Annotated in this window: 105 protein-coding genes (2 of these 105 only partly in view); 58 read left to right on the top strand and 47 right to left on the bottom strand. The window is 66.6% G+C overall.

Annotated elements, in window-relative coordinates; all coding sequences use genetic code 11:
- The 8 genes from AC0IXR_RS08825 to AC0IXR_RS08790 all read left to right on the top strand — a co-directional run.
- Positions 1 to 165 carry the final stretch of a DeoR/GlpR family DNA-binding transcription regulator gene (locus AC0IXR_RS08825; RefSeq protein ID WP_056427119.1) on the top strand. Its footprint begins 588 nt before the window's first position, so the window shows 165 of its 753 coding nt (coding positions 589–753); its start codon lies beyond the left edge, outside the window; its stop codon occupies positions 163 to 165.
- Positions 140 to 1,462, top strand: coding sequence for an allantoate amidohydrolase (locus AC0IXR_RS08820; RefSeq protein WP_471760435.1), 1,323 nt, complete (start codon positions 140 to 142; stop codon positions 1,460 to 1,462). The genes AC0IXR_RS08825 and AC0IXR_RS08820 overlap by 26 nt, the downstream gene beginning before the upstream one ends.
- Positions 1,459 to 2,409 (top strand): phosphotransferase family protein, encoded by a 951-nt coding sequence (locus AC0IXR_RS08815; protein WP_471760434.1) that lies wholly within the window; start codon positions 1,459 to 1,461, stop codon positions 2,407 to 2,409. The genes AC0IXR_RS08820 and AC0IXR_RS08815 overlap by 4 nt, the downstream gene beginning before the upstream one ends.
- Before the next feature lie 34 nt (positions 2,410 to 2,443).
- Complete coding sequence (locus AC0IXR_RS08810) at positions 2,444 to 3,382, top strand: choline kinase family protein (protein WP_207411915.1); 939 nt, start codon at positions 2,444 to 2,446, stop codon at positions 3,380 to 3,382.
- Positions 3,382 to 4,182 (top strand): histidinol-phosphatase, encoded by an 801-nt coding sequence (hisN, locus tag AC0IXR_RS08805; protein WP_471760432.1) that lies wholly within the window; start codon positions 3,382 to 3,384, stop codon positions 4,180 to 4,182. The genes AC0IXR_RS08810 and hisN overlap by 1 nt, the downstream gene beginning before the upstream one ends.
- Positions 4,183 to 4,249: 67 nt before the next feature.
- Positions 4,250 to 5,176 carry a histone deacetylase family protein gene (locus tag AC0IXR_RS08800; RefSeq protein WP_471760431.1) on the top strand — a complete coding sequence of 309 codons (927 nt, stop codon included), beginning with the start codon at positions 4,250 to 4,252 and terminating at the stop codon, positions 5,174 to 5,176.
- A 402-nt stretch (positions 5,177 to 5,578) separates the two neighbouring features.
- Complete coding sequence (locus tag AC0IXR_RS08795; protein ID WP_471760430.1) at positions 5,579 to 7,777, top strand: histidine kinase dimerization/phosphoacceptor domain -containing protein; 2,199 nt, start codon at positions 5,579 to 5,581, stop codon at positions 7,775 to 7,777.
- A complete protein-coding gene (locus tag AC0IXR_RS08790) occupies positions 7,774 to 8,415 on the top strand; it encodes a biliverdin-producing heme oxygenase (RefSeq protein WP_471760429.1) in 642 nt (213 codons plus the stop codon). The genes AC0IXR_RS08795 and AC0IXR_RS08790 overlap by 4 nt, the downstream gene beginning before the upstream one ends.
- A 34-nt stretch (positions 8,416 to 8,449) precedes the next feature.
- On the opposite strand, the gene AC0IXR_RS08785 is transcribed toward AC0IXR_RS08790, so the two are convergent.
- Positions 8,450 to 8,755, bottom strand: a complete 306-nt coding sequence (locus AC0IXR_RS08785) for a hypothetical protein (protein ID WP_419953685.1) — start codon at positions 8,753 to 8,755, stop codon at positions 8,450 to 8,452.
- 274 nt (positions 8,756 to 9,029) lie between these two features.
- On the opposite strand from AC0IXR_RS08785, the gene AC0IXR_RS08780 reads away from it, so the two are divergent.
- Together AC0IXR_RS08780 and AC0IXR_RS08775 are read left to right on the top strand one after the other, a co-directional pair.
- On the top strand, positions 9,030 to 9,209 hold the full coding sequence (locus AC0IXR_RS08780) for a hypothetical protein (protein WP_056427336.1): 180 nt from the start codon (positions 9,030 to 9,032) through the stop codon (positions 9,207 to 9,209).
- A gap of 58 nt (positions 9,210 to 9,267) precedes the next feature.
- Complete coding sequence (locus AC0IXR_RS08775) at positions 9,268 to 9,642, top strand: hypothetical protein (RefSeq protein WP_207411921.1); 375 nt, start codon at positions 9,268 to 9,270, stop codon at positions 9,640 to 9,642.
- Between the two features lie 13 nt (positions 9,643 to 9,655).
- Here the strand turns inward: AC0IXR_RS08775 and AC0IXR_RS08770 are convergent, their stop codons facing one another.
- From AC0IXR_RS08770 to AC0IXR_RS08750, 5 genes are all read right to left on the bottom strand, one after another.
- The gene (locus AC0IXR_RS08770; protein WP_471760428.1) at positions 9,656 to 11,266 is read right to left on the bottom strand and encodes an ABC transporter ATP-binding protein; all 1,611 of its coding nucleotides are present in this window, start codon (positions 11,264 to 11,266) and stop codon (positions 9,656 to 9,658) included.
- A gap of 2 nt (positions 11,267 to 11,268) precedes the next feature.
- Complete coding sequence (locus AC0IXR_RS08765) at positions 11,269 to 12,690, bottom strand: M20 family metallopeptidase (RefSeq protein ID WP_471760426.1); 1,422 nt, start codon at positions 12,688 to 12,690, stop codon at positions 11,269 to 11,271.
- 58 nt (positions 12,691 to 12,748) lie between these two features.
- Entirely contained in the window at positions 12,749 to 13,714 is a 966-nt protein-coding gene (locus tag AC0IXR_RS08760; RefSeq protein ID WP_419953683.1) for an ABC transporter permease, read from the bottom strand.
- Positions 13,711 to 14,625 carry an ABC transporter permease gene (locus AC0IXR_RS08755; RefSeq protein ID WP_471760425.1) on the bottom strand — a complete coding sequence of 305 codons (915 nt, stop codon included), beginning with the start codon at positions 14,623 to 14,625 and terminating at the stop codon, positions 13,711 to 13,713. The genes AC0IXR_RS08760 and AC0IXR_RS08755 overlap by 4 nt, the downstream gene beginning before the upstream one ends.
- Before the next feature lie 188 nt (positions 14,626 to 14,813).
- Positions 14,814 to 16,349, bottom strand: a complete 1,536-nt coding sequence (locus tag AC0IXR_RS08750; protein WP_056427148.1) for an ABC transporter substrate-binding protein — start codon at positions 16,347 to 16,349, stop codon at positions 14,814 to 14,816.
- A gap of 143 nt (positions 16,350 to 16,492) precedes the next feature.
- On the opposite strand from AC0IXR_RS08750, the gene AC0IXR_RS08745 reads away from it, so the two are divergent.
- On the top strand, positions 16,493 to 17,401 hold the full coding sequence (locus tag AC0IXR_RS08745; RefSeq protein ID WP_056427151.1) for a LysR family transcriptional regulator: 909 nt from the start codon (positions 16,493 to 16,495) through the stop codon (positions 17,399 to 17,401).
- A 10-nt stretch (positions 17,402 to 17,411) separates the two neighbouring features.
- On the opposite strand, the gene AC0IXR_RS08740 is transcribed toward AC0IXR_RS08745, so the two are convergent.
- Positions 17,412 to 18,422, bottom strand: coding sequence for a 1-aminocyclopropane-1-carboxylate deaminase (locus tag AC0IXR_RS08740; RefSeq protein WP_461227634.1), 1,011 nt, complete (start codon positions 18,420 to 18,422; stop codon positions 17,412 to 17,414).
- 160 nt (positions 18,423 to 18,582) lie between these two features.
- Here AC0IXR_RS08740 and AC0IXR_RS08735 point away from each other — a divergent pair, with 160 nt between their 5' ends.
- Both AC0IXR_RS08735 and AC0IXR_RS08730 read left to right on the top strand, forming a co-directional pair.
- The gene (locus AC0IXR_RS08735) at positions 18,583 to 19,047 is read left to right on the top strand and encodes an Lrp/AsnC family transcriptional regulator (protein ID WP_056146793.1); all 465 of its coding nucleotides are present in this window, start codon (positions 18,583 to 18,585) and stop codon (positions 19,045 to 19,047) included.
- A gap of 58 nt (positions 19,048 to 19,105) precedes the next feature.
- The gene (locus AC0IXR_RS08730; RefSeq protein ID WP_471760424.1) at positions 19,106 to 20,386 is read left to right on the top strand and encodes a D-serine ammonia-lyase; all 1,281 of its coding nucleotides are present in this window, start codon (positions 19,106 to 19,108) and stop codon (positions 20,384 to 20,386) included.
- 64 nt (positions 20,387 to 20,450) lie between these two features.
- Here AC0IXR_RS08730 and AC0IXR_RS08725 read toward each other — a convergent pair whose 3' ends face one another.
- On the bottom strand, positions 20,451 to 21,623 hold the full coding sequence (locus AC0IXR_RS08725; RefSeq protein ID WP_207411930.1) for a zinc-dependent alcohol dehydrogenase: 1,173 nt from the start codon (positions 21,621 to 21,623) through the stop codon (positions 20,451 to 20,453).
- 439 nt (positions 21,624 to 22,062) lie between these two features.
- On the opposite strand from AC0IXR_RS08725, the gene AC0IXR_RS08720 reads away from it, so the two are divergent.
- Entirely contained in the window at positions 22,063 to 22,389 is a 327-nt protein-coding gene (locus AC0IXR_RS08720; protein WP_461223207.1) for a four-helix bundle copper-binding protein, read from the top strand.
- Between the two features lie 17 nt (positions 22,390 to 22,406).
- Here the strand turns inward: AC0IXR_RS08720 and AC0IXR_RS08715 are convergent, their stop codons facing one another.
- A complete protein-coding gene (locus tag AC0IXR_RS08715) occupies positions 22,407 to 23,495 on the bottom strand; it encodes a DUF2778 domain-containing protein (RefSeq protein ID WP_311276806.1) in 1,089 nt (362 codons plus the stop codon).
- Between the two features lie 325 nt (positions 23,496 to 23,820).
- Positions 23,821 to 24,120 (bottom strand): hypothetical protein, encoded by a 300-nt coding sequence (locus AC0IXR_RS08710; protein ID WP_056427171.1) that lies wholly within the window; start codon positions 24,118 to 24,120, stop codon positions 23,821 to 23,823.
- A gap of 259 nt (positions 24,121 to 24,379) precedes the next feature.
- Between AC0IXR_RS08710 and AC0IXR_RS08705 the strand changes: the two genes are divergently transcribed.
- Entirely contained in the window at positions 24,380 to 25,369 is a 990-nt protein-coding gene (locus tag AC0IXR_RS08705) for an Ldh family oxidoreductase (protein WP_419953677.1), read from the top strand.
- Between the two features lie 87 nt (positions 25,370 to 25,456).
- Positions 25,457 to 26,650 carry an App1 family protein gene (locus tag AC0IXR_RS08700; RefSeq protein WP_461227629.1) on the top strand — a complete coding sequence of 398 codons (1,194 nt, stop codon included), beginning with the start codon at positions 25,457 to 25,459 and terminating at the stop codon, positions 26,648 to 26,650.
- Positions 26,651 to 26,668: 18 nt separating this feature from the next.
- Here AC0IXR_RS08700 and AC0IXR_RS08695 read toward each other — a convergent pair whose 3' ends face one another.
- The 10 genes from AC0IXR_RS08695 to mdcA form a co-directional block, all read right to left on the bottom strand.
- A complete protein-coding gene (locus tag AC0IXR_RS08695; protein WP_056427179.1) occupies positions 26,669 to 26,962 on the bottom strand; it encodes a hypothetical protein in 294 nt (97 codons plus the stop codon).
- A gap of 78 nt (positions 26,963 to 27,040) precedes the next feature.
- The gene (locus AC0IXR_RS08690) at positions 27,041 to 27,490 is read right to left on the bottom strand and encodes a GNAT family N-acetyltransferase (RefSeq protein WP_461227628.1); all 450 of its coding nucleotides are present in this window, start codon (positions 27,488 to 27,490) and stop codon (positions 27,041 to 27,043) included.
- A gap of 236 nt (positions 27,491 to 27,726) precedes the next feature.
- A complete protein-coding gene (locus AC0IXR_RS08685; protein ID WP_311276803.1) occupies positions 27,727 to 27,978 on the bottom strand; it encodes a hypothetical protein in 252 nt (83 codons plus the stop codon).
- Between the two features lie 91 nt (positions 27,979 to 28,069).
- Positions 28,070 to 29,017 carry an ACP S-malonyltransferase gene (locus AC0IXR_RS08680; RefSeq protein ID WP_461233777.1) on the bottom strand — a complete coding sequence of 316 codons (948 nt, stop codon included), beginning with the start codon at positions 29,015 to 29,017 and terminating at the stop codon, positions 28,070 to 28,072.
- Positions 29,014 to 29,877, bottom strand: coding sequence for a triphosphoribosyl-dephospho-CoA synthase MdcB (gene mdcB, locus AC0IXR_RS08675; RefSeq protein ID WP_471760423.1), 864 nt, complete (start codon positions 29,875 to 29,877; stop codon positions 29,014 to 29,016). The genes AC0IXR_RS08680 and mdcB overlap by 4 nt, the downstream gene beginning before the upstream one ends.
- Positions 29,874 to 30,545 (bottom strand): malonate decarboxylase holo-[acyl-carrier-protein] synthase, encoded by a 672-nt coding sequence (mdcG, locus tag AC0IXR_RS08670; protein WP_471760422.1) that lies wholly within the window; start codon positions 30,543 to 30,545, stop codon positions 29,874 to 29,876. The genes mdcB and mdcG overlap by 4 nt, the downstream gene beginning before the upstream one ends.
- Entirely contained in the window at positions 30,538 to 31,269 is a 732-nt protein-coding gene (mdcE, locus tag AC0IXR_RS08665; protein WP_461233774.1) for a biotin-independent malonate decarboxylase subunit gamma, read from the bottom strand. The genes mdcG and mdcE overlap by 8 nt, the downstream gene beginning before the upstream one ends.
- Entirely contained in the window at positions 31,256 to 32,188 is a 933-nt protein-coding gene (locus AC0IXR_RS08660; RefSeq protein WP_461233773.1) for a biotin-independent malonate decarboxylase subunit beta, read from the bottom strand. The genes mdcE and AC0IXR_RS08660 overlap by 14 nt, the downstream gene beginning before the upstream one ends.
- Positions 32,188 to 32,499 (bottom strand): malonate decarboxylase acyl carrier protein, encoded by a 312-nt coding sequence (mdcC, locus tag AC0IXR_RS08655; protein ID WP_056427204.1) that lies wholly within the window; start codon positions 32,497 to 32,499, stop codon positions 32,188 to 32,190. Before mdcC ends, AC0IXR_RS08660 begins: the two co-directional genes overlap by 1 nt.
- A gap of 12 nt (positions 32,500 to 32,511) precedes the next feature.
- The gene (mdcA, locus tag AC0IXR_RS08650; RefSeq protein WP_207411943.1) at positions 32,512 to 34,158 is read right to left on the bottom strand and encodes a malonate decarboxylase subunit alpha; all 1,647 of its coding nucleotides are present in this window, start codon (positions 34,156 to 34,158) and stop codon (positions 32,512 to 32,514) included.
- Between the two features lie 299 nt (positions 34,159 to 34,457).
- Here mdcA and AC0IXR_RS08645 point away from each other — a divergent pair, with 299 nt between their 5' ends.
- From AC0IXR_RS08645 to AC0IXR_RS08620, 6 genes are all read left to right on the top strand, one after another.
- Positions 34,458 to 35,126: a GntR family transcriptional regulator gene (locus tag AC0IXR_RS08645; RefSeq protein WP_207411974.1), complete on the top strand. Its 669-nt coding sequence runs from the start codon at positions 34,458 to 34,460 to the stop codon at positions 35,124 to 35,126.
- A 168-nt stretch (positions 35,127 to 35,294) separates the two neighbouring features.
- Positions 35,295 to 36,284: a S41 family peptidase gene (locus tag AC0IXR_RS08640; RefSeq protein ID WP_056427210.1), complete on the top strand. Its 990-nt coding sequence runs from the start codon at positions 35,295 to 35,297 to the stop codon at positions 36,282 to 36,284.
- A gap of 152 nt (positions 36,285 to 36,436) precedes the next feature.
- Positions 36,437 to 36,799, top strand: a complete 363-nt coding sequence (locus tag AC0IXR_RS08635; RefSeq protein WP_056453094.1) for a hypothetical protein — start codon at positions 36,437 to 36,439, stop codon at positions 36,797 to 36,799.
- A 42-nt stretch (positions 36,800 to 36,841) separates the two neighbouring features.
- On the top strand, positions 36,842 to 38,230 hold the full coding sequence (locus tag AC0IXR_RS08630) for a PepSY-associated TM helix domain-containing protein (protein ID WP_461233771.1): 1,389 nt from the start codon (positions 36,842 to 36,844) through the stop codon (positions 38,228 to 38,230).
- A gap of 25 nt (positions 38,231 to 38,255) precedes the next feature.
- Positions 38,256 to 38,666, top strand: a complete 411-nt coding sequence (locus AC0IXR_RS08625) for a hypothetical protein (RefSeq protein ID WP_461233770.1) — start codon at positions 38,256 to 38,258, stop codon at positions 38,664 to 38,666.
- Positions 38,667 to 38,729: 63 nt separating this feature from the next.
- Positions 38,730 to 41,051, top strand: coding sequence for a TonB-dependent receptor family protein (locus AC0IXR_RS08620; RefSeq protein WP_461233769.1), 2,322 nt, complete (start codon positions 38,730 to 38,732; stop codon positions 41,049 to 41,051).
- Between the two features lie 79 nt (positions 41,052 to 41,130).
- Here the strand turns inward: AC0IXR_RS08620 and AC0IXR_RS08615 are convergent, their stop codons facing one another.
- Entirely contained in the window at positions 41,131 to 43,347 is a 2,217-nt protein-coding gene (locus tag AC0IXR_RS08615; RefSeq protein ID WP_461233768.1) for a TonB-dependent siderophore receptor, read from the bottom strand.
- Between the two features lie 475 nt (positions 43,348 to 43,822).
- Here AC0IXR_RS08615 and AC0IXR_RS08610 point away from each other — a divergent pair, with 475 nt between their 5' ends.
- From AC0IXR_RS08610 to AC0IXR_RS08585, 6 genes are all read left to right on the top strand, one after another.
- Positions 43,823 to 44,620, top strand: a complete 798-nt coding sequence (locus tag AC0IXR_RS08610) for a lytic murein transglycosylase (RefSeq protein ID WP_056427226.1) — start codon at positions 43,823 to 43,825, stop codon at positions 44,618 to 44,620.
- 154 nt (positions 44,621 to 44,774) lie between these two features.
- Positions 44,775 to 45,236, top strand: a complete 462-nt coding sequence (locus AC0IXR_RS08605) for a DUF4126 family protein (protein WP_207411948.1) — start codon at positions 44,775 to 44,777, stop codon at positions 45,234 to 45,236.
- Between the two features lie 419 nt (positions 45,237 to 45,655).
- On the top strand, positions 45,656 to 46,036 hold the full coding sequence (locus AC0IXR_RS08600) for a response regulator (RefSeq protein WP_018043373.1): 381 nt from the start codon (positions 45,656 to 45,658) through the stop codon (positions 46,034 to 46,036).
- 84 nt (positions 46,037 to 46,120) lie between these two features.
- The gene (locus tag AC0IXR_RS08595; RefSeq protein WP_056427234.1) at positions 46,121 to 48,031 is read left to right on the top strand and encodes an AI-2E family transporter; all 1,911 of its coding nucleotides are present in this window, start codon (positions 46,121 to 46,123) and stop codon (positions 48,029 to 48,031) included.
- A gap of 4 nt (positions 48,032 to 48,035) precedes the next feature.
- The gene (locus AC0IXR_RS08590; RefSeq protein WP_471760421.1) at positions 48,036 to 49,424 is read left to right on the top strand and encodes a pentapeptide repeat-containing protein; all 1,389 of its coding nucleotides are present in this window, start codon (positions 48,036 to 48,038) and stop codon (positions 49,422 to 49,424) included.
- A gap of 68 nt (positions 49,425 to 49,492) precedes the next feature.
- Positions 49,493 to 52,471, top strand: coding sequence for a response regulator (locus AC0IXR_RS08585; protein ID WP_311275283.1), 2,979 nt, complete (start codon positions 49,493 to 49,495; stop codon positions 52,469 to 52,471).
- A gap of 138 nt (positions 52,472 to 52,609) precedes the next feature.
- Here the strand turns inward: AC0IXR_RS08585 and AC0IXR_RS08580 are convergent, their stop codons facing one another.
- Positions 52,610 to 52,942, bottom strand: a complete 333-nt coding sequence (locus AC0IXR_RS08580; protein ID WP_207411950.1) for a hypothetical protein — start codon at positions 52,940 to 52,942, stop codon at positions 52,610 to 52,612.
- Between the two features lie 117 nt (positions 52,943 to 53,059).
- Entirely contained in the window at positions 53,060 to 53,257 is a 198-nt protein-coding gene (locus tag AC0IXR_RS08575) for a hypothetical protein (RefSeq protein ID WP_471760420.1), read from the bottom strand.
- A gap of 273 nt (positions 53,258 to 53,530) precedes the next feature.
- On the opposite strand from AC0IXR_RS08575, the gene AC0IXR_RS08570 reads away from it, so the two are divergent.
- The 4 genes from AC0IXR_RS08570 to AC0IXR_RS08555 all read left to right on the top strand — a co-directional run bounded on the left by AC0IXR_RS08570 (position 53,531) and on the right by AC0IXR_RS08555 (position 60,257).
- Positions 53,531 to 54,448: a glycosyltransferase gene (locus AC0IXR_RS08570; protein WP_471760419.1), complete on the top strand. Its 918-nt coding sequence runs from the start codon at positions 53,531 to 53,533 to the stop codon at positions 54,446 to 54,448.
- 122 nt (positions 54,449 to 54,570) lie between these two features.
- Positions 54,571 to 55,560: a rhamnan synthesis F family protein gene (locus AC0IXR_RS08565; protein WP_471760418.1), complete on the top strand. Its 990-nt coding sequence runs from the start codon at positions 54,571 to 54,573 to the stop codon at positions 55,558 to 55,560.
- Between the two features lie 361 nt (positions 55,561 to 55,921).
- Positions 55,922 to 58,201, top strand: coding sequence for a class I SAM-dependent methyltransferase (locus tag AC0IXR_RS08560; protein WP_471760417.1), 2,280 nt, complete (start codon positions 55,922 to 55,924; stop codon positions 58,199 to 58,201).
- A 4-nt stretch (positions 58,202 to 58,205) separates the two neighbouring features.
- A complete protein-coding gene (locus tag AC0IXR_RS08555) occupies positions 58,206 to 60,257 on the top strand; it encodes a methyltransferase domain-containing protein (protein ID WP_471760416.1) in 2,052 nt (683 codons plus the stop codon).
- A 102-nt stretch (positions 60,258 to 60,359) separates the two neighbouring features.
- Here AC0IXR_RS08555 and AC0IXR_RS08550 read toward each other — a convergent pair whose 3' ends face one another.
- The 3 genes from AC0IXR_RS08550 to AC0IXR_RS08540 all read right to left on the bottom strand — a co-directional run bounded on the left by AC0IXR_RS08550 (position 60,360) and on the right by AC0IXR_RS08540 (position 62,992).
- Positions 60,360 to 61,115, bottom strand: a complete 756-nt coding sequence (locus tag AC0IXR_RS08550; RefSeq protein ID WP_471760415.1) for an ABC transporter ATP-binding protein — start codon at positions 61,113 to 61,115, stop codon at positions 60,360 to 60,362.
- Between the two features lie 7 nt (positions 61,116 to 61,122).
- A complete protein-coding gene (locus AC0IXR_RS08545) occupies positions 61,123 to 61,911 on the bottom strand; it encodes an ABC transporter permease (RefSeq protein ID WP_471760414.1) in 789 nt (262 codons plus the stop codon).
- Between the two features lie 148 nt (positions 61,912 to 62,059).
- Positions 62,060 to 62,992 carry a LysR family transcriptional regulator gene (locus AC0IXR_RS08540; RefSeq protein WP_471760413.1) on the bottom strand — a complete coding sequence of 311 codons (933 nt, stop codon included), beginning with the start codon at positions 62,990 to 62,992 and terminating at the stop codon, positions 62,060 to 62,062.
- A 99-nt stretch (positions 62,993 to 63,091) separates the two neighbouring features.
- Between AC0IXR_RS08540 and AC0IXR_RS08535 the strand changes: the two genes are divergently transcribed.
- From AC0IXR_RS08535 to AC0IXR_RS08525, 3 genes are all read left to right on the top strand, one after another.
- Positions 63,092 to 63,454 carry a hypothetical protein gene (locus AC0IXR_RS08535; RefSeq protein WP_471760412.1) on the top strand — a complete coding sequence of 121 codons (363 nt, stop codon included), beginning with the start codon at positions 63,092 to 63,094 and terminating at the stop codon, positions 63,452 to 63,454.
- Between the two features lie 162 nt (positions 63,455 to 63,616).
- Entirely contained in the window at positions 63,617 to 63,799 is a 183-nt protein-coding gene (locus AC0IXR_RS08530) for a DUF3606 domain-containing protein (RefSeq protein ID WP_056427268.1), read from the top strand.
- Positions 63,800 to 63,910: 111 nt separating this feature from the next.
- Positions 63,911 to 64,762 carry an endonuclease/exonuclease/phosphatase family protein gene (locus tag AC0IXR_RS08525; RefSeq protein WP_471760411.1) on the top strand — a complete coding sequence of 284 codons (852 nt, stop codon included), beginning with the start codon at positions 63,911 to 63,913 and terminating at the stop codon, positions 64,760 to 64,762.
- Here the strand turns inward: AC0IXR_RS08525 and cls are convergent.
- Entirely contained in the window at positions 64,653 to 66,089 is a 1,437-nt protein-coding gene (cls, locus tag AC0IXR_RS08520) for a cardiolipin synthase (RefSeq protein WP_207411958.1), read from the bottom strand. The two genes, AC0IXR_RS08525 and cls, sit on opposite strands and share 110 nt — an antisense overlap.
- A 68-nt stretch (positions 66,090 to 66,157) precedes the next feature.
- Positions 66,158 to 68,323, bottom strand: coding sequence for an FUSC family protein (locus AC0IXR_RS08515; RefSeq protein ID WP_471760410.1), 2,166 nt, complete (start codon positions 68,321 to 68,323; stop codon positions 66,158 to 66,160).
- Positions 68,324 to 68,599: 276 nt separating this feature from the next.
- Between AC0IXR_RS08515 and AC0IXR_RS08510 the strand changes: the two genes are divergently transcribed.
- The 7 genes from AC0IXR_RS08510 to AC0IXR_RS08480 all read left to right on the top strand — a co-directional run bounded on the left by AC0IXR_RS08510 (position 68,600) and on the right by AC0IXR_RS08480 (position 77,410).
- The gene (locus AC0IXR_RS08510) at positions 68,600 to 70,213 is read left to right on the top strand and encodes an ABC transporter substrate-binding protein (RefSeq protein WP_471760409.1); all 1,614 of its coding nucleotides are present in this window, start codon (positions 68,600 to 68,602) and stop codon (positions 70,211 to 70,213) included.
- 232 nt (positions 70,214 to 70,445) lie between these two features.
- Complete coding sequence (locus AC0IXR_RS08505) at positions 70,446 to 71,399, top strand: ABC transporter permease (protein WP_018043405.1); 954 nt, start codon at positions 70,446 to 70,448, stop codon at positions 71,397 to 71,399.
- A complete protein-coding gene (locus tag AC0IXR_RS08500) occupies positions 71,399 to 72,328 on the top strand; it encodes an ABC transporter permease (RefSeq protein WP_461223252.1) in 930 nt (309 codons plus the stop codon). The genes AC0IXR_RS08505 and AC0IXR_RS08500 overlap by 1 nt, the downstream gene beginning before the upstream one ends.
- A complete protein-coding gene (locus tag AC0IXR_RS08495; RefSeq protein WP_471760408.1) occupies positions 72,325 to 73,383 on the top strand; it encodes an ABC transporter ATP-binding protein in 1,059 nt (352 codons plus the stop codon). Before AC0IXR_RS08500 ends, AC0IXR_RS08495 begins: the two co-directional genes overlap by 4 nt.
- A 97-nt stretch (positions 73,384 to 73,480) precedes the next feature.
- Complete coding sequence (locus AC0IXR_RS08490) at positions 73,481 to 74,500, top strand: ABC transporter ATP-binding protein (protein WP_471760407.1); 1,020 nt, start codon at positions 73,481 to 73,483, stop codon at positions 74,498 to 74,500.
- A gap of 146 nt (positions 74,501 to 74,646) precedes the next feature.
- A complete protein-coding gene (locus tag AC0IXR_RS08485) occupies positions 74,647 to 75,903 on the top strand; it encodes an allantoate amidohydrolase (RefSeq protein ID WP_471760404.1) in 1,257 nt (418 codons plus the stop codon).
- A 130-nt stretch (positions 75,904 to 76,033) separates the two neighbouring features.
- Complete coding sequence (locus AC0IXR_RS08480; RefSeq protein ID WP_471760403.1) at positions 76,034 to 77,410, top strand: PAS domain-containing protein; 1,377 nt, start codon at positions 76,034 to 76,036, stop codon at positions 77,408 to 77,410.
- A gap of 65 nt (positions 77,411 to 77,475) precedes the next feature.
- Here AC0IXR_RS08480 and AC0IXR_RS08475 read toward each other — a convergent pair whose 3' ends face one another.
- Positions 77,476 to 79,560, bottom strand: a complete 2,085-nt coding sequence (locus tag AC0IXR_RS08475) for a hypothetical protein (protein ID WP_471760402.1) — start codon at positions 79,558 to 79,560, stop codon at positions 77,476 to 77,478.
- Between the two features lie 337 nt (positions 79,561 to 79,897).
- Complete coding sequence (locus AC0IXR_RS08470; RefSeq protein ID WP_471760401.1) at positions 79,898 to 81,466, bottom strand: glycosyltransferase family 61 protein; 1,569 nt, start codon at positions 81,464 to 81,466, stop codon at positions 79,898 to 79,900.
- Between the two features lie 249 nt (positions 81,467 to 81,715).
- Here AC0IXR_RS08470 and AC0IXR_RS08465 point away from each other — a divergent pair, with 249 nt between their 5' ends.
- Positions 81,716 to 82,126 (top strand): EF-hand domain-containing protein, encoded by a 411-nt coding sequence (locus AC0IXR_RS08465; RefSeq protein ID WP_419952593.1) that lies wholly within the window; start codon positions 81,716 to 81,718, stop codon positions 82,124 to 82,126.
- A 580-nt stretch (positions 82,127 to 82,706) separates the two neighbouring features.
- Positions 82,707 to 82,940, top strand: a complete 234-nt coding sequence (locus AC0IXR_RS08460; protein ID WP_471760400.1) for a GcrA family cell cycle regulator — start codon at positions 82,707 to 82,709, stop codon at positions 82,938 to 82,940.
- A gap of 122 nt (positions 82,941 to 83,062) precedes the next feature.
- Here the strand turns inward: AC0IXR_RS08460 and AC0IXR_RS08455 are convergent, their stop codons facing one another.
- Positions 83,063 to 83,698, bottom strand: a complete 636-nt coding sequence (locus AC0IXR_RS08455; RefSeq protein WP_471760399.1) for a hypothetical protein — start codon at positions 83,696 to 83,698, stop codon at positions 83,063 to 83,065.
- Between the two features lie 417 nt (positions 83,699 to 84,115).
- On the opposite strand from AC0IXR_RS08455, the gene AC0IXR_RS08450 reads away from it, so the two are divergent.
- Positions 84,116 to 84,655, top strand: a complete 540-nt coding sequence (locus AC0IXR_RS08450; RefSeq protein WP_056427325.1) for a superoxide dismutase family protein — start codon at positions 84,116 to 84,118, stop codon at positions 84,653 to 84,655.
- A 113-nt stretch (positions 84,656 to 84,768) separates the two neighbouring features.
- Here AC0IXR_RS08450 and dxs read toward each other — a convergent pair whose 3' ends face one another.
- The 6 genes from dxs to ygfZ form a co-directional block, all read right to left on the bottom strand.
- On the bottom strand, positions 84,769 to 86,754 hold the full coding sequence (gene dxs, locus AC0IXR_RS08445; protein WP_311275273.1) for a 1-deoxy-D-xylulose-5-phosphate synthase: 1,986 nt from the start codon (positions 86,752 to 86,754) through the stop codon (positions 84,769 to 84,771).
- 97 nt (positions 86,755 to 86,851) lie between these two features.
- Entirely contained in the window at positions 86,852 to 87,136 is a 285-nt protein-coding gene (locus tag AC0IXR_RS08440) for an exodeoxyribonuclease VII small subunit (RefSeq protein WP_419952592.1), read from the bottom strand.
- Between the two features lie 160 nt (positions 87,137 to 87,296).
- Positions 87,297 to 87,809, bottom strand: a complete 513-nt coding sequence (locus AC0IXR_RS08435; RefSeq protein WP_419952591.1) for a tyrosine phosphatase family protein — start codon at positions 87,807 to 87,809, stop codon at positions 87,297 to 87,299.
- Complete coding sequence (locus AC0IXR_RS08430; protein WP_471760787.1) at positions 87,809 to 88,372, bottom strand: YfbR-like 5'-deoxynucleotidase; 564 nt, start codon at positions 88,370 to 88,372, stop codon at positions 87,809 to 87,811. Before AC0IXR_RS08430 ends, AC0IXR_RS08435 begins: the two co-directional genes overlap by 1 nt.
- 26 nt (positions 88,373 to 88,398) lie before the next feature.
- Positions 88,399 to 89,019: a DNA-3-methyladenine glycosylase I gene (locus AC0IXR_RS08425; RefSeq protein ID WP_461227601.1), complete on the bottom strand. Its 621-nt coding sequence runs from the start codon at positions 89,017 to 89,019 to the stop codon at positions 88,399 to 88,401.
- Between the two features lie 296 nt (positions 89,020 to 89,315).
- Positions 89,316 to 90,167 (bottom strand): CAF17-like 4Fe-4S cluster assembly/insertion protein YgfZ, encoded by an 852-nt coding sequence (gene ygfZ / locus AC0IXR_RS08420; RefSeq protein WP_471760398.1) that lies wholly within the window; start codon positions 90,165 to 90,167, stop codon positions 89,316 to 89,318.
- Between the two features lie 151 nt (positions 90,168 to 90,318).
- Here ygfZ and AC0IXR_RS08415 point away from each other — a divergent pair, with 151 nt between their 5' ends.
- Positions 90,319 to 91,653, top strand: coding sequence for a dihydroorotase (locus AC0IXR_RS08415; protein ID WP_471760397.1), 1,335 nt, complete (start codon positions 90,319 to 90,321; stop codon positions 91,651 to 91,653).
- A gap of 121 nt (positions 91,654 to 91,774) precedes the next feature.
- Here AC0IXR_RS08415 and AC0IXR_RS08410 read toward each other — a convergent pair whose 3' ends face one another.
- From AC0IXR_RS08410 to pdxH, 6 genes are all read right to left on the bottom strand, one after another.
- The gene (locus AC0IXR_RS08410; RefSeq protein ID WP_056424475.1) at positions 91,775 to 92,029 is read right to left on the bottom strand and encodes a hypothetical protein; all 255 of its coding nucleotides are present in this window, start codon (positions 92,027 to 92,029) and stop codon (positions 91,775 to 91,777) included.
- 167 nt (positions 92,030 to 92,196) lie between these two features.
- Positions 92,197 to 92,601: a TIGR02301 family protein gene (locus AC0IXR_RS08405; RefSeq protein WP_311275289.1), complete on the bottom strand. Its 405-nt coding sequence runs from the start codon at positions 92,599 to 92,601 to the stop codon at positions 92,197 to 92,199.
- Positions 92,602 to 92,744: 143 nt separating this feature from the next.
- Positions 92,745 to 93,230, bottom strand: a complete 486-nt coding sequence (locus AC0IXR_RS08400) for an NUDIX hydrolase (protein ID WP_461227598.1) — start codon at positions 93,228 to 93,230, stop codon at positions 92,745 to 92,747.
- 13 nt (positions 93,231 to 93,243) lie between these two features.
- The gene (locus tag AC0IXR_RS08395; RefSeq protein ID WP_471760396.1) at positions 93,244 to 94,407 is read right to left on the bottom strand and encodes a hypothetical protein; all 1,164 of its coding nucleotides are present in this window, start codon (positions 94,405 to 94,407) and stop codon (positions 93,244 to 93,246) included.
- Positions 94,400 to 95,122 (bottom strand): SDR family NAD(P)-dependent oxidoreductase, encoded by a 723-nt coding sequence (locus tag AC0IXR_RS08390; protein WP_056423904.1) that lies wholly within the window; start codon positions 95,120 to 95,122, stop codon positions 94,400 to 94,402. Before AC0IXR_RS08390 ends, AC0IXR_RS08395 begins: the two co-directional genes overlap by 8 nt.
- 210 nt (positions 95,123 to 95,332) lie before the next feature.
- Complete coding sequence (gene pdxH / locus AC0IXR_RS08385) at positions 95,333 to 95,998, bottom strand: pyridoxamine 5'-phosphate oxidase (RefSeq protein ID WP_461227596.1); 666 nt, start codon at positions 95,996 to 95,998, stop codon at positions 95,333 to 95,335.
- 90 nt (positions 95,999 to 96,088) lie between these two features.
- On the opposite strand from pdxH, the gene AC0IXR_RS08380 reads away from it, so the two are divergent.
- The 4 genes from AC0IXR_RS08380 (at position 96,089) to AC0IXR_RS08365 (ending at position 99,835) form a co-directional block, all read left to right on the top strand.
- Positions 96,089 to 96,616, top strand: a complete 528-nt coding sequence (locus AC0IXR_RS08380; protein ID WP_405030601.1) for an RT0821/Lpp0805 family surface protein — start codon at positions 96,089 to 96,091, stop codon at positions 96,614 to 96,616.
- A gap of 182 nt (positions 96,617 to 96,798) precedes the next feature.
- Complete coding sequence (locus tag AC0IXR_RS08375) at positions 96,799 to 97,740, top strand: DnaJ C-terminal domain-containing protein (RefSeq protein WP_419952585.1); 942 nt, start codon at positions 96,799 to 96,801, stop codon at positions 97,738 to 97,740.
- 114 nt (positions 97,741 to 97,854) lie between these two features.
- Positions 97,855 to 98,700 carry an enoyl-ACP reductase FabI gene (fabI, locus tag AC0IXR_RS08370; RefSeq protein WP_056256854.1) on the top strand — a complete coding sequence of 282 codons (846 nt, stop codon included), beginning with the start codon at positions 97,855 to 97,857 and terminating at the stop codon, positions 98,698 to 98,700.
- Between the two features lie 94 nt (positions 98,701 to 98,794).
- Complete coding sequence (locus AC0IXR_RS08365) at positions 98,795 to 99,835, top strand: hypothetical protein (protein ID WP_471760395.1); 1,041 nt, start codon at positions 98,795 to 98,797, stop codon at positions 99,833 to 99,835.
- A gap of 23 nt (positions 99,836 to 99,858) precedes the next feature.
- On the opposite strand, the gene AC0IXR_RS08360 is transcribed toward AC0IXR_RS08365, so the two are convergent.
- Entirely contained in the window at positions 99,859 to 101,013 is a 1,155-nt protein-coding gene (locus AC0IXR_RS08360) for an AAA family ATPase (RefSeq protein WP_471760786.1), read from the bottom strand.
- Positions 101,014 to 101,085: 72 nt separating this feature from the next.
- Positions 101,086 to 101,784: an MOSC domain-containing protein gene (locus AC0IXR_RS08355; RefSeq protein WP_471760394.1), complete on the bottom strand. Its 699-nt coding sequence runs from the start codon at positions 101,782 to 101,784 to the stop codon at positions 101,086 to 101,088.
- Between the two features lie 138 nt (positions 101,785 to 101,922).
- On the opposite strand from AC0IXR_RS08355, the gene AC0IXR_RS08350 reads away from it, so the two are divergent.
- On the top strand, positions 101,923 to 102,453 hold the full coding sequence (locus AC0IXR_RS08350; RefSeq protein ID WP_471760393.1) for a helix-turn-helix domain-containing protein: 531 nt from the start codon (positions 101,923 to 101,925) through the stop codon (positions 102,451 to 102,453).
- 25 nt (positions 102,454 to 102,478) lie between these two features.
- Here AC0IXR_RS08350 and AC0IXR_RS08345 read toward each other — a convergent pair whose 3' ends face one another.
- Positions 102,479 to 103,468, bottom strand: coding sequence for a polyphosphate kinase 2 family protein (locus AC0IXR_RS08345; protein ID WP_471760392.1), 990 nt, complete (start codon positions 103,466 to 103,468; stop codon positions 102,479 to 102,481).
- A gap of 182 nt (positions 103,469 to 103,650) precedes the next feature.
- On the opposite strand from AC0IXR_RS08345, the gene AC0IXR_RS08340 reads away from it, so the two are divergent.
- The 4 genes from AC0IXR_RS08340 to AC0IXR_RS08325 all read left to right on the top strand — a co-directional run bounded on the left by AC0IXR_RS08340 (position 103,651) and on the right by AC0IXR_RS08325 (position 109,053).
- Positions 103,651 to 104,235 carry a histidine phosphatase family protein gene (locus tag AC0IXR_RS08340; RefSeq protein ID WP_471760391.1) on the top strand — a complete coding sequence of 195 codons (585 nt, stop codon included), beginning with the start codon at positions 103,651 to 103,653 and terminating at the stop codon, positions 104,233 to 104,235.
- Positions 104,236 to 104,388: 153 nt separating this feature from the next.
- Positions 104,389 to 108,507 carry a Pls/PosA family non-ribosomal peptide synthetase gene (locus tag AC0IXR_RS08335; protein WP_471760390.1) on the top strand — a complete coding sequence of 1,373 codons (4,119 nt, stop codon included), beginning with the start codon at positions 104,389 to 104,391 and terminating at the stop codon, positions 108,505 to 108,507.
- 54 nt (positions 108,508 to 108,561) lie between these two features.
- Positions 108,562 to 108,774, top strand: a complete 213-nt coding sequence (locus AC0IXR_RS08330; protein WP_056423920.1) for a DUF5397 family protein — start codon at positions 108,562 to 108,564, stop codon at positions 108,772 to 108,774.
- Between the two features lie 102 nt (positions 108,775 to 108,876).
- On the top strand, positions 108,877 to 109,053 hold the full coding sequence (locus AC0IXR_RS08325; protein ID WP_471760389.1) for a hypothetical protein: 177 nt from the start codon (positions 108,877 to 108,879) through the stop codon (positions 109,051 to 109,053).
- 134 nt (positions 109,054 to 109,187) lie between these two features.
- Here AC0IXR_RS08325 and AC0IXR_RS08320 read toward each other — a convergent pair whose 3' ends face one another.
- Complete coding sequence (locus tag AC0IXR_RS08320) at positions 109,188 to 109,844, bottom strand: alpha/beta hydrolase (protein ID WP_056423924.1); 657 nt, start codon at positions 109,842 to 109,844, stop codon at positions 109,188 to 109,190.
- A 265-nt stretch (positions 109,845 to 110,109) separates the two neighbouring features.
- On the opposite strand from AC0IXR_RS08320, the gene AC0IXR_RS08315 reads away from it, so the two are divergent.
- From AC0IXR_RS08315 to sufC, 3 genes are all read left to right on the top strand, one after another.
- Positions 110,110 to 111,270, top strand: a complete 1,161-nt coding sequence (locus tag AC0IXR_RS08315; protein ID WP_471760388.1) for a cysteine desulfurase family protein — start codon at positions 110,110 to 110,112, stop codon at positions 111,268 to 111,270.
- Between the two features lie 75 nt (positions 111,271 to 111,345).
- A complete protein-coding gene (sufB, locus tag AC0IXR_RS08310; RefSeq protein ID WP_056423928.1) occupies positions 111,346 to 112,815 on the top strand; it encodes a Fe-S cluster assembly protein SufB in 1,470 nt (489 codons plus the stop codon).
- A 195-nt stretch (positions 112,816 to 113,010) separates the two neighbouring features.
- Positions 113,011 to 113,155 carry the beginning of a Fe-S cluster assembly ATPase SufC gene (gene sufC / locus AC0IXR_RS08305; protein ID WP_056423930.1) on the top strand. Its footprint extends 608 nt past the window's final position, so only the first 145 of its 753 coding nucleotides appear in the window; its start codon is at positions 113,011 to 113,013; its stop codon lies beyond the right edge, outside the window.

Below are 113,155 nucleotides of genomic sequence, written 5' to 3'. Positions count from 1 at the left end.
GCACGCCAGAGCGTGCTTCTCGCCGATTCCCGCAAGTTCGGCCGTCAGGCCAACCTCTGCACCTTCGGGCTCTCGGAACGGCTCACCCTCGTCACCGACCGGCCGCCGCCGCAGCCGTTCCTGGATCATTTCACCCAGCATGACATCGATCTCATCAGTTCCTGACGCAGCTGCGGCGGCCGGCGCGTTCCACGCGCTCTTCGAAGAGATCTCCGCCTGCGGCGCGACACCCGGCGGCGGCATCACCCGGCTCTGTGCGTCGGCCGAGGACGGACAGGCCCGTCGCGTTTTCGCCAATTCCGCCCGCGAGGCCGGCGCCGAGATCCTCCTCGACGCGGTGGGCAACCAATTCGCCGTCTTCCCTCTCACCGACGGTCCCGGTGCCCCGCTGGTGATGATGGGCTCCCATCTCGACAGCCAGCCGAAGGCCGGCCGCTTCGACGGGACCTACGGCGTGGCAGCGGCCGCCGGCATCGGTGCCGCCCTGATGCGGGCGCGGCGCGCCGGCGAGACCTTCACGGCGGATTTCTGCGCGGTGAACTGGACCGGCGAGGAGGGCGCGCGCTTCCGGCCGAGCCTCCTCGGCAGCGGCGCCTATGCGGGTGCGCGCCGGATCGAGGAGGCTTTGTCCAGCCGTGACGATGCCGGGATCACCCTGCGGGAGGCCCTGGGCGGGATCGGGTTCCTCGGCACGGACCGGCCGCCGCCGCTCCCGTCCTGCTACCTCGAACTCCACGTGGAGCAGGGCCTCGTCCTGGAGAACGCGAAGGCGACCATCGGCGTCGTCACCCGCAACTGGGGGGCGGCGAAGATCGACGTGGTCTTCACCGGCGAGCAGGCCCATACCGGCCCGACCCCGATGCCGCGCCGGCGCGATGCGCTGCTCGCCGCCGCCTATCTGATCGCCGAAGTAAGGGAGATCGCCGAGCGCTGGCCCGGCCGCTTCCATACCTCGGTGGGACGCATCCTGGTGGAGCCGAACTCCCCCAACGTGGTGCCCGCCCGGGTGGAGCTCAGCGTCGAACTGCGCTCGGCCGACGATCGCCTGCTCACCGATGCGAGCCTGATGGCGGAGGCGGCGATCACCGAGGCGGCGTGCCGCGCCGGCGTCGTGGCGGCGATTCCCGGCCGGACGCTGCGGCCGATCCGCAATCTGCCCGAGGCGGTGTGCGATCTCGTCTCCTCCTGCGCCGAGGAGGCGGCCTTGCGGTCGCTGCGCATGGATACGGTGGCCGGCCACGACGCGATCAGCCTGCTCGGCCAATGCCCGACCGGCATCGTCTTCGTCCCCAGTGTCGACGGCATCGCGCATAACGAGGCCGAACTGTCGCGGCCGGCGGATCTCGAAGCCGGGCTCGCGGTGGCCTTACGCGCCGCATGGCGCTTGTGCCGTAGCGGCGGCTCGCCGGAACGCGCCTTGCTCGTCAAACGGCCGAACGAGGCGTTCGGAGCGGAGCGATGATACAATACGGTGAGGCCGGCACTCCTTTCGACCATCGCGTCGAAGCCATCATCGCCACGCGGCCGGACTGGATCGCGCGCCAGCCTCGCTATGGGCTGGCCGCAGCACCGGTGGCATCCCCGACCCACCGGGCCGTGGCCTCGGACTGCGTCCAGCTCGCGTTCCGTGAGGGCGAGCCGGTCTTCCTCAAGCTCCGTCACGCCGATATGGCGGAGGATCTGACGCCTGTGGCGGCGCAGGCGGCCCGCAAGGCCGCACGCCTCGGCATCGCCCCGGAGGTGGTCCACGAGGCGGACGGGGCGCTCGGCCTCGCCTACCTGCCCGAGCCCTGGCGCTATGGCAGGGTCGGCGACCTTCAGGACGGCACCATTCTCGGCAAGGTTCTGGATGCCAAGGCACGGCTCCATGGCGACGGCCTACTAGGCCATCGATTCTGCCCCTTCGCGCGGATCGAACGCCTTGCCGCCGAGGCCCGTGCCGCCGACGCTCCGCTTCCCGACGGGACCGACCGGCTCGTGGCGACGATGGCGCTCGTGCGCGAGGCGATCCATGCCTCGGGCATCGACCTCGCCTTCTGCCACAACGACGGCATCGCCTCGAACATCATGATCGGGGAGGGCGAGATCCGTCTCGTCGATTTCGACCTCGCCGGCGACAACGACCCCTGGTTCGATCTCGGCGCCCTCCTCAACGAGGCCTGCCTCTTCGAGCCGGAGCGGCGCGAGGCGGTGGAGCATTATGCCGGCCGGTTCGACGAGCGCCTCTACAACCGCTGCCGCCTCTACGGCGCGGTCGATGACGTGATGGGCGGCCTCTGGGGCGTCACCCGTGCGGTCACCTCGGCGCGGAGCGGGATCGAGTTCTACAAATACGGAACCTGGCGGCTCCTGCACGGGCGCACGACCATCGGTTCACGCGATTTCGAAAGCTGGCTGCGCCGGCTGTGACACGGGCATTCGAAACGGGAGGCAGCGGACGGCGATGAGCTGGAAAGGCTTGGGCGACGGCATCAGCGAGGGCGAGCGCGCCCTGGAGGGCGTGCTGGCCGGCATCGCTGCCTGGCGGGGCCGGCCGATGCGCTACCGGCCGGTGGCGGGCGGGATCAGCAACACCAACTGGCGCGTCGCCATCGGGGACACGCAGGATTATTTCGTGAAGATGCCCGGCCGTGGCACCGAGATGTTCATCACCCGCGACTGCGCCAACGATGCCAGCCGGCGCGCGGAGGCCTGTGGCTACGGCGTCCAGGTCGTCGACTACCTGCCCGATGCCGGAGTCGAGATCTTCGCCTTCGTCGAGGGTTACCGCGCCTCCTCGAATCTCGACTTCCTGCGCCCCACTGTCCGCCACAACGCCGTGCGCGCCCTCAAGGCCTTCAACGATTCCGCGCCGCTCGGGCTGACGAAGACGATCTTCGAGATGATCGAGGAGCATGTCGAACAGGTCGCGGAGGTGGGCGGCCGGCTTCCCGCCGACCAGGCCCATCTGATGCGCTGCATGGCCGAGGCGAAAGCCGCGATGACGGCCTCCGGCCTCGATCTCGTGCCGTGCATGAACGATACGCTCGCCGGCAATTTCATGATCGACGAGGCCGACAGGGTGCTGCTCGTCGACTTCGAATACGCCTCCAACAACGAGCGCGCCTACGAGCTCGCCCTCTGGTTCGACGAGATGGCGTTCCCGGACACGATCGAACGCGAGATGATCGAGGCCTATTTCGGCCGCTGGACCCCCGAGATCGATGCGCGCATCGCGGTCCTGAAGGCGCTGGGCGATCTCAAATGGGCGACCTGGGCGATGATCCAGGAGGCCGTCTCGACCCTCGATTTCGACTATTACAAATACGGAACCTGGAAGCACATGCGGGCCCGAACCCTGTTCCACCATCCCGACTGGCCGCTCTGGCTGAGGCGCCTGTGATGGGTGTGGGTGCACCGCCGATCCTGTCCGGAGACGAGGCGGCGAAAGCGGACTTTCTCGCCTTCGCCCATCGCCTCGCGGATTTCGCCGCTCCGCTCGCCCGGCACTATTTCCGCACCGAACTGCCGGTGGAAGCCAAGGCGGATGCGAGCCCGGTCACCGCCGCCGACCGCGCCATCGAATCCCTGCTGCGCGCCGAGATCCGCAGCGTCTATCCCGACCACGGCATCCTCGGCGAGGAGGAGGGCGGTGATTTCGAGCGGCCGCTCACCTGGGTGATCGACCCGATCGACGGCACCAAGAGCTTCATCACCGGCATGCCGCTCTTCGGCACGCTCATCGCCCTGGTCTCCGGCGGACGGCCGATCGTCGGCGTCATCGACATGCCGGCACTCGGCGAGCGCTGGTGCGGAACCGGCGACGCCGCGTGGTTCGACGGCCGGCCCGCCCGGACGAGCGGCAGGCACCTTCACGAAGCCCGCCTGTTCGCGACCTCCCCGGACATTTTCGGGGGCACGGATGCGGAGGCCTTCGCACGGCTGAGCAGAGCGGTGGGCCTGCGCCGCTTCGGCGGCGATTGCTATGCCTACGGCCTTCTCGCCAGCGGTCATTGCGACCTCGTGGTGGAAGCGGGGCTCCAGGTCTACGACGTCATGGCCCTCGTGCCGGTGGTGGAGGGGGCGGGCGGGGTGATGACCGATTGGGACGGTCGCCCCCTGACCCCGGCTTTCGACGGACGGGTCGTGGCCGCGGCCAATGCCGGCCTCCACGCCGAGGCCCTCCGACACTTGCGAGCCTGATCCCCGCTCCTGTCATCCCTCGTTCAAGCTGGTATACCCGATGCCAGATTCACGAGGGGAGATATCGATGACCGTTCTGTTCCATCATGCGGCCGCGTTCGAGCATCGCACGCCGCACGGACATCCCGAGCGGCCGGAGCGCATGAAGGCGGTTCAGGAGGCCCTCGGGACGGCGGACTTCTCCGGCCTCGACCGTCGCTCGCCGGAAGCCGCCGCCCTCGAATCGGTGTTCCTCGCCCATCCCGAGGAATGGGTCCGCGCCATCCTCCGCTCGGTGCCGAGCGAGGGGCTCGCCCATCTCGATTCCGACACGGTGCTCTCGCCGGGAACGATGGATTGCGTCCTGCGCGGTGTCGGTGCGGCCGTGCAAGGCGTCGACCTCGTGATGACGGGTGCCGCCCGCAACACCTTCTCGGCCATGCGACCGCCGGGGCACCATGCCGAACGCACCAAGGCGATGGGCTTCTGCGTCTTCAACAACGCGGCGATCGCCGCTCTTCACGCCAGGAAGGTCCACGGGGCGGAGCGCGTCGCCATCGTCGATTGGGACGTGCATCACGGCAACGGCACGCAGGACATCGTCTGGTCCGACCCATCCGTATTGTTCTGCTCGACCCACCAGATGCCGCTCTATCCCGGCAGCGGAGCGGTGTCCGAGGAGGGCGAGCACGGCACCATCGTCAACGCGCCGCTCAAGCCCTTCGCCGACGGCGACGCCTTCAAGGAGGCGATGCGAAGCCGTATTCTCACCCGTCTCGAGGCGTTCAAGCCCGACCTGATCGTCATCTCCGCCGGGTTCGACGCCCATTGGCGCGACCCGCTGGCCAACCTCATGCTGGAGGCCGAGGATTTCGCCTGGGCGACCAGCCAAGTCATGGAAATCGCCGACCGCACCTGCGACGGCAGGATCGTGTCGCTGCTGGAAGGCGGCTACGACCTGAAGGGCCTCGGTGACTCGGTGGCCGCCCACGTATCGGTCCTGATGGGGGCGTGATCGGCATCGGGCAGGGCGGCAGCAAAGACTAGGCAAGTCATTCCGGACAGTTGTTCATCCTCGATCAATGTACCATGCGATAAGACGACCTCCTGTGTATGAATACATACACAGTTCATCGAAAAACTATGCCCCGGCCGATATGGCAAAGCCGTCGATAGTGCCTAAGTAACTCTTCAGCCCGCCTCCTGGGTGGATCGGTTTTTTCCATGCAACCCTCCCGAGGGATTGCGGGTAAGTGCGAGCCGCCTTCTTCTCCCATGGACGGGGGAAGTGATTTCTTTCAGGAGGTGCGGGCCGGGTGATGCGGAAGGACGTCCTTCCGTGATGCCGACCGACTCGCGGGAATCGCCCAGCGGCATCGCCGTTGTCGAGGCTCACATCACGTTACCGAATGAACGCATGACGCAACTGAGTGCCACCCGGACGGCCGACCCTGCCCTGGATCCTCGCCAGGATGCCGACCCCTCGGATCTCGGTCCGGACCTGACCGTCTGCGACCGTGAGCCGATCCATATTCCAGGAGCGATCCAGCCGCACGGCCTCCTGCTGATCGCGAATGCGGAAGACCAGAGGGTGGTCGGCGGCGCGGGCGACATCGAAGGAATGCTCGCCGCGGAATGGACCGGGCGGACGTTGTCCGAGCTCCTCGGTGCCTCGCCGGCCTCCCTGCTGCTCGACGCGCCCCGCGACGAGACCGTCGTGATCGGTCATGTCATGGGGCTCCGCGCGGCAATGGATGCCACCGCGCGCTTTCAGGACGGCCAATGGCTGATCCAGCTCGAACCGCAGGCCTCCCTGTGGACCGATGCGGCCAGCCTTCTCGGCTGGCTCGACCGCGCCGGAAGCGCCCTGGAGCGGGCCACCGACCTCAAGGCCTTGTGCGACCGGGCGGCGACGTCGTTCCGCGAGCTCACCGGTTTCGACCGGGTGATGATCTATCGCTTCCTCGACGACGATGCGGGCGTCGTCATCGCGGAAAGCCTCGTTCCCGAACTCGGCAGCTTCCTGCACCACCATTTCCCGGCCTCGGACATCCCGAAACAGGCGCGCGCCCTCTACATCCGCAACCGCGTCCGCGTGATCCCGGACGTCACCTATACGCCGCAGCCGCTTCGGCCCCGGCACCTGTCGCAGCTCGATCTGAGCGATATCGAACTGCGCAGCGTCTCGCCGATCCACCTTCAATATCTGCGCAACATGGATGTGGCGGCCTCCGCCTCGATCTCCATCGTCAAGGACGGCATTCTGTGGGGGCTCGTGGCCTGCCACAACCGGACGCCGCGCACCCTCGCCTTCGGACAGCGCATGGCCTGTCAGGCCCTGGCGGGAAGTCTCGCCCGTCAGGTCAGCTCACGGGAGGAAGCCGAGAATTACCGTGAGCGGCTGCGGCTGCGCAGCGCCGAGGACGTGGTCTCCGGAAAGGTTCTGGGCGAAGCCCCCCTCGCCGAAATCCTGATCGAGACGAGCGAGGAGCTGCGCCGCATGCTCGGCGCCGACGGCTTCGCGCTGCTCCAGGGCAGGGACCTCCACCATACCGGACGCTGCGCCGAGGAAACCGACCTGCGCGAGATCGCGGCCTGGGTCCGGACGGTGGGCGGGGTACAGGCGCTTCACACCCACAGCCTCAGCAAGCGCTTCCCCCGCGCCGCCGCCTATCGTGCGCTGGCGAGCGGGCTCCTCGCCGTCGTCCTGTCGGGGGAGGAGCCGATCATCCTGATGTGGTTCCGGGCCGAGCGGGTCGAACTCGTCAACTGGGCCGGCAACCCCCACAAGGCCGCCAACGTCGTCGGCGATACTTTGAGCCCCCGCGCCTCCTTCGAAGCCTGGACCGAGGAGGTCCATGGCCATGCCAAGCCCTGGTCGCTCCCCGAGATCGAGGCGGCGCAGCGCATCGTGCGCGAGCTCTACGAGGCTCGTCAGACCCGGCGCATCCGCGAGCTCAACCGCGAGCTCGCCGCCACCGTCGCGGACAGGGAAAGCCTGCTGGTCCAGAAGGATTACCTGATCAAGGAAGTGAATCACCGCGTCCAGAACAGCCTGCAGCTGGTCTCGGCTTTCCTCGCCCTGCAGGCGAGGGCGGAAGGCAATGCGGGGCTCAGCGAGGCATTGAGCGAGGCGCAGCGCCGGCTCGCCGCCGTGGCCCTGGTGCACCGACGGCTCTACAGCGACGACAACGTCGAGATGATCGATCTGGCCCGCTACCTCGACGATCTCGTCTCCGAAATGAAGTCGTCGATGGGCCCTGAATGGGCCGAGCAGTTCAGCACCGATTTCGCCCCGATCATCATCCCCACCGACGCTGCGGTGAATATCGGACTGATCCTGACCGAGCTCGTCATCAACGCCAACAAATACGCCTATTCCGGCGCGGTCGGTCCCATCGCCATCAGCCTCGAACAGCATCGCAACCGCTTCCGCCTGATCGTCGCCGATCAGGGGCAGGGCATGTCGGGTACACGGAGCGGATTCGGGACGCGGATGCTCAACGCCATGGTCGACCGCCTCGGCGGGACGATCGAGAACACCAACAACCGGCCGGGATTGAGGGTGATCCTGACGGCCTCCATCGGTGCGCCCGATCCGGCATCCCTGCCATGACCCGCACCGCGCTCGCGACCGGCGGCCCGGAAGCGCCCCTGGCCGAACGGCTGCGCGAAGGCACGCAGGATCTGCACGAGGAACTGGAGCGCTGCCTCGATTGGCGCCAGCGGATGGCGACGCGGGACGGATACCTGACCCTGCTCGCCCGCTGGTGGGGCTTTCATCGTGTGTTCGAGCCCATCGTTGGCCAAGCCTTCGGGCGCGACGTCGCATGGCCGCGCCGCAAACTGCACCTGATCGAACGGGACCTCGTCCATTTCGGCATGAATCGGGAGGCCATCGAGGCCTTGCCCCGTTTCGCCGCCGGAACGGGTTTCGACGACCGCCCCGCGATCCTCGGCGCCCTCTACGTCACCGAAGGCTCTACGCTCGGTGGACAGGTCATCGCCCACCACATCCGCCGTAGCCTCGGAGATGCGATCGCCTCGGGCGGCTGCGCCTATTACGAAGGCTACGGAAAGCGGGACACGGCGGCGATGTGGACCTCGTTCCGGACCTTCCTGGACCGGTCGGGCGACGAGGGCCGATCCGAGAGCGTGATCGAAGGAGCGAGATGGACCTTCGACGCGCTGAGGCTATGGCTCACCGCCAGCGCCCCACCCCGACCCGCTTCGGGCGAGGCCGCCCGGCGCTGAATGCCGGGCCGACCTGCCGAATCAGCCGACCGGCTCAGCCGGCATCGACGGAGCGTCCGCCATAGGTCTCGAACGAGGTCATCACCTTCTCGGTCAGCCCGTCATCGAGTTCGACGGTGACGCGGATCGCCCCCTCAAGCGCAGGCTCGCCCTCGGTGCCTTCCTTCAGGCGACCATCCTCGATATCGGCCCGCGCCGCCTCGGTCCCCGCGCTGTTCTCGTCCCCCGCTGGCGCGATAGTGACGGCGCTCCGGTCGATCCCGTGTTCCTGGACGAGATGCTCGACCGCGGTCTCGGCATCGCGGCGGCTCTTGAACTCGGCGGACATCGTCTTCGACATGATCACGGTTCCGGGGTTGGTCTTCAGGCTGTGTGAACCCTCCACCGGGGGAAAGGTTCAGCGGCGCCTCGGAGCCGCCGCGATTCGCAGCGTCGGGTGCATGCTCGCGTCAGGTACAGGCTCGAATCAGGCAAGTGAAAATACGTAGTCGGCATTTCATCTTCGCCACACTCCCGTACAATCGTGTTCCTCGCTGGTGGCTAGGTTCAACACATCGGTGTTTTTACCGGAAACAAATGTTGTCCATTGGGTGAGGCCCGGTTAAGTGCGGCTCATGCCTAAGCTCGAATCTCTCCTGGACCGTCTCAAAGCCCGCCAGCGCGCCCTCATCATGGAAGCGGCGGAGCACGAAACGATGCCGGCCGACAGCACGTTGCGCCGCATCGCGGAGCTGGAAAATGCGATCGCCGCGGTGGAAGCCATCCTCGACGAGACGCGGGCGCTTGCCCGCTAGCCCAGCCGGGCCGACGACGTATCCTCGATCAGGACGCCGAACGAGGCCTCATGCCCTGATGACCGCTGCGATCATGGCGGGCATCGCGGCATCGTCGGGTGCCATGGTTCAGGAAGTGACGGCGCAGGACGTGCCGACCGCCGGAGCCGATCTCGATCTCCTCGAACGGCGCTGGCACAAATGCGTGCGGCAGGCCTTTTCCGGGCAACCCGCCGGCCTGCCGACCCATGCCGCGCAGAAGGCCGCATTGGCCGAATGCAAGAGCCTGGAGAACAGTTACGTCTCGGCGATGCTGGTGGCCCAGGCGGCCGAGGCCGAGGCCCGTCGGCAGGGCAAGCCATCGATCGGCGCGAGGGCGAGGGGCTGGGCCACCTCGCTTCTGTCCTACGTGGTCGAGCCGGTAACCTCCTTGATCGACGCCTGGCGCAAGTAACCCCTCTCGCGCCTCAGGCCCGCTCCATCTGCAATCCCGGCACGGCCGAGAGCAGGTCGCGCGTGTAGGGATGGTCCGGCCGGCGGAACAGGTCGGCGGTCGGCCGCTGTTCCACGATCTCCCCCCGATGCATCACCGCGATCCGGTCGCAGATCTTGGCCGCGACGCGCAGGTCGTGGGTGATGAACAGCATCGCGAGATTCAGGCGCTGCTTCAGATCCTCGAGAAGGTCGAGCACCTGGGCCTGGACCGACACGTCGAGGGCCGAGACGGCCTCGTCGGCGACCAGCACGTCGGGCTCCATGGCGAGCGCCCGGGCGATGCCGATGCGCTGGCGCTGGCCGCCGGAGAAGGCGTTCGGATATCGCTCGGCGGCGCTGGGCGACAACCCGACGAGATCGAGCAGGTCGCGCGCCCGCGCCCTGGCCTCGCGGGCCGGAACACCATGGGCGATCGGCCCGGCGGTGATGATCTGCTCCACGGTCCGGCGCGGGTTGAGGGAGGCGAAGGGGTCCTGGAAGATCATCTGGATACGCTTGCGCTCGGCGCGAAGCGCCCGCGGTCCCAAAGCCGTGTAATCGAGCGTGCCGAGGCGGACGGTGCCCTGGTCGGGGTCGATGAGCCGGATGGCGAGGCGCGCCGTGGTGGATTTGCCCGAGCCCGATTCACCGACGAGGCCTAGGGTCTCACCGCGCCGAACGTCGAACGCTACCTCCTTGACCGCGTGGACGATGCGCGGCGGCCCGAACAGGCCCCGGCGCGATGTGTAGGTCTTGGTGAGGCCGATGGCAGACAGGGCGATGGGCGCGCCTTCCCGTGATTCGCGCTCCGGCGGCACGATGCTCGGCACCGCCGCCAGCAGCGCCTTGGTGTAGGGATGCTGGGGGTTCCGCAAGACCTCGTCGGCGGAGCCCGATTCCACCAGCTTGCCGCGCTGGAGCACCGCCACATGGTCGGCGATGTCCGCGACCACGCCGAAATCGTGGGTGATGAACGGGACGCTCATGCCCCGCCGCCGCTGCAGGTCGCGGACGAGTTTCAGGATCTGCGCCTGGGTGGTGACGTCCAGCGCCGTGGTCGGCTCGTCGGCGACGAGGATCGACGGCTCCAATGCCAGAGCCATGGCGATCATCGCGCGCTGGCGCTGTCCGCCCGACAGCTGATGCGGATAGGCACGCACGATCTGCGCCGGGTCGGGCAGGCCGACCTCGGTGGCGAGCGCCATGGCCTTGGCCCGCCGCTCGGCCTTGGTGAGAAGGTTGTGCGCCTCGAACATCTCGGCGATCTGGTCGCCGATCCGCATGACCGGGTTGAGCGCCGTCATGGGCTCCTGGAACACCATGGCGATGCGGCGCCCGCGCAAAGCACGCCAGTCGCGCTCGCCGAGGGTGAGCAGGTCCCGCCCCTCGAACACGATGCTGCCGGCGACGGGCGTGAGGGCACGCGGCAGCAGACCGGTGAGCGCATAGGCGCTCATGGATTTTCCCGAGCCCGATTCGCCGACGACGCAGAGGATCTTGCCCGGCATCAGGTCGAGGGAGAGATCCTCCACCGCATGCGGCCGGTCCGCCCCCTTCGGCAGGGCCAGGGTGAGGTTGCGAATGCTGACGACAGGCTCGCTCATGGTCAGGTCTCCCGTTTCGCGGCGCGCTGGCCCAGGATGACGGGTCCGGTCTCCCCGAGATCCCAAAACAGGCCCGCCATCAGCATCAGCGCCTCGCGGCTCATCGGCCCGAGCAGGTGCTCGTCCGGACCGTGCTGAAGGCAGGCCGGGTAGGAATGCGGCACCCACAGGGTCGGCAGGCCGAGGATCTCGGAGAAGGCGTCGTTGGGCAGCGAGCCACCGAGATTGGGCAGCAATGCCGGGCGCTTGCCCGTGCTGGCCTCGATGGAGGCCAGCGCCCAGCCGACCCAGGGATCTTCCACGGGAAGGCGGGTGGCACGGAACACTTCCGAACGGGCCGCCCGCACCTCGACCATGGGGAAACCGTTGGCGTCGAGATGGGCGCGCACGGCCGGGATCAGGCCCTCCCAGTCGGTGCCGACGACGAAGCGCAGCTGCAGCGTCGCCTTGGCGTGGGGCGGCACCGCATTGAGCGGGCCGTCGGGGTCACCGGTCTTGAAGGCGAGCACTTCGAGGGTGTTCCAACCGAAGACGCGCTCGGCCGCATTGAGGCCGGGCTCGCCCCATTCCTCGTCGATCCTCGGCGCGGTGGGGTCGGTCCCCACCACGATGTCGGCGAGCGCCGCCCGCACGCCCTCGGGGATCGCGGGCGGCCGCAGGGCATCGAGGAGGATCTTGCCGCGCCCGTCGACCAGGGTCGCGATGGCGTTGGCCAGCACCGTGCCGGGATTGCGGAGCAGGCCGCCCCAATTGCCCGAATGGTGGCTGCCCTCGCGCAGGTTCACGATGAGTTCGAACGTGTAACCGCCGCGCGAACCGAGGAAGAGGGTGGGGCGCTCCGCGCTCACCCGTGGCCCGTCGGAGGCGATGAGTACGTCGGCGGAAAGGGCGCGCGCCTCGGTCCGGCACAGGTCGCGCAGGCCCGGCGAGCCGGATTCCTCGCCCATTTCGATGAGGAGCTTGGTGTTGAAGCCGAGGCGCCCGCCTCTCGCCGCCATCACCGCCTCGAGCGCGCCGAGATTGATGATGTGCTGGCCCTTGTTGTCGGCGGTGCCGCGGCCGTACCAGCGGTCGCCCTCGACGACGATCGCCCACGGGTCGAGGCCGGCGCGCCATTGTTCGGGGTAGCCGCGCACGGTGTCGCCATGGCCGTAGATCAGCACGGTGGGCAGGTCGTCGCCCTCGTGGCGCTCGGCGATGAGGAAGGGGCCGTGCTCGCCGTCGGGATTGTCGAGGATGCGGCCGGTGAAGCCCAGCGGCGCGATGGCGGGCATGAGGAAGTCGGACAGGTAGGCATGGAGCGCCGGCAATTGCCCTGTCGTCTGGCTCTCGGTCGGGCGGGCGACGGCATCCTGCAGGACGGCGCGGAAACCGCCTCCGTCGTAGTGGCGCGCGGCATGCGCGATCGCATCGTGTCGGGACATGGATCCACTCTGTGTCGGGTGGGCGGAGTTGGGTGGGAATGCGAGGGGAGGGGAGCGCTCAGCGCCGCCCCTCGGGTGCCGTGACGTCGCGCAATCCGTCGCCGAGGAGGTTGATGGCGAGCACGAGGACGAGGAGGGCGACGCCCGGGATGGTGATGACCCAGGGCTGGAAGAACATGTACGGCTTGCCCTCGGCGATCATCAGCCCCCAGGAGGGCAGGGGCGGCTGGACGCCGAGGCCGAGGAACGACAGGGCCGCTTCGAGCAGGATCGCGTGCGCCATCTCCAGGGTCGCCACGACGATGAGCGCGTTGAAGATGTTGGGCAGGATTTCCTGGAACAGGATCCGGGCGTTCGAGAAGCCGGCGGCGCGGGCCGCCGCGACGAAATCCTGGTCGCGGATCTGGCGGGTGGCGGCACGCGTCACCACGGCGAAGCGGTCCCAAAGCAGCAGGCCCAGCACCAGGACCACCACCTTCAGCGAGCCGCCCACCAGGGAGGCCATGGCCAAAGCCACCAGCACCACCGGCATGGCGAGGCGCGTGGTGACGACGTAGCTCACCACCGCGTCGACCTTGCCGCCGAAATAGCCGGCGCAGATGCCGAGCACGGTGCCGATCAGGCCGGAGATGCAGGCCGCCGCGATCCCGATGAGAAGGGAGATCTGGCTGCCGTAGATCAGGCGGCTGAGATAGTCGCGACCGAGCTTGTCGGTGCCGAGCACGTGGTCCCAGGTCCCCTTCGCGTTCCAGATCGGCGGGATCAGGCGGCGCGAGACGTCCTGGGCATAGGGGTCGTGCGGGGCGATCAGGGGCGCGGCCAGGGCCGCGAGGACGATCCCGCCGAGGATCACGGCCCCGATCATGAAGCCGCCGTGATGGAGGCCGCGCCGGAGGGCCAGCGCCGTGGGCGAGCGCGACGCCGGCAGCGGCGCGTTCGCGTCGGGCACAGGACCGGCCTGAACCAGCAGATCGGTCGAGGGAAGGGTGGGAGCCACCGGGGAGGAGGACGGCTGAAGGGTCATTGGCGCAGCCGGGGATCGAGGAAAGCGTTGAGAAGGTCGGCCGCCAGCGTCAGGGCGATGTAGATCATCGCCAGGACGAGGACGATCGCCTGCACCACGGGGAAGTCGTTGCGGGCGATGCTCTCCCAGGCGAGCTGCCCGAGCCCCTGGAGCGAGAACACAGCCTCGATGACGATGGAGCCGCCGAGCATGAAGCCGAACTGCACGGCGGCGAGTGCGATCACCGGGATCACGGCGTTGCGGAGCGCATGCCGGATCAGGATTTTTCGCGGGGGCAGGCCCTTGGCCCGGGCGGTGCGGACATAGTCCGAGGCCAGCACTTCGAGCATGCCGTTGCGGGTGAGCCGCATCACGGCGGGCATGGCGTAATAGCCGAGCGCGATGGCCGGCAGCACGAAGTGCTTCCAGGTCGTGTTGCCCGAGACCGGCAGCCAACGCAGGTTCACTGAGAAGATCATGATCAGCGTCAGGCCGAACCAGAAGCTCGGCATCGCCTGACCCAGCACCGAGACCGACAAAGCGAGCCGGTCGATCCAGGTGTCTCGCTTCACCGCCGCCAGCACGCCGAGCGGGATCGCCACGAACAGGGCGACGGCCAGCGCCACCACGCCGAGGAACAGGGTGATCGGCATGCGGGAGGCGAGGAGGTCGACCACGCCTTCCCGGAAGTAGAAGGAATTGCCGAAATCGAAATGCAGCGCCTTCCACGCCCAGGCGGTGAATTGCGCCAGCATCGGCTGGTTCAGCCCGTACTGGACGCGGATCGCTTCGACCTGGGCGGAGGTGGCCTCGGGACCGGCAATGGCGGCGGCGAGGTCGCCGGAGAGGTGCAGCAGCATGAAGCTCGCCACCGACACCGTCACGGCAACCGCGATGGCGACGAAAATGCGTTGCAGCATGAACCTGAGCATGGGCCGGTTCCTTTGGTCCGTTACGGGTCGTGACGTTCGTCGTCCGGACGATTGTTCGGCTCTGCCGAGAGCGATCCGCGGGCTTCTCCCTCTCCCCTTTGCGGGAGAGGGGACGGCGCGGGCTGCATCCGCGATGAGTGAACGGGTACGCCTTCCATGAGCCGCGCTTCGCGCCTCGGATGCGACCCTTACTTCCAACTCGCCGCGTAGAAGCGCGGCAGCTCGTCGGGCTGCGCCGTGAAGGTCAGGTCCGAGGTGAAGGCGTAGTTTGTCGAGTAGGAGAACAGCGGCAGGATGTAGGCCTGGGCCGCGATGCGCTTGAGCGCCTCGGCGTATTTCACCTTGCGCGCAGCCGGATCGGTGGCGCCGTCGCCGGCCTGGAGCGCCGCGATGGTCTCGGGATCCTTGGTCAGGTCCTCGTCACCGCCCTTGAGGTAGACGCCGGTGAAGGCCGAGACGTCGAGGACCGAGAACGAGCCCCAGGTCTGGAAGGCGATGGAGACCTTGCCGCTCCGGATCATGTCGCGCAGCGCCGCGTAGCGCAGGTAGTTGAGCCGGGCGGTGATGCCGACGGCGCGGAGATACCCGATGACGGCCTCGGCGTAGTCGCGCTCACGATAGGCGCCGAGATCGATCTCGAACCCGTCGGGATAGCCGGCCTCCTTCAGGAGCGCCTTGGCCTTGGCCGGATCGTAGGCGTAGCGCGGCACGCCCTCGTCGGTACAGCCGAACTGGTCGATGAAACAGGCCGCGTTCATGACGCGGCTGCCGCCGCGGACGAGGTTGTCGACCATCGCCTTGCGGTCGATGGCATAGGAGATCGCCTGGCGGACGCGGGGATCCTTCAGCGGCGAGTTTTCCTTCGCGCGGCCGAGCGTGTCGAATTGCAGGAAGCCGACTCGCATGGTCTCGGCGCTGAGCACGGTGACGTTGGGCGCGGCCTTGAGCTGGTCCGCCTGGTCGCTCGGCACGCGCCAGATCCAGTCGATGCCGCCGGTGACGAGTTCGGCCATGCGGCTGTCGGCATCGGGAATGACACGGAATTCGAGCTTGCCGATCTTTGGCGTGCCGATCGGGCTGCCGGGCCAATATTTGTCGTTCCGCTCCATCTTCACCCCGCGCCCGTTCTCGACGCTGGTGATGCGATAGGGGCCGGTGCCGATGGGGGCCTTGGCGAAACCGTCGAGGCCGACCTTTTTGAAGTAAGCGGCCGGGAAGATCGGGGTCGGTCCGGCGAGGTATTCGAGAGCGGCCGGGAAGGCGGTCTTGAGGTGGATGCGGACGGTCTTGGCGTCCACCACCTCCGTCGACTTCATCCAGTCCACATTCTGCTTCGTCACCGTGCGCGCCTCGGGCGTCAGCACGTAGTTGAAGGTGAAGGCCACGTCCTCGGGGCCGAAGACATCGCCGTTATGGAAGGTGACGCCCTCGCGCAGGGTCAGTTCGAGGGTGGTCGGGTCGACCCATTTCCAGGCGGTGGCCAGCATCGGCTGATACGCGCCGGTCTTCGGATCGCGGTAGAGCAGGGTGTCCCAGACGTTGCGGGCGAGCACGACGCCCTCGCGGGCGCTGTTGTGATACGGGCTCACGTTTTCCGGCTCGGTATCCGAGGCATAGACCAGGGTATCGTTGGCCTTGCCGGCCAGCGCCGGAACGCTGAACGTCCCCAGCAGGAGAGCGAGCGCGGCGCCTGCCGCGGGAACATGTCTGGCCATGATCCGCATTCCTTCCGCTACCGGCTGCTCGGCGGCCCGTGGCCGATCTGCACTGCCGCTTTTTTCCTCGTGCCATGGTGTTGTGCATTCCACATCGCAACAAGTAGAATTTATCGATGGTTGCCGTGCCGTTTCGGCAATGGAGCGTGCCTATGCAGATGTCGGGCCTGCGCTACTTCCTCGCCGTCGCCAGGACCGGTTCCATCGCGGCGGCGTCGGCGCAACTCAACGTCGCCGCCTCCGCGATCAGCCGCCAGATCGCCAATCTCGAAGCGGAACTCGATTGCGTTCTGTTCGAGCGCCGGCCGCGCGGCATGGTCCTGAGCCCGTCCGGCGAGTTGCTGGCCCAGCATGCGCGGCAGACCCTGGCGCGGGCCGAGCAGGTCGCCGCCGAGATCCAGGAACTGCGCGGGCTGGCGCGGGGCTTCATCCGCGTCGCCACCGCGGAGGGATTCGCCCTCGACCTGCTGCCGAACGCCATCGCCGAGTTCCATGCGCGCTATCCCGGCATCCGCTTCGAAATCCAGGTTCTCCCCCCGGCACAGGTCACGCAGGTCGTGGCCGCGGGCGACGCCGATATCGGCATCACCTTCGCGCTCGCGCCGACGAACCTCGTCACGGTGTTCTACGAGGCCGTGGTGGAGATGGTCGCGCTGGCCGCCCCCGACCATCCGCTCGCCGGCCGGGCGTCGATCCGGATCGGCGAACTCCAGGCCTACCCGATCGCGATGCCGCCCCTCGACACCACGGCGCGCCTCGTCTTCGACGCGGCTTGCCGGGCGGAAGGCATCGTCATCGAGCCGACGCTGACCTCCAACATCCTCACGGCGCTGCTTCCCTTCGTCCGAAGGACGAGGGGGATCGCGCTGATGTCGCCGCTTTCGGTGCAGACGCCGGTTCGGCTCGGGGAACTGGTCTGCATCCCGATCCAATCGCAGGCGAGCCTGCGGCGCGGCATTCAGGTCCAGCTGATGCGGGACCGCAAGCTGCCGCATGCGGCGCAGGCGTTCCTGCGCCAGCTCGTGGCCGCCCTGCCGCCGGCGGAGGCCGGCGGCGCATGAACCGTCCCGATCAGCCGTTCCGGAACGTGTAGCTGTAGCCGTTCAGGGCCGGCGCGCCGCCGAGATGGGCGTAGAGCACCTTCGAGCCCTTGGGGAAGAACCCCTTCCGGGTCAGATCGATCATCCCCTGCATCGACTTCCCCTCGTAGACCGGGTCGGTGATCATGGCTTCGAGCCGCGCCGAGAGGCGGATCGCCTCCACCGTCTCCTTCGAGGGCACGCCGTAGACCGGATAGGCGTAATCCTCGTTGAGGACCACGTCGTCCTCGGTGATGTCGGGGGCACCGATCAGCGCAGCGGTATTCTTTGCGATGTCGAGCACCTGCGCCTTGGTCTGGGCCGGGGTGCAGGAGGCGTCGATGCCGATGACGTTGCGGGCACGTCCATCGGCGGCGAAGCCCACCACCATGCCGGCATGGGTCGAGCCGGTGACGGTGCAGACGACGATGTAGTCGAAGCGCAGGCCCATCTCGGCCTCCTGGGCGCGCACCTCTTCGGCGAAGCCGACATAGCCGAGGCCGCCGAACTTGTGCACCGAGGCGCCGGCGGGGATGGCGTAGGGCTTGCCGCCCTTGGCCTTCACATCCTCCAAAGCCGCCTTCCAGCTCTCGCGGATGCCGATGTCGAACCCGTCATCCACGAGTTGCGTCTCCGCGCCCATGATGCGCGACAGCAGGATGTTGCCGACCCGGTCATAGACCGCATCCTCGTGCGGCACCCAGGCTTCCTGGATCAGCCGACACTTCATCCCGATCTTGGCAGCCACCGCCGCCACCATGCGGGTGTGGTTGGATTGCACGCCGCCGATGGAGACCAGCGTATCGGCTCCGCTCGCGATGGCATCGGGCACGATGTATTCGAGCTTGCGCAGCTTGTTACCGCCATAAGCCAGGCCGGAATTGCAATCCTCGCGCTTGGCGTAGATCTCGACATCGCCGCCGAGATGGTCGGTGAGACGCGACAGCTTCTCGATCGGGCTCGGGCCGAAGGTGAGGGGATAGCGCTCGAATTTCGACAGCATGGCTTGGCAACGTCCTCGCATCAGTGAGACCCGAACGCTAGCAAAACTCCCGTGAAAGGTGCTCTCGAATGACGATGAGATGTGCCACGAAATTTCATGGTTTTCCCGGTCAAGCTTGGTATGAACCATCGTTCCTGCTGGAAATACGGAAGGTTCTTCCATGTCGCCATCGCTCGATCGGATCGATCTCAAGATCCTGCGCCTGCTCCAGGCCGATGGGCGCATGAACAATGCCGAGATCGCCAAGCGGGTGAATACCAGCGCCGCCACCTGTCACCGCCGCACGCAGCGCCTGTTCGACGAGGGCTACATCCGCGGCGTCCATGCGCGGATCGCGCCGGAGAAGGTCGGGCGGGGGTCCCTCGTCATCGTCGGCGTCGTGCTCGACCGCTCGACGCCGGAGAGCTTCGCCGCGTTCGAGGCTGCCGCCCAGGCGATGCCAACCATGCTCGATTGCCATCTGGTGGCCGGGGATTTCGACTATTTCCTCAAGATCCGCGTCTCCGACATGGCGGATTTCAACCGCCTGCACAGCGAGACCCTGATCGCGCTGCCGGGGGTGCGGCAGACGCGGACCTTCTTCGTCATGAAGGAGGTGGTGGACAATGCGCCGATGGATCTCTGACGACGAGGCTTGCGCGAAGACCTCTCGCCGCCATCGCGATCACAGCAGAGTGGAATGCATGAGCATGAATGCCGACACGTCGCCCGCCCGGGCGCTCGATACCATCCCGACGAGCGTGCGGGAGGCGCGGCCCACCACCTGGCTCAATCCCCATCTCCGGCCGGCCGCCGAATTCCTGCCGAGCCTAGCTTTCTCCCTGGCCGATGTGGAGGCGGCGGAGGCACGCTGGCGCCGCTTCGATCCGCTTTTGCGCCATCTCTTCGAGGATCTCGACACCGGGCGCATCGATTCGCCCCTGTTGCCCCTCTCCGACCCTGTGGCGCAGGCCATCACGGGTCCGACGGGCGGCGCGGTCTGGGTGAAGGCCGACCATGATCTGCCGGTCACCGGCTGCATCAAGGCGCGGGGCGGCGTCTACGAGGTGCTGGTCTATGCCGAGCGGCTCGGGCTCGAGAAGGGCCTGCTACGGCCGGGGGATTCCTATGCCCGGCTTGCGGAGCCGCAAGCCCGCGACGCGTTCGGTGCCCATACCGTCGCGGTCGGTAGCACCGGCAATCTCGGCTTCAGCGTCGGCGTCATGGCGCGGGCGCTGGGCTTCGCGGTCGAGGTCCACATGTCCCATGACGCCAAGGCGTGGAAGAAGCAGCGCCTGCGGGATATCGGCGCCCGGGTGGTCGAGCATCTGGGCGATTACGGCAGCGCGGTCGCGGCGGCACGCTCGGCCTTCGAGGGGCGGGCCGACGTCCATTTCGTCGATGACGAGAGCTCCGTCGACCTGTTCCTCGGCTATGCGGCAGCGGCCTTCGACCTGCGCCGCCAACTGGACGAGGCCGGGATCAGGGTCGATCCGGCCCACCCGCTCTGCGTCTATCTTCCCTGCGGCGTCGGCGGCGCGCCCGGCGGCGTCACGCTCGGCCTGAAGCTGCTGTTCGGCGACGCCATCCGCTGCATCTTCGTGGAGCCGGTCGCCTCGCCCTGCATGCTGGTGCAGCTCGCTGCCGGCCTGTCGCGCCCGGTGGACGTCTACGAGATCGGCCTCGACAATCGCACCGCCGCCGATGGGCTGGCGGTGGCGGGCGCCTCGATGCTGGTGGTGGGCACTGTGGGCCCGCTCATCGAGGCGGTGGTCACGGTCGCCGATGCCGACCTGTTTGCCTGGGTGAAACGCCTCTGGTCCGATCCGGGCCTGCGGCTCGAACCCTCGGCAGCGGCGGGGTTCGCCGCAATCCGGCCCTATCTCGACGCCGCCGCACCTGCGCAGGCGACGCATGTGGTCTGGACCACGGGCGGGGCGCTTCTGCCGGAGGCGGAGTTTCAGGACGCCCTGGCACGGGGATAGCGATGCAGGCCGAGGCCTATGACGGGACATGGCCTCGTTCCGGGCCATATCCCTGCCGATGCCGTCAGTTCGGGTGGAAGACCACCTTCACGCACCCGTCCTTCTTGTCCCGGAACGTCTTGTAGAGGTCGGGGCCGTCCGCGAGATTGGTGGAGCGGTGGGTGATCATCGAGGTCATGTCGATCTTCCCCTCCTGGATCAGCTTCGTCAGCGTCTCCAGGTAGCGTTTCACATGGGTCTGGCCGCTCTTCAGGGTCAGCCCCTTCTGCACGATCGAGCCCATATTGATGGGAAGCGGGCCACCATAGACACCGGGGATCGAGACGATCCCGCAGGGGCGCACGGCCTTGATCGCCTCCATGAGGACGTAGGGGCGCTCGGTCGAGGTCAGTTTCTCCTGCAGGGTGCTGATAATCCCTGCGACGCCGTGGCCGGCGGTGGCCTCCATGCCGACGCAATCGATCACGCCGTCGGCGCCCTCACCCTTGCTGATCTCCTTGATCCGCTCGAACACATCCTCCTTCATGAAATCGATGATGTCGGTGGCACCGTACTTCCGGGCGAGTTCGATCCGCTCCGGCACCGTCTCGATGGCGATGATGCGCTCGGCACCCATGATCTTGGCGGATTGGATCGCGAACAACCCCACCGGGCCGGCACCCCAGATCGCGATGATCTCGCCGCCCTTGATCTCGCAATGCTCGGCACCCTGCCATCCGGTGGGCAGGATATCGGTGAGGAACAGCAGCGACTCGTCGTCGACGCCTTCCGGCGCCAGCATCGGCCCCACATCGGCCATGGGTACGCGCACATATTCCGCCTGGCCGCCGGCATAGCCGCCGGTGAGGTGCGAATAGCCGAACAGGCCGGCGGTGGTGTAGCCGAACTGCGCGGCCGCCATCTCGGCATTGCGGTTCGAGCGCTGACAGACCGACCAGTTGCCGAGCTTGCATTGGCGGCATTCGCCGCAATTGATGTTGAAGGGCACGACGATGCGGTCGCCCTTCTTGAACTTGGTGAAGCCCTGGCCGACCTCGACCACCTCGCCCATGAATTCATGGCCGAGGACGTCGCCGCTCTCCATGGTCGGCATCTGGCCGTCCATCAGGTGGAGGTCCGAGCCGCAGATGGCGCAGGACGTCACCTTGATGATGACGTCGCGCGAATCCTCGATCCGGGGATCGGGCACCGTATCGCAGCGGATGTCACCCTTGCCGTGCCAACACAGTGCTTTCATTGCGCTCTTTCGAAACCGGAATGTCAGGACGAGCCCCGGACGCGCGTGGCGCAGCAGGGCAGCGGGGTCGAACCCCGAAGCGAGGGCTCCGATCGGAAACACCCCCCGAGTCCATGAGTTCCAGAGTTCCGAGCGCGTCATCTCAAGCACAATCAAGCTTGAGCTTACACTTCAGCGAACGCCGCCGATTAAATCAGGCTATTAATATCGGCGAACGCGAGCGACGAACATAAGTTATCTCTAAATCCGGCCTCCAAAGCCAGAACCTGCGTGCCAGAGAATGCGTTGTCGTCGCTGATGTCCAGGCCGCGCCGGATCGACAACGTCGGATCGGCATTCCGATCATCCGGGTTGGGCCAGGAACAGCGGCGGCACGATCGCCCAACGGTACCTCGGCCGGATGCACTGTCTTGCATGACCTCAACGGAGGACGCTCTCGATGACGTCCCACGACATGAAGGCCTGTATCGATGAATGCCTGACCTGCTACCGGACTTGCCTCGGCATGGTGTCGGAGCATTGCCTTCCGGCCGGCGGCAAGCATGTCGAGCCGGAGCATGTCCGCCTCATGCTGGCCTGCGCGGAACTATGCCGGACGTCCGCGCACATGATGCTCCTCGGGGTCGCGGAGCACCGTCAGACGTGTCGGGCCTGCGCCGAGATCTGCGAGGCCTGCGCGGCGAGTTGCGAGGCGGTCGGCGACATGGACACCTGTGTCGCCGGATGCCGCCGCTGCGCCGAGTCCTGCCGGGCGATGGCAGCCTGACCGGAGCCGCGAAAGCTTCAGCGGCCGAACAGCTTCGCCGTGAGCGAGGCCGGTGCATCGCCCTTATAGCCGGCCACCACCACGAGGCGGCGGATGTCGCCCCGGAGATAGGCCTGCAGGAAGCGGTTGTAATCCTTGAACACCACGCAGCCATTGGACGCGCCACTCGGTCCGAGCATGTAGGTATGGGCGAGGATGCCGTCGCGGCCGTGGATGGCGGCGCTGCCGCCCACGGGGTTGAGGCGGATGGCGCGCACTCCGTGGAACAGGGCCTCGCGCTCGGTCAGATCGTAGGTGCCGGGCGGCGTCGCCCCACGCATGCGGACATGGACGAGACGCGGGTTGTCCATGTGCTGGCCGAGGCCGGAATGGGCTTCCAGTTGCTCCCCGCTCGGCAGGGTCACCGTGCTGGTGCTGATGTCGTAGATCGCAGTCCCGCCGCCCGCCGTCGCGGGCACGCGATCCAGGGCCCGGCGCTGGCTCAGATCGATGGCGCCCGTATCGGCGGAGGCATAGGCGAGGGCGGGAGCGGGGCTGCGCTCGGGATCACGCCGGCCGAACACCGTCTCGAAGAACGACCGCTCGGCTTCCACATCCTGCCGGGCCGCGACGACACTCCGCGAGGACGGACGGCGCGTGGCGAGGCGCGGCTCGCGGGAAAGGGGCTTCAGGTCGATGGGGCGCGGAACCGGCGCGGGCATCGGCTGGACGAGGCGAGCGGTCTGCTGGAGCGGCCGTGCCGCTGGGACCGGCGCCACGGCGGCAAGCGCGATCCCGGGTGCGATCTCGACGGGGGAGGCCTTCGGCGTCTCGAACCCGGCCACCTGCATCGGCTCCGAGGCGCGCCAGTCCGGCGTCCGGACACCCAGGGCGGGGGAGGGGTCGAGCATCCACGCGAAGCTGCGGGCGACAGCGGCGGGCTGTGCCTCGGGGACAATCTGGCGGCTCGCGAGCGGTGCCGTCGCAGCGGGAACAGGCGCGTCCAACCCGGTCAGCCGGGGAAACGTCGCGACGAACAGCGCGACGACGGCCGTCTTCAAAAGGACACGGCTGCGCGGCCGGGAACGGCGGGGACGGCGGCGATAGGTGGACGCGTCGTCGATCATGCGGGCTGTACTCGGATACGCGTACCCTGCCCGCACGCCCCTCGAAGGACCTCACCAAGCTCATGCAAGAGCCCCGCAAAGGTCACGTCGACCGGCCATGTCGTTTTAGGGAACCATCAACCTCGATGCCTCCCATTCAGCGCGAAGTTGGTTAATCACCGATAAATCGCGCGCATATTTTTTGAAGGGATGTACTGGCTGCCCGGGTCATTCCCGGTCACCCCACATGAGATCGCCCCGCCTGCCTTTCGGCGGACGGGGCGACTTCCACTAATCAGACTATCCAGTTCCGGAGGCCCACGCCTCGAAACCTTACCCCCGCGCTTTACTTGCCGCTGGGAGCGGCTCCGCTGCCGGTGGCGGCGTTACCGCCATTCGAGCCGGCCGGCGCGCCCGGCGTCGCATTGGAGGGCACGTCGCGCGTCATGCCGGGTGCGGCAGTGGAACCGGTGGTGCTGGCGCCACCACCCATGCGCTCCATGCCCTTCTCGCTGTTGCTCTTCACGCTGCCGGGATTGTTCATGTTGCCCTCGGCGCTGGCACCACCAGCAGCAGTCTGGGCGAAAGCTGCGCCGCTCAGAGAAACGGCAAGGGCGGCCGCGACTGCGAATGTCTTGATCTGCATAGTATATTTCCTCATGTCGTACGGACTTGGCTCAACAACGTCCCACGCCAAGCATGGTTCACAAAATAATCATTCGCCGTTGATCGAGGATAAATACAAGATTCCCGCGAGCCGAGAGCCACGGCTCAGCTTGTACGTGCGATCGCTCGTCTTTGTCCGATGGTCCTTGCGCCATCCAAACCATTACGGCTTGGCCATGCCCCGCGGCGAGGGGACTTCGCTCTCGACAGGTGACGGAGAGCTGGCTTAAGGCCACGCCATGCCGATCCTTCGCCTCGACGCCGCCCATCGCCTCGCCACGGACACCCTGGTCCGCTGCGGGACCGCGCTCATCCAGGCGGAGAGCGTCGCCAGGGCCCTGGTGGGCGCGGAGGCCGACGGGCTGAAGACCCACGGTCTCATGCGGCTCCTCGCCTATGGCGAACAGGTGCGGGCGGGCAAAGTCGTCGGCGATGCCGTCGTCACCACCGCGCGGCCGAAGCCGGGACTGCTCGCCATCGATGCGGCCCACGGCTTCGCCTATCCGGCCCTCGACACGGCCATCGCCCTCCTGCCCGAGATCGCCCGCGAACAGGGGATCGCCGCCGCCGCCATCCGCCGTTCGCATCATTGCGGGGCCGCGGGCCGGCCGGTGGAAGCCTTGGCCGAGCAGGGCCTCGTCGCCATCCTGTTCGCCAACGCCCCCGCCTCCATGGCGCCCTGGGGCGGAACCCGGCCGGTCTTCGGCACCAACCCGATCGCCTTCGCCTGCCCGTTGCCGGGGGCAGAGCCGATCATCGTCGATCTCTCCCTGTCGAAGGTGGCGCGGGGCAACATCATCACCGCCAAGCAGCGCGGCGAGACGATCCCCGAGGGCTGGGCCCTCGATGCCGAGGGCAACCCGACCACGGACCCCGTCGCGGCGCTCGCCGGCACCATGGTGCCGTTGGGCGACGCCAAGGGCACGGCCCTCGCCCTGATGGTGGAGCTTCTCGCCGCCGGCCTCACCGGAGCGCGGTTCGCCAGCGAAGCCACGTCCTTCCTCGATGCCGAGGGCGAGCCTCCCGCCACCGGCCAGCTCATCCTCGCCATCGATGCCACGGCCTTTGCCGGCAACGCGCTGGAACGCTTCGCCGTGATGGCCCGCTCGGTGGCGGAACAGGACGGCGCGCGGCTGCCCGGAACCCGCCGCTTCGCCGCCCGCGCCCGCGCCGCCGAGGAGGGGATCACCCTCTCCGACACGTTGCTGGCAGAGATCGAGCGGCTGTGACGCCCCTCGATCCGACCCGTCCCGCGCAACCTTCGGCCCTGACGACGGCTTGACCGCGATCACGATCGTATCGCGTCAGGCCGACTCATGACCTCACCTCCTCCGACCCCCGAACGGGCGACGCCGCGCTGGCGCAAGGCGGGCGGTCGCCTGCTGGCCCTCGTCGCCCGCCCGGTACGCCGGGCGCAGGGGACGGGCGGGACGGTGATCGAGGCCTATCGGGGCTACGGCTCGAGCAAGGAAATCTTCCTGATCGGCCGGGTCTTCCGGCAGGCGCGCCGCGACCCGGACCTCAAGGCCGACGATATCGCCGCCGACCTGCGTGACATCGCCCGGCGCATCCGCAGGCGCAAGGTCGCCGATGCGTCCGTCGTCGCGCGTTTCGGCGGAGCCGAGACGACCGCCGTGACCGACCGCGACGGCTATTTCCGGGTGAGCCTCAAACCCCCGAACGTGCCCACCGGCGAGGGCCATTGGCACGTCGTGGATCTCGAACTCGCAGCCGATCCGCCGGTGCGGGCGCAGGGGCGGGTGTTCATTCCGCCGGAGAAGTGCCGCTTCGTCGTCATCAGCGATATCGACGACACGATCATGCATACGGGCGTGGCCAACAAGCTGAAGATGCTGTGGCGTCTGTTCGTGGCCGATGCGGAGGACCGCGTCGCCTTCCCGGGTGCGGCGTCCCTGAGCCGGGCGCTGCATGCGGGCGCCACCGGCGATCAGTCGAACCCGATGCTCTACGTCTCTCGCGCCCCCTGGGGCATCTACGACATGCTGAGCGAGTTCTTCCGGCAGCACGGGATTCCGGCGGGGCCGGTGCTGTTCCTGCGGGAATGGGGCCTGTCCTGGCGCCATCCGCTGCCGCGCCGCGCCGAGGACCACAAGCGCGACCTGATCCGCCACATGCTGGCGCTCTACGGCGACCTGCCTTTCGTCCTCATCGGCGATAGCGGCCAGCACGACCCGGAAGTCTATGCCAAGATCGTCTCGGAGAATCCCGGACGGGTGCTCGCCGTCTACATCCGCAACGTCTCGCGCGATTCCTCCCGGGCCGAGCAGATCGAGCGCCTGTCGCAGGCGATCCTCGAGGCCGGCAGCAGCCTGGTGCTGGCCGGGGACACCACCATCATGGCCGAGCATGCCCTTTCGCTCGGGCTGATCGGCAAGGAAGGAGCGGACGCGATCCTGGCGGAATGCCGGTCACAGGTCATGCCGGAGACGGTGGAGCCGATCGTCATTGAGCCGGGCGACGACGCCGCCGCCCGTAAGGCTCCGGCCTGAGAGCGGGGCCGCGCCCCGTCAGTACCCGTATCCGTCATAGCCCCGGCGCGACGGGCGATAGCCGTATTCGCCCGCGCCGCCATAGGGACGGGGCGCGACGTAGCGCCGGCCGTAGGTCTGCAGATAGGGATCGAGCCGGGGATCGCGGTAATTGCCGTTGTTCACGCCGGCCGAGCGGTCGTTGCCGCTCAATGCCGAATAAGGCGAGAGTCCATCGCCACCACCGCCGGTGCCGCCGCGCGCCAGGGCGGCATCGGTGAGGCCGAGGATCAATGCCGAGGCGAGCGCCGCGCGAATGAGAGTCCGAGTCATGCCGGTCTCCTGATCGGGTCAAAGTGATCACTGGAGGCAACGACGCGGTGAATCCCACGGTTCCCGGAGTGACCGGCATCAGCTCTTCTTGCGCAGCGGCCGGGTGAACAGCGATCCGGCCGGCTCGAACCCCGTCCTGGCGCAGAATGCCCGCAGGCTCTCCTCGCCGGGCGAGGCGGCGAGTTCGAGGGTCGCGCATCCAGCCGAGCGAGCGGCCTGCGAGGCCGCCTTCAGCAGGAGACGGCCGATCCCGCGCCGGCGCTCGTCCGGTCCGACCATGAGGCCGGTGATCTGGGCGACGGGCTGAGCCGCCGTCAGGGAGCGATACCAGTGCAGGACGACAAGACCGCTCGGCGGCCCCCATTCGACGGCGATGAGGGCGGTCCCGCTCCCGAGGCGCAGGGAATCCAGCCGCTCGGCCAGATCGCTCGCCGCAATGGACTGTCCCGATGCCTGAAACAGGGAGGCAAGGCCCGCCGCGTCGGCAGCGGTAGCAGCCCGGATCTCGAGCCCATAGCGGCTAGCCAAACGCGTCTCCGGTGGATGTCACTCGGACATCCATAGACCACCGGCGGAAAACTCGGGACATCCCGTCTCGTCGCGCGACCCGTCCGCGCGGTCATGAAGACGGACGGAGCGGCGCACCATCGGCGCACCGCTCCGTCCATCCGCCACGCCTCGCTTGGGGGCAGTCGGAGCGCAGCGGATCCGTTTCGCGCCGCTCTGTTTCTGGATGATGTCCGGCCCTCGCCCGACCCGCCGATTCAGCGGTCGCAGCCGATGCAGATGTCGCGGACCACACGGTTGCGCATCGGGCCGGTCCTCTGGTTCGGAAGCTCGCCGCTGAAAGCATGGAGCTGCGGTCGCGCAGGAGGCTCGGGATGTCGGACGGGCTCACTCGGGCTGGCGTTCGCCGGCGGCGCGGGCGGTGTGAGCGCCATGTTCTGAGCGGCACAGGGGCCCGACGATGCGAGCGCGGCCCCCAGGATACCGGCCCCGTAGATCCATCTCGACATGGTCAAGCCTCCCCTACCACCGTCAACGCAGCGGCGGGGCTTGGGGTTCACACGGATGATGGCGCAACGAGGCAAAAGAGAACCGGGCGGGTCAGCCCGTGCCGGCATTCGCCGCGAGCCAGTCCATGAGCCCGGACAGGGAGCGGAAATCGGCGACGGCATGGACGGCCGCGTCCGGCATGGCGTCCCGCCCCATGGTCGCCAGGGCATGGCCGGGGCCGAGTTCGAGCACGGCCCGCGCCCCGGCCTCGCGGATGCCGTCGAGACAGGCCGCCCAATCGATGGTCCGCGAGATCGCTTCGGCCAGCTTGTCGAGCCCTTTGGCGGCGTCGAAGACCGGGGCACCATCGAGACCGCTGAGGAGGCGAGGCGGCGGCGACGGGCCGAGGCGAGACGGCGTCAGGATCTCGGCCCGCGCCACCTCCGCGTGAAACCGCGCACTGGCCGCCGCCAGGAGCGGCGTATGCGAGGGTGTATGGACCGGCAGAACCACCGCCCGCGCCGCCCCCGAGGCGAGAGCCCGAGCACAGAGCGATTCGAGATCGGCCACCGCCCCGCCGGCGACGACGCTGTCGGCGGCGTTGAGGATGGCGAGATGGCAGCCATGCTCCTCGACCAGGGCCGTCACGCGCGCGCGCGACAGGCCGCGAAGGCCCGCGAGCCCGTAGCCCGGCCCGCTGGCCTCATCCATCGCCTCGGCCCGTGCGGCGGCCAGATGCAGGATCGAAGCGGGCGAGAACCGCCCCGCGCAGCCCCAGGCAGCGAGATCGCCGATACTGTAGCCGGCAAGGACCACACGACCGGGATACCTCTCCCGTAGGACGCTCCATGCGGTGAGGCCGGCGACGCAGCACAGGATCTGACCGGTGCGGTTCCCGTGCAGGGCCGGGCCGCCCGTCCGGGCGAAGTCGCGCGGGTCGGCGCCGAGGAGGGGCGTCGCCGCCGCGAAGATGTCCTGCGCGGCGGGATGATCGGCCATGAGATCGAACATGGCGGGATTCTGCCCGCCCTGGCCCGAGAGCAGGACCGCGAAACTCATGCCGCCTCCATTCCGTCGACGAACAGGGTCATGGCGAGGAGGTCGGCGCTGCCGCCGGGGCTTAGGTTTCGGGCGACGAAGGCCCGGTGGACGGCCTCCGCTTGTGCCCGCCAATCGTCCCGCGCGACGCCTCCCCCGGCGAGGAAGGCGGTGGCCGTGGCGCGGGCGAAGGCATAGCCCGCCTCGCCGCCGCGATGGAGCAGGTTGGTATCCTCGAGATGGGCGATCAGGGCGAAGCAGGTCTCGACGCGAGCCGCCTCCTCATCGCCGAGGCGGAGATGCCGCGCCCGGCGCAGGGCGGGCAGCCCAATGGCGTAGAGGGTCGGAAATCCGGCCGCAGCCTCGGCGGGCGCGCCGCCGATTCCGTAGCGCCGCCGCGCCGCCGCTCCCGGCGCATGGAGCAGGACGGGTCCGGCGAGGATCGCGTCGCCGTAGCGCTCGCTCACGTGACGCCCGAGCGCTCCCGGCGGCAAGCGGCAGGCCGTGTGGGCGAGGGCGCCCGCGGCAGCGGTGAGCAGGCCGAGGCCGAAGATGGCGCCGCGATGGGTGTTCACCCCGCCCGTCGCCTCCCGCATGGCGGTTTCGGCCTCGATGCCGATCTGGCGCAGGGTGGGCATGCCGGCCCCTGCGGCTCCGGCATCCGCCAACTCGGCGAAGTAGGGCAGGAGGGCCGTGGCACTGGCGCGAAAGGTGCCGGCATCCATGTCGGTATGGCTGCCGCGATCCACATGGCTGACGAGGCCCGGCTTCGGATAGGTCTCGACTTCGAGGCGCAGGGACTCGACCGCGCATTCCGCGATGTCGCCGGGGCTGAGCGGAATCCGGGCGTCCCTGACCGGAGAGCGGGCGTGGGCGATCATGACGCCGCCTCCCGGAGGAACGACGCGGCGGGGCGCAGGGCGAGGCTCTCACGCCCCTTGCACAGGACGGTTCCCCCCTCGGGCGCATCGAGCAGTTCGCGCCAGTTGATGCCGGCCCGGTCGGGCAGGACGATCTCGCCATCGAGACGCATCGGCGCGCCCGCCTCGATCCGTGCGAGGCCCTGCAGAAAGCGAGGATCGACCCGGCCAGAGACCTGCCAGAGCAGGTCGAGATCGGAGCCCGACCCGAGATAGGACAAGCCGGTCAGTGCCTGCCACAGCAGGCTTCCGAACACATTTGGCACGAGGCGGCACTCGCGCCCGAGGGCTAGCACCTCATCGACCACCGGCCACCACGCCTCCGGCGCGGTCATGCGCGCCCGCTCCAAGGCGACCGGTGCAAGCCGGCTCGCGGCGGCGGCCGGCAAGGCGAGGCCGATCCGGCGCTTGCCGGCGGAAGGCGGCAGCGGCAGGCCGGCGGGGATGTGATCCGCAGGCTCGCCGGGATCGCGGCGGCGGACGATGACCGGCCAGCCGCGACGAGCCCATTCGGCGAGATGGGGAACGCCGTCGAGATCCTGGCGGCCGGCAAGGAGGCGCGCCCAGGATGCCGGGTCGACGCGCAGGAGGTCGTGGCGGGCCAGACCCGACGCCTCGTCCTCAGTCACGGCGTGCCACGTCGCCCGTCGCCGCGCGTACCACACGCCTGGCGATGTCCTGCGCCATGAGCCGCCCGCCGCGCTCCTGGCCGAGGGCATCGCGGCCATCCGTTGTGGAACTCCCGGCGATGAGGGCTTCGATCTGGGGACCGAGCGGTGCCGTGGGGTCGAGCACGGCATGGACCGCCCCGGCCTTCACCATGTTGTCGAGGCCGGGCGCGAAGACGGAGGTGGATGTCGCCATCTCTTCCAGCCGTTCGAGGGGGAGCTTCGTGACCCGCGCCACCGAGGCCAGGTCCATCACGCTCGGATGGGCGCCGGGCAGGGCGGCGAGCACCCGTGTCGCCAGGGCGGTGGCGATGAAGGCACCGGCCGCCGTGTGCCCGTAGACCAGGCCGATCGTGGGGTGGCCGCTGGCATCGGCGAGGAGCAGCGCCTTGGCGAGATGGGCGAGATATTCGTTGAGGCCGAGCAGCTCGTCGCGGCGACTCATGCGCTGGCTGTCGGAATCCACGGCGACGAGGATCGGCGTCTCGCCGCCCCGGCGCACCACATCGAGAACGCGCCCGGCTAGAAGACAGGCCCCCTCGATCCCGAGCGGCGTGTTGCCGTCGATCCCGACGACCGCGAGACGACCTGCTCCGAAAGGCCCGTCGCCGCCGATGAGGCCGTCCACGACCTCGACACCATGCCCCTCGGGAAACAGCGAGGCCAGGATTTCAGCGAGCGTCATGGGGCGCCTCCGGCAGTCGGGCGAGAAGGGCGTCGAACCGGTCCGTGTCCAAGCCCGGCACGGCGGCCGGATCGTTCACCCCGAGGCGGCCCCAGATCTCGGTGGCGTCGCGGGCATCGCCGAACCGGTCGAGGCGAGCCTCGAGGCGGGCCTGTTCGGCCTCCAGGGTGGCGAGATCGAAGGCCGGCGCCTTGCCGATCTGTTGGCGGGCGGCATCGCGAAACGCGCGGATCGTATCGTCCGCGAAAGCGTCCGCTCCGCCGATGAGGCGGCGGTGCTTTCCGCCCATGGTGCGCCAGACCAGCGCCCGGTCGCGGGAATCGAACTCCTCGGCTCCCCTGTTGGTCTCGATCACCTCCGGGCCGGAGACGCTGATGCGCCCGCCCTCCGAGACCACGAGGCGCGAGCAGGTGCCGGCGATGAGGCCGCCGCCGCCGTAGCAGCCGGCGCGCCCGCCGATCAGCCCGATCACCGGCACGCCGGCCCGGCGCAGATCGGCGATGGCCCGCATGATCTCGGCGATGGCGGTCTCGCCGGCATTGGCCTCCTGCAGCCGGACGCCGCCGGTATCGAACAGGATCAACACCGCCGCCGGCTTCACCTGGAGGGCCGCCCGCAGCAGGCCGACGAGCTTCGCGCCATGGATCTCGCCGAAGGCCCCGCCCATGAACCGGCCCTCCTGCGCGGCCAGGAGGACGAGCGAACCGTCGAACCTCCCGCGTCCCACCACGATGCCGTCGTCGAAGGCGCGCGGCAGGTCGAAGGCGGGCAGGTGCGGGCTCATCACCCGCTGTTCGGGGCCGAGGAACTCCTCGAACGTGCCGGGATCGACGAGGGCGTCGAGGCGGGCGCGGGCGCTGGCCTCGTACCAGCTCTGGTCGAGGGGATCGGCGGAGAGGGAGACGGGGCTCATCGCCATCACACGGCCTCCATCAGCCGGGCGCCCTGGAGCAGGCGCAGGGTCACGGTGTCGGGCCGTGCCCCGCCATCGTTGATGGTGATGCGCAGGCCGCCGGGCTGTCGGCGCGCCACGAAATCGGAGACCACCGCCTCCCAGACCGGTCCGTAGCCGTTGATCGCGGTATCGATCTCGACGGTGCATTCGTCGGGCGCGAGACTGCGCTCCATCAGCACTTCGAGGTTGCCCGAGGCGACCACGCCGGTGATCGCCTGGGCCTTGGTGCCAGGCAGGGGCTTTGCCGTCCGATGCCGGAAGGTCAGCTTTTCCATGGGGGCGCTCCCTCACCAGTTCCGGAACTTGGCCGGCGGCTCGTAGAGGCCGCCCGACCAATGCACGAGGTCCTTGATGGACCGTGCCGCAAGCAGAGAGCGGTCGGCGTCCAGGGGATCGATGCCGAGATCCTCCGGCCGGCGAATGATGCCGCGCGCCCGCAGCGCCTCGACCATGGCTTGGTCGCGGCCCCGCCCGACATCGGTGTAGCCGGCGACCCCGCGGATCGCCTGCTCGCGCTCGTCCAGGGTCCGGCACAGGAGCAGGTTGGCGATGCCCTCTTCCGTGACGATGTGGGTCACGTCGTCGGCGTAGACCATGACGGGAGCGAGTTCGAGATCGAGCTTGCGCGCCAGTTCGAGAGCGTCGAGCCGCTCCACAAAGGCCGGGACCAGCTTGTCGCCGAAGGTCTCGACCAGCTGCACCACGAGCTTGCGGCCCCGGCGTAGCGCCGGATCGCCGGTGCCGCCGGCCTCCTCGCCGGCCTTCATCCAGGGGTCCGAGGGGTGACGCCTGCCATGGGGATCGGAGCCCATATTCGGCGCGCCGCCGAACCCCGCCACCCGGTTGGTGGTGACGGTGGAGGAATTACCCTGGAGATCGATCTGCAGGGTCGAACCGATGAAGAGATCGCAGGCATAGAGCCCCGCCGTCTGGCAGAAGGCGCGGTTGGAGCGCAGGCTTCCGTCGGAGCCGGTGAAGAACACGTCCGGCCGCTCGCGGATGTAGCGGTCCATCCCGACTTCCGAGCCGAAACAGTGGATCTGCTCGACCCAGCCCGATTCGATGGCCGGGATCAGGCTCGGATGCGGGTTGAGTGCCCAGTGGGTGGCGATCTTGCCCTTCAGGCCGAGCCGCTCGGCGAAGGTCGGCAGCAGCAATTCGATGGCGGCGGTGCCAAAGCCGATGCCGTGGTTGAGCCGGCGGATGCCGTATTCGGCGTAGATCCCCTTGATCGCCATCATGGCCATCAGGATCTGCGTCTCGGTGACCGCCGCCGGATCACGGGTGAAGAGCGGCTCCACGTAGAACGGCCTGTCGGCCTCTACTACGAAATCCACCCGGTCGCCGGGGATGTCGACACGGGGGACCCGGTCGACGATTGCGTTCACCTGCGCGATCACGACGCCGTTCTTGAAGGCGGTCGCCTCCACCACCGTCGGCGTGTCCTCGGTGTTGGGGCCGGTATAGAGGTTGCCGTCACGATCCGCCGAGACGCCCGCGATGAGGGCGACGTTGGGTGTGAGATCGATGAAGTAGCGCGCGAAGAGTTCGAGATAGGTGTGCACCGCGCCGAGCGCGATCTGCCCGCCATAGAGCATCCGGGCGATGCGAGCGCCCTGCGGCCCGGAATAGGAATAGTCCAGGCGCCGGGCGATGCCCTGCTCGAAAATATCGAGATGCTCGGGCAGCACGATCCCGGACTGGACCATGTGCAGGTCGTGGACGCGCGCCGGGTCGCAGGCGCTCAAGCCCCTCGCGAGACAATCCGCCTGTTTCTGGTTGTCGCCTTCGAGGCAGACCCGGTCGCCCGGCAGCAGCACCGCTTCCAGCAGGTCGACCACCGCCGAAGCGGACACGACCTTGCCCTCGGCATGGGCGCGGCCGCGCTCGATCCGCGCGTCCCTGGCATTCCGCTGCACCCGCCAATCGGCCATCCGATCCGCCTCTCGTCATCCGGCCCCGCATCGGCGGCGACCGTGGGAACGCGCGGCCAGCGACAGGTCGCGGACCGTCTCGTATCGCGCCATGCGTACCCCGTCTGGCGACCAAGTCAATTCTGGGTATACCGATATGGGTTATCGGCGAGGTAAAGAATACGAGATGGCGATAAGACGAGGCCTCGGCATTCCGGGCGTGCTAGGATCCTCCCTCTCCCGCTTGACGATCCGCCCCATCTGGGATGAGGGACATCGTAAGGCGGTCCGGCAACGCAAGCGGGGAGGGGACGACGATCATGGACGGCATCGCCGAGGAGCGGGGGCTTCTCTCCGACCTGATCCGCAACGCCCTGACCGACGAGATCGCCGCCGGCACCCTGAGCGCGGGCACGGCCCTCGACGAACAGGACCTCGCCGACCGCTTCGGCGCCTCCCGGACGCCGGTGCGGGAGGCGTTGCGCCAGCTCGCCTTCAACGGGCTCGTGGAGTTGCGCCCGCGCCGGGGCGTCGTCGTCACCCGGATGACGCCGGAGCGAATCATGGACATGTTCGAGGCCACCGCCGAGTTCGAGGCGATGTGCGTGCGTCTCGCCACCTACCGGATGACACCGCTCGAGCGCAGCCACCTCATGGACCTGCATGCCCAGTCGGAGGCGATGGTGGAGGCGGGCGATGTGGACGCCTACGACACGCTGAACCGCGGCTTCCACGAGGCCCTCTACGGCGCCACCCATAACGGCTTCCTGCTGGAACAGGCGCTCGCCTTGCGCACCCGCCTATCGGGGTTTCGCCGCACGCAGCTGCGCCATGGCGAGCGGATCAGGACCTCCCGCGCCGAGCACGGCGAGATCCTGGCCGCCATCGCCGAGGGCGACGGCGACGCCGCCGCGAGGCGGATGCGCGCCCACATGCTCAACGCCGCCAGCGCCATCGGCCATTACATCGCCGAACATGCCGGCGCGTGAGGCGATCAATCGCGACGGCGGACGGGATAGGTTCCGCCGGTCGTGCTTTGGTTTGGAATTTGCTCCGGGCCAGCGGCGGCCTTCGACCCTTACGAGAAGTCGGGCGACCTCGCTGGCCATTGTCCAAGGCGGACAATATGGTTGCCGGGAGTAGTTGGAGGTTTAGCCATGCGCCGTCGTCGATCCGTTGTCGCAGCAGTATTTTGCACAACTGTACTGGCGAACATGGCGGCACCCTCCATTTCCAAAGCCGATATCTCAACGGAAAGCTTGAAGCGTGCGCCCCTCGCCCAGGACACGGTCAGGAAAGTCGTGAACGGCATCGCCGCCGAGCTGAGAGAAGGATACGTATTCCCCGATCTGGGAAAGCAGGCCGCGGATGCAATCCAACGTGATCTGGATGCCCATGCCTATGCGAAGGCGAGCGATCCCGGCGAGTTCGCCACGCAACTCACCGAACGCCTGCGGTCGCTTACCAGCGACAACCACGTGAGGGTGATCCATGGCGATCCCTTCGCGAACCGGCCCAAGCCTTTGGACATGCGAGGGACCGGCTTTCAGGTGAAGCGGTTGGCTGGCAATGTCGGATACATCCACCTCGCCAGCTTCATTCCGCCCGGGGATTTCAAGCCGGCCGCCGACAAGGCGATGCAGGACCTATCGGACACCGCTGCGCTCATCGTCGACATGCGCGACAATGGCGGCGGCCATCCGGCTTCCGTCGCCTACCTCGTCAGCTTCTTTCTCGATCCAAGCCAGCGCGTTCACATCAATGATCTGATCTGGCGCAATCGCGGAACGACGAGTTTCCGAACGGAGTCGTTCTGGAGTTCGCCCACCCGCGTGAGCTACCTCGGCAAGCCGGTCTACGTGTTGGTCGGTCCCAAGACATATTCGGCAGGCGAGGAGTTCGCTTACGATCTACAGGCCCTGAAGCGCGCGACCATCGTCGGTGAGAAAACGCGCGGGGGCGCCAATCCGGGTGGCCTCAACGAGCTCGGCTCGGATTTCTTCGTCGTCGTGCCGACCGGCAGGGCAGCGAATCCGATAACGGGCGGCAACTGGGGCGGTGTCGGCGTGAGCCCGAATGTGGCGGCCACCTCCGAGGTCACGCAAGAAGCGGCGCTGGCTTTGGCGACGCGCGACAGCAAGTTGTAGGGCCGGCACGTGCACTTTCAGCTCGTCCTTTCGGGAAAGCAGAAAGGAAAGACATCACCCGCTCCGTCGCCCACAGCCATACCGCACACCGAGACACCACCGATCCGCGCGCCACGTTGACGGCGCGCGAACCCGTGCCGTAAGGCCTCATCATGCGGAAGCTCTCGCCAGGGACGGTCGGCCTGCGCGCGATCATCGCCATGATCGCGCTCTACGGCCTGTGCCTCCAGGCCTTCCTCGGCACGATGACGCCACCGGCCCCGGCGGGATGGGGAAGCGCCCTCTGCGGGCATGACGCGCCGGGCGATCCCGCCGATGCGAGCCCGGCCTGCGCGCATGCGTGCTGCACGGCGGCCCATGCGGGACCGCAGGCGCCGGGACCGGACACGGCCTTCGCGACGGTGGTCTGGCAGGCTCGCCCCACCCCGCTTCCGCCACGTCCGGATGTGGTGGTCCCCGCCGCGCGGGCACCGCCCGACCAATCCATCGGATCGCGAGGTCCGCCTTCCGCCTGAGAGATCAGACCGTTTCGATCGCTCAGACCCGGATTGTTCCCGATGACCCCATCGTCCCAGGGCGGCACCCACGCATTTCGCGGGGCCGACGCCATGCGCGTATCCCGCGACGGCATCTATCGCGCCGTCTGGCGCTGGCACTTTTACGCCGGCCTGCTGTGCCTGCCCTTCCTCGTCCTGCTCTCGACGACCGGCGCGATCTACCTGTTCAAGGACGAGATCAACGCCACGCTCTTCGCCCACCGGACCGAGGTGGCGGCGCAGAACCGGGCGCCCGTGAGCGCGAGCCGCCTCGTCTACACCGCCTCCGAAGCGGTTCCGGGCGGTGTGCCGGTCTCCTTCACCGGCCCGGCCTCCGCGACCGCCTCCACCCTCGTGACCATGAGGGAGGGCGGCAGCCGGATTCAGGTCTACCTCAACCCCTACAACGCCGATGTCCTCGACGTCGTGAACACCGAGAACGACCCGATGATGGTGGTGAGGCGCCTGCACAGCCTCAGCTATTTCGGCACGGTCGCCAACGGGATCGTGGAGGTGGTGGCAGGCTTCGCGATCATCCTCGTCGTCACCGGCACCTATCTGTGGTGGCCGCGCGGGCAGGGGGGTGGTGTCGTGACAGTCCGGGCGAGGCCGTCCAAGCGCGTCTGGTGGCGGGACCTCCACGCGGTGACCGGGCTCGTGGCCGGCGCCGGCCTGTTCTTCCTCGCGATCACCGGCCTGCCCTGGTCGGTCTGGTGGGGCCAACAGGTCCGCGCCCTGTCGAACGAGGCGGGGCTCGGCCAGCCGCGCGCCCTGTGGGCGGGGAAGGCGGTGTCCGCCGTGCCGATGAAGGACCGGCTGACCCAGGCGGGCTGGACCATGGAGGACGCGCCGATGCCGGTCTCGCAACCGGCGGACGCGCCCGCCATCGGCCTCGACTGGGCCCTGGCCATCCTCGACGGGCTCGGCATGCCACGCGGCTACGAAGTCGCGCTGCCCGAGGGTCCCACCGGCATCTATGCCGCCGCGATCTATCCGCGCGAAGTCGATCGCCAGCGGCTGATCTCCCTCGACCAATATACCGGCGCCCCTCTGGTGGACGTAGCCTTCGCCGATCTCGGCAGCGTCGGGCAGGCGATCCAGTACGGAATCGGCCTGCACAAGGGCGAGTATTGGGGCCGGCTGAACCAGTTGGCGATGCTCGCCTTCTGCCTCGCCACGATCCTTCTCAGCGTCACAGCCGGAACCATGTGGTGGAAGCGGCGGCCGGCGGGCGGTCTCGGCGTCCCGCCCTGGCCGCGCGACCGCCGGATCGCCGCCACGGTCACCGCCCTGGTCCTCGGCCTGGGCGCGCTGTTTCCGCTGACCGGTCTCGCCATCCTCGCCATGATCGGGCTCGACCTCGGCATTCAGGCCCTGCGGCGCCAAGCGCGGCGGCCGGCGGCGGCCTGACGTCATCGACGCGGGAGCAGCCCCCGTGACCGACTTTATCCGCCAGTTTTGCGCCCTGCGCGCCATCCGCATCTGCCTCGGCAGCGGGTTGATCCTGCTCGCCCTGTGGGGACAGGCGATCGCGCCGCTGGCCGGCTTGCGGATGATGGCGGACCACGCCGTACCGGGAGCCTCGGTCGACCCACTCGTGCTCTCGGCGATCTGCGGTCATGCGGAGGGCTCCCCCGCCATCGGGGATCAGTCTCCCGCCGCGCCGGCCTGCAAGGCCTGTCCGCTCTGCGCCGTCGGGCTGTCGAGCCCACTCGTTCCCCAAGCGCCATCGGTGGCGCGGCGCCAGGGATGGCACGCGCTGGCCTGGCCGATCCCGCCGCCATCCGAGCCGGCCCGTCCGCATCGCCCCTCCGGCCAGCCGCGCGCACCGCCGACCGCGTCCTGATCCAGCGCGCGCCGTCTCCCCACGGCGCATCCCCTCTGCCGCGATCCGGAACGAACCCCCTCGATGCCCAGCACCCGTCCCCCTCACGCCCCACGCCGCACAGGCGCCCGGCGCGCCCTCCTCGCCCTCGCCGCCCTACCGCTTTCGTGCGCCGACGCCCTGGCGCAGGCCGCCGAGGACGGCGTCACCCTGCCGGAACTCTCCGTCGTCGGGGAGGCCGGCCGGAGCGGGTTCGGCGTCGCCTCGCCCCAGGGCTCGGCGCCCAGCGTCATCGAACAGCCCGTGGGGCAGGTGGTGACGCAGGTCGGGCGCAGCGGCACGATCGACAATCGCCCCGCCACGGATGTCGGCTCGGTCCTCGTCAACAGCCCGGGCGTCACCGTGCGCCAGGGCAACGGCGCGCGCGACGTCGTCATCTCGATCCGGGGCAACAACGCCCGCTCCACCGGCGTCACCAAGAACATGGTGGTCCTGGAGGACGGGTTCATCCTGACGCAGCCGGACGGGGCCTCCCGCTTCGATCTCGTCGATCCGCGCGCCTATTCCCGCATCGACGTGTTTCGCGGTCCGCAATCGGCCCTGTTCGGCAACTACGCCACCGGCGGCGCGCTGGCCTTCCGGACGCGGACCGGCCGCGAGATCGACGGCTACGAGATCGGCACCGAGGCGGGCAGCTTCGGCTATCTCAGCAATTACTTCACCGTTGGCGGCGCCAGTGGTCCGGTGGAGATCAGCCTGTTCGCCAGCGACGCGCGCGGCAATGGCTACCAGGGCCATTCCTCCTACGACACCCAGACCATCAACCTGCTGGCGAGCTACACGCCCACCCCTGACAACCGCTTCACCCTGAAGGTGATCAACAACCAGGTGAACGCGGACCTTCCCGCCCGCTCCTCCCTCGACCAGTTCGGCATCAATCCCTACCAACGCGGCTGCGCGGCTGCGGCCACCGCCGCCCCGGGCTGCACGCTCACGAACCTGCGCATCAACGGGGCCTTCGGCGCCACCGTGCCCGTCACGGCGGACGAGGGCGCCTTCGGGCGTAAGGACCGCCGCACCATCGTGGCGGCTCGCTGGGAGCACGATATCGACGCGCAGACCACGTGGCGCACACAGCTCGGCTTCGACGAGCGCAACTTCAACCAGCCCTTCTATACGTCCTCGTCGCGCGGCTCGTATCCGTCCTGGAACTTCCTCACCGACCTGACCCGGCGCGGCGACCTCTTCGGCCTGCCGGCGGTGGGCTACGTGGCGCTCGCCTACAACACCATCGACAACCACATCACGACCTTTAACCGCGCGCCCTATGGCGGACCGACGCTCGGCGCGCTGATCGGCGACCAGGAGGCCGTGCAATCGAATCTCGGCGGCCGCGCCCGGACGGAGGTCGCGCTCTCGGACCAGTGGACGGGCGTCCTCGGCATCGCGGCGGAGAACACCACCATCACCGGGCGCAACGTCGCCTACGGCTATTCGGCGGCGGGACGGACGACGACGGTGGCGACGACCGACCGCAGCTTCCTCAACGTCGCGCCCGAACTCGCCCTGGTCTACCGGCCGAACGCCGCCTGGGCGTTCCGGGGGCGGGCCGCCACGGGATACACCACGCCAGCGGCGAGCAACCTGTTCATCACCCCCGCCGGCCTTCCGGGCAGCAACACCCAGCTCCAGACCCAGGAGAATCTCGGCTTCGATCTCGGCGCCGACTGGACTCCGACGGAGAATCTGCGCCTCAGCCTGACCGGTTTCTACGAGTTCTTCCGCAACGAGCTCGTGTCGCAATCCCCCGGCGCCGGGCTCCTGAGCTACACGTTCAACGCCCCGGCCTCGGAGCATCGCGGCATCGAGTTCGCGGCCGACTGGGCCTTCTCACCCGGATGGCGCGCGGTGGCCGCCTACACGTTCGACGACCAGATCTATACGACATACACCGAGCAACTCAGCGCCGGAGCCTTCACCGAAAGGTTCGACCGCGCCGGCAACGCCATCCCGGGCGTGCCCGCCCACCAGCTCCTCGCCCGCATCGGCTACGACCAGCCGACGGGTCCGCTCGCCGGCCTCGGCGCCTATGTGGAAGCGGTGGTCCAGGACGGCTTCTTCCTCGACAACGCCAACCAGTTGAAGGCGCCGGGCTACACCGTCGTCAATGCCAACGTGCATTACGCGGCCGACCTCCCCGGCGGATACGCCAAACGCATCAGCCTCTACGCGGAAGTCCGCAACGTCTTCGACGAGACCTACGTCTCCTCGGCCCAGAACCTCGCGAACTCCCTCAGCGCCACGAGCGGCCTGCAGAACGGTGCGGGCGTGCTCGCCGCCACCACGGGCTCGGTCTTCGCCGGGGCGCCGCGCAACGTGGTCGCCGGGATGAGGCTGTCCTTCTGAAAACGCCGACGGGCCAGATAGGGCATCCGGCCCGTCATTGTCAGGACGATCGCGGGGTCAGCGCCTCAGCGGACCCTTGTCACCACGTCACGCGCGCCGTCACCAGGGCCTGGAACGGCTCGCCCACGGCCACCAGCAGGTTGCTGGCCGCCGATGACGTATAATAGGTCTCGTCGAACAGGTTCTTGAGGTTGAGCTGGATCGTCGTCGCCCGACCGTTCACCGCCGTGCGATAGGCCAGGAAGGCATCGCAGACGAGGTAGTGGGGCATGGTGAAGGTGTTGGCGGCATCGCCCGGCCGCTCGCCGATATAGCGGGTACCGAAGCCGGCCTCGAGGAAACCGGGGCCGAGGCGCATGGAGCCGAGCTCGCCCTCCCGCGTCACCGCGCCGAACTGGTGGGTGAGGAAGGCGGAGGCCGTCACGCGCGGCGTGTTCTGAAGCTCCTTGCCCGCGAGGATGGGATCCTCGGTCACGAGGGCCTGGGTGAAGCCGTAGCTGCCGATCACCGCCCAATCGGGCAGGATCTGACCTGCGAAGTCGAGTTCGAACCCGCGCGAACGGGCCTTGCCGGCGGTGGTGGCGAGCCGTGCCCCGTCCACCACCTGGGTGACCAGCACATTGGCCTTCTCGACGTCGAACATGGCTCCCGTCACGGTGAGGCCGGGGCCGAGATCCGCCTTCACACCGACCTCGTAGGCCTCGCCTTCCTCGGGGGCGAGGGAGCCGTTGGTCTCCAGATCGGTGACGTTGGGCCGGAACGAGCGGCTGAAGCTGCCATAGAGCGAGAGGTCGGGCGTCAGCTTGTAGACGATCCCGGCACGCGGGACCGGCTGCACGCCGTTGATGTCGGTGGTGACCACGGACGGTCGTCCGGCATAGGCGAGCTGATCGTAGATCTGCGCGCTGATTCCGGCCACCAGGATGAGCTGGTCGGTGAGGTGGAACGAGTCCTGGAGATAGAGGCTGGTGTTGTTGAGCCGGTCGCGGACGTCGCTCCCCGTGAGCGAAACCTGGCTCGACGGGCCGAGGCGATCATAGATCGGGTCGAAGACGTTGAAGCCGCCCTGGTTCGCTCCGCGAATGGTGGTCTTGCGGAAGTAATCCACCCGCTCGTACATCGCGCCGGCCAGGATGTCGTGCCGCAGGCCGAACGTGTCGACGCGTCCGGTCAGGTCGAGGCGTGCCACATGCGCGTTGAAGTCGCCGCCCTGGGTCGAGTCGGCCCTTCGGGTCAGCATGCCCCTCTCGGCATTGTACGAGACCGCGCGGACCTGATTGTCGTCGTAGCCGAGATGGCTGAAGCTGTAGCCGAAATGCAGCCGCCAATCGTCGTTGAAGCGATGCTCGATGTCGAGGCTGGCGAGATGGCTCGTGGCGTCGACGCTGCTGAAGCGTTCGTCGAAGCGGCGGTCGCGCGGGACCTTCAGGGGACGGCCGGTGCGCGGATCGAAGATGGTGCCGCGGTCGAATGGAATATTATAATGCGAGAACTCGTAGGCCACCGTCACCTTGGTGTCGTCGCCCTTCCAGGTGAGTGATGGTGCCACGACCTGTCGTTCGATCGCTCCGAAATTGCGCCAGTATTGATAATCCTGGAAATCGCCGACCACCCGATAGGCGAGGTTGGTGCCTTCGATCGGCCCGGTCACGTCGGCCTGGACGAGACCGCCGCCGAAGCTCGTCCCGGTGATGCCGAGGGCGCCGTGTGACGTGAATTCGGGACGCTTGGAGACGAGGTTGATGAGACCTCCGGGCTCCGAGATGCCGTAAAGCAGGGAGGCGGGCCCTTTCAGCACCTCCACCTGCTCAATGGCGTAATTGAAGTTCTGCTGCAGGACCGTACGGCGGCCGTCCCGCAGGATCGAGCTGTCCCGCGTGGTCCCGAATCCGCGCCGGATCACGCCTTCCTGCGTGCCTCCGAGGCTGTTGGCCTGGGCGGTGCCGCTGACGTTCCGCAGGGCCTCGTCGAGGGAGAGGACGGCCTGGTCGCGCAGGACCGTGGCGGGCACCACGGCGATGTTGGCGGGCGTGTCGAGGAGCGAGGTGTCCGACCCGGCCCCGAAACTGGTGCGCCGGGGCTGATACCCGATGGTCCTCCGGCCATCGCCGTCGACGGTGATCTGATCGAGGGACACGGCCATCGGGGACGCGGCCTGCACCACGGGGCCGTCCTGGGCCCAGGCCGTGTCCGCGAGGACGAGGGCGGCTCCGCCCGCCAGCAACCACGGCAAGCGGTTGGCGGCTCGGCGGTCGAGCCCCACCGCGTTTGTCAGGCATCCTGTTTGGTCTTGCATTGTCGGCTCCGGGAACACTCCGGGATCACAAGTATTACCAATGATATATTCTGACAATATCTAGTAGAAACATTGTAATTCTTCTAAATATGCAATTTAGTGACGAATCAATAGGTGATATTTTTCATAATAACCGATATTTCATGCGTCAGTAAATTTCCACTGCTTTGTCTTGCATGCATAATAGCCTGCTTATCGACGGCGCAAGGCGATATGCGTCCGATCGCATCCCCCTCGGAGGCGAGCGGAATCGAGCGCATCGCGGAGTCGGCGGATTGTGCAACGCTGCCGGATCGAGCTCAGGCAGGGCACTCGCGGACGGTCAGGGTGGTAACCGTAAGATCACATCTTGTCGGGAACTGGGACCGGGCGCCCCGACACCTCAGCAAGGTTGTAGCCTTCCCATGCGGAACGGCTTAGGGCGATCGGCAAAGCTGGCGGTCTCCTGAGAGCTGCCGCGACGAAGGAGTTTCGGATGACCAGACGCGGCTACAAGGGAGCCATCATCGCCGCCGGCCTCGGTGCCCTGGCCTGCATGGCCGGCACGGCGCAGGCGGCCCAATGCGGCAACACGGCCAGCGGTTTCGAGGCGTGGAAGACCCAGTTCGCGCAGGAAGCGAAGGGACGCGCCAGCGCCGCGAGCCTCGCCGCCCTGATGGAGACCTCCTATTCCGGCGCCACCATTTCTGCCGACCGGGGCCAGAAGAGCTTCCGCCTGACCCTCGACCAGTTCCTGGCCAAGCGCGGCGGCCCCACCATCGTCGCGCGCGGCCGCAAGCTGAAACAGACCAACGCGGCGTTGTTCGCCTCGATCGAGCAGCGCTACGGCGTGCCGGCCGGCCCGCTCCTGGCGATCTGGGGCATGGAGACGGGCTTCGGCGCCGTTCGCGGCAATATCAATACGCTCTCCGCCGTGGCGACCCTCGCCTACGATTGCCGCCGTTCGGACTTCTTCACCGACCAGCTCTACGCGGCCCTCACCCTCGTCGATCGTGGCATCCTCAACGCCTCGACCCGCGGCGCCGCCCATGGCGAGGTCGGTCACACCCAGTTCCTGCCCAAGAACGTGCTGACCTACAGCACCGGCGGAAGCCTCGACAGCGCCCCCAACGCGCTCAACGCCACCGCGAACTTCCTCAAGGGCCACGGCTGGAGGGCCGGAGCCGGTTACCAGCCGGGCGAGCCGAACTTCGCGGCCATCCAGGGATGGAACGCCGCCACCGTCTACCAGAAGGCGATTGCCCAGCTCGGACGCCAGATCGACGGCGAGTGACGGATTTTCGGGGCCCTGCGGGGCCCCGTTTTCGTTCGGTCGAGCCGATCGTATCGGGGACACGCGCGGCGCCGCTTCCCTAAGCCCACCTTGACTTGGCCCGTGCCCGGTCGATCTTCCGGCTTCGACGATGGCGTCGCAGCAGGAAAACTCCATGGCCGGGATCGTTCTCGCGGGATTGATCGGGATGGTGGCGGGACTGCGGACCTTGACCGCGCCGGCGGCCGTCGCCTGGGCGGCGCATCTCGGTTGGATCTCCCTCGACGGGAGCTGGCTCGCCTTTCTCGGCTACCGCTCGACGGCCGTCATCCTCACCCTTCTCGCGCTCGCCGAGTTCGTCACGGACACGCTTCCCGCCACGCCGAGCCGCACCGTGCCCGTGCAGTTCGCCGCGCGGATCGCGAGCGGCGCGCTGTGCGGCGGTGCGATCGGGACGGGCCTCGGACAGCCCGTCGCCGGAGCCCTGGCGGGCGCGGCGGGCGCCGTCATCGGAACGCTGGTCGGCTCCCGGGCGAGGGCGTGGATGGCCGCCTCCTTCGGTTCGGACCGGCCGGCCGCCTTCATCGAGGATGCCGTCGCCGTCATCGCCGCGATCCTCGTCACGAGCGCAATTTAGCACCGCGTCCGGTCTTCGCCTCCCGGCCCCGCCGACGGATTCGATCTCTTCCCGCCTTGCCGCTTCGTATCTCGTCCGTGACGGACGATAGAATTGTCGGCATCGAGGACCGGAAGCGCGATTGGTGCGTTGCAGTTCATCGTCACGCCTGACACCAGGACGCTCCGCCGTGGGGAGCGACCATCCGGGGCCGGGCGAGGAGAGGGCGATGGCCTTTGCACCACTCCGCCGCACGGCCGGACATATCCGGCTCCAGCCGGCGGCGGAGGGGGCAGGGACGTCGTGGCCGGGCCGGCAGGCACGGAGACCGATGTCTTCAACACGAGTGGTCGTGCGAGAGGGATCCAGGCCTCCCGAACGAACGATCACGCAAGCGCAGGCCCGAAGAGTCGGGTCGAGATGATGCCGGAGTTCCGTTGATGGCCAAGATCCTGCTGGTGGAAGATCATGAAGAGATCTGGGACTTCCTGTCCCGCCGTCTCAAGCGACGTGGCTACGACGTCATCCTGGCCCATGACGGCGAGGCCGGCGTGCAGCAGGCCCGCGCCGGACGGCCGGACGTGATCCTCCTCGATATGAACCTGCCCATCCTCGACGGCTGGTCGGCGGCCCGCGCCCTGAAATCCAGCGGCGACACCCGGGACATCCCGATCATCGCGCTCACCGCCCACGCCATGCTGGGCGACCGCGACAAGGCGATCCAGGCCGGCTGCGACGATTACCATCCCAAGCCCATCGACTTCTCCAAGCTCCTCACCCAGATCGGCGCGGCTTTGGGCGGCGCGGAAACGCCGGCCTGACCGACGGTCCGATCCAGGACTTCGCGCGTCCCGTCGGGACGGGGCTTCCACTGACACGCGTCGAGACGAGAAGACCCATCCTTCATGAGTGACGATCCCATCACCGCGCGCCTGATGCGGCAGGCGATGCCGGTGTTCACGATCCTGGCCTCTTGCCTGCTGGTCGTCACCATCGCGTCGATGCTGTATTTCGGGCGCGACATCATCGTACCCGTGGTCCTGGCGATCCTCCTCAGCTTCGTCCTGGTGCCCGCCGTGCGCGTGCTGAGGCGGGCGATGGTGCCGCGCGCCGCGGCGGCGCCCCTTGTGGTGGTGGCGGCTTTCGCGGCAATCATCGGGGTCGGGCTGCTCATCACCACCGAGGCGGGCCAGCTCGCCTCCGACCTGCCGCGCTACCAGATCACCATCCGCGAGAAGATCGCCTCGGTGAAGGAGGCGACCTCGGGCAGCGGAACCCTGTCTCGCATCGTCGACATGGTGCAGGACCTCGGCGAGGAACTGCAGCCCGCGGCCCCGAAGGACGAAGATCTTCCGGGCCGGTCGGGCAGCCGCGCCAACCCCCTCCACGTGGTGGTCGCGACCCCGCAGGCCGCCCTCGCCACGACGCTCGGCGCCTTCGTCGGGCCCATCCTGCACCCGCTCGCCACAGCAGGCCTGATCCTCCTGTTCACGATCTTCATCCTGCTGCAGCGGGAAGACCTGCGGAACCGCGCCATCCGGCTCGCCGGCTCGGGCGACCTGCGCCGCACCACGGCGGCCATCGACGACGCCACGAGCCGACTCAGCCGGTTCTTCCTGGCGCAGCTCGCCCTCAACATCGCCTTTGGCGCGGTCATCGGCACCGGCCTCTGGTTCATCGGGGTGCCGAGCCCGATCCTCTTCGGCGTGCTGGCGGCGATCCTGCGCTTCGTGCCCTATATCGGCGGCGCGATCAGCGCCTTGCTGCCCCTGATCCTGGCCGCTGCGGTGGATCCCGGCTGGTCGATGGTCATCGCCACCGCGCTCCTGTTCCTCATCGTCGAGCCCATCGCCGGCCATGTGGTCGAACCGCTGCTCTACGGCCATTCCACCGGCCTCTCGCCGCTGGCGGTCATCCTGGCGGCCACGGTGTGGACCTTCCTCTGGGGACCGATCGGCCTCGTCCTCGCGACGCCGATTACGGTCTGTCTCGTCGTCCTCGGCCGCCACGTGGACCGGCTCTGGTTCCTCGACGTCATCCTCGGCGACCAGCCCGCTTTGGCGCCGCCCGAAATCTTCTACCAGCGCATGCTCGCCGGAGACCCGGCCGAGGCGATCGAGCAGGGCCGGCAGGTACTGAAGGCGCGGGCGCTGGTGACCTATTACGACGAGGTCGTACTGGCGGGCCTTCGCCTCGCCCAGGACGACCTCGCCCGCGGGGCCCTCGACCGGTCGCGCCAGAGCGAGGTCGGCGCGGCGATCCGCACCGTGGTCGACAGGCTCAAGCTCGCGCCGATCAAGCGGTCGGGCTCCGCCGCGAATGCCGAAGCGGCGGCGGCCATCGCCGCCGCCGGACCGGATCGCAGCAGCGCCGGCATCGTCCTGGCGCGGGACGATCTCGCTGCGAACTGGCGCGGCACCACCCCGATCCTCTGCGTCTCGAGCCGCGGTCCCTTCGACGAGGCGGCGACCCTGATGCTGAGCCAGATCCTCGGCCGCCATGGTCTGGCCGCCCAGATGACCTCGCTGGCCGACCTGCGCGCCGACAAACGGCCCGAACGCACCGACGAGATTGCGATGATCTGCTTCTCCTATCTCGAACCGGTCAGCCTCTCGCAGATCCGCCTCACCGTCCGCCAGGCCCGCAAGGAGCTTCCCGGTGTGAAGGTGCTCGTCGGGTTCTGGCGCGAGCGCGATCCCTCGACCCTCGACCGCCTTCGCCGGACCACCTCCGCCGACGTGCTGGTGACCTCCCTCAACGATGCCCTCGACGCGGCCCTGCGCTATGCCGCGCCGGAGCGGGCGGGACGCGGCTGAGGCCATGACCGCTCGCGACCCCGCCCAATCTCATGCCGCCACCGATGGGCTTCTGGCCGGTATCACGGAGGCGGATGGGCGTCCTTTCCGCGCGGATGAGGACCGGCTCGCCTTGTCCGGCCTCCGGGCCGGGCGCGAGGATCTGCTGGCGCGCATCCCGCCCGGCGAAGCGGCTCCCCCATGGTGGGACGGCAGGCATCGCGGCCTCGGCCTGTCCCGCGCGCATCTCGACGGAGCCGATCTCGTCGAGGCCGACCTGTCCGGCGCCAACCTGTCCGGCGCCTCCCTCGTCGGGGCACTGGCGCGCTCGGCCCGGTTCGAGGGCGCCATCCTGGAGGAAGCGAATTTCAGCGAGGCCGATTGCAGCGGCGCGGATTTCACCGGCATCGTCGGCGGCGAAGCGCATTTCTCCGACGCCATGCTGGAGGACGCCAACTTCACGGGCGCGACGATGCGCTTCGCCCGGATGCAGCGTGCTCTGCTGGACGGCGCGACCTTCGCCCGCGCCGATCTCTGGGGAGCCGACTTCACCGGGGCGGATGCCGATTACAGCCGGTTCGATGGCGGCCGCCTCGATGAGGCGAACCTCTCCGACATGAACCTGACCTTCGCCAATTTCGACGGGGCGAGCCTCAAGAAGGCGCGTCTCACCGGCTCGCGCCTGCGCGGCGCCAGCCTCGCCGGCGTCGCCCTCGACGGGGCCGACCTGTCGGGGGCCGATCTGTCCGACACCAACCTCGTGCGCCTCAACCTGATGTCGTGCCGTCTGCGCCATGCGCGGTTCTCGGGTGCGCTCCTCACCGGCGTCCGCTTTCGGGTGGATCAGCTCGGCGGCGCCGTCGGTGAGGAGATCGCGGGCGAATACGAGGCCGCTCAGGCGAGCTATCTCGCCATCGAGCACAACATGAAGAGCATCGGCAGCCATGACGAGGCGAGCTGGGCCTACAAGCGCGGCCGGCGCATGGGCCGGCTCCATGCCGGCGCCGAGGCGCGGGCGGCCTGGGCCCGACGGACCCGGGCGCCCCAAACCTGGAAGCCCGTCCTGCAATCGGGCTATCGCTGGGTCGCCGACCGGTTCGTGGAATGGCTGTGCGATTACGGGGAGAGCCTCTCGCGCATCGCCCGTGCCTTCGTGATCCTGATCTTCGTCTTCGGCGCCCTGTTCGGCATCGCCGGCGGGCTGATCCCCGAGGGCGGCAGCGGGGCCGCCACCTACAATCCCCTCGACCTCCTCAGCTACAGCGCCCTCAACATGATGACGGCGAACCCTCCCGAGATCGGCGTCAAGCCGGTCGGGCGATTCACCAACCTCCTCGTCGGGATCGAAGGCGCCGCCGGGATCATCCTGATGGGCCTGTTCGGCTTCGTGCTGGGCAACCGGCTGCGACGATAGGCATTCGCCGGACGCGCCGTCCCCCGCACACCACCGATCCGTCATCGACATCACCGCGAGCCGCCCCGATGAGCACCCCGACCTCCTCCCGTCGCCTCTGGCGCTGGCGCAGCCCGAAGACGGTTCCCACCGCCCTAAAGGGGATCCCCGGATCACCCGTCGCCTTCGCCCTGTTCGCGGTCGCCCTCATCGCGGGCCTCGCCAACTACGTGTTCGCCGAGCGCAGCCGAACGGAGGCCACCCGCCAGCACGACATCATCACGCTGAACGAGCGCCTGCTCTCGACCATGAAGGACCTCGAGACGGGCATGCGCGGCTACACCCTGACCGGGCTGCCGAACTACCTCACGCCCTACAAACGGGCGCTCGACACCCTCGACGGACAGATCGGCGAGCTCGACCGGCTGGAATCGGAATCCGCCGACCCCGGAACCGCCCGGCGCCAGGAATTGCGGACCCTCATCACGGGTGAACGGGATTTCGCCCGCCGGGTGGTGGAAGCGCGGGATGCCAGCGGCTTCGAAGCGGCCGTGACCCTCGTCCGGACCGGGGAGGGCAAGCGCATGATGGACGGCATCCGCGAAGCCACCCGGGTCGGCCAGGACCATGCCCGTGACAGCCTCGCCCGCTCCGAGACGACGGAATTCTGGCGCGGGCTGATCCTGTCCCTCGTCTGCGCGGCCTCGGCCCTGGCTGCGATGGCGCTCCTCGGCCGCATCGCCCTGCTGCGCCGCCGTGACAGCCAGCGCATGACGGCTTTGCTCGACGGAGTTCTGGCCAACGCCCCCGTGGGCCTCGGCTTCCTCGACCACACCCTGTCGATCCGCCATATGAACCGCGCCCTGGAAACGATGAACGCGCGCGGATTCCAGGCGTCCCTCGGCGGCCCGATCTGGGCCGCCCTCCCGGAACTCGAAGACTTGCTCCGTCCGAAATTCGAGGCGGCGCGCGACAACGGCCTGATCACGCCCGATATCGACGTCGCGGTGCCGACCCCGAGTGCGCCGGGCGGCGTCCGCCATCTCCAGATCAGCGTCTATCCGCTGCCAGGCGCGGCGGGCCTCTCCGACGGGACGGTGGACGGCGTCGGTTTCGTCGTCACCGACGAGACCCTGCGCAAGCTCACCGAGGAGCGCACGCGCCAGAGCGAGCAGCGCTTCCGCTCTCTCACCGAGGCTACCTCCTCCATCGTCTGGGCGACTCCGCCGGATGGCGGCTTCACGGTCGCGCCGTCCGAATGGACCCGCTTCACCGGCCAGACGCCGAAGGAGGCCGCCGGCCACGGCTTCCTCGCGGCGATCCACCCCGACGACCGCGAGAAGACGCAACTCGCCTGGGATCATGCGGTCACCCACGTCACCCTCTACGAGATCGAGCACCGCCTGCGCCGCCATGACGGCGTGTGGCGCTACATGGCCGTGCGCGGCGTCCCCATCCTCGACGAGGCGGGGACGGTTCGCGAATGGGTCGGCGCCCATACCGACATCACCGCGCGCAAGGAGGCCGAGCAGGCGCTGGAAGCCGCCAAGGAAGCGGCGGAAGAAGCCAACCGCGCGAAAAGCCAGTTCCTGGCCAATATGAGCCACGAGCTGCGCACGCCGCTCTCGGCGGTGATCGGCTATTCCGAGATGCTGCAGGAGGAGATGGAGGATCTCGGCCAGGAGAGCCTGCTCGCCGACATGCGCAAGATCGAGTCGAATGCCCGTCATCTCCTCGGCCTGATCAACGACGTCCTCGACCTCTCGAAGATCGAAGCCGAGCGGATGGAGATCTATGCCGAGGCCTTTCCCGTGGGCGAGATGGTGCGGGAAGTGGCCTCCACCGTGGACGCCCTCGTGGCCAAGAAGGGCAATACCCTCGTCCTCGATCTCGCGGACGATCTCGGCATCGCCCATACCGACCAGACCAAGCTGCGCCAGTGCTTGATCAACCTCCTCAGCAACGCGGCGAAATTCACCGAGAACGGGCAGATCACCCTCTCGGCCGTGCAGGAAGGCATCGCCGGGTCCACCTCACTTGTCTTCCGTGTGACGGATACCGGCATCGGCATGAGCCCGGAGCAGCAAGCCAAGCTGTTCGAGCGCTTCACCCAGGCGGATGCCTCGACGACGCGCCGCTTCGGCGGGACAGGCCTCGGCCTTGCCATCACGCGGGCCTTCGCCACCATGCTCGGCGGACAGATCGACGTGGCGAGCCGGGAAGGGGAGGGAACTACCTTCACCATCCGGATCCCGGCGCAATACCGGGAGACCGCCACCGAGGCTCGGGAGGAGGCCCCCGACGGCTCCCCGGCGCAGCCGGCAGCCACGCCGAAGACCGGCGATCGGGTCCTGATCATCGACGACGACCCCGCCACGCGGGACCTGCTCACCCGCTTCCTCGAGAAGGAGGGTTTCCGGGTCGCGAGCGCGGCCGACGGCCGCGAGGGGCTGGAGCTGGCGCGCAGCCTGCGGCCCCGCGTGATCCTCCTCGACGTGACCATGCCGCGCATGGACGGCTGGTCGGTGCTGCGGGCCCTGCGCGCCGACCCCGATCTCGGGGCGACGCCGGTGATCATGGTGACGGTTCTCGACGAGCAGAGCCTCGCCTTTTCCCTCGGCGCCACCGACTACCTGCATAAGCCCATCGAATGGGGGCACCTGAAGGAGGCGATGGAGCGTTTCAAGGCAGGGGCGTCCGATGGGCCGGTGCTCGTCGTCGACGACGATGCTGACGTGCGCGAGCGGATGACCGCGATGCTCACCCGCGAGGGCTGGCGCGTGGCCTCGGCCGAGCATGGCCGGGCCGGGCTGGAAGCGGTGGCCGTGAAGAAACCCTGCCTGATCCTTCTCGACCTGATGATGCCGGAGATGGACGGGTTCGGCTTCCTGCGGGCGCTGCGGGCGAAACCGGAATGGCGCGACATCCCCGTCGTGGTGCTGACCGCCAAGGACGTCACCGCCGACGACCGCCGGCGTCTCGCCGGCCAGGCCGACCGAGTGCTGCAGAAGGGCCAGCTCAGCCTGTCCGACCTCTCCGACGCCCTCAGATCCCTCGTGGCCTCATAAAGCGGTGGGGCTCAACTCCGGCGCCGCGGCCGGCCGCGGCGTCGGCTCTGAAGGAGCGGGCCACGCCTCGACCCGCGGCCAGAGGTCCCCGTCGAACATTGGCGGTCATCCTCAGGCGGGCAAACGGTTCGCGTCGGCTCAGATCGACTCGTAGGCGAAGAGGAGCGTGATCGTGGACAGGCCGATGAGGCCGATGACGAAGCAGATATCGGCGATCCGCTCCAACCGGAGAGCGAAGGGACGGCCATCGTCGAGGCGCATCGAGAGATACGAAGCCGCCGCACTGGCGAGAAACAGGATCGCCGTCAGCGAAACGGCCTCGTCAACATGGCTTGGGCCGATCCGGGCCTCGGCGATCTTCACCAATCCCACCAGCGTCGTGCAGACCCCGATCATCGTTCCCGCAGCGGGCAGGATGTGTTGAGAGAGGGCGCGGGTGCCGTACCCGCCCTTCGGGCTTCGTCCGTTCATGCGGAACTCCGGCGCTTGGAGGGTCGAGACCGCACGATCGCTGTCCCGTCGAGACCTGGGCACGACGACAGCGAAACGGGAAGGCCGGCCGGACATTTCCGGCCGGACGGCGGGCGGTCAGGTCGGGTTCTGCGGATCGATGGTTCCCGCTTCGGTCTCGGTTTCGCCGCCGGGGGCTTCGTCGAAGGCCTGCATCCAAGCCGCGTAATCGTCGCTTCCCTCGGAATAGGGGCAGCTTTCGCGTGTCCTGCCGTAGAGGCGGGCGTTCCGCCCCTTGATGAAAGGGCTGTCGCTTGCGGTGGCGCCATCGCTCATGGTTCGTGTCCCATCCCGGATGTTACTGGAACCTGGGAAACGCGGTAGCGGCGGTGAGGATCGATTGCGCCGTCACCCTGCGACGAAAAACCCGCCGCGGCGTGAGCCGGGCGGGTGAAGGGAGAGTCTCTTAGCTGAACCATAACGGGCTCGCTCGCGGCAGGTTCCGTCATCCGCCCGGACGAACCGTTTCCCGCGACGCGACGTCCGCAGCTTGCGCGCCGCTCACCGGAATGGCAGTCCCGCCTCTACGTACCGCAACGGGAAGCCACCTTGTCCGCGCAAACGCAGACGATAGCCGGGATCGTCATCTATCATCCCGACCAGTCGAACCTTCTCCGTCTCGTCGGAGTGCTGGCGCCCGACGTTCGGGAAATCGTGATCTATGCGAATTCCGCATTCTCCCAGCAGGACGAGGAAACCCTCCGCGCGGCGGCACACGGGACGGATCTGTCCGTGATGCGCCCCGGCGGCAATCTCGGCCTTGGTGTCGCCTATAACGCGCTTCTGGATCATACCCGCCAGCAGGGCGCCAATTTCCTGTTCCTTCTCGATCAGGATAGCCTGCCAGAAGAGGGCACGATCCCACGGCTCGCAGCACTCCATGGACACCTGTCTGCGGCGGGCGAACGCCCCGCCATCGTTGGCCCGCGACCGACGGATTGGTCAGGCAAGCCTCTGAGGGCGCCCCCGGTTGAGGCGAGCGACAACGACGAGGCGCATGTCACGCGTGTGCAGTTCGTCATCTCCTCGGGCTCTCTCGTGGATTGCGAGGCAGCGCTGCCGATCGGCCCCTTCCGCGCGGATTTCTTCATCGACGCCATCGACATCGAGTGGTGCATGCGCGCCAATCACCTCGGCTACTCGATCTGGATGGCGGACGATGTCCTGATGGCGCATGAACTCGGGCGCGGCCTGATCCGGCTCCCTTTCGGCCTGTTACTCACCGACCAGCCGCCGCGGCGGCTCTACACCTTCCTGCGCAACCAATTGGCGATGCTCCGCCTGGCGCACGTGCCGCTCGCCCACAAAGCCAAGACACTGCTGGCCCTTCCCCTGCGCATCGCCGCATACCTCGTCCATAACCGCTTCTCGAGGGAGACATGGAACGCTATATGGCATGGACTGATCGATGGTGCCCGTGGCAAACTAGACTTATCGGGGGTAATATTTAGAAAGCAGGCGCCATGACAATCCCCACACAACACCGAATTCGCTCGCAACAAGAAATCACATGACTTCGCCCGGCATAGACTCATACCGGCAATCTGCAAAGATTCCTTTCCGCATCGACCGTCGCCTCGGATTTCCATATGTTCAACAAATTATGCTTGTTCGCACATTTTGATCAAGACGATATCCTTGCCGACTATGTAATTTATTACTTAGAGGCAATTCGGGCTGCGGGCTTCGACATTGTCGTCGTCTCCACCTCGCGCCTGTCCGGGAACGATGTATCGCGTCTCCGATCTGTCGCTCACGATGTTATTCTGCGAGAGAACAAGGGCCACGATTTTGCTTCTTGGGCGCTTGGCATCGAGCGGTACGCGGACCTTGTCTCCGGACAGCTCATGATCGCGAACGACAGCGTGTACGCCCCGATCGGCGATCTTAACCGGGCTCTCGCACGCCTGACCAGCGTGAGATCGGACGTTTACGGGATCATCGAAAGCAAAGAAATAAAGCCCCACCTGCAGAGCTGGCTCATCATCTTTGAGCCTAAGGTACACGCCAGCGCCGCCTTCAGAAGCGTATTCAAACAGCCCTTCCATCAGATGACGAAGGCCGAGATTATTCGGGACGGCGAGATCGGCCTGTCGCAGATCTTGATTTCACATGGCTACCGAATAAGGGCATTGTTTAACGGCAAATTCCCGAATGGGCAAAGCCTGAAAATACCGTCGAACACCAGTCATTTTTTATGGCGCGACCTTATTGAAGTCGAAGAGATACCTTTCCTTAAAATCGAATTGCTCCGCGTTAACCCGTGCCGGATCGCTTCGATTTCAACTTGGATAGACGTTGTCACAGCCAAGCGGCACGAGTTGGTACCCATGATCGAAAGTCATCTTGCCCGCACTTCGAAGGGGCGAACGCACACTATTCCAATTCTCCACAATATACCGGCCCGTCGCAGGGATTTACAATTTTTTGTAAAACGAGATTATTCCCTCGCCGCAGACGGACGTCACTTTGCCGGCAATGCCAATCTGATATATTTACGGCTGTACAAAGTAGCTCGCAGCTTAGCACGCAGCCCCCATCACTTCAAAACACTATTACGACTATTTTTGCGAAAATAAACCAAAACATGAACCTCCATGCAAATCAAATTCGAGGAAATAAAAAGTCTTTGTAATACAGCAGATAAATATTATTCCATTTCTTTTTCAAAAAAAATCCCGAACCGCAGCTTGCTTATTTTTAACGCAGAGCATCTTGAGATTTCCCTACTTAATGAAATAGCATAGTTCATCGTCACAATCTGAGATAGGTGCAGAATGTCAATGTCTGACACGCGGAACCCGATATGCCTGACATGACCCCCAACTGCTCCCAATCGCCGTCAACGTGGGCTATTCCGCTTAAAATTATCGGTTGCACAAGAGCCAAGTCGACCTATAAAATGTAAAGATAAAATTTACTTCTGGAAAGGAGCAATTCGTGCCAACCAAAGAAAGCAAACATCTTATCTATGAAGCAGATCAATTATTTGATAAAAACTATTATGCAACCGGCTGCGGGCCGGATGCCTACGAGCGGTCCCCACCTTGGCTAAATTTTTATTCGACAGTTGTCGAACATATCATCAGATCGATTGCTCCAAAAACGGTCTTTGACGCCGGCTGCGCGCTCGGGATGATTGTAGAAGCATTCTGGGATCGCGGCATTGAAGCCACAGGTGCGGATATATCTGAATTTGCTATCGCGAACGTCCGCGCAGACATGCGCGAGCATTGTCATGTGGCATCTTTAGCCGATCCGATCACAGGCCGATACGATTTAGTTACTTGCATCGAAGTCTTGGAACACATGCCACCCGCCGAAGCTGCCAGGGCGATCGAACATATATCCCAGGCGTCCGATACAATAATATTCTCATCTTCCCCTTACGACTTTCAAGAAAAAACTCATATCAACGTTCGTCCACCAATCGACTGGATCAAGCAATTCGGGCAGCACGGTCTTTGGCCTGATCTTATATACGACGCCTCATTCATATTGCCACATACCATGCTTTTTCGACGGGGACAGCGACCCAGCGATGCAGCTATCAGTGTCTACATAGAGAAACTTCGCCTTCTACATCTGTTGGCAGAATCTAAGCGCAATCTTGAGGCAGCAGAAAGAAAGTTGCTTGCCGCAGAGCAATGCTCGTCAAATCAACGTAAGGATTATCATAAGAAATTAAACTTACTTCAGAGCGATTATGATGTTATGGCTGCGCAACTTGCAATGGCGCAAGACGCTCAGGCTCAAGCGATTGAGCGCTTGCATATTGTTAATCGGCAACTGGCAGCTATGGAAGGTAGCACGACTTGGCGTGCGACGTCATCCATGCGCTCCCTGGCTTCCCAAGTCCCCCCTCCGATCCGTCGTTTTGGACGTCGAGCGGCGCGCTTATGCTGGTGGGCCCTCACACCACATCGTACTCCTGCGCGGATACGATACCTGCGCGAGCGAAAGAATGCTCTAACAAATTCAATCTCTGCGCAGGGAATCGGCAAATCGTACGCAACGAGCATTAGCAGCACGGCTCACAGTTCACGCTCCGCGTCCAAGCCGTTATTGACGACAACAGATGTCGTAAACGGAAGCCTTTTGGACCTCCGTCCACTGCCTGTTTTTTCCATCGCTCGCTCCGTCCGTCCACGCATCACCATGGTAACTGATAGCATTGCTGCTGATAGTTTTTTCGGTGGCGTCGGCACTGCTACAATTCTGGCTGCACTTTGGGCAAAGCGCCGTGGGGCAACATTACGTATTTCCACATTGCGCGCAGAGCCACTGCGCGACAACGTGGCCAATCTTTTAGTTTCACTTGGTGTCCTACCACCAGACCACATCGAATTTTGCTATGCCGATATATCAAAGACCGGTCGCCCGCTCGACCTAAGTAAAGATGATGTATTTCTCACCACCTCGTGGTGGTCAACGGTAAACACTCTTGCAGCCGCCCCCCTCGATCGGGTTGTTTACATCCTTCAGGAAGATGAACGGATGTTTTATTCTCATGGAGACGAGCAACTACGTGCTTATAATACAATGAGAACGTCGGGGCTTCGAAGGGTAATTAACACGAAGCTACTTTACGATCATCTTATCGACACAGGAATCACCGGACTTCGGGAATATGCCACTTGGTTTGAGCCCGCCTTCCCTATTGATGCCTATTTCCCCGATCGTATTCAAAGACAAAAAAGAAACTTTTTCTTTTACGCGCGACCCAACAATGCACGGAATTTATACCTTCTTGGGCTTCAGACGCTTAATGCGGCGGTTGAGCAAGGGATATTAAAGCCGAACGAGTGGAATATCCATTTCGTCGGTCGGGATCTACCAAACATGACATTTCCTGGGGGTATGCCCATTACCATCGTCGAAAGCCTCCCTTGGGATAAATATGTCACAATGCTACGCAGCATGGATCTCGGACTTTCGCTAATGCTGACGCCTCACCCAAGCTATCCTCCGCTCGACTTGGTGGCCTGCGGCGCTGTAGCTGTAACGAACAGTTATGGCTTGAAACAATCGCTCTCTACATATTCCGATAATTTGATTTGTGCCGAACCCACAGTCGACGCGCTGCTTGGAGCGCTTCGCTCAGGAATATCATTGGTGCAGAACGGCCTAGATCGATCGGCAAATTATGAGCGGCAAGGCTTGAAACGTTCCTGGGAGCAAACTTTGTCGCCGACACTTGATTGGCTTGAAGAGGTCTAGAACGATGTTTACAGGTCTTCCAAAGCAAGATTCCTATAGAGATCCTTGGGATTTCGATTTTAATATGAGATTTCGCGCACTAACATCTCGCCCACGTCGAATTGCTTATTATTATACAATACCGGATAATAGTACTTTTCGTTACCGCGTTTATAACACCGTACAAACTGTGAATGCCGTTTCTACAGACACGAGCGCAGGTTGGTTTTGTCAAGCTGATGGTGAGCGCCTTGAGAGCGTCGTTGATGTGGCTGATGTTCTTGTGCTTGGTCGCGTTCGCTTCGACAATGATGTGGAAGGATTGATCCGTCGGGCGCGCCGACGGGGAACGCGAGTTCTGTTCGATCTCGACGATCTTGTTTACGATACGCGGCATGTCCCCTTACTGATGAATTCTCTCAACCAGGATACTGGTCCTAGCGGACAATGGGATTATTGGTATTCTTATATCGGACGAATGGGTACAGCCCTCCGCCTGTGTGATGGCGTCATTACCACGAATCTGTTCCTGGCTTCTCAGATTGCTACGGACACGGGCCTACCCACCGTCATAGTTCCCAATTATCTGAACGAAGAGCAACTCGCTCTCAGTAAAATCATAGTAGATGTCAAACAGAAAAGTAATTGGGCAAGAAACGATCATATTCACATAGGATATTTTAGTGGATCTCCGACGCACGCTCGCGATTTTGCCATTGTTGCGCCTACTTTAGCTAGATTACTCCGTGAAAACCCACGGGTTATTTTACGCTTAGTCGGGATGCTGGATCTACCTCCCGATTTATCCTCCCTCAAAGATAGAATAGAAGTACATCCTTTCACTAATTTTCTAGATCTACAGAGACTAATTGGATCGACGGAAATTAACCTGGCGCCGCTGCAAGATAACATTTTCACGAATAGTAAGTCAGAACTGAAATTCTTTGAGGCAGCGGCTGTTGCAACTCTTACCATCGCATCGCCGACATTTACTTTTCGCAACGCGATCGACGATGGCATTACAGGTCTTTTGGCAAACGAGCTTGAGTGGGCGGACAAGATACGTCTTGCCATCGCCATGATTGAGGATGGCCGCTATACGCATATAGCTTTGGAAGCGGCCAAGTCCGTGCAGAAACGGTACGGATCGTCGGCGCAATGGCCTGCGATTGAACGCGCTGCATTTGGAGAGCTAGTTAGTTTCAATAGTCTTTCGAATAACCTCTTGCAAAAGAGCTTCATTACTCATCAAGAAGTGTCGAGGCGTGACAGCATACTGTCAATGTTGGACCACAGCGGCTTCGGCTTGGAAATCGGCCCTAGCTACAATCCCCTATTACCGAAATCAGAAGGGTTCAAGGTTGAAACCGTAGATTACATAGATCAGTCCGGCCTTCGCAAAAAGTATGCGGAAACCCAGAATGTGGACATTGAGTGTATTGAGCATGTCGATCACGTGACCAATGGACAATCACTCTCCAAATCAATTCCCTTGGATCGTTCTTACGATTTCATATTAGCCAGTCATGTTATCGAACACACACCAGATTTGATTTCATTTCTCAATGATTGCACGCTTTTTTTGAAAGAAAATGGTCAACTTCTACTTGCAGTTCCTGACAAACGGTTCTGCTTTGATCTACTTCAGCCGCTTACTTTTGCCGGCGAGGTTATTCAGGCTTATGACGAAAAGCGCACTCGGCCTACACCTACTGCCATCATGAGCAGCATCGCTTACGATGTTCTCCGCGAAGATGCGATCGGATGGTCACCGCAAACGGTTGGAAAACTCAAGTTTGCCGGGAACCTTGATGCTGCGGTGGCTCAAGCGGAACGCGCTCGTCAGTCTAGCGATTACGTGGACGTACATTGCTGGCGTTTTGTTCCGTCTAGCTTTCGCCTTCTCATCGAAGATTTGCATAATCTTGGCAAGATTAGGCTCCGGGAATCTTCATTCCAACATCAGGGTACACACGAGTTCTTTATTGCTCTAACAATCGATGGCCCAGGACCTAACCTTGATCGCGACACTCTCGCTTCGAGGATCGCTGAAGAAGTCGCAATGAAGCGTATTTAGAAATTTTACTTCAAGAACGCCATTAGCTGATACGAACCTAAATAAATCTTAGGTCTGTCATAAGGCCTCGGCTGAATTTTACTTCGGGCGAGTTTGATGTTCTCATACTCGCCCGTCCTCCGCATACGCCGCCAACACCTCGTCCGGCGCGCCATCCATCATCAGCGTGCCGCCCTTCATCCAGAGCGTGCGGTTGCAGAAGCGCTTGATCGAGGCGTTGTCGTGGGAGGCGAGGAACATGATGCTCGCCTTCTGGATCATGCCGTGGAGCCGCTTCTCGGCACGCTCCGCGAAGGCGGCGTCGCCGACGCCGATCACTTCGTCGAGGATCAGGATGTCGGGATGAACCGCCGTGCTGACCGCGAAGGCGAGCCGCAGCATCATGCCGCTGGAATAGGTACGGATCGGAAGGGACAGGAACTCGCCGAGTTGGCTGAACTCTTCCACGTCGGGCACAATCGCCTGCGCCTGCTTGTGGTTGAGCCCCAGCATGATGCTGCGCATCTCGATATTGTCGTAGCCTGAGGCATCCGTATCCATGCCCATGGACAGATCGATCAGGGACGAAATGCGCCCCTTGATGGTGGCGGTCCCCGAGGTCGGCGGATAGACCCGGCTAAGCACCCGCAGGAGCGTCGTCTTGCCGGCGCCGTTGCCGCCGACGAGACCGATCCGGTCGCCATCGCGCGCTTCGAAGCTGACCGCGTTCAGCGCCTTCACCACCTGGACGCTGCTGTCGCGGTCGTTCTGCAGTCCTCCGCCGACCGTGCGACGCAGAATCTCGCTCTTCAGGGCACGGCCGCGCGAATTGTAGACGGCGAGCGCGACGCTCGCCTTGTCGAGGACGATATGAGCCATCCTGCCCTCAGAGCCAGTACACGACGCGGTGCGAATATTTGCCCGAGAATGCCAGGGCGATCAGCCAGCCAATGACCAGCAGGCCGAGCAGGATGAGGTAGGACGCAGCGCTCGGCAGATGGCCCAGCAGAGGCTCGCGCATCACGTCCAGCATGCTGGCAAAGGGGTTCAGAATGAGCACGGGATGGTCGACCCGCAATTGGGAGGGCTTGAACACGACCGGCGAGACGAAGAAGGCGACTTGTACAACGCTCGCGACGATCTGCGGAATGTCGCGGAACCGCGCCGACAGGATGGCCAGGAGGTAGCCAATCCAGGCCAGGTTGGCGAGCACGAGCAGCAGGCCGGGAACGAACAGCAGGATGTGCCAGTCGATCACCGTGCCGGTGACGAGGAACAGGACCGGCAGAATGATCAGGTTATGGGCGAAGATGAAGAGGTTCCGGGCCATCGTCCGCAACAGGTAGGTGAACCGCGGCAGCGCGACCTGCCGGATGATGCTGTCGTTATCGGTAAAGCTCGAACAGCTTTCGTTGATGGTCTGCGACATCAACCCCCAGAGCACGAGGCCTGTGCCGAGATAGGGCAGGTAATCGGCCATCGAGGTGCCGAAGAGCGAGGCGTAGATCCCGCCCATGCCGAAGATCATCACGGCCATGCTGAGGGTCAGCCACAGCTGGCCGACGCGCGAGCGGCGATACCGACGGATCACGTCGTTCTTGGCCAGCATCCACCACATGCGCCACGCGCCGAAGCCTCCGACGACGTCGGCGACCCCTCCTGCTACCAAACCCATGCGGCCTCTTTCCCGGAGCCCTGCTCCTGCGGAGCAGCCGATGCCGGCCCTCCCAAAGCACGCGCCTGCGCGCATTGGCAAGTTTTGGGTCGCCGGGGGCAGGAGATCCGGACCGGACGTGGTGCCGGGCCGCGCGAGTCGAAGCGTCTCAACCGACCTGTGCCGCGTCGTCGGCGAGAGCGAGAAGCGTCTGGCGCAACCAGCGATGGGCCGGGTCGTCGTCATAGGAGGCGTGCCACAGCATCGAGATCGCCACCTCGTCGAGGGCCAGTGGCGCCGGGCTGACGGAGAGGCCGAGGGTTCCGGCAAACAGAGTGGCGAGGCGCTCCTGCATGGTGGTGAGAACGGGCGCGCTCCGCACGAGGAATGGCACGGCGAGGAAGCGCGGCGTCGTCACCGCAAGGTCGCGGCGAAGGCCGAGGAGGGCGAGAGCGTCGTCCACCACGCCATGCGCCGTTTCCTTCAGGCTGGTGAGCACGTGGGGAAAGCGCAGGTAATCGTCCAGCGAGATCGGCGGAGTGAGCCCAACAAGGTCGGCATTGAACAGGCAGACGTAGCGGTCCCGGTAGAGCAGCCTCTGCTTGTGGTGGGTCTGGCCGTGGCTGAACGTGCCGATGCCGAGATCGACCCTGTCCGCATCGAGTTCCTGCAGGATGCGGATACGGTCGATGGAGCGCAGGAGCAGGCTGATCCCCGGTGCGTGCCGCCGCAGATAGGCCAGGAGCCGCGGGCCGAGCAGCACCTCGGTCGAATCGGGCAGGCCGATGGTGAAGGTGCGTGTTACGCTGCGCGGATCGAAGGCCTCGTCGCGCCGGACCAGCGACTGGATCTGGCGCAGCAGGGTACGGACGGGTTCGGCGAGGGCGAGGGCGCGAGGGGTGGCGCGCATGCCCTCCGGTGCCCGGGTGAGGAGTTCATCGCCGAAGGTGGTGCGAAGCCGAGCGAGGCTGCTGCTCATGGCCGATTGGCCGATGCCGATCCGGGCGGCGGCGCGGGTGACGCTGCGCTCCGCCAGCAAGGCATCGAGGGCCACGAGGAGATTGAGATCGATGCGCGACAGATCGACGTGATCAATAGTCATTATCGATTCTATCTTTTTGATCCATGCTGCAGCGCACGGCATATCCGGTCTCGAAGCAAGGGCGCGCCGCGCCCCGCCCAACGAGCGAGTCCAGATACCATGACCTTTCGCAACCTAATCACCAGCGCCGCCCTTACCAGCGCCCTTCTTGCCGGCCAAGCTTCCGCCGAGACGATCAGGCCCTTGGGTGGCAGCAGCGTCAGCTTCGGCGATCTCTCCGGCGTGGCCTATTATACCGCCGAACCCAAGGGCTACCGGGTCGTCGTGACCCTGGCCCGCACTGAAACGGGCCGCGCCGTGCGGTTCGAGACGATTCTGGCTTCCGGCCAGAGCGTGACCCTCTCGACGCCGCAGGAACTCGGTGCCACGGCCGATTCCATCGAGATCACCCGCTCCGGCGACACGGTCGCGGTGAGCAGGCCCCGGCCCGAGCCGCAGCGGGAGGCCGCCGCCCGCAATTGAGGCAACACCAGACGACGATGAGTGTGGCTCATCGTCGTCTGCCCAGGCGATTGCTCGGAAGCGTGCGGGGGCACTCTTCACGAAGCCTGTCCTGCGGGGCAGAACCGTCCATCAACGGTTGGGCTTTCTCCGCAAGGTGGAATTCATGGTGGGACAGGATTCATGGCAGGATTGAAGGACAAGCGCGGCTTTATCGACAAGGACAGGCTCGATCTGTCCGAGCGGCAGGCCGTGGAGCACTGGATGAAACGCTGGGGCGTCACGCGCGATCAATTGATCGCCGCCCACCGCAAAGCGGGCCATATGGTCAAGGACATCGCCGCCGAACTCGGCAAGAAGCGCTGATCGGGCGGATGCCGGCCAGAGGTCGCCGGCACGAGACGCAACGGGACGGGAAACGTCGGGACCACGAGGCGCGTTGAGACGCGGCGACGGGCGAGAGCGGGAGGCGGGCGGGTGCCACTGAAGAGACACGGGCTGCTCCCCTGGGGCGGCATGCTGAACGACCGCCGCTACGCCGTCTCAGAATCCGCCCGCAGCGCCGACCTGCGCGCCCTCAGTGCACCGGACCGTGGCCGTTTCCGCAAGATCGTGAGCTGGAACCTGCTTCGGCGCACGGGTGCCAAGGTCGACAGCATCGTCGAACTCGTCCTACGCGAGCAGCCCGATCTCCTGCTGATGCAGGAGGCTACGAAAGAGATCGCATCGATAAAAGAGCGGCTCGGGGGCGACTATGCCTGGGCTCCGCTGCCCGGCCGTATCCATGGCCTCGCCATGTGGAGCCCGGTGGCCTGGGCCGCGCCTCCGATCGTCATCAAGCTGCCGTCCGGCGCCTTGGTCGACCGCGTCTGCCAGATTCTCGACATGGGGGATTTCGGGATCGCCAATGTCCATCTCTCGCATGGGCAGGTGCTCAATCGGCGGCAATTGCGGCGGATCGAGCAGAGCCTTCCGGCGCGCGCGGCGGTGATCGGCGATTACAATCTCATCGGTCCGGCCCTGCTGCCGGGTTTTCGCGATGCCGGGCCGCGCATTCCCACGCATGCCATGGTGGACCTCGTGCCCCTGCGCATCGACCGCTGCCTCGTACGCGGCCTCGCCTGCCTCGGGCGTACGGTGCTGCCGCGCGGCGCTTCCGATCACCGGCCCATCGTCGTGCACCTCGCCCCGGCCCCGGCGCAGCCGACGGCGCACGATATCAGAGGTATGGCAGCATTAGTCGCACGGCTGCGTCGCGCAGCCGGACGGGAAGCGACCGCCGCGCCAGTTCTTCGGACGTCAGGCGCGCCTCCATCTTCGTCCGCATGAACCGGTCGAGCCGGTCGGCGAAGGCGCGGTCATAGACCTCGACATTGAGCTCGAAGTTCAGTCGGAAGCTGCGCATGTCCCAGTTCGCACTGCCGACGAAACTCCACTCGCCATCCACCACCAGCAGCTTCGAATGGTCGAAGGGCGGCTCGTCGAGCCAGATCCGCACACCGCTCTCGAGCAGGGGCGCCACATGCGCTCGCGTCGCCCAATCGACGAAACGATGGTTGCTCGCACGAGGGATGATGACGTCGACGCGGATGCCGCGGGTCGCCGCGAGGGCGAGGGTGGTGGACAGGATCTCGCTCGGCAGAAAATAGGGTGTCACCAGCCGGATGCTGTGCTGAGCGCAGCTGATCGCCGACATCACCGCGAACTCGATCTTCTCGATATCGGCATCCGGGCCGGAGGTGACGACGCGCGCCTCGATCTCGCCCGCCGCACCCAGCGGGGGAAACCAGTGCGAACCGTCGAGCTCCTCCCCCATCACGAAGGCCCAGTCGCTGGCGAAGGCCTGGGAGAGCTGTTCGACCACCGGACCTTCGATGCGAAAGTGACTGTCGCGCACGGGGTCGGGCGGCGACGTCGCCACGAGGTTTTCGTCGGCGATGTTGATGCCGCCCGTGAAGGCGATGCGCCCATCGACGATGAGGATCTTCTTGTGGGTGCGCAGGTTCAGGAACGGCATGCGCCAGGGCAGGGCGGAATGCATGAACAGGCCGACCGGTACCCCCGCCCGGCGCAGGCGCCGCGCCATGGCGGGAAAGAAGTAGCCGCTGCCGATCCCGTCGATGAGCACCCGCACTTCGACGCCGCGTTGCCGGGCGGCCAGCATGGCCTCGAAAAAGCGGCCACCGGTGATGTCGTTGCGGAAGATGTAGCTCGACAGGGCGACGCTCCGCTGCGCGCCCTCGATCGCCGCCAGCATCGCCGGATAAGCCTCGTCGCCGTTGCGCAGGGCCTCGAACGCGTTGCCGCCGAGGAGGGGTAGCTGGGTGATCTGCCGGACGGCGCGGTCGAGGGGCCGGAGTTCGTCTGGCACGGTGGCATCGGGAAGGGCCGGGGCGTTCGCCCGCTGCGACGGCCTTACCCGCAACTGGCGCGCCCGGCGCGAGACCCGGTTCACGCCGAAGATCGCGTAGAGGGCCGTCCCGAAGATCGGCGACAGCCAGGCGAGGCCAATCCAGCCGATGGCGGTGCCGATCTCGCGCTTGCGCAGCAGGGCATGGACCGTGACGAGAAGCGCCAGCACGATGCCGAGGAGGGCCAGCACCTCGGCCCGGATCGACCCGGTCGCCTGCAGCCATCGGTGGAGGAGGTCTTCCAAGGATCACCCCAGCCTGAAAACGGGATCGCGCAACGCGGACCTCTTTAGCCCCGCGCCCGCGGAAAAACCTAGCCTCTGCCCGGCGCGGCGGCAGGCTCCGGAGGAAGCGCCTCCGCACGCGAACGCGGTGGCCGCAGGGTCTCGGCGAGCAACTCCACCTGCGTCACGAGGCGGACGAGAGAATCGGGGCGGGGCAGATCTGGATGGGAGGGCAGGGCGCCGCCCTCCTGGGCGAGACGGGCGAGGGTCTCGGTGATCCAGGCGATCCAGGCGCAGCCGATAGGCCCATCGGTGCTGGGGTCGGCGGCATAGCGCAGGGCGGACAGGCGCGCGCCGATCCGGCGCAGGGTCGCATCGGCGACCATCGCGGTCTGGACCTGCGGGTGGCGCCCGGCGCGGGGCTGCTGGAGGGCGCGGGAGAGGGCGGCTTCCAGGGTGTTGAGGGCGAGCCCGCTGGCCCGCGCCGCGGCTTCGGCGGCCCCGCTCCGTTCGGCTTCCGCCCGGTTCGAGAGCACGGTGCGCGCAAAATCGGCATGCGCCTTCACCGCCTTTCGCAGTTCCAGGCGGACCTGATCCGGCTCCCAGACCGGCCATAGCAACAGGCTGCTCACCACCGCGATGAGGCCGCCGAGTAGGGTGAAGAGCGCGCGCATGCCCGCCACTTCCCAGGAGGCATGGCCGGGCTCCATCACCTCCACGAGCAGCACCACCAGGGGCGTCAGGCAGGCGATGAAGAAGGCATAGCTCACCTGCCGGGCAGCGAAACCGATGATGCTCAAGGGGAAGATCAGGGCCGAGAGCGCCAGGGTCGTCGTGGCGAGGCTGGCGAGGAGGGCGCCGAACAGACCGCCGAGCACCGTGCCGCCGATCCGCTCCAGCGCCCGCTGCCAGGTAGCGGCGTAGAAGGGCTGCATCGTCAGCACCACCGTGATGGTGAGCCAATGCGTGAACGGCCCCGGCCAGAGCAGGGTTAGGCCGAGGACAGGCGCGGTGACGACGCTGGCGCGGATCGCGTGCCGCAGGTTCGGCGAGGCGAGGGTAAAGTTCGCCTTCAACGGGCCGAGCAGCCGTTGGCGCAGGGGCAAGCTGGCGCTCCCCAATAATGTGCCGCCGGGGCGATACCCTTCCGGCGTCGAGAGCTTGGCCCCGATGCGGACGCGGTCGAGGATGCGCTCGGCCAGCGCCTTGAGAGCCGGGTCGGATGCGAATCCGCGCCCCGCCCGCGCGATCGAGCGCTCAATGCGCGGCAGGTCGAGGACGGTGTCGTCGCGGATCGCCCGCGCGACCACGAGGAGGAGCGGTCTCAGGCGACGTAACAGACGCCGCGTCCGGACCTGCCGATTGGGATTGCGGTCGGCTTCGATCCGGTCGGACAGGGCGATGAGGGCGGCGAAGATCTGCTCCGCGGTCTCCAGCCGGATCAGGGCCTGGGCGGTGCGGTCGGAAACCCTCTCGCGGCTGCGGGCGATGTCGACGATGAGGCTGCGGGCGAGTTCGATCGCTTCCCGCGCGCCGCGGCGATGGGCGCGCGCATGGTCGTCGAACCCGGTCGCATCGGCTTCCTCGGCGGCCGCGAGGTCTTCGAGATCGCCGCTGAGCAGAGCGAGCCTGCGCCAGACCTCAGCCACGGCCCGCTGGGTCGGGCGATAGGGGTTGAGCCGCCATAGGGCGAGGGCCAAAACCGTCGCCCACAGGCCGCCGGCCAGCACCATCGCACCGGCGATGACGGCCTCGCTGCCATTGAGCGGACGGTCGAGAGCGAAGGCCAGGACGAGAACGAGGACGTTGCCGGCGGTCTGCTCCTGCACACCCCAGACACGGGCATAGGTGCAGCAGAAGATGACGAGGGTGGCCAGTGGCACAACCACGGCCGGGCCATGGGGCTGGAGCAGGCCGAACAGGCTCCAGATCAGGCTGCCGAGCACCGAGAACACGGCCAGCACCATCAGGCGGGAGCGCACCGGACCGCCGATATCGGCAAAGCAGGTGAGGTTGGCCGCCAGCGCCATGATGAGGAGCGGCGACCACGCCACGAATTCGTGGAGAAGGATGACGGTGCCGAAGGCGCAGGCCGCCCGTATTCCCTCGATGATGCTGAGCCCGCGCGGGTCGAGGGCGACGGGCAGGCGGGCCAGGTTCGATCCCGGCGCGGACAGGGAGCCCCGGCCCATCAGGAAGTCCGCCACGCGCCCACGCCGGAGGCCGCCGGACCTTGGGGCACCCGTCTTGGCCATGGGTTTCGGGGAGAGAGGCAACTGGGGCGCTCCGCCGGGCGGCCTGCCCGAAGACGGGCGGTTTAAAGCCGATCGCGGCGACGCAAAACCCTCGATGGCCGCCTCGCCACCCGGGCCGGCATTCAGCGCATGCCGACCCGGCGGGCTTTCACATGAATCGTATGCATTTTTCTCCCGGTGAGCTGGAAGGAGTCCAGTCTGGCCGGTGCTTTGCATGGGGGGACCGGAGACCGGCAAACTTGCCGGACGTGGATCCTCGAGGAAAAGCACAACACGATGAGAGCCTTGGCAGAACGTCTTCGCGTTGGACTCGTGGCCGCGGCGCTGGCCAGCGGCGGCATGATGCCGGCGGCTTGGGCACAGGGAACGCTGCGGATCGGCATGACCGCGTCGGACATTCCGCTCACCACGGGCCAAGCCGACAATGGCGGCGAAGGCATGCGCTTCACCGGGTACACGGTCTACGACGCCCTCATCAATTGGGACCTGTCGAGCGCCACCAAGCCCTCGGAACTCGTCCCGGGCCTCGCCTCGTCCTGGGCGGTGGACGCCGCCGACAAGACCAAGTGGATCTTCACATTGCGGCCCGGCGTGACCTTTCACGACGGCTCGCCCTTCACCGCGGAATCGGTGGTGTGGAACCTCGACAAGCTCCTGAAGAACGACGCACCGCAATTCGACCCGCGCCAATCGGCGCAAGGGCGCTCGCGCATCCCCGGCGTCGCCAGCTACCGCGTCGTCGATCCGATGACGGTGGAGATCACCACCAAGGCGCCGGACGCGACGCTGCCCTACCAGATCGCCTGGATCATGATGTCCTCGCCGGCGCAGTGGGAGATGCTGGGCAAGAGCTGGGACGCCTTCGCCAAGACCCCGTCGGGGACCGGCCCGTGGAAGCTGACACTGTTCGCCCCGCGCGAACGCGCCGAGATGGCACCCAACGCCGAGTATTGGGACAAGGCACGGGTTCCCAAGCTCGACAAGCTGGTCCTGGTGCCCCTGCCGGAGGCCAATGCCCGCGTGGCGGCCCTGCGCTCGGGTCAGGTCGACTGGATCGAGGCCCCGCCGCCGGACGCTGTCGCCTCGCTCAAGGGGGCGGGGTTCAGCATCGTCACCAATGCCTATCCGCATAACTGGACCTGGCACCTGTCGCGGGCCGAGGGCTCGCCGTGGAACGACATCCGCGTGCGCAAGGCCGCCAACCTCGCCGTGGACCGCGAGGGCATGAAGGAGATGCTCAACGGGCTGATGATCCCGGCCGAGGGATTCATGCCGCCGGGCTCCGCCTGGTTCGGCTCGCCGACCTTCAAGCCAACCTACGATCCCGAGGCGGCCAAGAAGCTCCTGGCCGAGGCCGGCTACGGCCCGAACAAGCCCATCGTCACCAAGATCCTGATCGCACCCTCGGGCTCGGGCCAGATGCAACCCCTGCCGATGAACGAGCTGATCCAGCAGAACCTCGCCGATATCGGAATCAAGGTGAATTTCGAAGTCGTCGAGTGGAACGCGCTCATCAACCTGTGGCGGGCCGGCTCGAAGGCCGACGTGTCGCGCGGCGCCACGGGAATGAACTTCTCCTACTTCATCCAGGACCCTTTCACCGGCTTCATCCGCCATCTCCAATGTAATCTCGCCGCCCCCAACGGCACGAACTGGGGCCATTACTGCGACCCCGAGATGGACAAGCTGTTCGACCAGATCCGGACGACCTTCGATCCCGTCGAGCAGATCAAAGTGCTGCAGAAAGTCCACGAGAAATACGTCAACGAGGCGCTATTCCTCATGGTCGCCCACGACACCAACCCGCGCGCCATGAGCTCGAAGGTGAAGGGCTTCGTCCAGGCCCAGAATTGGTACCAGGACTTCTCGCCCATCACGGTTGGGAAGTGATGACGAGGGCCGCCATGCATACCAACCCTCCCCCCACGAATCTCGGGCTTGCCCGAGATTCGTCCTTGGCTGGCCAAGTCGGGCAGGCCCGACGTGGTGCAGGGGAGGGTGCCTGCGGAGCAGGCGGGAGAGGGGGCGACCTATCCAGAGATGGCGCTCCCCTCTCCCGACCCTCGCTGACGCGAGGGCCACCCTCCCCCGCAAAGGGGGGAGGGGGACGAGGGACCGCGCCATGCTGAGCTTCATCCTCCGCCGCCTCCTCACCGTCACCCCGGTAGCGCTCGGGGTCAGCATCGTCTGCTTCTCGCTGGTACATCTGGCGGACGGCGATCCGCTCAGCTCCATCCTGCCGGTGGACGCCACCCAGGAGACGATCGACGCCATGCGGATCGCCTACGGCTACGACAAGCCGCTGCCGGTCCAGTACGCCTTGTGGCTGTGGAAGGTGCTCCACGGCGATCTAGGCACGTCCATCGCCACCGGCAGGCCGGTCTTGAGCGAGGTCGGTCGCGCGGTCGTCAACAGCCTGATCCTCGCCTCCGTCGCGACCCTGATCGGCTTCACCTTCGGTTGCCTGTTCGGTTTCGTCGCCGGCTATTTCCGCGACTCCGTCCTCGACCGGGCGGCCTCCGCCATCTCGGTCTTCGGTGTGAGCGTGCCGCATTACTGGCTCGGCATGGTCCTGGTCATCGTGTTCTCGGCCCAGCTCGGCTGGCTGCCCTCCACCGGAGCCGGCCCAGACGGATCGGGCAACTGGAAGCCGGACCTCGAGCACCTTCGCTATATCATCCTGCCCGCCATCACGATGTCGGTGATCCCGATGGGCGTCATCGCCCGCACCGTCCGGGCGCTGGTGGGCGACATCCTGTCCCAGGATTTCGTCGGGGCACTCAGGGCAAAGGGCCTCTCCGAGTTCGGCGTGTTCAAGCATGTGGTGAAGAACGCCGCCCCCACCGCTCTCGCCATCATGGGGCTGCAGCTCGGCTACCTGCTCGGCGGCTCGATCCTGATCGAGACGGTGTTCGCCTGGCCCGGCACCGGCTTCCTCCTCAACGCCGCGATCTTCCAGCGCGACCTGCCGCTGCTGCAGGGCGCCATCCTCGTCCTGGCGATGTTCTTCGTCGCCCTCAACCTCATCGTCGACGTCGTGCAGACGGCGCTCGACCCGCGCATCGAGAGGGGCTGATGGCACTCGGGACCAGTCCGGCCGCATCGGCCATCGACATTGCCGGCGGGGCGCCACCGCTCACCTCGACGCCGGATGCCTTCGTCGCCTCGCGCGGCTTCTGGGGCAACGTGCTGGCCAAGCTCCTGCGCGATCCCGTGGCGATGACAGCGGCGTTCGTTATCCTCGCCATCGTCGCCATCGCGTTGCTGTCGCCCTGGATCACGCCCATGGACCCGTATCGCGGCTCGATGGTGCGGCGGCTGAAACCCGTTGGCGACGCCACATACATTCTCGGCTCGGACGAGCTCGGGCGCGACATGCTGAGCCGCCTGATGCTGGGTGGGCGCCTCTCTCTGTTCATCGGCGTCACGCCGGTGATCCTCGCCTTCCTCCTCGGTTCCAGCATCGGCATCCTCGCCGGCTATGTCGGCGGCTGGCTCAATACCGTGCTCATGCGTACCGTCGACGTGTTCTTCGCCTTCCCCTCGGTGCTTCTGGCCATCGCGCTCTCGGGTGCGTTGGGAGCGGGCGTGTTCAATTCCATCGTCTCGCTGACCTGCGTGTTCACACCCCAGATCGCCCGCGTGGCCGAGAGCGTGACGACGCAAATCCGCTCACGCGATTACGTCGATGCCGCCCGCCTGTCCGGCGCCTCGACCCTGACGATCCTGCGCGCGCAGGTGCTCGGCAACGTACTCGGACCGATCTTCGTCTACTCCACCAGCCTCATCAGCGTATCGATGATCCTGGCCTCGGGCCTCTCCTTCCTCGGCCTCGGCGTGAAGCCGCCGGAGCCCGAATGGGGCCTGATGCTCAACACCCTGCGCACGGCGATCTACGTGAACCCAATGGTCGCGGCGCTGCCCGGCCTCGCGATCTTCATCGTCTCGATCTCGTTCAACCTGTTCTCGGACGGCCTGCGTTCGGCAATGGAAGTGAAGTCATGAGCACGCCCATCGCGTCGAGCCCGCTCTCCTCCCGCGACCGGGGCGGCCCGGGCCAGCCGCTCCTCACCGTCGAGGGACTGGTGAAGCATTTCCCGGTGAAGAAGGGGATCGGCGGCAAGAAGGCCGTCGTGCGCGCCGTGGACGGCGTCGATTTCGATATCAAGAAGGGCGAGACCCTGGGGGTCGTCGGCGAATCCGGCTGCGGCAAGTCCAGCACCGCCCGCCTCATCATGGGCCTGACCCAGCACGACAAGGGAGAGATGCTGTTCGATGGCGAGCGCATAGGCAGCCGGGCGCTGCCCCTGCGCGAATTTCGCGCCCAGGCCCAGATGGTGTTCCAGGATAGCTACTCATCGCTCAATCCGCGCATGACCATCGAGGGGTCCATCGCCTTCGGCCCACGGGTCCACGGGGTGCCCAAACGCCAGGCCATCGAGCGGGCGCGTAGCCTGCTCGCCCGCGTCGGCCTGGAGCCGGCGCGTTTCGCCGCCCGCTATCCGCACGAGCTTTCCGGCGGCCAGCGCCAGCGCGTGAACATCGCCCGCGCCCTGGCACTGGAGCCGCGATTGGTGGTCCTCGACGAGGCGGTCTCGGCCCTCGACAAGTCGGTGGAGGCGCAGGTTCTGAACCTGCTGATGGACCTCAAGCAGGAATTCGACCTGACCTACCTGTTCATCAGCCACGACCTCAACGTCGTCCGCTTCATCTGCGACCGGGTGGCGGTGATGTATCTCGGGCAGGTGGTGGAGATCGGCCCGGCCGACACCGTGCTGGCCGATCCCGCCCATCCCTATACCAAGGCGCTCCTGTCCTCGATGCCTTCGATGGATCCGGACAACCGCACCACCATTGCGCCCCTCGCCGGAGACCCGCCCAACCCCATCGACCCGCCGCCGGGCTGCCGCTTCAACCCACGCTGCAGTCTCGCGGAGAATGTCTGCCGTAGCCAGGTTCCGCCCCTCGGCCCGGTCGACCCCGTCCACCGCGTCGCCTGCCTCGCCCGCCAGCCGGGCTCCGGCCATTCGGCGGCGCCCGCCCTGTCGGTGGCCGCATGAGCACGGCTCTTCGCCACCGCCGCCTCTCCCGACCCGGCGCGGGCTCCCTCTCGTGCGAGGCACTTGGATTCACACATGCGCTCGGAGGAGGCTTCCGATGAGCCGCGGACTCACAGAACCCGCCGTCGAAATCCAGGGCCTGAAGGTCACCTTCGGCGGCAAGGTCCGCGCCGTGGATGGGGTCGATCTCACCCTCGGCCGAGGCCAGGCCATCGCCCTCATCGGCGAGTCGGGATCGGGCAAGAGCGTGACCCTGCGCGCGATCATGCGCCTCAACCCCGAGCGCAAGACCGCGATCGAAGGCCGCATCCTCGTCGCCGGCCGCGACGTGATGGCCATGGGCAAGCGCGACCTGACGGCATTGCGCGGCCGCGAAGTCGCGATGATCTTCCAGGAGCCGCTGCTCGCCCTCGATCCGGTCTATACGGTGGGCCGCCAGATCATGGAGGCGATCCGCCAGCACGAGGGAATCGGCGCAGCCGAAGCGCGGGCCCGCGCACTTCAGCAGTTCGAACGGGTGCGAATCCCGAGCCCGGAGCGGCGACTCGACGCCTATCCGCACGAGATGTCGGGGGGTATGCGCCAGCGCGCGATGATTGCCCTCGCGCTCGCCTGCAATCCCAAGGTCCTCCTCGCCGACGAGCCGACGACGGCCCTCGACGCCACGGTGCAGATCCAGATCCTGCTTCTCCTGCGCGACCTGCAGGCGGAACTCGGACTGTCCACTCTCTTCGTCACCCACGATCTCGGTGCCGCCGTCGAGGTCGCCGACCGGATCGCGGTGATGTATGCCGGCCGCATCGTGGAGGAGGGCTCGGCCCGGCAGGTGGTGCTGAACCCGCATCATCCCTACACGATCGGCCTGCTGCGCAGTCGCGCCGACGGAGCGCTCGCCAAGGGCTCGCGGCTCCAGACCATCCCGGGAAGCCCGCCCGACCTCGCCAACCGCCAGCCGGGCTGTCCCTTCGCACCGCGCTGCTTCCTTGCAGAGGAACGCTGCCGCGTGGGCGACCCACCGATGGTCGAGGCCGGACCGGGCCATCGCGCCGCCTGCTGGAAGAGCGACGAGGCGGCGCACGGCTTCCAGGCTCAACAGGCGGAGTTGGCGGACGCGTAGCCCCCCTCCCACGACCTCGCCCTGAAGTGCCGAAGCGGAGCACTGACGTTTTTCGAGGCCCCTTCGCGCGGCACCTTGGACTGAGGTTGAAGGTTGAAGAACCGCCCCCATTCCGCAGCGACTGAACCGAGACAACGGATAGGCATATGAGCACGACCCACAATCTCCGCGTCGACGGCGCGCGCCTGTGGTCCACGATCATGGAGACCGCCCGGTTCGGTGCCACCCCCGCCGGCGGAATCAACCGGCTGACCCTGTCGCAGGAGGATGGCCAGGTCCGGGACTGGTTCCGGGATGCCTGCGAGGCGGCAGGCCTCGAAGTGGGTGTCGACGCGCTGGGTACGCAATTCGCTCTGCGGCGCGGACGCGACATGACGCGCCTGCCCGTCGCCTGCGGCTCGCATCTCGACACGCAGCCCACGGGGGGCAGGTTCGACGGCATCCTCGGCACGCTGGCAGGTTTGGAGGTCATGCGCGCCCTCAACGATGCCGGCATCGAGACCGAGGCGCCCCTGCTCCTGGTCAACTGGACCAACGAGGAGGGCTCGCGTTACGCCCCCGCCATGATGGCGTCCGCCGCCTATGCAGGAGAATTCACGGTGGAGGACATCCATTCCCGTCGCGATGCCGCCGGCATCGAGGTGAGGCAGGCGCTGGAGGCCATCGGCTATCTCGGAGACGAGCCGGTGGGCGAGCGCAGGATCGGCGCTTTCGTGGAACTGCATATCGAGCAGGGTCCGATCCTGGAGGCCGAGGAGACCACCATCGGCGTGGTCGAGGGCGGGCAGGGGATCGCCTGGTTCGACGGCGTGGTGACGGGTTTCGAGAGCCATGCCGGCACGACGCCGATGCTGCGCCGGCGCGACGCCCTCAACGGCTTCGCCGAGATCGCGCTGGCCGTCGAGCGGATCGCCCATGCCCACGGCCCCACGGCGGTGGCGACGATCGGCGAGGCGGCGATCGGCGCGCCATCGCGCAACGTCATCCCCGGCCGCATACGCTTCACCCTCGATGTGCGCGACCCGAAAGCCGAAACCCTCGACGCGGTCGAAAGCGAATTGCGAACGGAACTCGACGTCATCGCCGGTCGGCGCAAACTCACTATCGAACTGACTCGGATCTGGCGCAAGGAGCCGGTGCCGTTCGATGCCGGAGTGGTGGGCGCCGTCGAGGCGGCGACCAAGGGTTTGGGCTTCAGCCATCGCCGCATGGTCTCGGGCGCCGGCCACGATGCCTGCAATATCGCCGCCCTCGCCCCGACGGCCATGATCTTCGTGCCCTGCCGAGACGGCATCAGCCACAACGAGGCGGAATCGGCGACCCAGGGCGATTGCACCGCTGGCGCCGACGTCCTGCTCCAGACCCTTCTCACCCTGGCCAATTCACCGGTTCGGGCTGGCTGAACCGGATTCGTCCGGGTTGATCGGCGAGGTTCGGCCGCGACGCCACACATGTCCGCGGGAACGCACGCTCCGGCCTATCCGGCGTCGAGCCCGGTCGAGCGACCATCTCCCGCAGCCACAGGCATGCAATATGATGCTCCGCGCTGCCGAGGTGCGGGGCGGGGCCGGTTGTGGCCTCGCATACAGCCCCTTCATGGCGCTGCCGGAAGACCGCGGCGAAGTGAGGGAGATGCATGACAGAGACAATCTATGTGAATGCGACGAGTCCCCGCAAAAGCAACTACAGGAAAATCCCTTTATCCCCTCTTCATTGGGTTGTGTTGCGCGCAAAAAACACGCAACGACATATTCTCCAAGCATATCCTGGAACAAATTCATTCCTGTAAGGCGGCATATTGGCCGAGGAGAAAGTAGCATGTCGCCACGGTCGCCGATGGATCCATCCGGACGGTCGGATGGCGCATCGCGCCGTGTCCCGTCTCGCCGCCTGCTGAAGCTCATGGACAACGCCACGGATATCGCTTTCTGGTCGGCCGATCTCGAAGAACTCGGCATCCATGGTTCGATCGGGCTTCACCGGGTTCTCGGCCTGCCCCCCTCTGTCGCCCTGAGCTTCGGCGTCGTCGAGGCCATGATGCATCCCGATGACCGGGCCGCGCATACGGACATGCTGACCGTTCTCCGCAATGGCCGGCCTCTCAAGCGCGAGTTCCGCATCATCCGGCCGGACCAGACACTGCGTTGGATTGCCAGCCATGCGGAGGTTGTGCATGGCCCCGGCAATCGCCCGAGCCAAGCTATCGGCGTCGTCGAGGATGTGACCGAACAGTACGACGCGAAACACTCCGCCGAACAAGGATACGATCGCTTCAAGGCCCTGCTCTCGGCTACCGCCGCCGTGGTCTGGATCGTCAGCCCCGACGGCAAGTCGATCGACATGCCGCTCTGGGAAGAGCTCACCGGACAGCGACACGAGCAGTTCCAGGGGCTTGGCTGGCTCGACGTGCTTCATTCCAACGACAGGGAACGCACGAACTTCGCCTGGCGCACGGCCCTCAGCCACGACACGGCCTATAACACCGACTATCGGATCCTTTGTGTCGACGGGATCTATCGCTGGTTCAACGCCCGTGGCGTGCCGATTATGAACCGAGACGGCTCAGTGAAGGAATGGGTCGGCGTGTGCCTGAGCGTCCCAGGACAGAGCCGATTCCAGGCTGCTTCATCGACAACGGAAGTACGCGGCCCCGCGAGCGATATTGGTCGCGGCGGCGGGGAGATCACGTCCGCACAGGTTCGGGCCGCCCGCGGGATGACCGGCCTGTCGAAGGACGAGCTGGCTCGACGCGCGAGCGTTTCGGTTTCGACCATCGTGCGGATCGAAGATCCCGACGCCACGATCCGCCCGCGACGCGATACGATCCAGGCGGTGCGTCAGGTACTCGAACAGGCCGGCGTCGTCTTCACCTTCGATCCAGGGCACAAACCCGGCGTGCGAGAGGCGTAAGGCTAGACCTCGTCGAGTCTGATCAGTGTATCAGGTTCACCGACATGGCGTCGAGACTGCATTGCTCAGGCACTCGCGTCGCTGGGGGCGGGCTGCCTGAATCGTTGCTTCAGCCGCTCGCCGAGTTCCCCCCTGCGCGCATTCGAGGCGAGACGGATCGCGCGATCAAGCTCGGCAGGGGAGACCTCGTTGATCTGATCTGCCAATGCCATCATGCGCTCGTCATCGGCGAATGCGAGTTCGCAGCGATAGAGCAGCATCAGCCCGCGACTGTGTCGTGGGTCGATATGAAGCGCCCGTGACAGAACCTGAGATGCCTCGCTGGCGGCACCGTAGCGGAACAGCCGCTCACCGGTTTCTACCATAAGGCTGAGATCCCCACCCGCCACATGTGCCACGGCACGCCACGCGGCCAGGATGGATTCCTCGTCCCCTGTCGATTCGAGGGCCTTGGCGGCCAGTCGCCGAACCCTGCCCTGATTGTTCGTCATCAGCACGGAGATGTAGGAGCTGAGCCGATCCTCGTTCTTCTCTTCCTCGGCGAGACGGCCGAGAGTCTTCCAAGGCTCTTGCAACTCCGCATCGGTCTGGCAGGCGCGCAGGATCAGGTCGCCGCCGCGCTCGCGGTCCCCCTTGATGAGGGCTATTTCGCCGAAGAGCCATATGCCTATGGCGCTGTCCGCGTCCCGCCGGAACTCAGCCTCGGCGATCTCGGCCATGGCAGCGACATCCTGTAGTTTCATGGCGCGCCGGATCCGCACCGGAAGCGCTTCCTCGACCTGCGCTTCCAGTAGGGCAGGCGCGCCATTCTCGTCGATCAGCTTCGCCTCGAAACGGCGCGCCCGCTGGGCGAGGCGGATCGCCCGTTCGATCTCTTCCGGGCAGACCGTCATCATGAGAACCACCAGATCGGCCAAACGCTCGTTGTCGGAGAACAGCAGTTCGCTGCGGTAGAGCATCACCAAGATGCGTCCATTGGTCGGATCGGCCGCAAAGGCTGCCTCGAAGATCCGTGCCGCATCCTCCCCCGCTCCCGCGCGGAGCAGGCGGTCTCCGGCCTCGATCTGGATGTTCACATCACCCTGAGCTGCCACCGCGACCTGACGCCATGCTTCGACGGCCGCTTCGTCGGTGCCGGTCTGCTCGATGATTTTAGCGGCTATCCGCTTGATCCGGCCTTTACCGTTGGTCATCAGCACGCTGGCCAGGAGCTTGAGTTGCTCCTCGTCCTGTTCGTCTTCGGCGGTTCGCGCCAACGCCTTCCACGGCTCCTCGAAAGAGGGGTTGGCCTGACAGGCACGTAGGATCAAGTCGATGCCACGTCGACGCTCTCCGCGCGACAGGGCGAGTTCCCCATACAGCCAGATCGCCGTTGTACTGTCCGGATCACCCTCCATCTCGGACGCGGCGATGGAGGCCACCATCGGCCAATCCTCAAGCTTCAGAGCGCGACGGATCCGTGCCAGCAAAGTCTCTGCGGCATCGACGTCGGGCTTGTTGAGGTCGACTAGCCTCATGTATTCGTGGATGGCCCGCTGAGCGTTAGAGTAGAGGACAATCTTGTCGCTCTGCACTACGCCGACGATGTCGCAAAATTCCCGCACCAGCTTGACGTTCGACGAGATGACGATGAAGCCGCTCGCGGCCGAGCGCTGCTTAACAACGTTGGCGAAACGGTCGGTGAACTCGGCCGTCTGCGGAATAATGTCCCCGTCGACGAAATACGTCTCGTAGGGCAGCCCATAAGACAGGGCATACCGGAAGGAGAGGGCGATATCGGCAGGCACCTGCTTGTAGGGCACGTCCATGAAAGCGTCGATATTGGCTACGAACGCGACGAACTTGATAAGGCTCGTCGGCTCGATCCGGTGCATCTTGGCGGCGAATACGCAGTTCCGTCTCAACGTGTGTTGCACCACGATTCCCGCCATACGGCCGACGGGGCTCGAAATCTCCGCCTCGCGCCGGACTTTGCCGATGCTGGGCACCCGCACCCCCATGATGAGGTCGCTGAAAGCACGGCGCTCGATTTTCGAAGCGCAGAGAATCCCGACACGCCGGTTCGTCGGGATGACCCCGGTGAGGCCGCACAGAACCGCGTGCGACCGCGACTGAAGCGACCTGAGCCAGACGTTCTCCAAGATCAGCATGAAACATCTCGTACGGAGAGCGATAGGCACCGTTTCACCGCACGTGTCGCCGGTCGCGCGCTCAATCCCGATCTCCCAACCCGAAATCTAAAACCGCGTCACGCGAGGAGGCAACACCCTGCCTCGATCCAGCATGCGTCGACAGAGACCGAGCCGAATTTCCCTGCCCGACCTTCCTTGGCGAACAAGCCCCAATCCCGGCCCTGACGTCGATCCGGCGTGTTTGTCACGAACGACGGTCCTGCTGCAACGACATGGCAGGAATGAGGGCCCTCGGTCGTCGGCTCATGTCCAACAATCGCGTGATCCGCTCGTTTTCCCATCGCTATCGGCACCGTCATATCACCCGGGAACGGTCGCCGACGGGATGCGCCAGGGCCGAGATACCCGTATCGATCATCCCTCCATCGAGAAAATCGAGAAAGGCCGGCGTATCCACGGTCCAGCTGTCCATGGCGCCGAGATGCGGCTCCAACCAGCCTCGATAGCGGTGTCCCATCACGAGGCTGAGCCGGGCGAAGTTCAGGCGCAGGAAGTAAGTGCCGTCCTGCACCGGCACCATTTCTGTAATCTGCGCTCCCGGTTGCGCGAAGAGGATATGCGCCAAGCCCGCACCATGGGGAGCGACGATCCGCGTCGCCGACGATACGGTGAAAACCTGCTGCCACAGCGGCATGGTTCCGAGGGCGATGCCCGCGTATTCTCGCTTCGCGATCTGCGCCTCGAGTTCGGCCTCGTTCCTCATGACGCGCCGGCCCGAGTCGCGGCGAGAGATGTAGATCGCGTCGCAAGCACTCACCATCTCCCGAGCGGCGATGGCCCTGGCGGCCTGCTTCACCCGTTCGATGACCGGCGCCACCTGGTCCCAATAGGTGAAGCCCTGCATGCCGCTGCGGGCGATCAGCAATCGCTCCACGAAGACCGCTTCCCCCACACCGACCACAGCATGGGAGAGGCCGGCCAATTGCAGCGTCTCCCTCTCGAAGGAAGGGGCCTGTTCGCTGAGGAGGATTGCCGCCTCCGGCGCCCCGTCCTCGAGCATCCAGGAGAAGAGCGGGAGGCGGTCAACCAGCCAATGATAGATGCCGCGTGTGGCTTTGATGGCGAAGAAACCCGTCGTGATACGGGGGGCGTCCTCGCGTGACAGGCGAGGGATGGGAGACCCCTTCGAGACAACGACGCTGCCGTCTTCCGTCCAGATCTGGCCGTTCCGGTCCACGAACACATCCCGGTATTCGATGATTTCGGGCGGCTTCGCCCGGGCGGCCTTTTGTCGGAAACTCTCGATATCGGCCGCGATCCGCACCGCGTGTCGCGGCGGGGTGCGCTCGCTCGACACGATCTCGACGGTGCCCTGAACCTGTCGCCCGGACCCGGAGAACGGAAAACGAATCGCTGTCGACATCGCCATTGCGGCGCTGGCCGTGGCACCGGGAGCAGGGGGGCTGGCCTTCGCCATGGCCGCCTTGATCTCGGACCGCAGGGCCGGATCCTTGGTATGGGGGAGAAACGATTTCGCCTGCTGCGCAAATCGCGGCTCGGCCATCACCGATGCGTCGGCCAGGAAGACCGCCCAGGCGGACGACGCCTCGCCGATCAGCAGGAACCTCTGGCTCACCGCATAGCGGTCTCGCTTCGGCCATTCCGCACGAAGGGACTCCTGCTCGGCCCAACGGAGCGCCTCCACGTCCCGCATCTCGCCAGCGGCGCGAATGAACATGCCCATCATCGCGGGGCTGTTCTTGAGCCGGTTCGCCTTACGCGCCCGCGTCAGGATCGTCGTCCAATCGCCGCGTTCGAAAGCCGCCTCGAAATCCCGGTACTTGAACCCACGTCCTCCGAGGACGGTCCAACGCCAGACGCGTCTCAGCAGATGACGACCGCTTTCCATGACGGGCCGAAACATAGCGATCGATCACATCCTTTGTCGTTGAACTACGGCACCGCCTCTTCAGGTTGAAGAAGGAAAAGACCGGGGTCTCGCGGGAGGGGATCGCCGGACGGACGCTCCCATGTCAATCCAGCTCGTCCAAAGCGACGGATCGGCGATCCACAGCTGGCCTACAAACGAGCCGCTGCCCTGCAACAGGACACCTTCGCATCTGCGAAGGCGTGTGATAGTGCCACTATGCTGATTAACTTAGGAGCTTTACGCATGATTGCACGTTCCAAACTTCCTATTTTCCTTGCCATCGCCGCCCTGGCCGTCCCCGTCGCTCTCGCCACTCCGGCCTCCGCCAAGGGCAACAAGATCATCTCGATGATCGACACCGACAATGACGACACGATCGACCTGAAGGAAGTCCAGGCTGTCGCAAGTGCCAAGTTCGACGCCCTCGAAGGCGATAAGGACGGCACCCTCGACGCCAAGGAACTGAAGGGCCGCGGCGGCAAGAAGGTGATCGCCGAAGCCGATCCGGACAAGGACGGCACCCTCGACAAGAAAGAGTATCTCGCCCTCGTCGAGTCCCGCTTCAAGGCGGCCGATCCGGACAACGACGGCACCCTCGATGCCGCCGAGCTGAAGACCCCGGCCGGCAAGGCCTTGGTGAAGCTGCTCAAGTAAGCACGCGGTTCACCCCCGCGACGAGCCGCTAGCCAAGTCTTACGGCTTCGATAGAACGACCAGACCCTATGCACCGGCTCGAACCGGCGCATGGGGTTTTTGTCTTGCCGTTCCGGAACCGCAGACAGCTTGGGGCATCTGCCGCCGGAACGATCCCGTCAGGCCATCGACCCGGTGCCACGAAGCGACCCGAACGGGTCGAGCACCTATGCTACCGGCGAATCACTCGGCGTCTTCGAGCCTATCGCGGCCGACTCACGTTGCTGGAATTCCCCGAATCGAAAGAGACAGAGTGCTAAAAAGCCCAACCCTCGTCCGCTGAACGCGCAGAAATGCACGAATTCCTGTGCGCTGCAGCACCTTGGTGCACAGAGACTTGTTTAAGGGCGAAAGATCCCTAGATACAACGACATCATGACAGCGTCGTATCGTGACTTTCCAGAAGTCACGGGGCGGATCGGAAGGAACTGGAGCACGAATCGTGTTCCGGAACCGAAGAAACGTTCGCGCGGCGGATTTCAATCCGGTCCCATCGGGCGTGCGCCCGCCAGAGACGCAGAACCCTGCGAGTACGTTTTACATGAATCAGCTCGTTCGCCTGTCACAGATCGGCGATTCAGACGCCATTGCCGAGCCATCGGCTGAACTGCGTGTCCCCTTCGCGCAGTCGGGTGCCTTTGTGTGTAAGTTCATCATCGGCGAGCCTAACGATCGCGCGGTGTGCTGTGGAGCGCCTGCGCCGGATGGAAAAAGCTGGTGTGCCTTCCACCGTCGCATCGTGTTCGAGCCGGCCCGCCCCGGGCGGCTTCGCTAACGCGCCACTCATTCCGCGTAGATCTCAGGCCTCGCTGGCATTCCCGGCGGGGCTTTTTGCGTGAGCGTCACCGGACGCGCCCATACGCAGCGAAAATCTCAGCGACATAGTCCGGTCAGGGATCAATCCTCGGGATCGTCCTGATCCTCTGGCTCGCGGAGGGTCTCCAGGGGCCGTCCGCGAAGAGTACGAAGATCGCTACCACGGACGACGAGATATCCCGCTTCCCGTGCCTGGCGCAGACGGGCCGCCCGGTAATCCGTCACTCCGTCCTCCCTGCGGTGATAGGCAGGAGCCTCATCCGGGACATAGCCGTAGCGATAGGCTGGCGCCTCCTCCCGTGACGGCTGAAAGGCCCGGACGGTCCAGGCGCGGTCTCCTGTGGATCGGTGGGTGGGAGCCCGGACGGCCGTGCGTCGGATCGGCTGGCGGTCGGCGGGAGCGATGCGGCGCGCGACCTTGGGTGCGGATGCCTTCCTGCTCACTTGCCGATGAGCCCCCGCGTCGCGACGGCTGCCGGCAAGCTGTCTCGCGCGAGTCGGCGCGTTCCCCTTACGAACCTCCTGCGGCTTACCCTCCTCGCGGGCGGCGACAGGCGAGGGAGTGGTCTTACGATCGGGCGGGTCGGTCCATGCTCGCCCGGCGGGAGGGGGCGACGCATCCTGAGCGAGAGCGGGATCGACCGGGGACATGGCCCAGATCGCCAACAGGCCGAGCGCTGCAACGATCGTCGAAACCCGATGAATCCGCACTGGCATCGACGTTCTCCAGGCTGGTGCCGAGAGATCGGACGCATATCGGCGATCCACCTCTGCACGCGCCGCCCGGCAATCGGAGGCGGACAGCGGCGAGAGCTTAACGAAAGCTTACGATGGCGTCCACGATGCTATGTTAACCGACCGCCGATGGGGACATCGACCTATGCAGGGCAGCGCAGCGGCGTCACTGCTCGCTACCTGTCGCGTGGCCTTGGTCGGCCCTACGCTGTGCAAACGGAGCATGGCCGCCCGCACCATGCCCGCCGCGACCGGTTGCCGTCCGGGGTCTGCCGACACACATGGCTAACGACTCGAAAGCGAAGGCGTCGCCGCTCCAGCGATCGTCCTCGGCTACGGTCGGCCGGGATTTTCCCTGTATCGCTCCACAATCACCCCGGCGTGGAGAGGAGAAACGCCATGAGACGATTCCTGTCGGTCCTCGCCCTGCTGGGCAGCGTCGCGCCAGTCCTCGCACAGGCCCCGGCCCCCGCGACGCAGAATGCCGCGCCGCAGACCTATGAGAGCAAGGTCGTCAACGGGAAGGGTGAACCGATCGGTACGGCCACGATCCGCGACGGAGCGAGCGCGCTGGTGCTACGCTTGGCGATCCAGCCCGGTGGGCTGCCTCCCGGCTGGCACGGCATCCACTTCCACGCCGTGGCGGATTGCTCGGACATGGAGAAATTCGAGAAGTCGAAGGCCCATGTGAACCACGACCAGAGCAAGCACGGCCTGCTCAATCCGGAAGGACCGGATGAGGGTGACCTGCCGAACGTCTATGCCAATGCCGATGGCTCGGTGAATGCCGAGGTCTCGAGCGAGACGCCACTCACGGGCGAAGGCGGCCTCAAGGATGCCGACGGCTCGGCATTGATCATCCACGCCAATGAGGACGACCATACGAGCCAGCCCATCGGTGGCGCCGGCGCCCGCATCGCCTGTTCGGTGATCAAGTAACCCGCCATCGCATCCCCGGCCCGATGCCGGGAGGGGATGCGAGCGCAGAGGGCGACATCACGATCGCCGCGACCGCGGGGCCGTGATGTCCGCCCTGGTTCAGTAACGGTCGGTCAGCGTTGGGCCTTGCCGATGCTGACGAGCTTGGCGCCGGCCCGTGCCTTCTGCTCGGGCAGGGTAGCCTGAACGGTGCGGACGATGCTGTCGGCGTCGAGGCCGGCCTCGGCGTACATGGTGTCGGGGCTGTTGTGGTCCTGGTAGGTGTCCGGCAGCGTCAGCGTCCGCACCCGCACCCGGCCCGCATCGAGCGCGCCCTTCTCCGACAGGAGATGCAGCACCATAGCCCCGAACCCGCCGACCGAGCCCTCTTCCAGCGTGATCAGAACCTCGTGGCTCGCCGCCAGATCCAGGATCATGGCCTCGTCGAGCGGCTTGGCGAAGCGCGCATCCGCCACCGTCACGGCGATCCCCGCCGTCTCGAGCAGGTCGGCCGCCTTCAAGGCTTCGCCCAGACGGGTGCCCAGGCTCAACAGCGCCACCCGTGCGCCCTCGGGACGCCGCACGATCCGGCCCTTGCCGATCGGCAGCGGCACGCCGCGCTCGGGCAGGTCGACACCGACCCCCTCGCCGCGCGGATAGCGCAGCGCGATCGGGCCGCTGTCATGGGCATGCTGGGTCGCCACCATGTGGACCAGCTCGGCCTCATCGGAGGCCGCCATCACCGTCATGTTCGGCAGGCAGCACAGATAGGCGAGATCGAACGCGCCTGCATGGGTCGCCCCGTCCGCACCCACCAGACCCGCCCGGTCGAGGCAGAACCGCACGGGCAGGTTCTGCAAAGCCACATCGTGCACGACCTGATCGTAGGCCCGCTGCAGGAAGGTCGAGTAGATCGCCACGAACGGCTTGTAGCCCTCCGTCGCCAGACCGCCCGCGAACGTCACCGCATGCTGCTCGGCGATGCCCACATCGAAGGTCCGGTCCGGATGCGCCTTGCCGAACAGGTCGATCCCGGTGCCGCCCGGCATCGCCGCGGTGATCGCCACCACCTTGTCGTCGGCATCCGCCGCCTTGATCAGGCTCTCGCCGAAGACCCGCGTATAGGCCGGCGCGTTCGGCTTGGCCTTGGCCTGCACGCCCGACAGGACGTCGAACTTCACCACCCCGTGGTAGCGGTCGGCCGACGCCTCGGCCGGGGCGTAGCCCTTGCCCTTCTGGGTCACGACATGGAGCAGGATCGGGCCCTGGTCCGAATCGCGCACGTTCTTCAGGATCGGCAGGAGATGGTCGAGGTTGTGCCCGTCGACCGGGCCGACATAGTGGAAGCCCATCTCCTCGAACATCGTGCCGCCGCCCACCACCAGGGAGCGGGCGTATTCCTCCGCCGCCGCGGCGCGCTGGTAGATCGCCTTCGGCAGCAGCTTGCCGAGCTGCTTGGCCGTCTCGCGCAGGCCGCGATAGGTCCCGCCCGAGGCCAGGCGCGCGAAATAGGCCGACATCGCCCCCACCGGCGGGGCGATCGACATGTCGTTGTCGTTCAGGATCACGATCAGCCGCGAATGCAGCGCGCCGGCATTGTTCATCGCCTCGTAGGCCATGCCCGCCGACATCGAACCGTCGCCGATCACCGCCACCATGTTGCGGCGCTTCGGAGCGGGCTGGCCCTTGGCCTTGGCCGTCGACTCGTCGAGATCGCGGCCCACCGCCATGCCGAGCGCCGCCGAGATCGAGGTCGAGGAATGCGCCGCCCCGAACGGGTCGTAGACACTCTCCGACCGCTTGGTGAAGCCCGACAGCCCGCCCGGCTGGCGCAGCGTCCGGATCCGGTCCCGCCGCCCCGTCAGGATCTTGTGCGGGTAGGCCTGGTGCCCGACATCCCACACGATCCGGTCGTCGGGCGTGTCGAACACGTGATGCAGCGCCACCGTCAGCTCGACCACGCCGAGCCCCGACCCGAGGTGACCGCCCGTCACCGACACCGCGTCGATCATCTCCAGACGCACAGCGTCCGCCACCGCTTGAAGCTGGCTCTCGGGAAGCGCGCGAAGAGCAGACGTCTCGTCAAGCCCGTCGAGGATCGAGGTTTCTATCCGTGACACCGAAGCAACCTCACGCCCGGAGGGAAGACATGCGCGCAAACTCTTGCGGCAGATGAATATTTTCGAAAGAGCCACAGATCATCACGACCTCCTGGGCTCAGCCGACATCGAGGGGAGCGACCCCCGCCGCGCGCCCATCGGGCCCCAGCGTGATCGTCTGGATCCGCGCCTCGGCCTTCCGCAGCAGGCCTTCGCAATGCCGCTTCAGGGCCTCGCCGCGCTCGTAGATCGTAACCGACTCGTCCAGGGGCACATCGCCCTTCTCGAGCCGACGTACGATCTCCTCGAGCTGTTCGAGCGCCTTCTCGAACGGCAGATCGAGCCCCTCACCGGACGCATTCGAATCGGTTGTCGCCGCCACGGCGGATCGCGCTGCGGTCATCCCAAGCTACCCCTCATTGTGCCGGTCTAAGCCTGCGCCCGCCCGCCCGACAAGCCCAAGGGGGCGTCAGCTGCTCTATCGGCGTGCAGTTCGTCAAGGGTGGCGTCGTTTCGGCCACACTCGATTCGGCACAATTCTAAGCTGGGCCGAGGCCTGTTCTTCACCCCAACGTGAGAACGAACGGGGTTCCCTCGAACGCATCCGCGCCCCGCCCGATCCCAGCGATGGCGGCCGACATCCGTCCCTCGCGCGCCAGTAGCCGGTCGGCGATGTCCACGAACAGGGCGTTGGGCGTCGCCGACGGCGATGCGGCGCGCAGAGCAAGGGCGATCTCGGCCTCGTCCCGTTCCGGGGACAGAGCGCAGGCGGCGATATAGGCCGCTGCCGTGGAGCGGCTGATCCCGGCATAGCAGTGGATCAGCAGCGGACGCTCCCGATCCCATGAAGCGGCGAAATCGAGGATTCGACGCACATGAACCTCGCCCGGAAGGACATGCCCGTCGAGGGGGGCGACGATATCGCTGACTTCGACCACGCAGTGGCGCCCGTCGGCGATGCTGTCGGGCCGGTCGATCGCGGTGCCGACCTTCATCAGCGTCATCAGATGGTTCGCCCCGATGCGTTCGAGGGTCTGGGGCAGTTGTGACAGGGGGCAGACGTGAATGTCCGGCATCAGAAACCGTGGCTAAGAGACTGAAAACGATCGAGGAACCGGGATTGAGCCTCGGCGATGGGCCACGGCTCGATCAAGGCCAGCGCCTCAGGCCCCGTTTCGTCGGGGTGGCCGAAGATGGTACCGGCTTCCTCCTCGGAAAAGCCGGCAAGGCGTGTGGCCTCGAGATAGGCCGCGACCGCATCGGCACGCTTGACGAGGCGACCCTCTTCCTCCGTGGGCTCCGCCAAGCCGAAGCGCCGGCGGATCGCCGCCATCAGGCGCAACTCCACGCTCTTGTAGGACGGGCCGATCGCCGCCTTGAACGGCGAGATGATGTCACCGATCACGTATTCCGGGGCGTCGTGCAGCAGGAATTCGAGACGCTGCATCCGGCTCCGGCCGGGCGCCAGATCCGCCCCGAGAGCCTCGACCAGCAAGGCGTGCTGGGCCACGGAAAACGCGTGCGATCCGGCGGTCTGGCCGTTCCAGCGGGCGACGCGGGCGAGACCGTGGGCGATGTCGGCGATCTCGATATCCTGCGGCGAGGGGTCGAGGAGATCGAGGCGCCGGCCCGATAACATCCGCTGCCAGGCGCGAGGGGCGGTGCTCACCGATCCACCCCCATGGCGGCGCAGGGAGCCTGTCGATGGCAGCCCACCAGATGGTCGTTCACCATGCCTACGGCCTGCATGAAGGCATGAACGATGGTGGGGCCGCAGAAGCTGAACCCTTCTTTCTTGAGGGCGCGGGAGATGGCACGCGAGACCTCTGTCTCGGTGGCGATGCCGGCCCTGTCCGTCGCCCGGCCCTGGATCGGCCTGCCCTCGACGAAGTCCCACAGGAAGCGCGAGAAGCCGGGGCCGCGCTCCTCGATGGCGAGAAAGGCGCGGGCGCCCGCGATGGTCCCGACGATCTTAGCGCGGTTCCGGATGATCCCGGTATCCTGCATCAGCCGCTCGACATCGGCCTGCGTGAACCGTGCGATGGCCTCCGGCTCGAACCCGGCGAAGGCCCGGCGGAAGCCCTCGCGCCGCCGCAGGATGGTGATCCAGGACAGGCCGGCCTGGAACCCGTCGAGGATCAGTTTCTCGTACAAGGCCCGGCCGTCACGCTCGGGCACGCCCCATTCGGTGTCGTGATAGGCGACGTAGACCGGGTCGAGCCCGGCCCACCAGCAGCGCGGGCAGCCGTCGGGATGATGGATCAGGCCTGTGGAATCGTCTGACATGGGATAGAGCGTAATCGGAACGGATCAAGAACGCCAGGAGGCCCGGTCCTCGTCAGAAGCGATCAGGTGCGCATCCCCTCCCGCACGCGGGGAGAGGGCCGCGACGACCCCGTCGTCGGCGCGGCGAGGCGGCAGCCGACGGTGAGGGGGCTCGGCCCAAGGAGCCTCTTCCGAAATCGCCCCCTCACCGTCGCTCCGGCTTCGCCTCCACTCACCGAAGGCACGACGGGGTGCCTTCGGTCCTCTCCCCGCAAGCGGGGAGAGGTGCGCTCACCGGGTGTCATTGTCGCCCCCGATCACCCGGCCGGCGTCACCTCCGGGAAGGCGAAGGTGGCGAAGGAGGGTTTCTCGACACCGAGGATCGTCGCGCCGGCGCGCACCGGCTCGCCTGCGGCGACCGCATCGGCGAGGCGGTCGAGACGGAGCATGGCGAGGCCGCGCGCTCCCGACACGCTCCCGACCGTGCCGAGCCCCCGCGGTCCGGCGGTCACTTCCGCGCCGGAGGTCACGGCCTCCCCGTCGCGGGAGATCACCGGAACGATGCGGGTGCGGGCCGTGCCGCGATGCTGCATGCGCGACACAACTTCCTGGCCGACATAGCAACCCTTCCTGAAATCGACACCGCCGAGTTGGTCCATCAGCGCCTCGTGCGGGAAGGCATCGCCATAGGTGAAGTCGCGTCCGCCCTCGGGAATGCCGAGGGCGATGCGGTGGGCGTGGTAATCCGCCTCCGTGGCATCGGCCGAGAACGCACCCTCGGCAAAGACGAGGCGCTCGCCCAACGCCGCGAGGCGTCCGTCGCGCAGGCGCTCGGTCTCGGAGGTTGTCTCCGCTCCATCCCAGGCGGCGGCGAGCCCCAGGGTCGGATCGACGGCGATCGTCACCTTGGCGCGCAGGCGGTAAAGCGTGAGGCGCTTGGCCAGGGCCGGGGCCTGATCGGCCGGGCAATCCAGGCGGAAGTCGTCGCCGGAGCGCCAGATCAGGAAATCGAACAGGATCTTGCCCTGCGGGGTCAGCAGCCCGCCGAGCCGCGCCTCACCCGGTTCGAGGGTCTCAATATTGCAGGTCACCACGCCCTGGAGGAAGCTCATAGCATCCTCGCCCGCGATGGCGATGACGGCGCGGTCCGGCAGCAGGGCAATCGGCATGACAACTCCTCGACATTCTCCCGCGAAGTCCTCGGCGCGCCAACGTGAAGCTGCGCCGCGAGCCCATCCGCGAGGTACGGCGTTGCACGCCGCGCGAGGCTGACATAAGCCGCCGCCACCCGTGTCTCAACGCCGTTCAGGAGCGACCCCGATGGACCAGCCCTTCGATCTCCTCCTCACAGGCGGCACGATCGTCAATCACGACGGCGAGCACGCTGCCGATCTCGGCATCAGGAACGGGCGCGTTGCCGCCATCGGCGACCTGTCCCGGGCCGAGGGCGAGCGCCAGGATTGCACCGGCCTGCACCTGCTGCCGGGTGTCATCGACACCCAGGTCCATTTCCGCGAACCCGGCCTCGACCATAAGGAAGATCTCGAATCGGGCTCCCGCGCGGCGGTGATGGGCGGCGTGACCGCCGTGTTCGAGATGCCCAATACCAGCCCGCTGACCACCAGCGCCGAGACCCTCGCCGACAAGGTGGCGCGCGGGCACCACCGCATGCATTGCGACTTCGCCTTCTGGGTCGGCGGCACCCACGAGAACGCCCATGAGGTCGCCACCCTCGAGCGCCTGCCGGGTGCTGCGGGGATCAAGGTGTTCGTCGGCTCCTCCACGGGAGCGCTCCTGGTCGAGGACGATGCCGGCGTGACGGAGATCCTGAAGCGCACCCGGCGCCGGGCCGCCTTCCATGCCGAGGACGAACCTATGCTGCGCGAGCGCAAGGGCATGCGGGTGCCGGGCGATCCGTCCTCGCACCCGGTCTGGCGCTCGCCCGAGGCCGCGCTGAAGGCGACGCAGCGCCTCGTGCGGATCGCGCAGGAGACGGGTGCCCGCATCCACATCCTGCACATCTCCACGGCGGAGGAGATGGTGTTTCTCGCCGACCATAAGGACGTGGCCAGCGTCGAGGTGACGCCGCACCACCTCACCCTCGACGGGACCGAGGCCTATGCCCGCCTCGGCACCCTGGTGCAGATGAACCCGCCGGTGCGCGACGCCGCGCATCGCGACGGGATCTGGCACGGGCTGACGCAGGGCGTCGCCGACATCCTCGGCTCGGACCACGCGCCGCACCTGCTGGAGGAGAAGGCCAAGCCCTATCCGGATTCTCCTTCCGGCATGACCGGCGTCCAGACGCTGGTCCCGATCATGCTTGACCATGTCGCCAACGGACGGCTGTCCCTCGCCCGCTTCGTCGACATGACCAGCGCCGGTCCGAAGCGCCTGTTCGGCATCAGCCGCAAGGGCCGGCTCTCGGCGGGCTACGATGCCGACGTGACGGTGGTGGACCTCAAGCGCCGCGAGACCATCCGCAACCCATGGATCGCGTCCAAATGCGGCTGGACCCCTTATGACGGCGTCACCGTCACCGGCTGGCCGGTGGGCACGATCGTGCGGGGAAAGCGGGTGATGTGGCAGGGCGAGCTCGTCGGGCCTTCGAGCGGCGAAGCAGTGGTGTTCGACGAGGCCCTGCCGACGAGGTGAGGCCCACGCTCCAAGGCCGACCCGGCCCATAAACGCATCGAGCCGCCCGGACATGCCCGAGCGGCTCGTTTTTGATCATAGGCTCATCGTCAATGGGCCAGGTGCGGCCCCGTAGCGTGTCTCAATGCTGCGGAGCGGTGGTGAAGGCGCCGCCGCGGATGCGCTCGGGAAAACCCTCGGCATAGCGCGCCGTGGCATCCTCGCCATAGGTCATCACCAATTCCTGGAACGCGGCGAACAGGGCCGCCTGCGCCATGCAATCACCGTCGAGACCGTCGAGACAGCCTTCCGCGAACGCTTCCGAGACGTAGCCGAGGGCTACGCGCTTGTCGTCGAGATCGGCCTCGAAGGGCGCGGGGGCGGTGTCGATCTGCATGGCGATAACATCGGTTGCGCCGAAGAATGGCTCGGCGGATGACCGAAACATAGGCTGAGCTTCGCGCGTCGGGAAGCCAAGAATTGCGAAGCGGTTAACGCCGGCGGTCGAATACGACGAATTTCCTTCAGCCTTGCGCGCTGTATCCCAAGCGCAACATCTCCGCCTCATCCTCCGAAACGGCTGGCCAGGGCGTGCGAAAGCCGTTCCCCTTCAGCGACATAGCGGGACGCAGCCTCGGTCGCCGAAGGCGTGCAGGCCCGGTAGGTGAGGGAGTAACCGCGATACCCTCGGTTATACGCCCCGGCGAGACGGTCCCGCCGGCCGGGCGTCACTCCCTCGGCCTCCATTAACGCCTTCATCCGTGTCGGCCATTCGGCGGCGTCCGGTGCCGCGCACAGGCTGCGCAGGAAGGAGAGGGAGCCGATGATCTCGGAGAGCCGCATCAGGTCCCGGTCGTAGGGAGCGGGCGGCGGCTCGGCGGGGGCAGGGGGCTCCTTGTCCTTCTCGGGGGCCTTCTGCGCGGGTCGCCCTGGGTTGGCGCGCTGCTGAGCCGAAGCGAGATCGGGCATGCCAACCGCGAGGGCGGCGAACAGCAGCACAGGCGACAGGCATCGCCTCACCCACGACACAGCCACGCCCCGTCCTCCGTCGCCCCGAACCTCGTCCGTCAGGCTTACACCGTTTCCCGGCCAAGACGAGGCGCGCGTCGGCCTCATCGTGATTCCGCTTGGCCGCCGAAGCCTGCGACCTGCGCAAAGGCCTCGTCCACCGTGTCCCGCAATCCCGGCGTGGTGGCGAGATCCGCGAGCTCCTCGGGAAGAGCCCAGCGCACGCCGAGAGCTTCGGGACCGGGAGCCGGCTCGCCGCTTGCCCAGAGGGCGGCATGGGGATGGACGACGTAATGATGGCGCACGCGTCCGTCCTCGCCCTTCAGGATGATTTCCGTGGGGGTCAGGGAGCGAACGACCACAGCCGAGACGCCGACCTCCTCGTTCAGTTCGCGCAGGGCGGCCTGCGCCAGAGTCTCACCGGGCTCCACCAGCCCGCCGGGAAGCGTCCAGACTCCGCGAAGGGGCTCGTTGGCCCTGGCGGCCAGCAAGACCCGTCCGTCGCGGATGACGGCGATGGACGCGCCGACAAAGGGACGTGTCGGGAAAAGTCGCCCCTCTGAGCCGTCCTCGCTCGCTGTATCGCTCATGAGGCTCGCCGATTCACGGTTGCGGAGAGATGAGCGCGACCCGGCCGTCGGCGAGGCCGACGAGCAGGCGCGTGCGGGTGCCTTGGCCGATGGCGGCGACGCCAAAGGCGGCAAGGCCAGGCAGGGGAACGCGCTTGACCTCGCGGATGCCGTCCTTCAACGACAGGATCGCCAGGCCGCTCCGATCCGCCACCGGCACAGCGAGTTCCGGGACGCCATCCCCATCGGCATCGACAAGGGCCGACAGATCGGCCCCGCCCTCGCCTGGGGACAGGGTGGTGTAGCCTGGTGCCTCTCCGATCAGGCGAAGGGCTCCACCCTCATAGGCCCAAAGCTGGAGGATACCGGCCCCGTCCGGAGCCGCCACGGCGACGATACGGGGCTGTCCGGCTTTCGAGACGTCGCCGATCGCCGCGAGGGTCAGCGCCTGCCCGCCCGCTCCTGCCTCCTGGACGGGACTTCGGGCAAGGACGGTCCAGGCCTTGTCGGCTTCCGCCGGGGGCTTGCTTACTGCTGCTGCGGTCTTGCCCACAATGGCCAAAGCCGATCCGCCGCTTTGTGCGGTCACCGCGACAACGACCGGCCGACCATCGACGAGTGCGGCAATCGGTCGACGCAGGGCGAAGGCCGCCCCGGCCCCGGCGGCGACGGCGGTGGTCACGATGGGCACGGGCTTCGGGTCGGCGCTCATTCCCACCGGCTGGCGCTCGCGGATGGTGAGCGTGGCCGCGCGTTCGGGCTCGCTGGCATTGGGACGGACGGAATCGGACAGGTAGGCACTGACCGCACCGAGGGTCGCGCGCCGGGTGCCGGGAATGGCGCCGCGCGGCGTCTCGGAAGCGATGAGGCCGTCGATGGCCTCGACACCGAGCAGGGTTGTGGCGACCTTGCCGTCGGCGAGGGTCAGCGCCGCACCGCCCTCGTCGCCCCACAGAACGGCCAGCGGCACATCTTCCACCACCTCGCCCTTCAATCCCTTGGGACGGGCAAGGGGAAGGAGGCCGGAGGTCGCCACCGCAAGGGACACCTCGCTGCCGGGGCCGCGCATGGCACGCGCCCTGAACGGCAGGTCGAGGATCGTCACCACCGGGTCGGCTCGGACCGGCTGCGGGCTCAGGGACGAAGCGACGAGAAGGGAAACCGCGAGGAGCGCCGAGCGCGCACCTCGTTCAGACATGCTGGCCGCCGTTGATGTGCAACTCGGCGCCGTTCACGTAGGACGAGGCCTCCGTGCAGAGGAAGTAGATCGCCTTGGCCACCTCGTCGGGCGTGCCGAGGCGCCGCTGCGGGATGCCGGCCACGATCTTGTCGGTGCCGGGCGACAGGATCGCCGTGTCGATCTCGCCGGGCGAGATCGCGTTCACCCGCACACCGAGGGGCCCGAAATCGCTGGCCATCTCACGGGTCAGGCCGGCGAGCGCCGCCTTCGACGTGCCGTAGGCCGCACCGGCGAACGGATGGACGCGGGAGCCCGCGATCGAGGTGACGTTGACGATGGAACCCTTGGCGCGGGTGAGTTCCTGGCAGAGGCCGCGCGCCAGGAGCAGAGGGGCGAAGACGTTGACCTGGAAGACCTTGCGCCAGTCGCCGAATTCCGTGGCGATGGCGCCGAGGCGCTCGCCATTGGCGCCCTTGGGCGAGATGCCGGCATTGTTGACCAGGGCATGGAGCAGGCCGCCCTCATCCGCCAAGCGTCCGGCCACTTCGGCGACGCCGCGCATCGTATCTTCCGGGTCGGAGAGATCGACCTGGAGGTGATCCTCCGGCCCCATCTCCCACGGACAATTCTCCGGGAAGGCGTGACGCGAACAGGTGATCACCCGCCATCCGGCCGCGGAAAAGCGCTTGACCGTGGCGTGGCCGATTCCGCGGCTTGCGCCCGTCAGCAGCATGACGCGGCGGCGTTCATTGCTCGATATGGCCAAAGCCGTTCCTCAGGATTCGGAGGCGGTGGACAGCCGAGATCATCCCGCCGTGCCATGCCAAGGTCTAAGCCGCGGCGGCCGGGAAATCCAGGGTCGATCCCGCGTCGCAGCAAGACTGGAATCGCTCCAGAAAACTCTTGCCGCGAGGGAGCTTGTCTGGCGGCGGAACTCCAGCCCTCAGGGATAGAGCCTCGCCCCATTCCAGCCGCTGCCGTCCCTGGTGAAGCGGACGCGGTCATGGAGGCGGTAGGGGCCGTCCTGCCAGAACTCGATCGAGACCGGGGCGATGCGGAACCCGGTCCAGTTCTCCGGACGCGGGACCGGCTGGTCCTCGTAGCGGGCCGACAGGGCGGCAACCTCCGCTTCCAGAGTAGCACGGTCCGTGAGGGGGCGTGACTGGCGGCTGGCATGGGCGCCAAGTCGGCTCTCGCGGCGGCGGCTCGCGAAATAGGCATCCGCCTCTTCGAGCGACACATGGCTCACCGGGCCCCGCGCGCGCACTTGGCGGCGCAGACTCTTCCAATGCAGGACCAGGGCGGCCTGCGGGTTCTGCGCCAGCTCCTCGCCCTTGGCCGAGTCGACATTGGTATAGAAGACGAAGCCGCGCTCATCGACGCCCTTCAGCAGCACCATCCGTACGTCCGGCAGCCCGTCGGAGCCGGCCGTGGCGAGGGCCATGGCGTTCGGATCCTCGGGCTCCGCGCGTTCGGCCTCGCCCATCCAAGTGGCGAACAATGCCCAGGGGTCTGTGGACAGTGTGAAGTCTCCAGCGGCCCCGAGGGGGGACGAGGCGGGTGAGACAATGCCGGACGGGGCCGGCTCATCGATCCTTAACCGATCCAAGGCGTAATCCTGTGAGTGAGATCCGGGTCGGGGGCACCGACGTGGGACACGATTTGTCGTCGTTCAAGTCACGTCGTGAGAACAGGTGTAATGCGTCGGAGCGAGAGTAAAGCCCTACCCGCCGTCACCCGTGACGGCGCCGCACCCTGCTTCGCCCGCGTCCGATGCACCGCCATGCTGATGTCGGGGGGCGTGGCGGTGGCCTTGTCACTCGCCGGCTGCGGCATTCCGATCCTCACTTTCCAAAGTGAGAGCAAGGCGGAACCGGAAGTGACTGTCCCGGAGCCCCTGGTCACGGGAAGCATCGACAAGCGCCCGAAGAGCTTCGGCAACGAGATGAGCGACGAGGATTGGCGCCGGGCCCATGCGGCTCTGGCGGTGGCCCTCGATCCACAGGGCAACGGCCGTCCGGTCAAATGGGACAACCCGGATTCGTCCCTGCGCGGATCGATCAGCCCAACGGGACTTCCCTATGTGGCCAACGAGCTGATCTGCCGCGACTTCCTCGCCTCGGTCATCGCCCCTGTCCGCAGCCGCTTCGTTCGCGGCACCGGGTGCAAGCCTTCAGGGGGAGAGTGGGAATTGACCCGCGTCCGCATGGCGAAAGCGAAAGGGTAGGGGCAAGATCGTCCGCCGCCAGGGATCGTCCGGCGGACCCATGGGTTGACGCCTGGATCGAACCGTCGAATCCTGTCGAACGACCGTTGCAAAGAAGCAACAGCCATTCCACATAGCGGAAGATTTCGACAGGGAGCGGGCATGAGCCCGGCCCCGTGCGGCACCGAGACCGATAACAGACGATGCGCAATCCCTACGACGTGCTGGGTGTGGCCAAGGGCGCCAGCGAGGCCGACATCAAGAAGGCCTATCGCAAGCTCGCCAAGGCCTACCACCCCGACACCAACAAGAACGATGCCAAGGCCAAGGACCGTTTCTCGGAGGCAAACAGCGCCTACGAGATCCTCGGCGACGCGACCAAGCGCGCCCAGTTCGATCGTGGCGAGATCGACTCCGACGGCAGGCCTCGTGCGCCATCCGGCTTCGATGGGTTCGGCGGCTTCGGTGGCGGCCCGGGCGGCGCCCGCTCCGCGGGCTTCGACTTCGAGAGCGCCGCGCGCAGCCGGGCCGGTGGCGGCGGGATCGGCGAGGATATCTTCTCGCACCTGTTCGGCGACACGTTCCGGGGCGGTGCCGGTGGCGGTCCGGGCGCGAGGGGACCGATGAAGGGCGAGGATCTCTCCGCCGAACTCTCCGTGACCCTCGAACAGGTGGCGAGCGAGGAGAAGCTGCGGATCTCGCTGGGCTCACGCGACGTGGACGTGGTGATCCCCAAAGGCGTCGTGGACGGGCAGACCATCCGCCTGCGTGGCCTCGGCAACCCGGGCGGGCCACGCTCCTCGCCGGGCGACGCCCTCCTGACCATCCGCATCCTGCCGCATCCGCGCTTCACCGTGGAGGGGGCGGATCTGCGCACCTCCGTCGACCTCGCCCTCGAGGATGCGATCCTCGGCGGCCCGATCCGCGTGCCCACCCTCACCGGCGCGGTCGAGATGCGTGTTCCGGCCATGACGAGTTCGGGCCGGACCTTCCGCCTGAAGGGCAAGGGCCTGCCGAAGAAGGATGGCACCCGCGGCGATCTGTTCGCCACCACGGCGATCTCGCTGCCCGCGAGCGAGGACGAGAACCTCATCGCCTATGCCAATGCGCGTCGAGCGGCCCGCACCGGCACTGGACAGGCGTAGGCCCGGACTTCCGTCACCGGCGCACCTCCGCTAAGGATGCCTCGGCGCGAGCGCTTCCCCCCAGGTCCGGACGGGTCCGCTCCGGCGCGCGACGGCCTCTCGCTCAGGTGACCCATGGCGGATACGAACCCGGTACACGATCACGTCGGCGGCCTGCTCGCCGGGAAATGCGGTCTGGTGCTCGGTGTCGCCAACAACCGGTCCATCGCCTGGGGCATCGCCAAGAGCGCCCATGCGCATGGCGCCAAGCTCGCCTTCAGCTACCAGGGTGATGCGCTGAAGAAGCGGGTCGAGCCGCTGGCGCGCGAGCTCGATGCCCATGTGGTGGGGCATTGCGACGTCACCGACGGCGCCTCCATCGATGCCGTCTTCGCTGAAGCCGGCCGTGTCTTCCCGCAGGGGATCGACTTCGTCGTCCATTGCATCGCCTTCTCCGACAAGGACGAGCTGACCGGCCGCTATGTCGAGACCTCGGAGGCGAACTTCACCAAGTCGCTGATGATCTCCTGCTACTCGTTCACGGCGGTGGCCCAGCGGGCCGAGAAGCTGATGCCCAATGGCGGCTCGCTCCTGACCCTGACCTATTACGGCGCAGAGAAGTGGATGCCGCATTACAACGTCATGGGCGTCGCCAAGGCGGCGCTGGAAGCCTCCGTGCGCTATCTCGCGGCCGATCTCGGCCCCTCGAAGATCCGCGTCAACGCCATTTCGGCGGGGCCGATCAAGACGCTCGCCGCCTCCGGCATCGGCGATTTCCGCTACATCCTCAAATGGAACGAATACAACGCGCCCCTGCGGCGCACGGTGACCATTGAGGAGGTCGGCGAGACCGCGTCCTATCTCATCTCCGACATGTCGCGCGGCATGACGGGCGAGATCCTCCATGTGGATGCCGGCTACCACGTGGTCGGCATGAAGAACCCGGAAGCCCCGGACCTGAGGCTCGACAGCAAGGAGTGAGGTGGGCCGCGAGCGTTTCGCGCCGTCCGCCCCGGGCGAGTAGGGCGGAACACCGACCCGGTCCGGGGCCGCTTTCCGCCGAGGCCCCGTCATCGTGAAGACTCGCCCTGACTTCGATGACGCGGCCTCCGCCGGGATCATCACCTCCGACCAGGCACGCGCCCTCGCCGCCTTCTACGCCGCGCAGCCGGGCCGCGGCGCGGCCTTCGATCTCACCCATGTGCTCTGGTATGCCGGCGCCCTGGTGGTCATCGGGGCGATGGGCCTGTTCTCGACCCTAGCCTTCGGGCTGATGGGCGGACCGGCCCTCACCGCCACCGCCCTGGTCTACGCCGCCGCCTTCGTCGCCGCCGGGCGGCACCTTCGCATCGCATACGATCTGCCGGTCCCCGGCGGCCTCCTCATCGCCTGCGCCGTCGCCATGACGCCACTCGCCGTCTACGGTCTGCAGGAGAGCTGGGGTTGGGGCGAGCAGGGCCGGCCGGGCGCCTATCGCGACCTCTTCGCCTGGATCAAGGGCGGCTGGGTGCCCATGGAAGCGGCGACGCTCGTGGCCTCGGCCATCGCCCTGCGCGCCACGCGCTTCGGTTTCATCACGGTGATCGCGGCGGTGGCCCTATGGTTCCTGTCCATGGATATCGGCCTCTGGGCCACGGGGCCGGATCTCGACTGGGAAACCCGCCGGACGATCTCGCTCTGGTTCGGATTCGGCCTCATCGCCTTCGCCTGGGCCGTGGACCTGTGCCAGAAGCGGACGGATTACGCGTTCTGGCTCCATGTTGCAGGCATCCTCACCTTTTGGGGCGCGGTGACGTGGCAATTCTCCGACAGCGAGGTTGCGAAGGCACTCTACGCCCTGATGAACGTCGCACTCATCGGCCTCGCCATTTTCCTCTCGCGGCGGATCTACGCGGTGTTCGGCGCCATCGGCGTGGCGCTCTATCTCGGCGATCTGGCGAGCCGGGTGTTCAAGGACTCGCTGCTCTTCCCCTTCGCGTTGTCGCTCATCGGTCTAGGCCTGATCGGCCTCGGTATCCTCTACCAGCGCCATGCCGACAGGATCGGCGGGGCGATGTTACGGTCGCTGCCGGGATCTCTCCGGCGCTGGCGGCCCGACCACGGCGACAGGGCATGACCAGCTGAGCATGAGAGCCCCAGTCACGCGTCGTCGGCTTCCGCGAACTCTCCCGACAGCTTGAGCCCCTCGATCCAGGTCGCCCCCTCCCGCTTGACCACCCGGCGGGGCGATACGCCGCCCTGCTTTCCGATGGCGTCGGCCAGCCGCTCCGAATGGGTCACCAGCCAGACCTGTGTGCGACGCGACGCGGTCACGATCATTCGTGCCAGGGGATCGAGCAGGTCCGGGTGGAGGCTCGTCTCCGGCTCGTTGAGGGCGATGAAGGGCGGGAGCCGGTAGGCGAGGAGGGCCCCGGCGAGGGCGAGGTAGCGAAGCGTCCCGTCCGACAGTTCGGCGGCCTCGAACACGCGCTTGGGGTAGTCGGGAAAGACCATCCCGAAGCTCGCCTCGCGGCCGGGCGACGGGATGACGAGGCGCGCGCCGGGGAAGGCATCGGCCACCGCCCCGTCGAGATCGACGGTGTCCTCGCGGATGTGCCGGAGGGTGGCGAAGACGGCGGCGAGGTCGGATCCGTCCGACGACAGGGTCGGCGAGGTGACGGCGAGGCAGGGCCGGCGCAGGGCCGAGGCCGCGTCGGTGCGGAAATCGTGGTGGAAGCGCCAATCCAGTAGCGCATGCCGAACGAGATGCAGTTCGGGAAACGCCACCGCGTCCTGAAGTGCCGCGAGCGCGGTTTCGGTGGCGAGGAGACTCGAGCCGAGCGAGCGCTTACGGCCGTCATCGCCGCGCACGAAGCCGGAAGGCCCGTCACGCTCGAGCATGACCGCCGGCCGCCGGCCCGACAGGACGGTGAGCCGCTCCCGCTTGATCTGCGGTTCGAGCCGGAAGGCCGCTCCCCTGGGGCCGTCCTCCGACTGGGGCACCAGACCGACCTCGATCTCGTATCCGTAGGCGACGGACGCAGCCTCGTCGCCGAGCTCGACGGACCATCCCACCCGCACCGGCCCCTTGCCGCTGCGTGGTCCGGCCCAGACGACCGAGTCCATCCCGCCTTCCGCCGCGAGATCACGCACCAGCGTGCCGGCGGCGGCGGCCTGCAGGCGTTCGAGCGCCCGGTAGAGGTTGGTCTTGCCGACACCGTTGCCACCGATGAACACGGAGAGAGCTTCCACCGGGAAGCCGATACGCCTGAGGGACCGATACCCGGTGGAGGAGATGTTACGGACGGTGAGCATGGGGCCGCCTTCGCCGAAGATGCGGGGCCAGTCGAAGCGCATGCGGCCATCGCGAGCAAGCGCTCGGGAGGGTCAGGCGGTGCTTGCATCTCCCTGCAGCCGGGGTTTCCAATCTTCCACCTGCCCCTTGTCGAGGCGTCGTGCGGCAAGGGTTCGCCAGGACGTCGACAGGGACGGCAGGGCGGCGATCTCAGCCAGCGCCGCCCGATCGAGCCGGTCGACATAGAAGACCCGGAGCAGCCGCGACAGCGGCCAGTCCGGGTGCGCCCGTTCCACCAGCGCGAGATCGTCTCCCGCCCCGACCGTGCCAGTCTCGATGATGCGGTAATACCAGCCGGTCCGCCCGGTCTTCTGCACGCGCACGGCCATGTCGGTCACGCCAAACCGGGCGTTCAGCTTCCAGCACGGCTGACGGGCTTGGCTCACCTGGAGCAGGGCGGTACCGGCGCGCCAAAGGTCACCGATGCAGATGTCGGCCTCGGTGAGCCCGTGGGTCGAGAGATTTTCGCCGAAAGCACCCGGCCGCTCGAGCAGGGCTGGCGCTCCGGGAAGGTCGGCTCGCCAGGCCGGAGCATGATCGAGGGGATAGTGATGGACGGCCTTCTCCGGCCCGCCATGGTTACGACGATCCGCCTGCTCATCGCCGTCCAGCCCCTCGAACCCGATCCGTACAGGGCCGGCCGAGGTCGACTTATCGATGCCACTGGGCTTCCCGGTCGAAGCCAGAGGCGCGACCCGCCCCACCAGCACGGCCTCGATCGTCACACGCATGGTCGGCTCCCACCGAAGTCACCTACGACAAACCATCAGACAACTTGTTGTCTCATGGATACCTCGTTGTCCCTCGGTCTTCGATTTGTCAACGGCCCATCGCGTTGCCGACCCGGTGAAAGCCGGTCATGTGGGGGCATGTCCGTCGCACAACGCATCCGGGCGCTTCGACGCCGCAGCCATCTCACCCTCGATGCCCTTGCCGCCCGCGTCGGGGTCCACAAGGGCCACCTGTCGCGCATCGAGCGCGGTCAAAAGGCTCCATCCCTGGCCACGTTGGAGGCCATCGCGATGGGGCTTGGGGCGAGCATGTCCGAACTGTTCGGGGAGAAGGCCGCCGCAGACGACGTGATCGTCGCGCGCGCCGGGGCCAGGACCACGACCCGTGACGCCGGTTATGCGGTTCACGCTCTGCTGCCGGCCGAGGCGGGACGGGCCGCCGCTCTGTACATGGTCGAACCGGGCGAGACGTTCCTCACCGAGGATCGTCCTACCCATGGCGGCCAGGAGATCGCTTATGTCCTGGCAGGGGAGGTTGAACTTGTCGTGGCGGACCGCAGCGTCATCCTCGGTATCGGCGACTGCGCCACCTACGATGGCGGCCTGCCGCACCGTCTACGCCGCCTCGGCAGCGCACCGGCATCGGTGCTGGTGATCATCACCGGCTGAGGCCACGCAGCGGCATCGTCCCCCCTCAATCCGGCACCGTCAGCTCGGCGATGCCCGGCTGAGCGTCCGGATAGCGCGGGTCCATCGCCTCCAGGGTGTTGGCGATGGTGCGGGCGACGAGGAGGTTGCGGTACCATTTGCGGTTGGCCGGCACCACGTGCCAGGGCGCGTGCGGGGTGGAGCAACGGGTCAGGGCATCCGTGAAGGCGCTCTGATAGGCGTCCCAGGATTGGCGCTCGACGAGGTCGGCCGCATCGAATTTCCAATGTTTCTCGGGGTCGGCGATCCGCGCCTCCAGGCGCTCCTTCTGCTCGTCCTTCGAAATATGCAGGAAGAACTTCAGCACGGTGACGCCCGACAGGGTCAGCATCCGCTCGAAATCGTTGATGAGGTCGTAGCGCGGCCGCCATACGTCCTCCGGCTCCAGGGATTTCACCCGCACCACGAGCACGTCTTCGTAATGGCTGCGGTTGAACACGCCGATCATGCCGCGCCCCGGCACCTTGGCGTGGTAGCGCCAGAGGAAGTCGTGATCGCGCTCCTCTGCGCTCGGAACCTTGAACGACCACACCCGGCACCCTTGCGGGTTCACCCCCTCGAAGACCGAGCGGATGGTGCCGTCCTTGCCGCCGGTATCGATGGCCTGAAGCACCACGAGGAGGCTGCGCCGATGTTCGGCATAGAGCCGCTCCTGCAACGCCTGGATGCGGCCATGCTCGACGAGGAGCGCCTGCTTGGACGCCTCCTTGTCGAGCCCGCCATCGGCATCGGCGTCGATCGCGGCCAGATCCAATGCTTCGCCCGGCTGAACCGTGACGATGCCCGCCGCGGCGCAGGAGGCGATGGAGGCCGTGTCGATCGGGCTCGCGCGGTCGGGATACCGCATCGCCGAACGAGCCCAGGCCGCGGAGGAGGGCGGCTTGTCCGATTCGGGCCGGCGGGCCGGCGGCTTGGGTTTATGTCGACCCATGTCGTCCGATTGGCCCGAATGCCGCTTGCCGCGCTTCTTCGACATGATCACAACTCACCTTATACGATATTCAATCGATGCAGCGGGCACCGCATGGGCGAGCCGCCTCTCCGGGAAGGCGACCCGCCGATGCCCGTAACGCGTGGAGCAACCTTGAGCGCGACAACGATCCGCGGCCTTGGCCGTTCCGGGGCAGCGCGGCACGCCGCCATGGCCGGCCGGCGCGCATGACGGTGTATTTCATCCGGCACGGCCAGACCGACTGGAACGCGGCCGGCCGACTCCAGGGCCAGCGCGACGTGCCCCTGAATGCCACGGGCCTGGGCCAGGCGGAAAGCGTGGCCGAGCGCCTGAAAGCCGTAGCGGGCGACAGCCTCAGCGAGGCCCGGTTCGTCGCGAGCCCGCTCCAGCGCACACGGCAGACGATGGAAGTCCTCCGGGCCCGCCTCGACCTCGCACCGCAGGACTACGCCGTCGATGCTCGGCTGAAGGAAATCAACTTCGGCACCTGGGAAGGCTCGACCTGGGCCGAGATCCGTCGGCGTGACAGCGGCAGCGCCCTGGCGCGGGACCGCGACCGTTGGGGCTACCGCCCGCCCGGCGAGCATGGCGAAAGCTATGCCATGCTGGTGGAACGGGTGAGACCGGCGATCGCCGGGTTGCAGCGGCCGGCGGTCATCGTCGCTCATGGCGGCGTCGCCCGCGCGATTCTGGTGGTCCTGGGCTATGCCAGCATCCGCGAAGCACCCCGGATGGCGATCCGCCAGGGCAGCGTCCTCGTCCTGGACCGGGCCCGCTGGCACTGGGCCTGACGTGCTTTCTCCGTGAAGACCAGTTCTAGGCGGCTCGGCAAACGTGCTAGAGGGCGCGACCACATCGGGGCGCCGCGTTTTCGGCACGATCCGGGCGCCTAACCCGGTCAAAAGGACGGCCTCGCAGCGGCGGGGCCGGCAGCGGAGCATCGGATGAGCAGTCTCGCCGAGACGACCCGGCCTCGGGCGGAGTCGTTTGTGGACAAGGCCGAATGGGGCGAGACCGGGTCGCATAGCGGCGGCGGAGCGCCGGAGCGTAAGGCCGTACTACGCGGGGAGAGCCGCCCGGACCTCATCCGGGACGAGGTTCTGGGAGAGATCTTTTCCGACAGCGCCCGCCTGCGCCCGGACCATCCCGCCATCATCGACGGCGCGAGCCGGGACGCGGCCGGCCGTCATCCCGCCTTCTCCTATGCCGAGGTCGAGACTCGCGCGGGCGCCATCGCCCGCGGCCTCGCGCATCGCGGAATCGGCCCCGGCGACGTCGTCGGACTCTGGATGGCGCGGGGACCCGACCTGCTGATCAGCCAGATCGGGATCACGATGTCGGGAGCGGCCTGGCTGCCCTTCGACGCCGAGGCACCGGCCGATCGCGTCGCCGTCTGCCTAGACGATGCGGAGGCGAAGCTGCTCCTGGTCTCGCCCGCCCTCGCGCCCCAGGCGCCGGCAGCTAGGCCGGCCCTGACCCCGGAGGCGCTTCTCGCCGAAGTGCCGGCGGATGCGCCCAGTCCCGACCCGCGCGGCGCCGGCCTGACCCCCGCGCATCCCGCCTACCTGATCTACACGTCCGGCTCGACCGGGGTGCCGAAAGGCATCGTCATCAGCCACGCCAACATCTGCCACTTCCTGCGCTCGGGGAACGCGCTGTACGGGATGCGGCCCGACGACGTGGTGTTCCAGGGCGCCTCGGTGGCGTTCGATCTCTCCATGGAGGAGATCTGGGTTCCCTATCTGGTCGGCGCGACGCTGTTCGTCGCCAGCCCGGCGATGATGGGCGATGTCGAGGCGCTGCCCGACATCCTGACACGAAACCGCGTCACCGTGCTCGACACGGTGCCGACGCTGCTCGCCATGCTGTCACAGACGCTGCCGAGCGTCCGCCTCGTGCTGCTGGGCGGCGAGGCCTTGCCGGAGCCCCTGGTCGCCCGCTGGGCCACGGGATCGCGAAAGCTGTTCAACACCTACGGTCCGACCGAGGCCACTGTGGTGGCCACCGCCGCCGAGATGCGGCCGGGCGAGCCCGTCACGATCGGCGGGCCGATCCCGAATTATTCCGTCTATGTGGCCAGCGAGAGCCTGGACCTGCTCGGCCCCGGCCAGCAGGGAGAACTCCTCATCGGCGGCCCGGGCGTGGCGGCGGGCTATCTCCAGCGGCCCGAGCTGACGGCGGAGAAATTCGTCGCCAACCCGTTCCCCTCCGACGGGACCGACCCGGTACTCTACCGGTCGGGCGACGCGGTCTCCCTCGATGCGCAGGGGCGGATCGTCTTCCACGGCCGCATCGACGACCAGGTCAAGATCCGCGGATTCCGGGTGGAGCTCGGCGAGATCGAATCCCGCATCCAGGCACAGGCCGGCATCAACCAGGCGGCGGTGGTCCTACGCCAGGACGATGGCGTCGACCGCCTCGTCGCCTTCCTGATCCCCGAGCGGGGAACGGAATTCGACAAGGCCGCCCTGCGCCACACCCTCGCCGAACAGATGCCGCCCTACATGGTGCCGGGGCATTTCGAGGTGGTGGAGGTGCTGCCGCGCCTGACCTCGGGCAAGGTCGATCGCAAGGCTTTGCGCATCGCGACCCTCACCATCGCCGACCTGTCCGGCGAGCAGGAGTTGCCCGACAACGAGACCGAAGCGGCGATGCTGGCCGCCGCCAAACAGGTTTTCGGCAACCAGCCGATTCCGTTCGAGGCCGATTTCTTCGCCGATCTCGGCGGCCACTCGCTGCTCGCGGCCCGGTTCGTCGGCGCCGTGCGCGAGGCGCCCGCCCTCGCGGCCATCACCCTGCAGGACGTCTATGCCCGGCGCACCCTCCGGGCCATGTCGGAGGCGCTGATCGAGCGCACCGGCGGCGTCGGCACCCAGATGGCCGTGCGTGACCTCGGATTCGTGGCGCCGCCGCTCCTGCGCCGCATCCTCTGCGGGACCGCGCAGGCCATCGCCCTGCCATTCGTCATCGCGCTCGCCACGTCGCAATGGCTCGGAATCTTCGTCACCTACCTGCTGCTCACAGGCGGTTCGCTCGGCTTCTTCGGCGAGATCGCTGTGCTGCTGCTGGTTTATATCGGCATCAACGCCGTCACCGCCTGCATCGCGATCAGCGCCAAATGGCTGATCCTCGGGCGGACCAAGCCCGGCCGCTACCCCCTCTGGGGCGTCTATTATTACCGCTGGTGGCTGACGCAGCGGCTGACCCCGCTCGTCCACGTGAAATGGCTCCAGGGTTCGCCCGCCATCGCCATCTACCTGCGACTCCTCGGCGCGAAGATCGGTGCCGATGCCCTCATCTCCGATATCGAGGTTGGCGCGCCCGACCTGCTCAGCGTCGGAGAAGGGGCCTCCCTCGGCGGCCGCCTCGTCATCGCCAATGCCGAAGTGGTGGGCCACGAACTCATCATCGGCACCGTCAGCATCGGCGCCGATGTGGCCATCGGCACGTCCTGCGTCATCGGCCCGGACACGACGATCGGCGATTTTGCCGAGATCGCCGATCTCACCACGATCCCCACCGGCACGGTGGTGGAACGCGCCGAGCAATGGGACGGCTCACCCGGGCGCAAGGTCGGCATGGCCGACCCTTCCGTCCTGCCCGAGGCCGCCCGGGCCTCGCCCCGCCGGCGCGCCGGCTTCCTCGCCGTCTACGCCTTCCTGCTCGCCGCCATCCCGGCCGTGGGTCTGCTGCCGATCTTCCCCGCGTTCTACATCTTCGACCAGCTCAGCGATTCACTCAGCGACATCACCGATATCGACTACCACTGGTATCTGCCGCTGCTGACCTGGCCCACCGCCATGCTGATGACGGCGGGCACGGTGCTCCTCATCGCCGGCATCCGCTGGCTGGTGCTGCCGCGGGTCTCGTCCGGCACCTACTCGGTGCATAGCGGATTCTACCTGCGCAAATGGGCCGTGGCGCTCGCCGCCGAGGTGACGCTGGAGACACTCTCATCACTCTTCGCCACCGTCTACATGCGGGCCTGGTACCGGCTGATGGGCGCGCGGATGGGGCAGGGGGCGGAGATCTCCACCAACCTCGCCGGACGCTACGATCTGGCGGATGTCGGCGCGCGCAACTTCATCGCCGACGAGGTCGTGTTCGGTGAGGAGGAAATCCGCCGAGGCTGGATGCACATGCATCCCGTGAGCACCGGGGCCCGCGTCTTCGTCGGTAACGACGCGGTGGTGCCACCGGGCGCCGTGATCCCCGACGACATGCTGGTGGGCATCAAGTCGAAGCCGCCCGCCAACGACCTGATGGCGCCGGGGGATACCTGGTTCGGCTCGCCGCCCATCAAACTCCCCTCGCGCCAGAAGGTCGATCTCGGCTCCAACGCGCAGACCTACGAGCCCGGCATCGGGCCGAAGTTCCGGCGCGGCATCTTCGAGGCCTTCTCCACCTCGTTCTCGCCGATGCTGTTCATCACCCTCGCGATCTTGGCCATCGACTTCTACTTCTACCCCGCCATCCTGGCTCAGGACTGGACCGGCCTCGCCGTCAGCTTCGTCGTCGTCAGCGTCGCCATCGCCTTCATCCAGTCCTTCACGGTGATCGGGGTGAAATGGCTGCTCATGGGGGCCTACCAGCCCGGCATGCAGCCGATGTGGTCATGGTGGGCCATGCGCACCGAGGCGGTGGCCGTGCTGTACTGGGGCTTGGCCGGCAAGGTTCTGCTGGAGCACCTGGTCGGCACGCCGTTCCTGCCCTGGATGCTGCGCCTGTTCGGCGCGAAGATCGGCCGTGGCGTCTGCATGCTCACCACCGACATCACCGAGTTCGACTGCGTCACCATCGGCGACTATTCGGTGATCAATCGGACCTCGGCCCTGCAGACGCATCTCTACGAGGACCGGATCATGAAGGTCGGCCGCGTGGTGGTGGGTAAGGGCGTTTCGGTAGGGGCCTTCTCGACGGTTCTCTATGACACCAAGGTCGGCGATTATGCCCGCCTGCGCCCGCTCACCATCGTGATGAAGGGCGAATCGATCCCGGGCCATTCGGAATGGGAAGGCGCGCCGGCAGTGCCGGTGATTCATGCAAAGACGGCGGGGGCCTGACTCGGGGCCTGCTCTTCCCGTTGGACGGTCCGCAAAAAGCTGTAGGATGACGCCATGAACAATATGGCACCTGTTTCACTTCCAAACCTGCAGGGCCTCGTCGGGACGTGGCGGCGGTTCGGCCAGGTCGGTCCCGTCTACGAGATCGTCAGTGTGGGCGATACGCCTGCGGATGGCGATCGGATCGTGCGCGTTCGCGTGCTGGAGACCAGCGAGGAGATCAATTATCGACTCGCTGACGTCTTGGACGATCCCAGAGAGCGCTGATGTTCGCCATTGCGTTCGATCTCGTGGTCGCAGAGGCTCAGATCCATCATCCCAAAGGCGTGTCGCAAGCCTATACTGACATCCGCACCACGCTTTCCGGGCATGGTTTTCGACTGGGTGCAAGGAAGTCTCTACACCAGCAAGGACGAGGATCTGGCTAAGCTGTTCTCGGCCATCACGGCCCTGAAGGGGCTGAGCTGGTTTCCCCGATCCGTGCGCGACATCAGGGCCTTCCGTGTCGAGCAATGGTCGGATTTCACCGCCTTGATCAAGGGTTAGGCGAAGCCCGGCATGTCTCGGCCGATTGCCGGGCATGACGTTCCTCCGATCGAAAAAAGCCGGCGGAGCTTGGCGCCACGCCGGCTTTTTTTAAAGAAGAATCGCTGGCGACGGATCGATCCCGTCCGTTTGTCTCACCCTACCTGCTCTTTCGGGCCGAGCCTCTTGTCGAGATAGGTGTCGACCGTCTGGGTCAGCTCGTCGACCTTGCCGTCGAAGAAGTGGTTGGCGCCCTCGACCACCTGATGCTCGATGATGACGCCCTTCTGCACCTTCACCTTCTCGATGACCGGCATCACCTCGCGGGCCGGAGCCACCCGGTCCTCGGAGCCGTGGACGAACAGGCCGGAGGACGGGCAGGGGGCCAGGAAGGTGAAATCGTAGCGGTTGGCCATGGCAGCGATGGAGATGAAGCCCTCGATTTCGGGGCGGCGCATGAGCAGCTGCATGCCGATCCACGAGCCGAACGAGACGCCGGCGATCCAGCAGGCCCGCGCCTCGGGATTGACCGACTGCACCCAGTCGAGCGCCGAGGCCGCATCGGACAATTCACCCGTGCCATGGTCGAAGTTGCCCTGGCTGCGGCCGACGCCGCGGAAATTGAAGCGGAGCGCCGCGAAGCCGCGATTGGCGAAGGTATAGAAAAGATTGTACACGATCTGATTGTTCATCGTCCCCCCAAACTGGGGATGCGGATGCAGCACGATCGCGATCGGCGCGCCCTTCTTCTTGGGTGCCTGGTAGCGCCCCTCGAGACGGCCGGCGGGTCCGGTGAAGATGACTTCGGGCATGGTCTTTCCAAAACTCCTGGCGCCGCTCGCTGAAAGCAACCCATCCTGTCGGCCAACGCGCCTTGACTCGGAGCGCCGCACTCTTAAAAACGCTCTTAGAATAATTCTAGGTGATTAGAATAATTCTAAACTGACTCGTTTCCAGAGACTTGGGATCGGTCGCCCCTCGAGGCTCGGCGCTTGGCGAAGACGTGTGGTGCCGGGGCCTTAGCATGATGACGGGGGGCAAAAGCAAGGAAATGTGGGTTCGGGCCTTGACCAACGCATGACTATTTCGCGCGCCTATCTCGATCACAACGCGACATCTCCGGTTCGTCCGGAGGTGGCGGTAGCGGTCGCGCGCGCGCTGGAACTGCCCGGCAACCCCTCGTCGATCCATCACGAGGGCCGTGCCGCCAAGGCTGCGTTGGAGGCCGCGCGCGACCAGGTCGCCGCCCTGATCGGCGCTGGCCAGAGCAGCGTCATCTTCACCAGCGGCGGCACCGAGGCGGCGAATGCAGTCCTGTCGGGCGCTCTGATCAGGACCGGAGCCGCGGCGCCGACACGTCTCCTGATGAGCGCCACCGAGCATGCCTGCGTCGGGGCGGGACACCGCTTCGCGCCCGGATCGGTGGAGATCGTACCGGTTCACCCCTCCGGCCTGATCGACTTGGCCGCACTGAAGCAGGCCCTGGAGCGAGCGCGCGACGAATCGGTGCTGGTCTCCGTCCATGCGGCCAACAACGAGACCGGCGTGGTCCAGCCCCTCGCCGAGATCGTCGCCCTGGCCAAAGCGCATGGCCGTGCCCTCGTCCATAGCGACGCAGTGCAGGCGGTGGGGAAGATCCCTCTCGATTTTGCGGGGCTCGGCCTCGATGCCCTCACCCTGTCCGGACATAAATTCGCCGCGCCGAAGGGCACCGGCGCGATCGTGCTCGCCGAAGGCGTCGCGCTGGATCGGGCTTTCATCCGGGGCGGCGGCCAGGAATCGCGGCAGCGCTGCGGAACCGAGAACCTGCCGGGTCTCGTCGGCCTCGGCGAAGCGGCGCGGATCGCTCGGGTGCATCTGGCCGGCATCGATGCCGACCTCCGAAACGGGACGGAAGCCGCCCTTCGTCGCATCGCCCCGGATGCCGTCGTCTTCGGGAGCGGTGCGCCAAGGCTCCCCAATACCCTGTGCTTCGCCGTGCCGGGACTCGATGCGGCAACGGCGCTGATGGCGCTGGATCTCGCCGGCATCGCGATCTCGTCCGGATCGGCTTGCTCATCGGGCAAGGTCGGCCGCTCGACCGTTCTGGCCGCCATGGGCGTGAGCCCCGCGCTGGCTGCGGGGGCGCTCCGCGTCAGTTTCGGCTGGAACAGCGCGGAAAGCGACCGCTCACGCTTCCTTACGGCCTTCGAACGGCTGGTGGGGACCCTATATCAACGGCGAGGGCAGGCGGCCTGAAGCGCCGCCCATCCCAAGCCATCCTCTCGCGAAAACCCCCGGCCCTTGACGCCGGTGTAGGTCAGGAGACGTGCAATGCCTGCAGTGCAGGAAACCATCGACCGGGTCCGCTCGATCGACCTCGACCAGTACAAGTACGGGTTCGAGACCACGATCGAGATGGAGAAGTCCGCCAAGGGCATCTCCGAGGACGTGATCCGCTTCATCTCGGCCAAGAAGGACGAGCCCGAATGGATGCTGGCCTGGCGCCTCGACGCCTACAAGCGCTGGCAGACCATGCAGGAGCCCGACTGGGCGCGGGTCTCCTATGACAAAGTCGATTACAAGGACATCTACTACTACGCGGCGCCCAAGCGCCCGGCGGCGATGTCTCTCGACGAGATCGACCCCGAAATCCTGAAGACCTACGAGAAGCTCGGCATTCCCCTGCGCGAGGTCGAGGTGCTGGAGGGCATCGCCCCCGAGCGCCGGGTCGCCGTCGACGCGGTGTTCGACTCGGTCTCGGTGGCCACCACCTTCAAGGCCGAATTGTCGAAGGCCGGCGTGATCTTCATGCCGATCTCGGAAGCCATCCGCGAATACCCGGACCTCGTGCGGAAGTATCTCGGCTCGGTCGTGCCCGTGACCGACAACTTCTTCGCGACCCTGAACTCCGCCGTCTTCTCCGACGGCTCGTTCGTCTACATCCCGCCGGGCGTGCGCTGCCCGATGGAGCTCTCGACCTATTTCCGCATCAACGAGCGCGACACCGGCCAGTTCGAGCGCACGCTGATCATCGCCGACAAGGGCTCATACGTCTCGTATCTCGAGGGCTGCACCGCCCCGAAGCGCGACGACAATCAGCTTCACGCCGCCGTGGTCGAACTCGTCGCTCTCGATGACGCCGAGATCAAGTACTCGACGGTCCAGAACTGGTATCCGGGCGACAACGAGGGCAAGGGCGGCATCTACAACTTCGTCACCAAGCGTGGCGATTGCCGGGGTGCCAACTCGAAGATCTCGTGGACCCAGGTCGAGACCGGCTCGGCGATCACCTGGAAGTACCCGTCCTGCATCCTGCGTGGCGACAATTCCCGTGGCGAGTTCTACTCGATCGCGGTGTCGAACGGCATGCAGCAGGTCGATTCCGGCACCAAGATGATCCATCTCGGCAAGAACACGACGAGCCGGATCATCTCGAAGGGTATCTCGGCGGGCCGTTCGCAGAACACCTATCGGGGCCTCGTCTCGGCGCACCGGAAGGCGACGGGCGCACGCAACTTCACCAACTGCGACTCGCTCCTTATCGGCGACCAGTGCGGCGCGCACACCGTGCCGTATATCGAGTCGAAGAACTCTTCCGCGCAGTTCGAGCACGAGGCCACCACCTCGAAGATCTCGGAAGACCAGATGTTCTACTGCCAGCAGCGCGGCCTCTCCAACGAGGAGGCGACCGCCCTCATCGTCAACGGCTTCGTCCGCGACGTGCTGCAGCAGCTGCCGATGGAGTTCGCCGTGGAGGCCCAGAAGCTGATCTCGATCAGCCTCGAAGGCTCGGTGGGGTAGGGCGGTTTTTCCCTTCTCCCCCCTGCGGGAGAAGGTGGCCCGCGAAGCGGGCCGGATGAGAGGTGCGCGCGACCCGGAGGGGTCGCCCCCTCTTGCGGGACTTCGTACCGATCCGCCCGCTCCGTAGGCACGCCCCTCTCCTCGGATGGGGAAGGGTCGCTCCGCGTTTCAAGTTTTAGAACGGACTTTGCTGCAATGATCGAAATCAAGAACCTGACCGTCGCCATCGAGGACAAGCAGATCCTCAACGGTCTCAACCTCACTGTGAAGGACGGCGAAGTTGCCGCCATCATGGGTCCCAACGGCTCGGGCAAGTCGACCCTGTCCTACGTCATCGCCG

Source organism: Methylobacterium sp. AC832 (assembly GCF_979256025.1).
This window is presented reverse-complemented; position numbering and strand designations above follow the sequence as displayed.

Bases quoted from the DNA above. Each gene is read 5' to 3' on its own strand.
- AC0IXR_RS08820 (WP_471760435.1), top strand. From the start codon at position 140: ATGACATCGATCTCATCAGTTCCTGACGCAGCTGCGGCGGCCGGCGCG.
- AC0IXR_RS08815 (WP_471760434.1), top strand. From the start codon at position 1,459: ATGATACAATACGGTGAGGCCGGCACTCCTTTCGACCATCGCGTCGAA.
- AC0IXR_RS08810 (WP_207411915.1), top strand. From the start codon at position 2,444: ATGAGCTGGAAAGGCTTGGGCGACGGCATCAGCGAGGGCGAGCGCGCC.
- hisN (WP_471760432.1), top strand. From the start codon at position 3,382: ATGGGTGTGGGTGCACCGCCGATCCTGTCCGGAGACGAGGCGGCGAAA.
- AC0IXR_RS08800 (WP_471760431.1), top strand. From the start codon at position 4,250: ATGACCGTTCTGTTCCATCATGCGGCCGCGTTCGAGCATCGCACGCCG.
- AC0IXR_RS08795 (WP_471760430.1), top strand. From the start codon at position 5,579: ATGACGCAACTGAGTGCCACCCGGACGGCCGACCCTGCCCTGGATCCT.
- AC0IXR_RS08790 (WP_471760429.1), top strand. From the start codon at position 7,774: ATGACCCGCACCGCGCTCGCGACCGGCGGCCCGGAAGCGCCCCTGGCC.
- AC0IXR_RS08785 (WP_419953685.1), bottom strand. From the start codon at position 8,755: ATGTCGAAGACGATGTCCGCCGAGTTCAAGAGCCGCCGCGATGCCGAG.
- AC0IXR_RS08780 (WP_056427336.1), top strand. From the start codon at position 9,030: ATGCCTAAGCTCGAATCTCTCCTGGACCGTCTCAAAGCCCGCCAGCGC.
- AC0IXR_RS08775 (WP_207411921.1), top strand. From the start codon at position 9,268: ATGACCGCTGCGATCATGGCGGGCATCGCGGCATCGTCGGGTGCCATG.
- AC0IXR_RS08770 (WP_471760428.1), bottom strand. From the start codon at position 11,266: ATGAGCGAGCCTGTCGTCAGCATTCGCAACCTCACCCTGGCCCTGCCG.
- AC0IXR_RS08765 (WP_471760426.1), bottom strand. From the start codon at position 12,690: ATGTCCCGACACGATGCGATCGCGCATGCCGCGCGCCACTACGACGGA.
- AC0IXR_RS08760 (WP_419953683.1), bottom strand. From the start codon at position 13,714: ATGACCCTTCAGCCGTCCTCCTCCCCGGTGGCTCCCACCCTTCCCTCG.
- AC0IXR_RS08755 (WP_471760425.1), bottom strand. From the start codon at position 14,625: ATGCTCAGGTTCATGCTGCAACGCATTTTCGTCGCCATCGCGGTTGCC.
- AC0IXR_RS08750 (WP_056427148.1), bottom strand. From the start codon at position 16,349: ATGCGGATCATGGCCAGACATGTTCCCGCGGCAGGCGCCGCGCTCGCT.
- AC0IXR_RS08745 (WP_056427151.1), top strand. From the start codon at position 16,493: ATGCAGATGTCGGGCCTGCGCTACTTCCTCGCCGTCGCCAGGACCGGT.
- AC0IXR_RS08740 (WP_461227634.1), bottom strand. From the start codon at position 18,422: ATGCTGTCGAAATTCGAGCGCTATCCCCTCACCTTCGGCCCGAGCCCG.
- AC0IXR_RS08735 (WP_056146793.1), top strand. From the start codon at position 18,583: ATGTCGCCATCGCTCGATCGGATCGATCTCAAGATCCTGCGCCTGCTC.
- AC0IXR_RS08730 (WP_471760424.1), top strand. From the start codon at position 19,106: ATGAGCATGAATGCCGACACGTCGCCCGCCCGGGCGCTCGATACCATC.
- AC0IXR_RS08725 (WP_207411930.1), bottom strand. From the start codon at position 21,623: ATGAAAGCACTGTGTTGGCACGGCAAGGGTGACATCCGCTGCGATACG.
- AC0IXR_RS08720 (WP_461223207.1), top strand. From the start codon at position 22,063: ATGACGTCCCACGACATGAAGGCCTGTATCGATGAATGCCTGACCTGC.
- AC0IXR_RS08715 (WP_311276806.1), bottom strand. From the start codon at position 23,495: ATGATCGACGACGCGTCCACCTATCGCCGCCGTCCCCGCCGTTCCCGG.
- AC0IXR_RS08710 (WP_056427171.1), bottom strand. From the start codon at position 24,120: ATGCAGATCAAGACATTCGCAGTCGCGGCCGCCCTTGCCGTTTCTCTG.
- AC0IXR_RS08705 (WP_419953677.1), top strand. From the start codon at position 24,380: ATGCCGATCCTTCGCCTCGACGCCGCCCATCGCCTCGCCACGGACACC.
- AC0IXR_RS08700 (WP_461227629.1), top strand. From the start codon at position 25,457: ATGACCTCACCTCCTCCGACCCCCGAACGGGCGACGCCGCGCTGGCGC.
- AC0IXR_RS08695 (WP_056427179.1), bottom strand. From the start codon at position 26,962: ATGACTCGGACTCTCATTCGCGCGGCGCTCGCCTCGGCATTGATCCTC.
- AC0IXR_RS08685 (WP_311276803.1), bottom strand. From the start codon at position 27,978: ATGTCGAGATGGATCTACGGGGCCGGTATCCTGGGGGCCGCGCTCGCA.
- AC0IXR_RS08680 (WP_461233777.1), bottom strand. From the start codon at position 29,017: ATGAGTTTCGCGGTCCTGCTCTCGGGCCAGGGCGGGCAGAATCCCGCC.
- mdcB (WP_471760423.1), bottom strand. From the start codon at position 29,877: ATGATCGCCCACGCCCGCTCTCCGGTCAGGGACGCCCGGATTCCGCTC.
- mdcE (WP_461233774.1), bottom strand. From the start codon at position 31,269: ATGACGCTCGCTGAAATCCTGGCCTCGCTGTTTCCCGAGGGGCATGGT.
- AC0IXR_RS08660 (WP_461233773.1), bottom strand. From the start codon at position 32,188: ATGGCGATGAGCCCCGTCTCCCTCTCCGCCGATCCCCTCGACCAGAGC.
- mdcC (WP_056427204.1), bottom strand. From the start codon at position 32,499: ATGGAAAAGCTGACCTTCCGGCATCGGACGGCAAAGCCCCTGCCTGGC.
- mdcA (WP_207411943.1), bottom strand. From the start codon at position 34,158: ATGGCCGATTGGCGGGTGCAGCGGAATGCCAGGGACGCGCGGATCGAG.
- AC0IXR_RS08645 (WP_207411974.1), top strand. From the start codon at position 34,458: ATGGACGGCATCGCCGAGGAGCGGGGGCTTCTCTCCGACCTGATCCGC.
- AC0IXR_RS08640 (WP_056427210.1), top strand. From the start codon at position 35,295: ATGCGCCGTCGTCGATCCGTTGTCGCAGCAGTATTTTGCACAACTGTA.
- AC0IXR_RS08635 (WP_056453094.1), top strand. From the start codon at position 36,437: ATGCGGAAGCTCTCGCCAGGGACGGTCGGCCTGCGCGCGATCATCGCC.
- AC0IXR_RS08630 (WP_461233771.1), top strand. From the start codon at position 36,842: ATGACCCCATCGTCCCAGGGCGGCACCCACGCATTTCGCGGGGCCGAC.
- AC0IXR_RS08620 (WP_461233769.1), top strand. From the start codon at position 38,730: ATGCCCAGCACCCGTCCCCCTCACGCCCCACGCCGCACAGGCGCCCGG.
- AC0IXR_RS08615 (WP_461233768.1), bottom strand. From the start codon at position 43,347: ATGCAAGACCAAACAGGATGCCTGACAAACGCGGTGGGGCTCGACCGC.
- AC0IXR_RS08610 (WP_056427226.1), top strand. From the start codon at position 43,823: ATGACCAGACGCGGCTACAAGGGAGCCATCATCGCCGCCGGCCTCGGT.
- AC0IXR_RS08605 (WP_207411948.1), top strand. From the start codon at position 44,775: ATGGCCGGGATCGTTCTCGCGGGATTGATCGGGATGGTGGCGGGACTG.
- AC0IXR_RS08600 (WP_018043373.1), top strand. From the start codon at position 45,656: ATGGCCAAGATCCTGCTGGTGGAAGATCATGAAGAGATCTGGGACTTC.
- AC0IXR_RS08595 (WP_056427234.1), top strand. From the start codon at position 46,121: ATGAGTGACGATCCCATCACCGCGCGCCTGATGCGGCAGGCGATGCCG.
- AC0IXR_RS08590 (WP_471760421.1), top strand. From the start codon at position 48,036: ATGACCGCTCGCGACCCCGCCCAATCTCATGCCGCCACCGATGGGCTT.
- AC0IXR_RS08585 (WP_311275283.1), top strand. From the start codon at position 49,493: ATGAGCACCCCGACCTCCTCCCGTCGCCTCTGGCGCTGGCGCAGCCCG.
- AC0IXR_RS08580 (WP_207411950.1), bottom strand. From the start codon at position 52,942: ATGAACGGACGAAGCCCGAAGGGCGGGTACGGCACCCGCGCCCTCTCT.
- AC0IXR_RS08575 (WP_471760420.1), bottom strand. From the start codon at position 53,257: ATGAGCGATGGCGCCACCGCAAGCGACAGCCCTTTCATCAAGGGGCGG.
- AC0IXR_RS08565 (WP_471760418.1), top strand. From the start codon at position 54,571: ATGTTCAACAAATTATGCTTGTTCGCACATTTTGATCAAGACGATATC.
- AC0IXR_RS08555 (WP_471760416.1), top strand. From the start codon at position 58,206: ATGTTTACAGGTCTTCCAAAGCAAGATTCCTATAGAGATCCTTGGGAT.
- AC0IXR_RS08550 (WP_471760415.1), bottom strand. From the start codon at position 61,115: ATGGCTCATATCGTCCTCGACAAGGCGAGCGTCGCGCTCGCCGTCTAC.
- AC0IXR_RS08545 (WP_471760414.1), bottom strand. From the start codon at position 61,911: ATGGGTTTGGTAGCAGGAGGGGTCGCCGACGTCGTCGGAGGCTTCGGC.
- AC0IXR_RS08540 (WP_471760413.1), bottom strand. From the start codon at position 62,992: ATGACTATTGATCACGTCGATCTGTCGCGCATCGATCTCAATCTCCTC.
- AC0IXR_RS08535 (WP_471760412.1), top strand. From the start codon at position 63,092: ATGACCTTTCGCAACCTAATCACCAGCGCCGCCCTTACCAGCGCCCTT.
- AC0IXR_RS08530 (WP_056427268.1), top strand. From the start codon at position 63,617: ATGGCAGGATTGAAGGACAAGCGCGGCTTTATCGACAAGGACAGGCTC.
- AC0IXR_RS08515 (WP_471760410.1), bottom strand. From the start codon at position 68,323: ATGGCCAAGACGGGTGCCCCAAGGTCCGGCGGCCTCCGGCGTGGGCGC.
- AC0IXR_RS08510 (WP_471760409.1), top strand. From the start codon at position 68,600: ATGAGAGCCTTGGCAGAACGTCTTCGCGTTGGACTCGTGGCCGCGGCG.
- AC0IXR_RS08505 (WP_018043405.1), top strand. From the start codon at position 70,446: ATGCTGAGCTTCATCCTCCGCCGCCTCCTCACCGTCACCCCGGTAGCG.
- AC0IXR_RS08500 (WP_461223252.1), top strand. From the start codon at position 71,399: ATGGCACTCGGGACCAGTCCGGCCGCATCGGCCATCGACATTGCCGGC.
- AC0IXR_RS08495 (WP_471760408.1), top strand. From the start codon at position 72,325: ATGAGCACGCCCATCGCGTCGAGCCCGCTCTCCTCCCGCGACCGGGGC.
- AC0IXR_RS08490 (WP_471760407.1), top strand. From the start codon at position 73,481: ATGAGCCGCGGACTCACAGAACCCGCCGTCGAAATCCAGGGCCTGAAG.
- AC0IXR_RS08485 (WP_471760404.1), top strand. From the start codon at position 74,647: ATGAGCACGACCCACAATCTCCGCGTCGACGGCGCGCGCCTGTGGTCC.
- AC0IXR_RS08480 (WP_471760403.1), top strand. From the start codon at position 76,034: ATGATGCTCCGCGCTGCCGAGGTGCGGGGCGGGGCCGGTTGTGGCCTC.
- AC0IXR_RS08475 (WP_471760402.1), bottom strand. From the start codon at position 79,560: ATGCTGATCTTGGAGAACGTCTGGCTCAGGTCGCTTCAGTCGCGGTCG.
- AC0IXR_RS08470 (WP_471760401.1), bottom strand. From the start codon at position 81,466: ATGTTTCGGCCCGTCATGGAAAGCGGTCGTCATCTGCTGAGACGCGTC.
- AC0IXR_RS08465 (WP_419952593.1), top strand. From the start codon at position 81,716: ATGATTGCACGTTCCAAACTTCCTATTTTCCTTGCCATCGCCGCCCTG.
- AC0IXR_RS08460 (WP_471760400.1), top strand. From the start codon at position 82,707: ATGAATCAGCTCGTTCGCCTGTCACAGATCGGCGATTCAGACGCCATT.
- AC0IXR_RS08455 (WP_471760399.1), bottom strand. From the start codon at position 83,698: ATGCCAGTGCGGATTCATCGGGTTTCGACGATCGTTGCAGCGCTCGGC.
- AC0IXR_RS08450 (WP_056427325.1), top strand. From the start codon at position 84,116: ATGAGACGATTCCTGTCGGTCCTCGCCCTGCTGGGCAGCGTCGCGCCA.
- AC0IXR_RS08440 (WP_419952592.1), bottom strand. From the start codon at position 87,136: ATGACCGCAGCGCGATCCGCCGTGGCGGCGACAACCGATTCGAATGCG.
- AC0IXR_RS08435 (WP_419952591.1), bottom strand. From the start codon at position 87,809: ATGCCGGACATTCACGTCTGCCCCCTGTCACAACTGCCCCAGACCCTC.
- AC0IXR_RS08430 (WP_471760787.1), bottom strand. From the start codon at position 88,372: ATGTTATCGGGCCGGCGCCTCGATCTCCTCGACCCCTCGCCGCAGGAT.
- AC0IXR_RS08425 (WP_461227601.1), bottom strand. From the start codon at position 89,019: ATGTCAGACGATTCCACAGGCCTGATCCATCATCCCGACGGCTGCCCG.
- ygfZ (WP_471760398.1), bottom strand. From the start codon at position 90,167: ATGCCGATTGCCCTGCTGCCGGACCGCGCCGTCATCGCCATCGCGGGC.
- AC0IXR_RS08415 (WP_471760397.1), top strand. From the start codon at position 90,319: ATGGACCAGCCCTTCGATCTCCTCCTCACAGGCGGCACGATCGTCAAT.
- AC0IXR_RS08410 (WP_056424475.1), bottom strand. From the start codon at position 92,029: ATGCAGATCGACACCGCCCCCGCGCCCTTCGAGGCCGATCTCGACGAC.
- AC0IXR_RS08405 (WP_311275289.1), bottom strand. From the start codon at position 92,601: ATGCCCGATCTCGCTTCGGCTCAGCAGCGCGCCAACCCAGGGCGACCC.
- AC0IXR_RS08400 (WP_461227598.1), bottom strand. From the start codon at position 93,230: ATGAGCGATACAGCGAGCGAGGACGGCTCAGAGGGGCGACTTTTCCCG.
- AC0IXR_RS08395 (WP_471760396.1), bottom strand. From the start codon at position 94,407: ATGTCTGAACGAGGTGCGCGCTCGGCGCTCCTCGCGGTTTCCCTTCTC.
- AC0IXR_RS08390 (WP_056423904.1), bottom strand. From the start codon at position 95,122: ATGCTGCTGACGGGCGCAAGCCGCGGAATCGGCCACGCCACGGTCAAG.
- AC0IXR_RS08380 (WP_405030601.1), top strand. From the start codon at position 96,089: ATGCGTCGGAGCGAGAGTAAAGCCCTACCCGCCGTCACCCGTGACGGC.
- AC0IXR_RS08375 (WP_419952585.1), top strand. From the start codon at position 96,799: ATGCGCAATCCCTACGACGTGCTGGGTGTGGCCAAGGGCGCCAGCGAG.
- fabI (WP_056256854.1), top strand. From the start codon at position 97,855: ATGGCGGATACGAACCCGGTACACGATCACGTCGGCGGCCTGCTCGCC.
- AC0IXR_RS08360 (WP_471760786.1), bottom strand. From the start codon at position 101,013: ATGCTCACCGTCCGTAACATCTCCTCCACCGGGTATCGGTCCCTCAGG.
- AC0IXR_RS08355 (WP_471760394.1), bottom strand. From the start codon at position 101,784: ATGCGTGTGACGATCGAGGCCGTGCTGGTGGGGCGGGTCGCGCCTCTG.
- AC0IXR_RS08350 (WP_471760393.1), top strand. From the start codon at position 101,923: ATGTCCGTCGCACAACGCATCCGGGCGCTTCGACGCCGCAGCCATCTC.
- AC0IXR_RS08345 (WP_471760392.1), bottom strand. From the start codon at position 103,468: ATGTCGAAGAAGCGCGGCAAGCGGCATTCGGGCCAATCGGACGACATG.
- AC0IXR_RS08340 (WP_471760391.1), top strand. From the start codon at position 103,651: ATGACGGTGTATTTCATCCGGCACGGCCAGACCGACTGGAACGCGGCC.
- AC0IXR_RS08335 (WP_471760390.1), top strand. From the start codon at position 104,389: ATGAGCAGTCTCGCCGAGACGACCCGGCCTCGGGCGGAGTCGTTTGTG.
- AC0IXR_RS08330 (WP_056423920.1), top strand. From the start codon at position 108,562: ATGAACAATATGGCACCTGTTTCACTTCCAAACCTGCAGGGCCTCGTC.
- AC0IXR_RS08325 (WP_471760389.1), top strand. From the start codon at position 108,877: ATGGTTTTCGACTGGGTGCAAGGAAGTCTCTACACCAGCAAGGACGAG.
- AC0IXR_RS08320 (WP_056423924.1), bottom strand. From the start codon at position 109,844: ATGCCCGAAGTCATCTTCACCGGACCCGCCGGCCGTCTCGAGGGGCGC.
- AC0IXR_RS08315 (WP_471760388.1), top strand. From the start codon at position 110,110: ATGACTATTTCGCGCGCCTATCTCGATCACAACGCGACATCTCCGGTT.
- sufB (WP_056423928.1), top strand. From the start codon at position 111,346: ATGCCTGCAGTGCAGGAAACCATCGACCGGGTCCGCTCGATCGACCTC.